This window comes from Porphyromonas canoris (genome assembly GCF_000769115.1).
GTDB lineage: Bacteria > Bacteroidota > Bacteroidia > Bacteroidales > Porphyromonadaceae > Porphyromonas_A > Porphyromonas_A canoris.
Genome location: NZ_JQZV01000003.1, coordinates 230685 through 346027 on the forward strand (window position 1 = coordinate 230685; position 115343 = coordinate 346027).

Below are 115343 nucleotides of genomic sequence, written 5' to 3' on the forward strand. Positions count from 1 at the left end.
TCTTTTGAAGCTGGATCTTCTCTATATCTTTTGTGCTCTTTCCTATGCAGAGGACTACCACACCCGAAGCCAAAGGGTCTAAAGTCCCGGCATGACCTACTTTGAGTTTTTTTATGCCAAGTGTTTTGCACAACATCCAACGGCATTTGTTTACAACATCAAAGGAGGTCCACTTCAAAGGCTTATCTATGGCTAAGATTCTGCCTGCTCTAAAATATTCTATAACGCTTTCCTGCATCCTGTCAAATCATGAAAGTGATTCCCCAATATACCAACACTCCCACAACGGAGGCAAATAGAATCCGATAGACTCCGAATGCCGCAAAGCCTTTTCTGCTGATGTAGCTGACAAAAAACTTGATTGCCAGCATCGCAACTATAAAGCTGACCACATTGCCTATGATAAGTGTATCGGCATTATCTACAAACACCTGCATCCCGAACTCTTTGTGTAGCTTGTAGGCTTGGAGCAGGGTCGCGCCAAACATGGTCGGAACGGCAAGAAAGAAGCTAAACTCTGCCGCACTTTTTTTAGTGAGACCGGAGAAAAGCCCTCCTACTATTGTTGCCATCGAACGTGAGATGCCCGGTAGAAAGATAGCTATGCACTGCCAAAGACCAACCAGGAAGGCTTGCTTGTACGACACTTCATCTCCGCTTTTTCGGAAAGAGATTCTGTCTATGAACAGCATTGCAACACCTCCGATAAAGAGGTTGGCAATGACTACCATTATACTGCCCAACATTTTATCCACCCAGTCATTGAATAGAAATCCCAGCACTGCTGCGGGAATGATGCCTACTAATAATTTAAGGTAGAAGTGCCCGACCGATGCAAGCCATGCCGAGGATGTTTGAGCTTTATTCTTCGGAGATATCTGAAAGAATCGTTCCCGGTATAACACCACTACGGAGAGTATTGCTCCCAGCTGTATCATGACCGTAAAGGCGCGGACATAAGCAGTGCTTTCCATCCCCATCAGTCCCTGAGCCACTACCATGTGCCCGGTGCTGGAAACGGGAAGAAACTCTGTGATTCCTTCTATGATCGCAAGAATGAAAGCCTCTATTCTACTCATGCTTTCCCTTGTATAGAATAGCGGCAAGTATGCCTATGTATCCTACTGTACAGAGCATGGGAGCTATGCGTATACGTGTCGTGCTGAACACTTCCGGATTGAAAGACACGCCATCGGGGGAGTCTCCCCCTGCCATAAGTATGTATCCTAAAACCACCAATAGAAGAGATACGACAAGGATGATGAGGTTTGTCTTTCCGTATAGAAAGGGGCGATATTTTTTCTGATCCATATTCATGAACTCATTATAAAGCAAAAAAGAAAATATGTATGTGGAAATCTGCTCTTATATCTTGTACAGCCTGTTTACGTCCATACGGAGGTATTTATTGACTGCAAAGAAAGATGAGATAAGAGCGATAATAAGACCAAATCCAAAGACCGTACCGATAACTATTGCGCCATTGGTAGCGGAGAGGATGGAGGAGAGTACCGGGAACTGTTTGGTGGCATAAAACCAGAGCCAGCCAAGCCCGGCTACAGCTATTGAGGAGGCTATGAGCGCACTTACGATGTTGTATCTGATGAAAGGCCTTCGGATAAAGCCGGGAGTGGCACCCACCAACTTCATTGTATATATACTGAATCGGCGCGAGTATATCACCAGGCGAAGCGTATTGCTTATCAGGAAGAACGAGATGGCAAGCAGCACTATTGCAAAGCCGAAGACAATGTAGCTTGCTGTCTTTATATTGCTGTTGACCTTCTCGAGCAGATCTTTTTTGTAGCTCAATCTTTCCATAGGGGCATAGCTCCGGATGCCGGCTTCGACCACGGCGAGGCTATCCGCGTTGGCAACATAGTCTCCTTTCACTTTCACCTCCAGAAACGCGTTGAGGGGATTCCAGCCCAAAAACTCTTCGGGCGACTCTCCCAGCTCTTCCGTCAGCTCTTTCAGCGCATCCTCCTTGGATATGTAAGCCACCTCTTTCACATAAGCCTTGCTCTCCAGGTCTTTTATCATCCGGTCAGCCTCACTTTCGGAGGCATCGGACTTCAGCTCTATCGTAAACGAGACGCTCTCCCGGACGTGATCCTTGAGGCCATAGCCCACGAGGACGAACATGGATATGATTCCGAGTAGGAAGAGTACAAGAGATATGCTTATAATACTTATGATCCGTGCGTGTATGAATCCGGATTTGTGTTTCTGTTGTTTGTCCCTCATCTCTAAAGCTATGATAAGATTATTATGCTCTCATTCACCGGCATACAAAGGTATAAAATTCTCTCTGCCTACACAACGGATGGCTTCGGCTCTCACAGATGAATAGAGAAGAAAAAGCATCGGATGAGATGGAATCTCCTTTAATTTCTTACCTTTGTTTCCGCTGAAAATAACTAAACAACTCTTAATACACATTCTATGAAAACAATTATGACAGCCACCTCAGCCCTTCTTTTGGTTGCGTCTCTTTTCTGCGGCACGGCTCATGCGCAGCAGCAGAGAGTCTTGGCAGCATCGGAGGAGTCGCTGGCTGAGCAGATTCATCTGGTAAAGTCGAGGCAGGACAAGTTCAAGCTGTTCCTCAACACACAGGCAGCCCTGAGCAGGACACAGGCGGGTGAGGAAATTCCGAGAGCCGCTTTCGAGGTACGCCAGCTGCGAATAGAAGCCAAAGGACAGATCAATCCGTGGCTCTCTTACCACTGGAGACAGAGACTCAACCGCCACAACGACGGCACCAACACCATAGACAACCTTTCGGCTTCGGTCGACGTCGCCGGGATCGGTCTGGCACTATCGGACAGATGGTCCCTCTTCCTGGGAAGACAAGCCGTGGCATACGGAGGGATAGAGTACGACCTGAACCCGATAGAGGTCTACGAGTATGCCGATATGTTGGAATACCTTCCTGCCTTTCTCACGGGGGCGAAAGTGGCGTACAGCCTCACACCGAACCATCAGTTCCAGCTCCAGGCGGTGAACTCGCGCATCCATTCGTTCGAGAGCAACTATCCGCAGGCCCGTGCCATGGGAGTGGAGGAAGCTATGTTCCCGTTCATCTACTCTCTGAACTGGAACGGAGCCTTCGGCCGACACTTCAAGACCCGTTACAGCGTCTCCTACTCGCCTCAGACAGAAAGACATAACGCCTACGTCGTGGCGCTTGGGCACGAGTTTTCCGTGGGCAACTTCGGAGGGTATTTCGACCTGATGTACTCCTTCGAGGGGCTCAACAGAAAACGCTTCGTCCCCATCAGAGAGAACGAGCACAACCTCTCCTACATCCTCAAGCTGCACTACCGCCTGACCGACCGCTGGAACATCTTCGCAAAAGGTATGTACGAAGGTCAGGGCGAGATCAAGGACAACCGCGAGGCGGGCAACTGGCGCATTTCCATGGGCATCCTCGGCGGCGTGGAGTTTTACCCGAACCGGGACAACAATCTCCGTTTCTTTGCCACCTATGTCGGCAGAACCTCCGAGCGGAAGTTCGAGGCGAAGTCCGATCCTTTCAGACACAGGGTTTCCGTCGGGTTCGTCTATCAGTTGCCGATGTTCTAACGCTCTGATTCCGACTTCTTTCCGGAACAAAAAGTTCCCGGTGCCGCATCCGTTGGCGCCGGGAACTTTTCGTTTTCTCCCTACCCGTTCCTGTGCCGCAACAAGCCGTTCAGGGATGTTTTTCTGCTTTTTGACCTTAAAAAGTCGCCCACTCCGAGATCCGCTTTAATACACTGCCGTTTGGCTGTCTGCGGGAAGCATGACACCTCCTTGCGGAAGGCACTAAATTTTTGTGGCTAATAAAAAAAATTTTTGTGGTCAAGAAAAAAAAGTTTTGTGGCCAAGAAAAAAAGTTTTGTGGTCAAGAAAAAAAAGTTTTGTGGTCAAGAAAAAAAAAGTTTTGTGGCCAAGAAAAAAAGTTTTGTGGCCAAGAAAAAAAGTTTTGTGGCCAAGAAAAAAAAGTTTTGTGGCCAAGAAAAAAAAGTTTTGTGGCCAAGAAAAAAAGTTTTGTGGCCAAGAAAAAAAATTTTTGTGGCCAAGAAAAAAAAGTTTTGTGGCCAAGAAAAAAAAGTTTTGTGGCCAAGAAAAAAAATTTTTGTGGCCAAGAAAAAAAGTTTTGTGGCCAAGAAAAAAAATTTTCGTGGCCAAGAAAAAAAATTTTCATGGGCATAGAAAAAATTTTTCATGGGCATAGAAAAAAATTTTTATGGGCATAGAAAAAATTTTTCATGGGCATAGAAAAAAAATTGTGTAGGCATGAAAGAAAATTTTTGTAGGTACAAAAAGTATTTTCTTTAGCATAAAAAATATATTTACATAGGCATAAAAAAATATTTTCATGCTTATGAAAAGAAGTTTTTGTGCGTTTTAGAGTTTATTTTTATGCTGTAGAAAATAAGTTTTCATCCGAACAGAAAAATTTTTTCGTCAGAACAAAAAATAATTTTTATACGTATAAAAAGAAATTTTTGTCCGAAAGAAAGAGAATTTTTGTCCGAAAGAAAGGGCATTTTTATAGGTAAGGAAAAAAAATTTCTGTACGTACGAAAAAAAATTTCTGTACGTACAAAAAAATATTTGTGTACGTACAGAAATTTCGTTGCCTGCGGATCAGATTTTCCTTTTCGTCCCGGAGGTTATGGGGCTTCTACGGGGGAGAGTCCTTTTGTGTAGGTGGAGATTTTGTTTTCTTCGTCCACGTAGATGAAGAGGACTTCGAGCCGGGGTTGGTCTCGGAGCACTTCGATGGCTCTTTGAAGACCCAAGCCCATGAAGGCTGTCGCCCAAGCATCTGCTTCTATGCAGGTGGGGGCTTTGACGGTGGCGCTCAGGATGTTTTGGTTGGCCGGCATTCCGGTTCCGGCGTCTATGGTGTGGGCTACTTTTTTGCCGTCCACGAAGGTGAAGTTGCGATAGTCGCCGGAGGTGGCGAGTGCGCCTCTGTCGCAAATGGAGAGGATGTACCGGATCTCCTGTATGGTGCTCGTGGAGTCTTCGACGGGGCGGTTGATGCCTACTCGCCAGCAGCTGCCTTGTGCATTTTGTCCGCGGCAGACCAGCTCGCCTCCGAACTCGACCATGTAGTCCGAGACACCGTGGCGTTCGAGCGTGTGCCCGATGAGGTCGGAAAGGTAGCCCTTGGAGAGGGAGACGGCGTGGACGGTGACGCGCGGATCTGCTTTGTGGACAATGGAGTCCTCCCGAATGGAGATCTTGTCGTAGCCGACGTATTGTCGGAGGCTGTCGAGCTGCTCGGGAGTCGGGGCGTGTCGTATTTTTCCTTTGGTGCCGAATCCCCATGCCTCAAAGTAGGGCGAGCCGGTGATGTCGTACACTCCGCCCGTGGCTCGGGATACGGCTTGGGCTGTGAGGATGACGCGCGCAAGAAGGCTGTCTGCGAGATGGGTTTCGTTCCGATTGACCCTGGAAATGAGGCTGAGAGTGTCGAAGTTGTTCAGGCTTTCCCCGAAAGATTTCATGGTGGCCTGTATCTCTTCCATCAGATCTTCCTCGCTCCGGTAGATGATGCGGTAGGTGGTGTGGAATGCCGTGCCGTTCATGGTGATGTAGGGCGCTTTCCGCTTGCCGCAAGAGATGAGCAGCGGCAAGAACGCCATGGCAAGGAGCCGAAGAAGAAGCAGGGTGCGTCTCATGAGAGTGTGGGGTGGTTAGAGGGTTTCTCGTATGTTGTGATGGTTGCGTCCGGGGGAGGTGCGGCACAGAAGTTCGCCCAAAAATCCGGTGAGGAAGAGCTGAACGCCAAGGATAATCCCCGTAAGCGCAAGGTAAAAGTAGGGACGGGAGGTAACCAAGGGCGCAGAGGTGTGGTTCAGAATGGCGATGAGCTTGTCCGCCCCCACCACGCAGAGCGCAATGAAGCTGATGAAGAACATCAGGCTGCCAAGCAACCCGAAGAAGTGCATGGGCTTCTTGCCGAAACGGCCGATGAACCAAAGAACCATCAGATCCAGGTAGCCGTTGACGAAGCGATTGAGCCCGAACTTCGTACTGCCGTACTTCCTGGCCCGATGCACGACAACCTTTTCTCCTATCTTGCCGAACCCCGCCTGCTTTGCCATGTAGGGGAGGAAACGGTGCATGTCGTTGTAGACTTCAAGGCTCTTTACCACTTCGTTTTTGTATGCCTTGAGGCCGCAGTTGAAGTCGTGCAGCTTTATCCCCGATACCGCTCTCACCGTGGCGTTGAAGAGCTTGGTCGGCATCGTCTTGGTGAGCGGATCGTAGCGTTTCTTCTTCCAGCCCGAAACGAGATCGTAGCCCTCTTGGGTGATCATCCTGTAAAGCTCCGGAATCTCATCGGGAGAGTCTTGAAGATCGGCGTCCATCGTGATGACAACCCTGCCCTGCGCAAGCTCGAAGCCATGGTGAAGAGCCGGGGACTTGCCGTAGTTCGTGGTGAACCTGATACCCCTGACACAGTCCGACTTCCGGCGCAGGTTCTTGATGCACTCCCACGATCCGTCCTTGCTGCCGTCGTCTATGAAAATGATTTCGTAGGTGAGCCCTTCCCGCTGCATCACCTCTACGATCCAGGAGTAAAGCTCCGGCAGAGACTCCTCCTCGTTGTAAAGAGGAATGACAATGGAGATGTCTATGTTCTGTTGCATGACCATATTATTTGTTCTTCCTGGCAAGCAAGCCTACCACGACACTGAAGATGAGACCGAAGAAGAGAGACCAGTTGCACATCGCCAGCATCAGACGGAACGGCGTTATGCTCCGGATGCTTTCGAGCAGTGCCTCTATGCGTTCCCTGTCCTGCCCGGACTTTGTCTGCTCCGCAAGCTGACCGAATGAGTCGTATGCCGCCTCCAATGAGCGTATGAACGTGTCGTCTTGGAATAAGATGCGATAGATAACCATCTGCCCCCCCGCATATATAATGGTGGCAAAGAAGACAAGCAGAATGGTATAACGAGCTGCACGCGAGAAGCTGATACTGCCCTGAAGCTCTGTGTCCCTATACTTGCAAACCAACAGGTAAATAAGCACAGGGTAAAAGAGAAACATCAGTACCATGAAAACCACGGAGATAATGTTCCGGTTGAGAAGAACCCACGAGAGATTCAAAATCATGTAAAGCCCTAAGATCAACCCTTGTTTGAGCGCAAACTGAATAGGACGGGGAGAGGGCTGTGTCGGTGAAGTCTGTTGCATATAAATGAGAAAAGCATACACCTAAGATAACTGCGTATATTAGAGTGTATGCCGTTTGTTATTACACTTACGGACAGAGAGGTTCCTCTATCCTTCTGATTCTATTCTACCACCCCTTTTATTGTAAGTATAAGAGGAGCACCGTCTTTACCATTACTATAAACAGAGACTGTCTTTACGAACGGATAGACACGATTGGTAGGGTCATAAACAACCGTAATGACACTGCTCTTGCCCGGAGCTATCGGCTCCTGACTATACTTGGGAGTAGTGCATCCGCAAGAAGACATCACCTTGGTTATGACCAAAGGAGCCGTTCCCTTATTGATAATGACAAAATCGTGCTTGACGTTGCCATCTTTCTCTTTGATCTTACCAAAGTCGTGAGTAGGCGACGGAGCTTCTATGATGGCTCTTTTAGTCTCTTGTGCAGATACGGTCTGAGAGCCTACAAACAGTGTCAAGACAGCTATGATTAAATAGAAAAGATTTTTGTTCATAATCCTAATTGTTTTTTTGTGATACAATAAGTTTTATCACTCTCAACATGGGCAAAGATATGAATAATTCTACTATATACAAAAAAGCACGACCCTGAGGGATCGTGCTTTCTTGTATATATCTATATGGTATCAGTCCTTAAACTTTGCCTTGATAAACTCTCTGTTAAGACGAGCAATATTGCTGATGGATACGTTCTTCGGACACTCCATTTCGCATGCACGAGTATTGGTACAGTTACCAAATCCAAGTTCATCCATCTTTGCTACCATCGCTTTTGCACGTCTGTTGGCTTCTACCTTACCTTGAGGCAAGAGCGCAAACTGGCTTACCTTGGCAGAGACAAACAGCATGGCAGAACCATTCTTACACGCAGCAACGCAAGCACCGCAACCGATGCAAGAAGCAGCGTCCATAGCCAAGTCGGCATTCTTCTTAGGGATAGGAATGCAGTTGGCATCAGGAATACCTCCTGTATTGACCGATACGAAACCTCCAGCTTGCATAATCTTATCAAATGCAGTACGATCCACAGTGAGGTCTCTAATGACCGGAAAACCTGCAGAGCGCCAAGGCTCAATGGTGATAGTGTCTCCTTCTTCAAACTTACGCATGTGCAGCTGGCAAGTAGTAATCTCAGAATCGGGTCCATGCGGGTGACCATTGATATATAGAGAACACATACCGCAGATACCTTCGCGACAGTCATGATCGAAAGCTACCGGAGTTTGTCCTTCGCTGATAAGCTTTTCGTTGAGTATGTCCAACATCTCCAAGAACGAACTTCCTTGGGAGATATTCTTAAGTTCGACAGTTTCGAAATACCCTTTAGTCTTGGCATTCTTCTGTCTCCAAACTTTTACTTTTATATTGATGTTCTTGTCCATTGTTCATAAATAGTTAAAAGGGTTAGAATAATGCCGTGGGTTAGCTCTTATAATTACGTTGTTGACGTACAATAAACTCATAATCCAGAACCTCTTTGTGCATAACAGGATCTGCATTTTCTCCTTTATATTCCCAGCAAGAAACATAAGAGAATTGATCGTCATGGCGGAGGGCTTCTCCTTCTTCTGTCTGGTGTTCTAAACGGAAGTGTCCACCACAAGACTCCTCACGATCCAAAGCATCATGTGCCATAAGCTCACCTATCTCTATAAAGTCGGCAAGTCTTAGAGCCTTTTCAAGCTCAACATTGAAATCTTCGGCTTCTCCAGGTATGCGTACGTTGGACCAGAACTCTTTCTTCAGCTCTTTTAGCTTGGTGATGGCTGTTTTAAGTCCTTCTGCTTCACGTCCCATGCCTACATATTCCCACATGATGTGTCCAAGTTCCTTGTGTAGATTGTCTACAGAACGTTTACCCTTGATGTTCATCAACTTATTGATACGCTCCTTAATCTGGCGTTCTGCTTCTGCAAACTCTGGAAGATCTGTAGAGAAGCGAGGAACTTGTATTTGATCCGAAAGATAGTTCTGTATAGTATAAGGAAGAACGAAGTAACCGTCCGCCAAACCTTGCATAAGAGCAGAAGCTCCAAGACGATTGGCTCCGTGGTCTGAGAAGTTCGCTTCCCCGATTGCAAACAGTCCCGGTACGGTTGTCATCAACTCATAATCCACCCAGAGACCTCCCATGGTATAGTGAATTGCCGGGAAGATCATCATAGGAGTTTCATATGGATTGTCGTCCACAATCTTTTCATACATCTGGAAGAGGTTTCCATACTTTTGCTCTACTACATTCTTGCCCATTCTATTGATTGCATCTGCAAAGTCAAGATAAACGGCGAGTCCGGTAGTTCCTACACCAAAGCCTGCATCACAACGTTCTTTCGCTGCACGAGAGGCAACGTCACGAGGAACAAGGTTACCGAACGCAGGGTATCTGCGCTCCAAATAGTAGTCTCGATCTTCTTCCTTGATTTGTGTCGGTTTGAGCTTACCTTCACGTATTGCTTTCGCATCTTCTATTTTCTTTGGTACCCAGATGCGTCCATCATTACGAAGAGATTCGGACATCAAGGTCAGCTTGCTTTGGAAATCTCCATGAACAGGAATACAAGTAGGGTGAATCTGAGCCATACAAGGATTTCCGAAGAATGCTCCTTTCTTATAACACTGCCAAGCGGCCGATCCGTTACTTGCCATCGCATTGGTAGAAAGGAAGAATGCGTTACCATATCCTCCTGTACCAATTACTACGGCATGAGCCGCAAATTTCTCAATCTTACCTGTTACAAGATTACGAGCAATGATACCACGAGCTCTACCTTCTATAATAACAACATCCAACATTTCGTAGCGAGTAAAGAGCTTAACTTTACCCAAGCCGACCATGCGAGAGAGAGCAGAGTATGCTCCAAGCAACAGCTGCTGACCAGTCTGTCCACGAGCATAGAATGTCCGTGATACTTGCGCCCCACCAAATGACCGGTTATCAAGGAGGCCACCGTATTCACGTGCAAATGGAACACCTTGAGCAACACATTGGTCTATAATAGAGTTGGATACTTCTGCCAAACGATAAACATTTGCTTCTCTTGCACGGTAGTCGCCACCCTTGATGGTGTCATAGAAGAGACGATATACAGAGTCTCCATCATTTTGGTAGTTCTTAGCCGCATTGATACCACCTTGCGCTGCAATGGAGTGTGCTCTACGCGGAGAGTCCTGAATACAGAAGTTATAAACATTGAATCCCATTTCGGCAAGAGATGCAGCTGCTGAAGCTCCTGCAAGACCTGTTCCTACAACGATAACATCCAATCTACGCTTATTCGCCGGGTTTACCAGCTTTTGGTGGCTCTTATAGTTGGTCCACTTTTCAGCCAAAGGCCCTTGTGGAATTTTAGCTTCTAATATATGTGACATAAGTTGTGATATTCTAATCAGGATTAAACATTAAAGAGCCGGAACCATTGTGTGCTCCGCCGCATGTGAACCAAGTGTCCAAATGTGACCGATATTGTCACACAGACCAAGAGAGTTAAGATAGAATGATACAGCTACTGCTGCAAACATCAAACATACAATCGTTGCGTAGATGATACCTATAACTCTTAGTCTCTTAAACCAAATCTTGTTGTTGAGCCCGAGAGTTTGGAAAGCACTCCAAACGCCATGAGAAAGGTGGAACCAAATGGCTAACAACCACACAAGGTAGCATACTACCACGATAGGATAGGAAAATGTTTGGGCTACGAGAGTAAAGCCTTTTTCAGGAGCTTGACCTGTCCACTCCAAGAGTTGCATCTTAGACCAGAAGTGAGTTAGGTGCCATCCCAATACACCCAAAACAATAACACCGAGAACGAGCATGTTCTTGGAAGACCAATCTATTCCGGTCTTACTGGAAGAAGCATACCTGTCTGTTCCTCTTGCTCTACGATTTTGGATTGTAAGCACAAAAGCATAGGCAATGTGAAGAATAAATCCTAATGCCAAAACCGGTACCATGAACTGAACTATAGGATTTGTTCCCATAAAGTCGCAAGCTGCATTGTAACCACTTTCAGAAAAGATTGCGACAACATTTATAGTCGCATGAACTAATAGAAATACAATAAGAAAGAATCCGGTCAAACTCATTAAGACCTTCTTCCCAATAGATGAATTAAATAACCACATAGAAATGATAAGTGTTTAGTGGGTTTAAAACTGTTTATATGTTTATTATTCTGTTTGCCGGCAAAGTTAAACTATTTATTTTGTCTTTCCGATACTTTAGCACGAAATTATGTGCTTTTTTCTTTAATCACTATATGTGTGTATATGAAAAGCCATATTTTTCTACTTTCCCTCTTTTTGCTTTGATGGATATACCCATTAAGGGGGAATTTTTTCTGCTTACAAGATACATGTTTTTTACTTTTGATATTTATCCTGACTGCTATAATATCATGGTTTATTTTGCTTTCTTGTCATGGATAGGTGTTTTTTGACTCAAACACCTATATTTGTATCTTCAAATTAGATAAATAAATCCTTCAGGACGGATGAATACAGTTGTAAAATCAACAGCATCAGGGGGCAACTTTGCTGTGGAAATAGAAAATAGAAGAGTGGTGCAAGTAACCTATAAAAGCCACTTTTCAAGTGTTGCCAGTTTCGAATTCAACGGAGAACGAATAGAAATACGTCCTCATAATATATGGCATAGTAGGTATGATATACTAAAAAATGGAGAGTGTAAAGGAGATATTCGATTCAATTGGAAAGGGAATATCATTATCCATTTGACCGATGGAGATACCGAAGAAACCTATACAGTCAAGAGTAAGAATATATTCGGTAAGAATTTTGAGATGACAGATAGTCAAAGAAATCCACTGTTTCTTATGAAGCCGAAATTTAAATGGAGAACCAGAAATTTTGAGTATGATGTCATGTATCATCATAATGCCGATGCAAAAAATCCATTGTTGGAGCTTCTTGTGTATGCAACTTACGGCGTAAATCTGTATTTACTATCTGTCATCGTGATTGCCTCCTAACTTAGGATGTATCATGTTTATTTGAGGAAAATTTGAGCTTTCAACTGCTCCCTAATTCTTGTCAAATTTGATTCATTTGTATGTCATTTTACCTATAAATTGTGATTGTTGCCGTTTTTGCTGACTTCTATCTTTGCAACCGAAAACTACATGGATAATGGTAGCTTTAGTACAATTAAATCACATACAAAACAATGAAAAAAATTACTTTGACAAAGACATTTATGCTGCTTACAGCAGTATGTTTAGGAGTTTTCTTTACAAGCTGTAAAAAGGATCAGAATAAGCCGGATGTTCCTCAAAAGAATGAGGTTAAAACAGCTTCTTATATTAGAGCTAACTCCTATACGGAATGGGCTTATTTTTCTTTTGAAACCGGCAAGGTCGTAAAGGTTGAAGATCCCACGAAAAGCAAGGACTGGGATGTGGCTTTCCATAGACAGCAGATAAGAGTCAACGACAAGAATTTCTTAGGAAAAGCAAAAGCTCAGATGCTTGATGCAACTGATTTTGATGCAAAGGCTTCTCCGGAACCTGCTAAGATGATCGAAAATAAAGAGATTCTTATTCCTGTTGGGGTCAATATGGGCAATCAAGCGGCTCCTTATCTTTTGGAGAAAGGATTCTGCCTTACGGACAATGATAACTTCTTGAAGAATACGATCGGATCTTTCACTGTGAATATGAAAGAAATGGGAGGAGATCCAACCAAGATGTATGTCGTAAACAAAAAGATCTTTGTTTTTCTTGCAGCAGATGGTAAGACATATTACAAGTTGCAGTTTACAGGAGTTCTTTCCGAAGAAGGAAAGGGAGGACATATTAGCTTTAAGTATGTCAAACTGTGATTATGTAGTATCTAAAATCTAAACACTACTTTTTAACAATAAAAAGAGCCACTCTCAGCATCATTTGGAGCTAAGAATGGCTCTTTATTTTTCCCCTCTTGAGAAAGAGAAAAGAAATAAAAAGCAATGATAAGCAGACTAAAAATAGCACTATTGGTTATACTATCCACTTTTTGCATTGTTGCTGTGCAAGCACAAGTAGAGGTAAAAGGAGTGGTATTGGAACGAGAGGTTGAAAAGCCTTTGAATAATGTACGTGTCATCCTTAAGAAAAAAGGAGGGAAGATAGCAGGAGAAGTTCTGACCAACGATAAGGGAGAATTTGCTTTTAATCTTTCCGATCTTAAAAAATCAGATGTAAAAGGAGTCATCTTTACTTGCAAAGGATATGAGCCGGAAAGACTCTCTCTTGCTTTACTTAAGGATCTGACGAATCTCAAAATCTATATGAAGTCTCACACATATCAGTTGGACGACCATGTGATTGTTACGGCTACTCGTACTCAACGCCATTTGGAACAGCTCCCGGTTCCTACACACATCATAGGACGTTCGCAGATAGAGAAAATTGTTCCCACTACAATGAATGAGCTATTCCTGTACACAATACCCGGAATAGAGCTAAGCGATCACGGCGGGGTTACCAGAATGAAGATTCAGGGATTGGATTCCAAATATACCGCAATCCTTATAGACGGAGAGGAGATGGCTGGAATGAGAAGCGGATCAGTGGATCTTTCCAGGCTCTCTCCGGATATGATAGAGAGAGTAGAGGTTGTTAAGGGTGCCGGTAGTGCTTTGTATGGTTCCAATGCCATTGCAGGGGTTATCAATCTTATTACCAAAGAGAATAGAAAACCATTCTCCTTCAATGCTTCTGTTGGCTCTTCTACTATCAAGCAACACAATGGTCATATTGGAGTCGGTTTTCGTCAGAAAAGACTCTCTAACCTTACATCTTTTTCCACAGGAGTAGAGGGAGGGTATAAGCTTTCCACCCAAAAAGAAGACGAGTCTCTGGATCTCTTCAAGAATACAATCTATCGTGCAGCTAACAGACTACAGTGGAAGCCTCTCGATAATGTCTCGATAAAGTGGAGTCTTTCAGGTAACACAAGAAAACAAGAGCTGAATGAATATTACAACGATAAGTATGATTATCTGAATAATATGGTCAGCTTCAATTGGGGACTTTCAGAAAAGCATTCCATTCAAGGATCTTATAACACAGACTTTTCATTAAGACACCGTTTCTATCCTAAGAAAGAGACAGATAATAAACTCTTCTTGTATAAGAATATCAAGCACATGGCGAAAGCAATGTATGCTTTTTCAGATAAGAAGATAGGAGATTTGAACATCGGTGCAGAAGCAAACAGCGAGCTTATAAACTCTTATCAGATTGCTGAAAACAAGGAAACCAAAAAGCTTGGATATTTCGTTCTTTACGGGCAGCATTTATGGAGCCCATCAAAGCATTTCCAACTTCTATATGGTCTGCGTTCAGACATTCACTCTGCCTATGGTACTCATCTGAGTCCAAAGATTTCTGCTTCTTTATCTTATAATAATGTCAAGATGCGTCTCGGCTATTATGAGGCATTTAAGTCTCCAACGGCAATGGAACTCTATTTCAATTGGAGTCATTTAGGACGTTTTTATATTTTGGGAAACCCGAATCTCAAACCGGAAACAGCAAGACAGATGTTGGTTAACTTGGAGTGGAATCATAAACATACATTGAGTATAAATAGTGGAGTAACACACACAAGGTTTAAGGACAGAATCGTGTTGAGAGCAAAGAGCAATAATGACCAGTACTATGTCAATATCGATGACACAAGCAGTATGACCGTTGCCGATGCTCAGCTGACATGGAGACCGGTTAATGGGCTTACTTTCTCTTTGAACTATCTCTACACTCACGATCCTCAGTATGTTACCATGGATGGTAAAGCTTACAAGACTTCTCTCACTCGTCCACACAATATACTTGGAAGCATTAAGTGGTACAAGGCTTGGGCTCATCACAGTTTGAGTGTAAATTTGATGGGGCAATACTACTCCGGCATAGATACCAACATAGAGGGGCAAGATCCGGCAACTAAAGCTCCGAAAATGGTGCCTATTAAATATGAAGGATTCCCGACAACACGTTTAGTTGTTACAGAAACTTTCCTACAACGTTATAGCATAACCTTAGGAGTAGATAATATTATTGCTTACAAACCTCGAAGCATTAATTTCCAAAATGCTTCTTTTTCGCCGGGTCGTGTCTTCTTTACAAGATTGGCATATAACTTCTAATAAGCACTGCATTATATAACATTTGATCTGAAAGACTTGAGCACTCTGCTCAGGTCTTTTTCTTTATATAATGCTCCCCGCTACCCATTCTATTTTTAGATTTTATTTCAAATTAGCTCTCTGATTGATAGCGGTTTGACTGCAATTGAGTTTTTTATTTCAGTCGTATTTATATATAAATAATCGTTGTTTTGCATACTTTTTCATCTTAGAAAACTAATTGATTTATTCTGTTTCTATATTCTTTTGCTTAATTATTGTTTTGTGTCATCGGTTTTTTTGTTAATTTTGCGTCGATTTGGTTAATCAACCATTCAAAATTATATTTATTAAACAAACTGTATGTCGAAATCTCTTTTTTATATTTTCGACGCTTTTTTATTTATTTAGATATGAAGACGATTTATAAGTACATTGTGCTGGTAGCAGTGCTTATCAGCATGGCTTCATGTGATCGCATTGAGATCTTGTCTCCTCCGGGACCGAGGGGATTGAGTGCGTATGAAGTTTGGGTCGAAGCTGTACAAAACAAGACGATCCAATGGGAAAATGGTACAGACCTTGCGAACTATTTCAAGTATCTCAAGGGCGCAAAGGGAGATTCCGGTAAGGATGCCTTTTCTATTTGGCAAGACTGGATCAGAGATGGTTCGGTTGATAATCCTCACAAACCCGGAGAGAAATGGAATCCGGAAAAGAATACCAAGAGAGATTTTTATCTTTTCCTTACAGGTGCCAAAGGAGATAAGGGGGATACTCCTTTTATCAATTCTAAAGGAAATTGGCAAATAGGAGATAAAGATACCGGTATCCCTGCCAGAGGGAAAGATGGTAAAAAAGGCGAAAAGGGCGACCAAGGTGAAAAGGGCGATAAAGGCGACCAAGGTGACAAAGGTGACAAAGGCGACCAAGGTGAAAAGGGCGATAAAGGCGACCAAGGTGAAAAGGGCGATAAAGGCGACCAAGGTGAAAAGGGCGACAAAGGTGACCAAGGTGAAAAGGGCGACAAAGGTGACCAAGGTGAAAAGGGCGATAAAGGCGACCAAGGTGAAAAGGGCGATAAAGGTGACAAAGGTAACCAAGGTCAGAAAGGAGACAAAGGAGATAAAGGTAATTCCGGAGACAAGGGCGATAAAGGTAATGATGGATCGTCAGGAGCTCCTGGAGACAAAGTCGAAATAATAGATGGTTATTGGTACATTAACGGTATCAACACCGGTGTTTCTGCAGTAGGTGAAAAGGGTGAATCGGGAAAAGGAAAATCTGCTTATGAAATTTGGGTAGAAGAAGTCGAAAAGGGAACTATTTTTGACAAGGACGGAAATGTTTGGGATAAGAATAACAAGTCCATGACTCACTTTATGCTTTACATGAGAGGCGAGAAGGGAGGCCCCGGCGAAGTTAAGGTAACAAAGCTATCCATACTTAGTGTGATTCCGGGAGACCCTATGATAGGAGTAGTGGCTCCACCGGAAGAACCGGAGCCACCGCATGATGACCCCGAATATCCCGGTCATCCATCTCAGCCTACTCTGATTGAAGTTCAATCGGATCCTAATGCGACTATTTATTATCAAGCAATTGGTCTTGAAGGATATTATGGCGGGGGAGGACCAACATCGAATATCGAAGTTTATCAGAAACCTGCAGATGGAGAAGGAAAGGCTACTATAAGCATAGATACATTTGAAAATACATTTATTGTCAATGTTTGGGCTCTCTCTGAAGGTAAGGCTTACTCTCCAAACTTGCTTGTCAGAGTAACCATTTTCATGCCAACATAATTTCTGACATCCGTTGATATTTAACTATAAAACAAAGATTATGTCATCACTAAAATATATATTACTTTCCTCTTTGCTCGTTTTCTCCATTGGAGTATCGGCTCAGGAGTCCGGTATGAAAGAGTCTGCCGGTAAGGTGAATCCGAAAAAGAGTTGGGAGATAGGATTGGGAGCTGATGTTTTCAACATCAGTCGCATGAATTTTCACAGTTATCGCTCTTCTGCTAAAGGGGATGTTTACAATCTTGATCTCAGAAACATGATGATCGGGGGGAATATCTATTTGGCAACAGAGATCAATCCGTGGTTGTATGCGGACATCCAAGCGACACTCGGCTGGGCTAACAGCTTTTCTTCGGAAAAGATGAACCAATATAAGTTTTATGGAATGGGAGGATTGGGCGCGCAGTTTCGCCTAACCCCTCTCTTTAATAAAAAGTATGTTGAACCTTACTTCAGAATAGGAGCAAACTATCTCTTCAAAGATTTTTATTTGACAAGAAGCGGAATGCTCCCCAACTTTCAGGGGGATAATCTGAAGTGGACTCACTCGGATGAGTTTAACAGCAAAGCAGATAATCAGAAGCATGCTTTCTTGGCATCTTTTGGAGTGGGTGTCAACAGCTGGTTCAATGACCGCATCGGCTTTGGACTTCAAGCAGATTATCTTACCTCTTTCACTAAGAGCAAGCTCAACTTCCCTCGCGTTCTCGCCAGAGTAATGTTCAGAATAGGGGAGACCAAAGAGGCTCCTAAAGTGATCTACCGAGAAAAGATTGTACGACAAATCGTAGAAAAACCGGTAGAAAAAGAGATCATCAAGTACGTGGAAAAAGAGAGCGAACCTCTCTATATGTTGTTTGCCAATATCAATTTTGAATTTGATAAGTACGACATAACACCGGAGTCTGCAAAGATTCTTGATGATGCAGCTGTTATTCTTAAGAGAATGTCTCAGCATAAGTTCCTCATCACAGGGCATACAGACAGCAGAGGTAGCGAGCGATACAACGAGGTACTATCTCGTAAAAGAGCTCAAGCCGTTGTTGAAGGCCTGCTGGAACGTGGTGTTTCTGCTGATATGCTTAAGAGTCGAGGCGTAGGCAAGAAGATTGCTGCAATGCCGGTTGCTAAGTCTCATATCATAAGAGAGGGAGACAGAAAGGTAACCATTGAGATTATCAAAAATATGGAGTATTGGAACAATCTTGACTAATTCGGACATAAAACTCCGCAACCAATAGTAGAGCAATCTTATATCTGTTCTGTCCGAAGCGGAGAAACAGTTCTGTTAGAATCATTTTAAGAGAGGGTATCGGTTATGACCGGTACCTTCTCTTTTTTATCTGCTTATTTTGCACTCTTCTGTCTGTCTGTCAAGATTGTATGGGATATAGGATTTTATCTTCCTCAAATGATTTGATCCCTCTCTTTCCGGCTGTTTATTCTCTACTCCCAAGCTCATGGCAAGACCAAAGAGAAGTGATAATATCTTGAGAAACGGATCATTTATTGGAGGACTAAGCCGCTTACTCTTCAAATTATTGTGCGGAAAATCTTCATCCGACACGGTAAGAAGTTTGATGATAGTGTTCAAAAACTTGGTTATCCATATTTACATTTAAGAGTAAACGGATTAAGAACTGTTTTTCAAAGCTTTATGAGCAAGACTCATGGTGCGATTTGTGCAGGTCAAATTTCGATTTGCAGAAATCAATCCTTGAATTGTAATTCTTAAAGGATTAAGAGCAACTTTCTAATAGGTCTAAAGAATCAAATGAATAGGTTCATTCAAGAGTTGTATCGCATATTTTACGAACTGAACGGCAACCATGTCGCAGAAGAATAAGCAGGATACAGTGTAGGAGTAGTGGGGAGGTGTTGTCTTGAAGTGATGCTCCCCATGGATGCTTATGGGTATTTTTCTCTTTCCCGTTGAAAAGAGAGTAAAGAAGAGAGGCTACCACTGTGTGCCGGACACAAGTGATAGCCTCTCTTTTAGGAATATGCTGTTCGTATATCTTGTCAGAATGTATAGGATAGACCTGCCATAAGCCCGGTATATTCCGGAACAAATCTACATATACCTCCTACACACTGAGTGCCGGCTCTTGATCTTCCGTAGCTTGCTGTGAGTCGGAGACCATTATAAGTGAAAGAACAACCTGCCATATAATAGTGTTCTTTTTTCTCTCCGCCATGGTTGTACATATCGCTTACGTAAACCATCCAGTTTGGGGCAAATCCCACCTCAAGAAGACCGAATAGCCAACCCTTCTCTTCCATTTCGGTAGACATATATTGTAGCTCTGTTCTTAGAGACAGCTTCCTATTGGCTCTCCAAAGGAAGTCTATTACACCGATATAGGAGTCGTAGTTTTCAGATATGTAAAACTTGTTCTGATAATAAAGTCCAATGGTCGTTTTTATCGATCTGTTGATCTGTTTTCCCACTTCAAGAGCTACTTCGGAGAAGAGATTACTACCATCCTGACCAAAGAAAGGCATTGTTTTCTTAAAGTTATTCCCCAAAGATTTGTAGTGAGAGGCATTTAAGGCGATCTTCAATGGGTATTTCCCTAATGCAGTACCGGAGATATTCCAGAAAAGGTCTACCTGTCCGCCAATCTCTCCACCAAGTTCGGTAACATGCGGATGAAGTCCGGGAAGTGTGTACTTGTGTTGTTTGGTCAGAGCCGGAACATAGTTTATCGGGATATAAAGCTGTTCCAGTTTGTTGTCTATCCTAAAGTCCATGTGCTCTATCCGCCTGAACACCCCGGATATACCGAAGTTGGGGCGGATATAGTCTGCATTGATCAGTAGCGCATCCCCTGCTTCTGCTGGATAAGATCCCTCTGCCGGAGAGAAGGTTTGACTCATTCCCTTGCCGGTATATTCTATTCCAAGATTGAAGCTGGGAGAGTAGAACCCTGCCCTTGTACTGAACAGATCCACACGAGCAGGCTCTTCGGATTCCTCTATTATTTTTGTATTATGACGAGAAACCCAGGAACCGCCCAGTGTTACATCGTATTCGGACTCTTTCTTGAAGAGTTTGATGGCAGACAGCTCCGCATCTCCTCCCCACATGAAAGCATCTGCATACTCCATGTAGCGTCTCGGCTGTCCGCCCATCGCCTTTAGAGTCAGCCAATTTGAAGGGGTATATTTGATGTTGAGACCTCTAAGAGAGTTGTTGATACCCAATGCTCTCTCTTCGTATGCACGAAAGATGAGTCCGCTACCAAACTGCTCGTAGAAACTTCCTAAGGTTACGTTGAGCTTCTCTGCACTATAATTAAGATAGTAATGAGTGAGACCGTGTCCTTTGAGCTCTTGAGAAAAACCTTTGAGAGGGGGAAGATAGAGTTCGTATTGCAGTCCGGCATTGAAGTTCTTATAGTTGTATCTGAGATTCAGATAGGTGTTATCGCCATAGTTTTTAGCATCGGGATCATTCTCGTCTTTCTTATAAAGCGCGGCATTGGACTCTATTCCTCCATTGAGCCTGCCCCAATATTTCTCCTTTTTCTCATTTTGAGCCAATATTGTGGGAGTTGCAATGGCGACGATTCCAAGTGCACAGAGAATGGCATTGAATCTTCTTTTCATATAAATCTCTTTTACAGATAAGATATTTCCGATATTACTTCACATATTTCAAAGCCTCGTCCACAAGATATTCTTCGTCTCCGGGATTGTATCCGTTGTGTTTGTAAACCTGCTTTCCCTTGTTATAGATGAAGATGAAAGGAACGGAAGTTGCGTTCAAGCTCTTGTAAAGCTCTTGATTGCTGTCCAGATAGAATTCGAAAGGAAGATTCCGAGCTTTTACGAAAGAGGGTACTTTGGATTTGGAGCGAGAGTCATCTATGGAGATAGATACAACCCTTACTTTTCCTTCCCATCTGTCTCGAATCTCTTTCATGGCTTCCATTTCATTGATACAAGGTTTACACCATGTTGCCCAAAATGAAACAATCACAGGTTTACCACCTTTGATGACCTCGGAAAAGCTTTGATGCTCTCCATTTAGCTTTTCGATCTTTACATTCTGAGCAGACAGAGCCGATATACAGCAGAATAGGAATATAAGCCCGATAGCAAGTTTTTTCATTACAATAACGATTTAGAAAGTTTAGAAATGTGATAAAAAAATCATCCATCCTTTCCACTCTCAGAAGGGAAAGAATGGATGATGATAATGTTTAGAATCCACAACCTGAGCCTACATTAGCTCTTTGGGCGTTGATTACTTTGTCATCTTCGGTTGTGATCAATATGGCTACACCGCAATTCTCTTTTTTCCAGTCGCCTTTCATTGTGAATTTGAAAGTTTGGGATAGTGTCTTGTTGGCAGTAAGTTCGATAGGATTTCCGAAGGTCGCACCTCCGTGGCTGGTTCGATAGACATGGCTATGTTCGGATTTGAAAGGATTAGGAAGACCATTGCTTTGACCCAATGCGTTTCTTTGCCATCCTTCAAGCTTGTTCTCAAACAGTATGGCAACACACTTGATCTTTTTCATATCCTTTGTTGCTTTGATCTTAACATCTGCTACGACTTCTTCTCCAACAACATCGGTTTTCATGGATATACCGACATCAGTAGTTGGTTTTCTATGAGTGAGAAGCGTTTGTACATCACCGCCTTGTTTATAGAATTTATCTCTGTAAAGCGCGATAGAAGGATAGCCTGGAACTTTTAGCTTATTAGCAATCTTTTTACACTCCGGTGAGTTCCATTTATCATCTATGTGTAGAGCCAAGCCTACAATTTTAGACTCTTTTGTCGCATCTTCCATCATAAACAGATATCTTGGACAATATGGACACCAAAGACCGGTAAAGTCTTCTACGTATAATCTGCTTGTTGGTTCAAATTCATCAACTGCTGTAATGGATACAGGCTGGGAAGTTCTACCTTTAAGTTTTGCTTTTACCAAAAATGTCTTTTTCTGTCTTGAAGTGATATAGTTGCTTTCTATATCTTTCCCATCTACTTCAAATGTTACAAGTTCTGTAATATCCTTATCATTTTGGTCTGCATCAAAACACATGAAAGAAGCAATATCTTCACCATCGGCGGTAAATCTTTCCTTATCGAGCTTTATGAAGAAATTGGATATAGGAGCTACTACTGTAATCTTGACAATGTTAGAGATATTACCTTGATATCTTGCTTTGAATGTAAAGTCTCCGGCTGATGTGGGAGCGAATACATTGCCTTCCAAGGTCTTTTCTTCATAGAATATCTCAGAATCTTTTGTGATGTCTTTTCCATCCTTATCCGAAACTTTAAATGTGATTTTGGGAGAATCATCAAGATTGACTTTAATAACATCTGCTTCCAGCTTAATGGCTTGAGCGAGATTGGCTTGGAATACCAGCTCATTAGACTCTTCTTCTTCATAATAAGCAATAGCTTTGTATTCTTTTGCACTTGCGCAGATATAGGTGTTGCCGGTTATTCCTACACCGTCCACTCTAATTTTGGTTTTTGGATCGGAAGTTATGTCTGTTCCATCTTTCTTTTTGACAGTAAAAGTGATTTTATCCTTTCCGTCAGCCAGAATAGAAGCCTTATCCGAAGTTAAAACAAGAGTCTTTTCCTTTTCAAGTTCATCGGACTTCTGAGCTGTGATGGTTATTTCATTGGAAACAGTTTTATCCAAAGAAGCAACAACCTTATAAGTGCCTGCCTTGTCTGTTTTGAATGTGTTGCCATTTATGGCGTTGTTATTAACCTTAATGGTTACGTTAGAAGATACATCTTTGTTGTCTTGGTCTATTACCTTAAAAGTAACAACATCGGTGTTATCCGCTACAAAAGTTGCCTTGTCGGCAGAAAGCGTCAAGGTTAATTTCTTGACCTCATTGTTCTGGTTCTTAGAACAGCCAACTGATAAAAGCATTAAAGCTGCTAAGCAAAAAAGTAATCGTTTCATAGTTGTATTTAGTACGTAAAAAAACCATCATTGGAGTTTTCTCTAATGATAGCAAGGGGTTAATATTATTGGTTTACATAGATCTTTCCCATCGCTTTGTATCAGATTCTTGCTAAACGCTCCGATTGCAAATGTAATAATAAACCTGAATAAATAACAACTATACCATAATTATTCTGAATCATCTTCAGATTCATATTTTGATCTTTACCTTCTCTTACATATTTCCCAAAGAAAGTCTTGCTCAAAATAGTTATCTTTACCTTTTCTTATTACGAAACTTATAAAACATACAGAGATGAAGAATAATAGAATAACCCGGTTGTTTGGAATAGATTTTCCTATAATATCGGGAGGAATGGTTTGGTGTAGCGGATATAAACTGGCTACCGCAGTGTCGAATGCAGGCGGATTGGGATTGATGGGAGCAGGTTCCATGTATCCGGAAGTACTTCGTGAACATATTCAAAAAGCTAAGAAAGCAACAGATCTGCCTTTTGGTGTTAATGTGCCTCTTATGTACCCGGATATGGAAGAGGTTATGAAGATTATCATGGATGAGCATGTTCCTGTAGTATTCACTTCTGCCGGAAATCCTAAAACCTGGACCAAAACACTGCAAGCGGAAGGAATCAAAGTGGCACACGTTGTAAGCAGTGTCAAGTTTGCTCTTAAGAGTCAGGATGCAGGGGTTGATGCCGTAGTGGCAGAGGGCTTTGAAGCAGGAGGACACAATGGAAGAGAGGAGACCACAACGATGTGTCTTATCCCTTCGGTTGCGGATGCGATAGAAATACCCCTGATTGCCGCCGGAGGTATAGGTAGCGGAAGAGCCATGGCAGCAGCTCTCTGTTTGGGAGCGGATGGCGTTCAGATCGGAAGTGCATTTGCTTTGACCGAAGAGAGTTCCGCTCATGACAACTTCAAGAAGAAGTCTGTTTCTCTATCCGAAGGTGAAACAATGCTGTTGCTAAAGAAGCTGTCTCCCACACGTATGATTCTGAATGATTTTGCCCAAGAGGTTATAAGTTACGAAGATCGAGGTGCCACAAAAGAAGAGCTGGCAACACTGTTGGGCAGAGGGCGTAGCAAGAAAGGCATTTTTGAGGGAGACCTCTCTGCCGGAGAGTTGGAAATAGGGCAAGTGGCTTATCAGCTGAACGAGATTGTCCCGGTTGCACCCCTTTTTGATAAGATCAAGCAAGAATACTTCACCACTATACAAAAGTTTCAATCATGAGTTTAAGAACTGTTTTACTCTCTTGTTCCCTATTGTTAGGCTCTTCCTCTTTGGCTTGGGCGCAGAAACAGAATCCGTCTCCCATACCTCATTCGATTGTTTGGGGAGATACTCCTATCGCTTTATCCCAATACAATCCGGTGGCTAAAGGAGAAAAGTGGGCAGATAAAAGTGCGTATGGCAAATTGTTAGAGTTTACCCTTCAGCGTCAGATCAAGAGCAAGGCATTCACCATTACTATTGGAGAAGTGGGGGATAGAGCTGTCTCTCGATACGCAAAGAGTGTTCCGAACAAGTCGGGCGCATACTATCTCAAAGTGGACAAGCAAGGAGCATGGGTTGTAGGAGCTGACGAAACCGGTACATTCTATGGCGTCTCGACGCTATTGGACATCCTGAGCAGGGAAGAGGTATATCCGGTGGAGATAAAAGATGCTCCCGATGTTGAAGATCGCGGAGTAGTGGAAGGCTTTTATGGTACTCCCTGGAGCTTTGAAGCTCGAATGAGTATGATAGAAGCAATAGGAGAGTCCAAGATGAACATCTATATATATGGACCTAAGGATGATCCTTATCACTCTTCACCACATTGGCGAGCTCCTTATCCTGCGGATGAGGCAGAAAAGATACGTCGTTTGGTCGAGGTGGCAAATCGGAATAAGGTTCAGTTCGTTTGGGCTATCCACCCGGGGAAAGACATCAAATGGAACGAAGAAGATCGTCAAAATCTTCTCTCCAAGTTTGATGCGATGTACCAAAAAGGTGTTCGAGCCTATGCCGTATTCTTCGATGATATTTCGGGAGAGGGAACAAAGGCAGAGAAACAAGCAGAACTGCTCAACTTCCTACATACCAATTTTGTTGCCAAAAAGGGAGATGTAGCACCACTGATCATCTGTCCTACGGAGTATAACAAGGGATGGGCGAATGTGAAAGGCGGATACCTTAAGACCTTAGGTCAGAATCTCCACCCCTCCATACGCATTATGTGGACCGGCAATACCGTGGTTGCCGATATTGATGTCCCTACCATGGAGTGGATCAATGAGCAGATAGGCAGAAAGGCATACATTTGGTGGAACTACCCTGTAACCGATTATGTCAGAGATCATATCTTATTGGGCCCCGTGTATGGTAATAGTAAAGAGATTGCCGATAAGGTAAGCGGATTTGTCTCCAATCCTATGGAGCACGCAGAGGCATCCAAGATAGCGGTTTATTCCGTAGGGGATTATCTCTGGAATATGAAGAGTTTTGATCCAAAAACTTCATGGTTATCCTCCTTAAGAAAGGTTATGCCACAATCTTACAAAGCATTGGAAGTGGTTGGCAAACACAACAGCGACTTGGGCGAAAACGGGCATCGCTATCGCAGGGAAGAGTCTTCACACATCGCTCCGATCATGCAAAAATGGCTGACCGGTACTGCTACACCGGAAGAAAGAGAAGCGATCAGATCGGAGTATGAACAGATGGAAGAGTGTGGCGATATACTACTACACTCCACAGACAATCCTCAACTTCTGAAAGAGATTGGTGTATGGCTTCCGATGTTTATCCATGTAGGCTCTCTCGGACAAGAGGTGATAGCTCTTCAAGATGCTGCAATAAAAGGAGATAGAACTGCCTTTATGAAGCATTACTACCGTATTCGTACTCTTCAACAAGAGATGTATAAGATAGATACCGGAGCCGATCTTCATCCTCATCAACCCGGAGTAAAAAGTGCGGAGAAAGTAATGCTTCCTGCGGCAACAAAGCTCTTTGCTACTCTTGTAAGCCAATACAACAAGCAGTACGGTACGGATCTGAAATCGGATCAGCAGTATCTGCCTCATAAGATATACACCAACAATCCGGCTTTTGAGCATCAGCCGCTTACGTATAGCAAGCGCAATCTTTTCATCGTAAAGAAATTGGAATACACCACTATGGCTACCGGTGATTATGTGGGAATATTGCTGGATAATCTCTATACCATTACAGAGCTTCGTCTCAATATCGGTATGGAAGATTGGCCCGAAGGTTTGACCCTTCTTGCCGGAGAGTCTGTCGACACAGTCAAGCCCGTAGAACTGCAACAGAATGCACGAAACAAAAAGCTTTTTGAGGCAAAGAGGGGAGATGTGATAAAGGCTAAGATTATATTTATTCGCAATAATGGCACTAAGCCGGTGGATATTCGTCTTGAACAGTTCTTTTTTACTCCCAAAAACTGACACTTAGAATTGTTTTGAAGAAGTCATAAAGGTCTGCCAAGGGATCTTTATGACGATGTACAGATAAAGGGATCACATGTGTGATCCCTTTATTGTTTTCAGACGATCAGGCAGGGAACATCAGGCTTTTGAATGGCTGAATGGCAATGGAAACAAGGTAGAGTGTTTTGATCATAATATCCACCCGTTCGACCCTCTATTTTTAGGGTACAAGACGGGAACTTTTATATAAAAACAGACGCCTGAAAATTCCCTCGGAAAGTTCGTCCCAAAATCCGATTTTTGAACTCAAGAGAGAAGATGAATTTGTAAATATCATGTTTTCAGTCTGATATGAAAAATCTCAAATTCGGAAAAATTTTTTCTTCAGTCCGTTTGATGGGGCTTTTTCGCGTTAATTGGTGTAAATTTTAATACTCATACTTGTGAATAAATCCTAATGCAATTTTGTGGTGAAAAACAGCAAAAAAGAGGAGAAAATAGCTAAGATTCTAATAGTCAATTAAGTAAGCAAAAATTCTAAACACGTTAATCGAATCCGGTAAACGTGTTCAATGAAATCGGTAAACGTGTTTACTGAAAAATTAAACACGTTAAGCCGAAAGAATATGCTCGTTTACTGTTTTTGATGAACGGAGTTCGGAATTTGTGTTAATAAACCGGGGCTGATTTAACAGTTCGGTCGTGCTCTGAAAACGACTCCTCCGATCAAAATAGAGAGCAAGAAAAAAGTGAGCATTTTTCGGTATGGAATATATAAAAATGGCTCTTTCATTTTACCCGGATACCGCATGATTTTGTCTTGCATATCTATGCCAAAATAGCGTTCTTTGTATCATGATAAAGGTCTGATGACCTCCGAATCTTAAGATGAACAGATATACAAAACATATTATTGCTTTTTTCGCTCTGTTTTCTTGCCTGCAACCGCTGGAGGCACAAGAGGTTGAAAACAGAGTAGAGACACTGAAAGAGAGAAGCGTATTTGGCTTCAATAGTCCGCTTTCCATGATGGAGATTCCATCTCTACTCTCTGCTTCTTCCGACTCTTTTGTTCTTGGATCTTCGCGTATCATGAGGGCTTTCTCTTTTCAGCCCAGACAGTATGGCGATGCAAACCATTCTCTCCTGTTCAATGGAGTAGTGATAAATGATACTCAAGACGGTATGCAACCATGGTATCTATGGACCGGGCTGAATGATGCTACAGGAAACGAGCGGACGGCATGGGGATTATCTCCTGCCCATGATACTATGGGTGGCATAGGTGGAAGCAAACACGTTACCGCGAAAGCATTCTCTTTGAAAAAATCGAGACACATCGGATACTCTTTTAGTAATGAGCTGTACAATCATCGTATTATCGGACACTATTCCACCGGAAAGCTTAAAAATGGATGGTCATTGGCTCTTACGGCAAGTGTGAGAGCCGGTAAGGAAGGCTATGTTGCAGGTACTCACTATCTCGGAGAGAGTTTTTTGCTTGCTCTTTCCAAGCAGCTGAATCCGCAGCATACTCTTTCGCTTACTGCTTTTGCCGCTCCTGTGGAGCGAGGTCTTACCTCCGAAACTTCGGGTATGGCTTATGATGCTTTTGGCAGTCACTATTACAATAGAGGTGTGGGTAGGGATGGAGGTAAGCTCCGAAATGCTCATGTGCTTAAAAGATTCGAGCCGGTGGCAACGCTTACTCACGATTGGAAAATCTCTCCAATGTCTACCCTATCTACAACTCTTTGGTATCGAGATGGGGGGAGTTCCGTTTCGGAGTTGAAGTGGAGAGGAGACAATCCTTACCCCGACTACTATCGTCTGTTCCCTCCATTTACTTCTACGGCACCGGGGCAGCACGATATGTTCGTAAATTTTGACAGGATGAGGCACCGCAATCTTAATCCTTCAGACGATACTCCAACCGATGATAACGGAAATCCCGTTGCTGTCGGAAACAGATCGGAGTATATTGTAGCCGGGAAAAACAGGAGACAAAGAGAACTTGTCTTAACCTCTCTTCTGAATACGTCTCTGTCCAATACCGTGAGATTGGATGGTGGTATTTCGGTCTCAGGCAATAGCAGCAGGTATTATAACCGGGTGCTGGATCTGTTGAGTGGTGATTACTGGTACGATGTGGATAGCCATCTGACCGGGAAAGATGCTTTTAGCGATTTGGATAACCCCTACAACGTTGTCCGAAAAGGGGATAAGTTCGGTTACTTCTACGCCACACGTCATGTGAAAAACTCTCTTTGGGGACAGCTTCGCCACTCTTCCCGAAGATGGGAGAGCTTTATAGGAGCAGAGATAGGAGGTGATTACCTTGTTAGAGAAGGCTTTATGAAAAATGGAGCGCACGCTTTGGAGAGTAAGGGCAAGTCGGCTGCCATCAATCACTTTACCTATAAGGTGAAAGGGGGAGCGCAGTACAAGATCAATGGAAGACACTATCTCTCCGCACATCTCTATACTTCTCGTAACGCGCCTCATACGGATATAGCTTTTCTTCTTCCCGAAAATAGCAACAGACTTACTCCAGGGCTGAATGCCGAAAAGAGTTTCTCCGGAGAGCTTTCTTATCTTCTTCGTAACGCGTTTGTAAAGGCACGTCTGACAGGATATATGACTCGTATTTGGGATAAAGGCGATAGAATCTCTTTCTATAACGATATCCGAAACACCATGGATCACTATCTCCTATCGGGTGTGGGAGAGCAGTACATCGGGGTAGAAGCCGGAGTGGAACTCAAGATCTCTCCTACCGTCAGGGCTATCTTGGTTGGAGCCGTTTCGGATAACAGCCATATCGGCAGTGCAGTGCTTTCGCATTATTCTAATAACTCAAACCAAGGGACAGATGGTGAGGTCGTGAAGTGGAATGGAACGAAGATAGCCGGAGCACCGATGGAGATGGCATCGGTAACTCTCTCTTATAACTCACCTTACCAATGGTATGCGGAAGTTACCGCGAACTATGCCGGAAGGGCGTATGTCAAGATCAATCCGACCCTTCATACGGAGAGATTGCAAAAGGCATCAGGATTTCGGTCCGAATATACTCGTCAAGAAGAGTTGGGACGATACTTCACACTCGATGCCAGAGTGGGAGGATCTTGGAAAGTGGCAAAGCGATACACACTCTCTCTTAATGTGAGTGCATCCAACGTGCTTAATAATACAGATATTAAAGTGCAGGGATGGGATCAGATGCAGAACAGGTGGAACAAACCGGAAGGAGGGGATGCCTCCCTTCTGACACCGGTAGAAAAACGCTATATGTACATGTATGGCATGACCTATTTTCTCAATGCCTCTTGGCGCTGGTAGTAACAGATAGTTTGGATTATTATAAAAAGACAGTCGAATGCTATGAAAAAGACATCAATAACTCTCGTATTGGTTTTCTCTCTGCTCTCTCTCCTTACAGGATGTAAAGGGCAGCAGATCAATCAGGAAAAGCCCAAAGAAGATAAGGCGTATATAGAAAACGTAACGGAACAACCGCTTTCCGAGCAGGGGGCACAACTCATCCTGCGGATCGAGAGTAGCAAAAAGTGGAAAATTGAGTGGCAGAAAGGAACAGGAGCATGGGTGGAAACCGACCAGAATCTTGAGGGACAAGGAGACAAGGCGATCACTCTTTTTGTACAGCCTAATCCCTCTTTTGAGGAGCGTACAGGCGAATTGACTGTATTTTTCCCCACTACTACCATTACGGTAACATTCCGTCAGAAGCCATCACCGCTCCCCGATAATCCTATCACTCCACCCGATAAGAGGATGGAGATACCTCTGCTTTCCAATGATAAGAACCATAAGTTTATAGACTACAAAGTCTCTTTGGGAGGCACAACAATAGTGAACTACTCCCAAGAGTACGACCTTAAAGAGAAGCATAACAGATGGGTGGCTTTCAGATTCGATGCCATAACCTCTCAAAAGAAAGTAGGCAGAACAGATGCGTGGAGCTGCGATCCGAATCTGCCCGACAATGTATGTATCGGAGGAACATTCCCTTCCGGAACAGATAGGGGACACCTTGTGGCATCGAGCGATAGGAGCTTCTCAAGAGAAGCCAATATGCAGACGTTCTACTATTCCAACATCAGTCCCCAGAAGAGTTCCTTTAATCAGGGTATCTGGCAAAAGCTTGAGGAAAGGGTTTTGCAGTGGGGACGGGATAGAAATTCTTGCGATACGCTCTATGTTGTAAAGGGTGGAACAATATATAATGGAGATATTTTGGGACACATAAGCCCTAAGAATAACAGCGCTCTCTCCGTTCCTATTCCGAAGTACTACTTCATGGCTCTTTTGAAGGTTAAAGATGGAAAGCACTACTCCATAGGTTTTATAATAGAACATAAGGATATTCCGACTTCCAATAAACTCGGTCTCTATACCATAACGATAAAAGAGTTGGAACAGCGTACCGGATACAACTTCTTCCATGTCTTGCCTGATGAGAAAGAGAAGGATGTAGAGAGCAAGATAGATATTGCTTTCTGGCAAGGTATATAGGCAGATTTCCTTTCTGATGGGAGTCATACTCAAACAGAGCTTAAGAGGTACGGTCGTAACTTATCTGGGAGCCTTTATAGGCTTTCTTACGACCTTCTTCATCACGGTAACCTATCTCACGGCAGAAGAGATAGGTCTTACCCGTGTACTGTTTGAGGCAGCACTGCTGTTGAGCACATTTGCGATACTCGGAGTACACACGTCTTCCATAAGATACTATCCCTATTTTAAGCGAGAAGACGGGCAGGAAAGGGGTTTCTTGTCTCTTATGTTGCTCTTTCCGCTACTGGGGGTGGTACTCTTCGGGCTCCTTTACATTTTACTGGAAGTTCCCATATCTTCATATTTTTCCAAGAACTCTTCTCTATTCGTGCAGTACTATTATATGGTACTGCCGTTGATGCTTTTTCTGCTGTATCAGAATCTGTTGGAGGTTTATTCGTCCATCAAACAGAAGATTGTAGTACCTCGCTTTCATAAAGAGGTAACCCAACGCTTATTATTGATAGGTGTTTACGTTGGATATGCCACATTCAATTTAACTCTTGACGCTTTCATCTGGATTTTTGTAGGGAGCTACGGATTGGTGGCACTATTGCAGTTCGGATATGTTTCAAGACTATCGCCTTATGCCTTAAAGGAGAGGATCGAGTTTCCCAAAGAGCAGAAGAGAGATTTTCTAAACTACACGCTTTTGGTGGTATTGTCTGCACTGGGAGGAAGCATCTTCAGCCGCTTGGACATATTTATGGTATCCGCAAAGATGGGACTAAACTATGCCGGGATATATACGATAGCTTTCTTCATCGTGGCTATAATAGAGATTCCCTCTCGTTCGCTTCTTGCTATCACAGCTCCGATAGCTTCGGAGGCGTTGAAGAATAAAGATACCCTAAAGCTGCAAGATCTCTACAAAAAGGTTGCGTTGTATCAGCTGTTTGTGGGAGGATTTATATTTCTGCTTATTTGGGTAAACATAGACTTCATTTTTACCATTATACCCAACTCGCAAATATATTCCCAAGGCAAGTGGGTTGTCTTTTATCTCGGTTTATCGAAGCTTGTGGAGATAACATTCAACTTCGGCAACTCCGTCATCAGATACTCTCGCTACTACTACTATACCATACTTATCACATTTCTGCTCACGATACTTACCATCCTGACAAACAACTATTTTATCCCTCTTTTAGGGATGACGGGAGCATCCATAGCCACGCTCATCACCTGTTTTATCAGCTACACGATATCTCAGTTTATTATAAAGATAAAGCTCGGCGTATCTCCTTTCAGTGGCAGATTTGCCCTCCTGTTTGTCATAATAGGCATTCTGCTCGTGTCGCATTCGTTATGGAAGATGGAGGCGATCGGAGGGAATATCTGGTTTGATGCCATCGTCAAAAGCTTTATTTTTGTTGCCGTACCCGTTGCAATGGTGCTTCGACTGAAAATGCTGCCGGAGCTGTCTCAGTACATATCGAATCTCTATAAAAACTTTAGGAAAAGAGTATGACACAAGGAACCGAAGAACAAGGAGTTGTTACCCTGATACCATTTGGGAACATTGCGAACAGACTTTTGGCGGTAAGCTCTGCCATCTCTTACTTTTCCAGCATAGAGAAGCCTGTGGAGATTGTTTGGTTTAAGACACCGGAGCTGTGTTCGGAGTTTGAACGTCTGTTTCATCCCGATATCAGCTTTGATGAGAAATATGTATCCGTGAGGAATGCTACGATCAAAGACCACATCTTCAGAGACATCCCCAATGGTCGCAACTTTTTTCTTTCCAAGCTTCACGCGTTATGGGCGTACGATCACTGCATCAACTCCGACCACTATGTGTCAAACGAGGAGCTGAGAAAAGAGATTGTTACGACCCTTTCTTCCGGAAAAAATATAGACATCTGGCTGGCACTGAACAGAGCATTCTACATAACGCCCCGAATGTTCGACAATCTCATGCCTTCGGTTGAGGTAGTCAGTGCGGTGCGTTCGATCTGTTCGGGGTGGACGGAGAACGTCATAGGCGTTCACATCCTGAGAGGAGACGAGCAGTACTCGTGGCGGCAAGATCCCATAGACCTTTATATAAGACGTATGCAGAAGCTGATAGAGACAGACCCGTCCGTGAAGTTTTTCCTGTCGGCGGACAATTATGAGGATCGGGACAGGATCGCGACAATCTTCGGGTCGAGAGTCTTCACGCCCAAGCTGCAGAAAGACCCGGATACGGTAGAGGGAGTGATACAAGCCATGGCGGAGATTTTGGCTCTGTCCAAGACCAAGTATATACTTGGGGGAAAAGACAATCCCTACTGCACTGCCGCTACGCTTATAGGGGAGAAGCCTTTGGAGCAGATCTCCATTTACTTGTAGGCAGACCTCCTTTCATGTCGGCTACTCCATGACCATTTTGTAACCGATGCCGTAGACGGACTTTATCTTTATGTTTGCGTTCGAATCTTGCAGCTTCTTTCGCAAGTTTTTTATCTGTGTGTAGATAAAGTCGAAGTTGTCCACCTGATCTATATTATCCCCCCAGACAGCTTCTGCGAGAAGCTCTTTTCGTACGAGGCGATCCACTCTGTTGGCAAAGTAGAGCAGGATGTCGTACTCTTTTCTGTTGAGTTCAAGCCGGTTATCGGACACGGTTACGGAGAATTTATCCGGGAAAATCTCCACGTTCCCAAGGGAGATGGAGAGATCTCCGCTCTGATTTCTGCGGATGACGCTGCGGAGTCTGGCAGACAATTCTATCAGATGAAAAGGTTTGGAAAGGTAGTCATCGGCTCCGAGCTCCAGCCCCTTGACTTTATCTTCGACGGCATCCCGTGCGGAGATTATGATGATACGTTCCTGTCTTTTTGCCTGTTTCATCTCCTCCAGCAGGGTAAGCCCGCTACCGTCCGGCAGCATAAGGTCGAGGAGCACCCCGTCATAAGAGTAGAGACCTATCTTCTCCCTTGCTTCAGAGAGTGTTTTTGCTATTTCCACGATGTATCTTTCTTTCGTGAGAGTCTCTGCGATAAGTTCTTGAAGTTGGGGTTCGTCTTCCACGATAAGTATTTTCATTGTATCTCTATACGGCTTAGTTGTTGTGTTTTTAGGTAAAGCGGTTAAATATCCGAGCCGAAATTTAGGGAATTTCTTTGAGAACAGCGAATTTGAGAGACGAAATAGCATCCGAACAACTCCGCCTGAAGATGCCAAAAGCAGATGCCCTGCCGTTCCGTTTCGGGGAAGCCGATTTCGGGCGGATGCACCAAAGTTTTTCCCCCTTTCCGCAGAGCGTAGAATCCTTATACATACGGAAAAATATTTTTGCATATACGGAAAAATATTTCTGCATATACGGAAAAATATTTCTGCATATACGGAAAAATATTTCTGCATATACGGAAAAATATTTCTGCATATACAAAAAAATATTTCTGCATATACGAAAAAATATTTCTGCATATACGAAAAAATATTTCTGCATATACGAAAAAATATTTCTGCATATACGAAAAAATATTTCTGCATATACAGAAATTTCTTTCCTTGCGGAAAAAAATTTTTTTCTTTTCCGTCTCCATCTTTGTCGGAGGCGGAGGTGCAAAAAAAGTCTTGGCCGCCACTTATGATTTTTCATAAATGACAGCCAAGACTCGGACCGGATATGTCGGTGGAGGAGTGGTGCGGATTTGCTACTCCGGCACGTAGATCACTTCTCCGTTTTCGAGCTCGTAAGCCACTCCCACGCGGCGTCCTTTGGAGCCGGAAGCATCGGTCTGCTCGTTGGATGGGGTGTATCGCTCTATTTTGTTGCCTTTCTTGGTGATGATCTCCATGTCTTCTTTGCCGGGGTTCTTCACTACGGTAAACTCCTCTTGGGTGAAGACTTCGGTCATGTTCATGTGCATCACCATCGCCACCATGAGTGCCACGGCAAAGACCATCGCAACGTCGAAGAGATTGACTACGACGCTTAGCGGATCGGAATCGTCCTCTTTCTCAAACAGAGGTATGCGTCTTCTGCTTTTCATCGGTTGTCTGTGAGTATTCTGGAGATGTATTCAAGCTGATTGACCTCTTTGGCGTACCAGCGGCTCTTGATCTGCTGGGTGAGGAGACCCACGATGCTGATGACCAACCCCACGACGGTGGTGGCAAAGACTACCTGCATGTTGTATGCCATGCCCGATACGTCGCCGGTGGAAAGCCCTACGAGCGCCGGGCTCATGGCGATGAGCGTCCCGATGAGTCCGAGTATGGGACCCATCTTTGCGAGGATCTTCGAGATGGCGAGGTCTTTCTGTGCTTCGTTTTCAAAGCCGGAGATGAGAAAGTCCGAGTAGGCTTCGTTTGCCGGATGGGTGAGCAGGTCGCGGAGGTACTGCACGAAAAGCGAGTTGTCCTTGCGCGGAAGGCTCTCCTTGATCTCTTCGATGGTCTCTCTTGTGGCAGCCTTTATCTTTTGGTTCAGTGCCTTGTCGTTTGCCCTCTTGATCATGAACTGGTTGTAGAAGCTGCCCAACAGAAGCAGGGAGCGTCCGAAAAGAATGAGAAGCATGATGATGTCCGGGATGAGCAGACTGTTGGCTACGAAAAAAAGTAGTTTTGAGATTGTTTCCATTATGAGTTGTGATGATATGATGCGGATGTTAAGAGTATTGCTCTCGTTTGCGGCGAGCGCGGTCTTTGATGATCCATTTCCATTTGTGTACCCCTATGCCCAGAATGATCACCGCCACAATCACCATCAGTGCGTACACGATAGTGACGGAGGAGCCTGTGATCACTTCCGGTGCGGCATACACCACTTGCGAACTTCCTGTGGTGATGAGCCCCAGCACACAGACGAAAAGCGCGGACAGAAGCTGCACCTCAAGACGGATGCTCTTCTCCGGCAAGAACGCCCTGAGCAGGTAGCTGAACAGGGACAGACCCACGACCACCGCAGCCATCATGCCGCAAGTGATGCCGTCGAAGGAGACACCCGGAAAGGCGTAAAATGTCTGCGCCAAAAGGTAGTAGAGGGCAGGGAAGAGCATCAGGGTCGGGTACCAGTAGAGGAGCTTTACCCAGACTTTCTTGTTGTCATGGTATTTCTGATGAAACGCCGTGAAAACAAAGGCGAGACAGAGTGCGGACTCTATCGTGATGAGGACGGAAATGTCCGCAAGTATCGCGCTGTTCTGCATGAGTGCCTGAAACTCTACCTTGGAGCTCTGGGTCGCATACGGCGATGCGATGAACAGAAATAATCCGTAAACGAGCGTAAACAACACCACTTGCCAAAGCTTCCAAAAGGAGAGCTTGACAAGTGTGTTGATGAATATGAATAGTATGAGGATCTGAATGAGAATGTCCATCTCTTTCTCCTGCTGTTAAGCTGTTTTTGTTCTTCTTTTCCGAAGCACAAAGATAAGGATAATGAATAGAACGACTACAGCCGCAGCGATGATGATGCCGGTCTTCATGCTGCTGTCGTTGTCAGACTCCATCACTTCCGAGCTCTCTTTCTGCAAGCGGATGCCGTCTTTCGCTTCCACTTTGGTGTCGGAAGAAGACTGCAGCATGGTATTCAAGCTCTTCTTGTAAGCTGCGGCGTCTTGTTCCGGGAGCTTTTGTGAAATGAAGTCTTGGAGCTTCTTATTTCCGGCAGAGAAGCCGAAGCCGGAAGAGCCAAACTCTGTTACCATCTCTTTGTGAACCTCCACGAGAGTCTTGATCTGCTCTTCGCTTGCCGCCCACATGCCTTTGCGGTGTGTCTCAAGCATAATGGCTGAGATCTCTTGCAGGGCTGCAGGATTGGAGGTGCGGAAAAACTCTCTTGTTCCCAAGTTTTGAGTATCGGCTATATACATATTATATAGTTCGTCCCAGAGCTCTTTGTCTATCACGTTGGGCTTTGCAACGTTCCAGCCGAATGTGTTTGTGAAGATTTCAACAAGTCCCCCGGCAGCAGAAGAGCCGCTTTTCATGATCTCTTTGACGTAAACCGGATTGAGCACGGTGGTTCTGGCTTCAACTCCGATAGCTTCTTTAAGATCCTGTATTCGGGTACGGTTTCGATTTCTGTAATCGGCAAAGAACGCATCAGGGTCTTTGCCCGTAACATTGCGGATGGCAAGGTTCATACCTCCCATGAACTCATACACGTGGTCGAGGCTCAATGCTCCCCATGTGTTGCTTTGACGAGGTTGTACGATGACGTCCGTGTTGTGCAGAACACTGCGAAGAAGTCCGGCTTGGAATGCTCCCCACTCCTTGCTGTCGCTGTATATTGCTCCCATGTTGTTGATATACACATCGGCAATCTCTTTCTCGGATTCCCACTTGTCGCTGCTTGTAATCATACCCTGTATATTGGTACCATACATGCCATTGACACCACCGAACACTCTTTTTGTAGAAAGTTCACGAGCGGCTTTTGGGGACAGACCATTTTCTACCAGCTGTCTCTCTATTTCCACTGTGGAGCTCTTTACCTGGTTTTCATACTCGCTTTCGTCTTCTGCATTTGCCGCCATTTCCACAGCCCTGCTGAGTAGCATCAGACGAGAAGCAGCCAAATCGCGGAACTGTCCGGATGTTTGAACAACAATGTCTATACGAGGACGTCCGAGATCTTTTGCAGGGATAAGACGAAGATCCGAAACTCTTCCAAATGTATCCCTTATAGGTTCTACTCCAAGCATATAAAGGGCTTGACCAATGGTTGTACCCTCACTTTCTATGAACTCACTGCTCCAGAAAGTATAGCTGACCTTTCTTGGATATTCTCCGTGCTGCTTCTTATACTGTTCCAGTGTTGAGTTTACCAAAGCAACTGCACGGTCCCATGCAACTTCTGATGGAGTGTTCTCTGCATTGATAGAGTAGAGGTTGCGTCCGGTAGGAACGGCATTAGGGTTCGCCACGGCATCCCCTCCGGAAGATGGTGCAATATAACCACCATTGAAAGCGTTGATAATACCACTTAGTTCTGCTTCCGGACTCTCCAATAAAGCACTTCTATATCGTAGAATATTGGTTATTGTGCGCTCTATTTCAAGTATTGCACGAGCACGATCTCTTGCCTCTTTTGTAGGGGCCTCTGCTTTCATACCCATAGCCGCGTGTGGATGCTCTACCGGTTTCTCAGCATTTGCTGCATGAGGATGTCCTCCTTTTGCCATTTTTGAGTGCCGATGTTCTACCGGTTTTTCAGCATTTGCTGCGTGAGGATGCTCTCCCTTTGCCATTTTTGCATGTGGATGCTCTGCCGGTTTTTCAGCATTTGCTGCGTGAGGATGCTCACCTTTTGCCATTTTTGCATGTGGATGCTCTGCCGGTTTCTCAGCATTTGCTGCGTGAGGATGTCCTCCTTTTGCCATTTTTGAGTGAGCATGCTCTCCTGAAGTACTGCTCTTAGGTCTGCCCATACTGCCGGAAGAGTTTCCCCCTCCTCCCATCATCATAGGTCTTGCGGGCTTCAATATCTGTTTTGACTGTTCAATTTCATCAACACTTATCTTAGCTACGGATGCAACAAGTGTATTATCTACCGCCTTGCCTGCTAAGATTTGGCGAACAAGAGTTTTGGCAGGTTCCAAGTAGCGTTGTGTGAACAAAGGTCTATTGTTGAGTTCTTTTTCTGTTACTCTTCCACTCATTCTATCAAGGTTTGCAACACTGTAAGCGATAGGATCGGCACTCATTGCAAGCACTGTCGATGAGATTTTTTCAGCTTCATAAGGAATGCCTGTGGTATAGAGCATACCATTCATTTTCTCATTGGCAATTTCTTCTGCAAAGTTATCTATCCGTTCTATCTCTTCTTCCGTATAAGGCTTTGTTGCTATACTATCAAGGCGAAGATCTCTGTGAATTCCCATTGCCATAGCAATCTTCTTTACTGCAATAGAAGCCTGTTCCTGCTTTTCAGGATCTGCTTTGTAGTAGTCTCTGATCCTGTTTTGCAACTTAGAAAAGAGTCCGCGCGTCTGGCTCTCCATGAAAGCTGGAGTTAAATAAGATATTGTAGTAGCGTAAGATCTTCTCTTTGCCATCATGCTTTCTCCAATATTTCCTATCGTATAATAGTAGTAGTGTGGCACAGAGCCCACAAGTCTATCCGGCCAGTCTTGGTGACTCAAAGCAACTTGTTTTTGAGGAGTAAATTCCAAACTTCCATGAGTTCCGAAGTGCATCATCAAATCCGCTTTAAACTCATGCTGTGTCCATAGATAGGAAGCTATATAGGTATGAGGAGGAGCCATTTTTGCTCCGTGAACTATTGCAAACTCATCATCTCCTAAACCTGCCATGGGTTGAGGTAGAAGAGCTACATTCCCAAACTCTATTCTGGATACGGCAATGTGTGGGACACCATCTTTCATTGTACTCATGTATGAACCGGGAGCTTCTCCATAAGTGGAGATAACATCGGCATATCTCTCCGGAGTAAGACTTTTTGCCACCCAATTTTCGTAGTCTGCCTTGCTTACAAGAGCAGGGTTTCCTTCTTTCATGAAAGTATCAAAAGCTCCCTCCGCATAAGTACTTAGTATTGCTCCCTGCTTCATGATGATCTTTTCAAACTCTTTTACGCTTTTCGGGAGGTTTTCTACGTTATAGCCTTCTGCTTTCATCCTTTTAAGGAGATTATAGATAGCCGGAATAGTTTCAAGCCCTTGAGCTGCAAGAGAGGCTTGTCCCGGACCTTTGAAGAAGTAGATGGCAACCTTTTTATCCGCATTGTTCTTTTGTTTAAGAGAGATAACATTGGATACGATTTCGGTAAAAGTCTTTAGACGTTCGGGCATGGCTTTGAATAGGTAGAGACCGCTTGGATCTTTTTCCTGAGCGATAAGAGAATAGGGGTAGATAGCACCATCCAGTTCCGGCATTACGAGGCTTTGCCCCATAAATCCTCCAAACATTCCCATTGGATCAGCCTCCCATTTCTCTCTCAGCTGCATTATTGAGAGAGGCGCAAAAACCGGAATATTGCGTTTTTTCAACCAGTCTACCGTTACCTCTCCATTACCCATCATTATACGTCCGTGGGGGAAATATATTACGGCATCCGGTTGAATAGAGTCAAGATAAGCTACTCGCTTGTCCATATCGCAAGCAATGGGATAAACCATATATCCTGCATTTTCAAAAGAAGAAATAATGCTGTTAAGGTGCTCTCTATTTCCACTGAACGGATCATGAATACCGGGTAGAATTGCTATTCTTCCTGCTTTTTCATTGAACTTGTTTTGTGATTTGAGATAGCTTTCATAGGTTTCCTTACTTGCAAAGAACTTATCATCTACGGAAGTAAAGAAAACGTTAGACTGATTCTCTACCACAGGTTGAGGCTCTTTTACAAATAGCACTTTTTTGTCTATCTCCTTCCGGATGTAGCGAGCCATATTTTGGTAGTTTAGCTTATTTCCGCTTCCGAGATACCCTGATATGGCTTTAATATGAATGCTATCGAGATTGCAAATATCATTTTGAGGATTTGTGACTGATGACATATATATAGGTGTACCCTTATCAGCCAATTTTTGTATGGTTGCTCTTTCTGCTTCTGAAATCTTAAGACCCATAGCAAAGCCGAGTACGAAGTCAAACTTACTGAGACGATCAACTTCTTCTGCATCAACGGCTTCAAACTTGATCATAGGATCTTGATTGGACAAAGCTATTCCCGCAACCTGAAATTGAGGGAAGTTATACAGAGCTATTTTTGTTGGAGCAGCAAGTTTGAACCAAGCTACTCCTAAAGAGACCACAACTAAGAGGCATATAAGAGCCCAAAGTCCCCATTTTTTAGAGCTACGCTTCATAATAATTTAGAATGTTGAATTAAAGTTTTTGAACGAGCAAAGGTATCTTTTCTCCATATCAATCTCAATACCTATATATAGTGATTTGTTGAATAAATATACCTCCTGATTACTGACCATTATTTACTTCTGATATTGTGTTACAGACTGAATTTTAGTGGCTTGTACGAGAAATATAAAATGATTATCTTCGTCTTTCGGAAAAAGCCCACTTTGTGTGGGTTCCATTAACTCCACAAAAGACAAAATTGTAGTTATCAGTATGAAAAAATTCTTTTTATCGCTTGCTTTGTTGCTGTGTGGTGCGAGTGCCTATGCACAGCTTCACAGCTTACAAGGGTACGAGTACGGAGTGCATTCTTCTCCTACCGGGAAGGAGTGGGAAAGCCCCGAACGCCTTTCTCTGAATAAAGAACAGCCACACGCTTGGATGTTTTCTTTTGCATCCGTGGACGAAGCACGAGCTGTTTTACCACAAAATAGCAGTTATTGGAAGAGTCTCGATGGAACGTGGAAGTTTCATTGGGTCGGGAATCCTAATGAACGCCCTGTGGAGTTTTTCCGTCCGGCTTACGATGTATCCCAATGGGATGATATAACAGTTCCTTCTTGTTGGAATGTCGTTGGAATCCAAAAAGATGGATCATTAAAGTATGGTACACCTATCTATGCCAATCAGCCTGTAATTTTCCAGCATAAGGTTGCTGTTGGAGACTGGAAAGGTGGAGTTATGCGTACGCCTCCTAAAGACTGGACTACCTATAAGGACAGAAATGAGGTGGGTTCATATCGCAGAACATTTGATATCCCCGCTGATTGGACCGGAAGACGAGTTTATCTGAACTTCGATGGCGTTAACTCTTTCTTCTATCTCTGGATTAACGGAACCTATGTCGGTTTTTCCAAAAACTCCAGAAATACCGCCTCTTTTGATATTACCTCTTATCTCGTAAAAGGAGAGAACAGCGTTGCGGTGGAGGTGTATCGCAACTCGGATGGCTCTTTCCTTGAAGCACAGGATATGTGGAGACTTCCGGGTATCTTCAGAAGTGTATATCTTACATCCAAACCGGATGTTCAGCTAAGAGATTTGGTTGTTATTCCTTCTTTGATGAACGGATATAGCGATGGTCGTTTGAGCATCAAAGCAGAAGTTCGCAATCTTTCATCAAAGAGAGTAGAGAAAGGGTATAGCATCTCTTACGAGCTGTTCAAGAATAAGCTTTACAGCCAGAGCAACTCTCCTGTCGAACTCTCTAACCCTGTTTCATCTTCATTGAACAAGCTTGAAAAGCAGAGCAGAACGGTTGTAGAAACTACTTTGGATCTGAAAAAACCTGATCTTTGGAGTGCTGAAGCTCCACACTGTTATACTCTTGTGGCTAAGCTTAAAGATAAAAAGGGACGAATCATAGAGACGGTATCTACCCTTGTCGGTTTCCGTCAAGTGGAGATAAAGGATACAGAAGCAAAAGATGATGAGTTTGGTCTTGCCGGACGCTACTATTATATCAATGGTAAGCCTGTAAAGTTGAAAGGTGTAAACCGTCAAGAGATCAATCCTGAGAGTGGAAATACCATCACAACAGAGCAGATGATAGAGGAGATAATGCTCATGAAGCGTGGCAATATCAATCATGTTCGCTGTTCTCACTATTCCAACTTCCCCCAGTGGTACTACTTATGCGACCTTTATGGTATTTATCTTGAAGATGAAGCCAATATAGAGAGCCACCAATATTATTATGGTAAAGAGTCGCTATCTCACGTTCCGGAGTTTAAGGATGCTCACGTCGGACGGGTAATGGAGTTGGCTGCTGCTCATGTCAATTCTCCTTCTGTGGTGATTTGGTCTTTGGGCAACGAGGCCGGTCCCGGCGAAAACTTTGTACACGCTTACAAAGCTCTCAACAGCTTTGACCCTTCTCGTCCGGTACAGTATGAGCGTAACAATTCCATTGTGGATATGGGTTCCAATCAGTATCCTTCCATTGCTTGGACCAGAGAAGCGGTGAAAGGAACATATAAAAATATCAAGTATCCTTTCCATATTTCGGAGTATGCCCACTCTATGGGTAATGCCGGAGGTAATCTCTCCGACTATTGGGAGGCAATAGAGAGCACAAACTTCTTCTGTGGTGCAGCCATTTGGGACTGGGTAGATCAGGCTCTTTACAAGACCGATCCACAGAGTGGAACCCGATTCTTTGCCTACGGAGGAGATTTCGGAGACAAGCCGAATAGCGGTATGTTCTGTATGAATGGTATTCTTTTCCCGGACCATACACCCAAGCCTGTATTTTGGGAAGTGAAGAAGGTGTATCAGAATGCCGGTATTACATGGAAAGATCGTGACAAAGGAGAGATTGAGATCTTTAACAAGCGCTATTTTACAGACCTTTCGGATCTATATCTTACATATACCATCATAAAAGATGGTGTGCGTGAAAAGTCTGTCAGACTCGATATGCCTGTCATCGCTCCACGTAAAAAGGCTGTCATAACTCTACCTATATCCGGTATTGAACTTGACAAATATGCAGACTACTATGTCCAAGTGCAACTTCATTTGGCTAATGATGAACCATGGGCGAAGAAAGATTTTATCCAGATGGAGGAGCAACTTCTTCTTCAAACTGCAGAAGTGAAAGGCGCTATAACAACTCAGCAGCCTGTTAAACCCCAAGTAAAACAGACGCCGGAGAGTATGACCATAAAGGGAAATGAGTTTACCGTTGTCTTCGATAAGCGTATCGGCTCTATCACTTCTTTGGAATATGCAGGCAAGCAGATGCTGAAAGAGGGTACTGCTATAACATTGGATGCGTTCCGCGCACCTACGGATAACGACATTTGGATCTATCGTTCTTGGGTAGAGAATGGGCTTCACGACCTTAAGCATAAGGCTGTTTACTTTGGAAGTCATATTTCCAAGGATGGTACTGTAAAGGTTTCCACAATGGTCGAATCTCAAGCAGACGGCTCATTCCGGATAACAGGAGGATCAAGCGGACACTATAAAATAGAAAAGGTTAAGGATGAAAATAAGAGTGGAAATCCGTTCAAGTTTACCTCCAATCTTGTTTGGACGATATACCCTGATGGTTCGATAGAACTCCAAGCCAATATATCTTCCAATAAACCGACGGCAGATCTGCCAAGACTGGGCTACTATATTCAGACACCTAAGTGCTTGTCTCAATACACCTATTATGGTCTGGGAGAGCACAACAACTATGCCGACCGCAAAGCCGGAGCCTATATGGGTAAGTACAGCAGCAGCGTGGAAGAGCAGTTTGTTCCGTTCCCAAAACCTCAGAGCATGGGCAATAGGGAAGGGGTTAAGTGGGCTTCTCTGACAGATAAAGAGGGTGTCGGAATGCTCTTTGTCTCTTCCGAAAAAATGTCTGTTTCGGCTCTACCTTGGAGCGCATTAGAGATGACTTTAGCTCCGCACTGGTATGAGCTACCAGAAAGCAGTGCTAATCATATACACCTCGACAAGGCGGTGATGGGGCTTGGAGGCTTCAGCTGTGGACAAGGACCTCCTCTCAATCATGATAGAATCAAAGCAGACTCTCATGAGTATGCTCTTTTGATTCGCCCTCTCAATGGTACAAATGCCGCAGAACTCTCTAAGGTAGCTTTGTCCGATGTGAAACCTATTTCTATTGTTCGCTCTACGGATGGAGAGGTAACGCTTTCTACAGATGTGGCAAACAGTTCGGATATTCTCTATACACTTAGCTCAAGCAAGAGAATGTCTCCAATGGTGTACAATGCTCCATTTGAAATGAGAGAAGGAGGAGTGGTTACCGCATACAGCAAGCAGACTCCATGGTTGAAGAGTATGAATAGTTTTGACAAGATAAACGTTGTCAAGGTTTCTGTTGCAGAGGTTTCAAGTGAAGAGCCGGAAGTGGGTATCGCGACAAATATGCTGGATCAAGACACAGAGACGATATGGCATAGCATGTACTCTGTAACGGTAGCAAGCTATCCTCATTGGATCTCTTTCGATGCCCGCAAAGAGACAGAGCTCAAAGGTTTTACGCTATTGCCAAGACAGGACGATTCGGATAACGGTCGCATCAAAGCTTATTCCGTTCAGATCAGTAACGATGGAAAGAAATGGAGCGATCCTGTTATCACGGGAGAGTTCGACAAGTCTAAGCAGATGAAGACCGTTATGTTCAAGTCTCCTGTTCGCACTCGATACATTCGTTTCAATGCTCTTAGCTCTCACACGGGAGCAGATTTTGCTTCGGCTGCAGAGATTACATTTGTGGAATAGACCGGAAAGATTTTAGTTCCGATACAAGACATATTGTTTGATAGAGAGTCCCGGCTTTGGTTTTATACCGAGTCGGGACTCTTTTTATATAAGCCGACCAAAAGGTGTTATGGCTTCAATGCTCCGAAATCTATGCCCCTTATCGAACTTTTCCCTTGGGACAACTTTTGTTTAATAGTTATGGAAAACGGTTTAATCCGATATATAAGTTTCTTTGAAGCCTTATCGTTTTATAAATCAAGCTTTGATGTCCGGAAACCGGGATTTGATTTGTAGGAAGCAAGCCTTGCTTTATTACAGTCAGGTTTTGATTTCTTGGAATCAGGTCTTGCTTTTCAAGTTTTAACCGATTTAGACACAAAAAGGAATCTGTTTGGAGAAGATTTTATAGGCGTTTACAGGAGAAGTTAAGGCTACAATCTCAAACTGATATTATGTATTCGGACAGGATATTATACAAAAAGGAGTTGTCAGAAATCCTTTTTCTCCATGCCGTTAAAATAAAAAATAACACCTCTATTTGTAAATAGAAGTGTTACCATTAGCTTAACAGCTCAACAGCTGTGGGTATCTTAATTCTGACGTTTGGGAGTGAAAAACAAACTATTATTTAAGTTCAAGTTCACTACCCGGTTTGAAACGTACAGTAGATTTTGCAGGAATTGTGATGCGTTCTTTTGTACGTGGGTTAGTGCCGGTGCGTTTTTCTCTTTTAGTTACAGAGAATGTTCCGAAACCAATGATCGCAACCTTGTTACCAGCTTTCATTTCATCTTTCACCACTGTTTGGAAAGCATCAAGAGCTTTTTTTGAATCAGTCTTGGTTAGACCGGCTTTTTCAGCAATAGCCGCAATGAGTTCAGTTTTATTCATCTCGAAAAATTATTTGGTGTATGACATAATATAATATATCCGAAATCGATTATATCCCAAAAGTACTCTAAATGTTTTAATTAACAAAATATTAGACTGTTTTTTTTCATTCTTCTGCTCCAATTGTTGAGAAAGTAACTCTAAAGAAGGGGAAATAAGATTTCGATGAAACGTATAAATTTTTATAAAAAAGAAAGAAGAACTTGAATTTAGGGCTTTTTCTTCCGTTTCTTATTTTGTATCACAAGCACCTCTTCGGCTGGGTTAGCGACTTTTTTAGTACCTTTGGATTGTTCAAAAACTTGTTAGTATTCTTAGTACCAATCAAACATGAAGAAACGTTTTATCGGACTGATGCTGTTATTGTTGGGTGGTGGAACAAGCGTTGTTGCTCAACATCGCCCCATAGATATGCCGCACTTCGTTTCCAAGATGGGGGACTCTTGGGACGCCTACCATAGACACAATACGCTCTATGCCTCCTATAAAGTGCAGAAACCTTTCTCTTGGATAGACTCCTATATGCCTATGCTGGAGCATGAAAAAGAGTTGATTTTAGCTCTTTCTTCTGCCAAGAGCGGTGCTCTTTCGGCAGAACAGATGTTGCTTTACTTCATAGAGAAACATCCCCAATCGGCATCTGCGCTCTATGCTAAAGCCGCTTTGGGAGAGTACTATTTCTCTCAAGAGAATTACAGAAGTGCTGCCTATTGGTTGGATCTTCTCGATAGAGACTTCCTCCCGGAAGATCTTTCGGAAAGGATGTCCTACTATTTGGCATACTCGTTAATGAAAGATCGAAGAGAAGATTTGGCTTTGAATATATTTGCTCCTCTTGTTTACAGTAAGAAATATTCCAAAGAGTCTTCTTTTTATGCTGGATATATAGCATTTCAAAAAAGAGACTATCCTGCGGCTTTCAAGTACTTCAGACCGATAGAGAATGACTCTTTTTACGGGCTTTACGTTGGAGCTTACGAGGGTGAAATGCTTTTGGAGCAGGGTAAGTATAGCGATGCTCTTCCTTTGGCAGAGCGTACGATGAAGAAAACAGGAGATAGAGAGGCTGTGGCTTCTGCTTACAGAGTGGCCGGATTATCGGCTGCTCAGCTCTCTTTGAGCCGTAAGGCTCTGGAGTATCTCTCTTCTTATGTTGCCATGACAGATGCTCCGGGACGTTTGGAGCTTTTGACCCTTGGGCAGGAGCAGTACAGGCTGGAGCTGTATTCGGAGGCAATGCAGCACTTTAGAAAGGTGGCAGACGGAACGAATGACTATATGTCTCAGCTGGCACTCTACTATAAGGGGTTGTCTGCACTCTCTTCGGGAAAGCTTCAAGATGCTTATAATGCGTTCGTGAACTCTTCTCAAATAGAGGTTTATCTGCCTTTGGTTCAAGCGGCAGAGTATAATGCCGGCATGATTCTGTACAATGAACATCCGGGAGAGATAGGTGTCGGAACTGAGGCGTTGGGAAAGTTCGTCAGCAAGCACCCCCTCTCTGAGTACAGTGATAAGGCTGTTTCTTATCTTGTGGATGCTTATGGTAGAACATCCGATCATGTTGGAGCCATAAAGGAGATAGACAAGATCACTCCGTTACCCAAGGAGTTGGTAAAGCTTAGACAAAAGATCACTTTGAGTAAGGCTAACACACTGCTTGGTACAGGTAATGTGATAGCCGCAAAAAAGGAGTACGACGATATTATAACCTCTAATGGCGATGCCGAGAGCGTTGCAGAGGCTTATTTGTGGAAAGGAGAGTTGCTTCACAGAGAGGGTAACTACAACGATGCCATCAGAAGCATTCAGACCTATATACAGATGGTGCCGAAAGGGCAGGCTGTTAATCCGATAGCGTATTACAATCTGGGCTACTCTTTCTTCAACCTGGAGCGTTGGGGAGAAGCACAAGAGGCTTTTAGAAATTATCTCTCTCTTACCGGCACAACACCCGAAGCAGATCATACAAATGCTTACAACAGGCTTGGAGACATAGCGGTGATGCAAAGAGAATATGATGCTGCTTTCTCTGCATACACAACTGCAATGACAAGAGGTGGTAAGGATGCAGACTATGCTGTACTGAAGCGTGCTCATATCATGGGGCTGCGAAAGAACTATCAAGGGAAAGCTTCGGAGTTGGAGTCTTTGGTTGTCAAATATCCTAACTCTCCCTACATTCAAGAAGCTCTTTATGAGAAGGGGCGGGCATTGACGTTCATTGAAAATAATACGGGCGCAAGAACAGAGTTCTCCAAAGTTTTCAATGGTTATCCCGATAGTGATTTTGCTCCTAAAGCAGGTGTACAACTCGCTCTCTCTTTCTTTAATGACAACGATCTGAATAGAGCCGCGGATATATATGCAGAGGTCATAAGGCGTTACCCTAACAGTGGAGAAGCCAAATCTGCTCTTCAAGACCTCAAGAGTATATCCGTACGTTTGGACAGAGTAGATGAGTATTCGAGACTTGCACAACTGGTGGATCAATCCACAGGAAGTAAAAACTCCGATGAAACAGAGTCTTTAACATTCTTGGCGGCAGAACGTCTTATTTCTCAAGGTAAACAGAAAGAGGCTTTGGAGGCAATGAGACGCTATGTGGAGAGATATCCCAACGGATCTTTTAGAGATCAGGCGGAGTATCACCAAGCTTATATCCTTTATAAAGAGAGAAGATATAGTGAAGCACTTCCTATCCTGATCGCTTTGGAGAGGAGAAATAATACGGCTATTCAAGGAGATGTTTTGAAGATGTTGGCTCAGACCTATGAGCAGTCCGGAAATTATGATGCTTCAATTTCTACTTATGTACAGCTTGCAAGAAGATCTGCACAAAATAAACAAGGGGTAGAGTCTGCTCTTTTTGCTGCCTTGGCTGTGGCAGAAAAGGGAGGGGAGGTTGATATGCTACGCTCATTGGCCAAGGAGATAGAGTCGGGCAGGTTCAAAGCTTATGCTGCTTCTGCTCCGATACTGAATTATGTTGCCAAGAAAATCCTTGAAAATGGAGAGTATCAAGAGGTCTTGAACCTTACTTCTGCAGCTATGAAGCTGGACGCAAGTAAGCAAACTCTCTCTGTCAGCCAAGTATTAGAGGCTGAAGCTCAATATGGTTTGGGACGGATAGCTGTGGCTAAAAAGAGTGCCGAGGCTTATCTGGAAAAAGGGTATAATGACTCCTATTGGATTTCAAGAGCATTTATCTTGCTTTCGGATATAGCCGTTAAGCAGGGGGATAAGAATTTGGCTTTGGAGTATCTGAAAGGTGTAAAGAGCAACTATAAGCCTACCGGGAAAGATGATATTCTTTCTAAGGTAGAGTCCAGACTAAGTTCTCTTAAGTGATAAACAAGTTCAAGAGTAGTGAAATGAAAAGATATAATAAAGGTATTCTATTTGCAATATTCGGTATTGGAGTAGTTATGTATCCTTCTGTACTGGATGCTCAGACCGTAAAACAGGACTCACTGAAACGAGAGGTTGTACTTGAGAAAGAGTATGTTCCTGTTGGTAGTGTTGTTAAAAAAGAGTTCTTCAATCCTTTACCTCTAAAGCCGACAAAAGCAGCTCTTCCGGTCTCTTTTATTAAAGATGCTTTTAGTGCTGCAACCAAGTATCAGCGTCAGGAGTTGGCTCCTTTGAGAAACCTGCATCAACCGGATCAATTTCCTCAAAAAGGGTATCTCAGGCTTGCGGGAGGGTATCCTTTGGAGTATAGTGCCGCTGTCGGTGTTGCACAGAAAACCGGAGAAAATAAAATATCTTCTCTTCATTTGAGACATGAAGGGGTCGGATATGGAGCACATCATCCTGAATTTGATAACAGAACAGATAGAAGAGATCATTCTACCGATCTTCTTGCTCGTATGCGTATGCCGGCATTAGGAACGTTTGCGGATATTTCTGCTCGATTTCTATATCAAAAGAGATCTCTTTATGGGCTGACAGGACTAAAAAAAGAGGATGGAACAGCAATAGATCCGACTAAAACTCTGACACCGCCTTCTCATAATGTTTGGGGTGGTGCATTGACATTGGAGCTACAACCTAAACAGATGCTTTATGAAGATGGGTGGGCGATTTCCGGAAATGCCATTGCCTCTTTTCTTGACAAAGCAGATATTCATCGTTTGGCCGGTGGAGATAAGAGTATTCGAGCAGCGGAGTTGAATGTTTCCGCTCAAGCCATGCTCTCTTATCACTTTCGCGAGCTTTGGAGTGCCGGAGTAAAGGGATTTGTACAGCATTATCATACCGGTGGACCTACCATACAATCTTTTAGACTAAACAGACTGCTCTTTTCTGCTTCTCCATTTATTGGTATTAACAGCGAACAATATGGGGTAAATGTTGGAGTAAGGGTCTATAATCGTGAAAGTGGAATTTCCAATTTGGCAATAGCTCCGGATGTTGATCTAAGATACTCTTTTGGAGATCAACGTAAGCTGGCTCTTCGACTGAAAGCTGATGGTGGAGCGCTTCTGCCTACGCTGTATGAGCAATTGGAGCAGAATCCCTATCTGAATATTACAAGTGGAATGACTAATGCACTGAACTCCACAGCATATAGAGTGCTTTTAGGTGCGACTTATGGATCTCTAAATGGATTTCATATAGATGTTGAGGGAGGATTTGCAGATCATTATGCAATGACAGAATATGGCACTTTCTCTTATGGATATAAAGATGATGGCTATATTGTAGATATGCAAATGGTGGAAGCCAACAGGAGAAATCGGATAAAAAATATATTCCTTAATGGTTCCGTAAGCTATTATTCTCCTTATGGATTTATGCTCAAGGCTTTTGGTAGCTTTAATCGTTATATGCTGCCGGATGAGAAAGAGCATTCTATTTTGGGGCTTCCTGCATTTACTCATGGAGCTATTTTTACTTACAATGTCAAGGACAAGTGGTTGTTCAGAGCGCTTTGCTCTTCCGATATGGGAGTTACTTTCTTTTCTCCGAAGCAACCCTCCTCTGCAACTCGAGAAGAAGTCAGTCTTCCAATGTCGTTTAATATAGATCTTGGAATAACCCATACATTCAACCATAAGTACAGTCTGGGTTTGGAGGTAAATAATCTTCTTAATACTTCTACTGCAAGATGGATTGGAGCTCCTCAGAAAGGTTTGACTGCTTTGATGGCTTTTAATATAAATTTCTGATATATAATAGAGATATTTGGCTCTCGATTAAAAACGAACAGGACTTATTTATGCACACTATACCGGACGTTAAACCAACGAAAGAAAATAAGGCGGAAGTCTATGAGACTCTTTATGAGTATGTAAAAGGACTTTTGGACTCTTCTCTTCCTTTAATAACGAATATGTCCAACTTTGTTGCTCTTCTTCACCATACATTTGAGTATCACTGGACAGGTTTTTACATGATAAATAAAGAGGGAACGGAGCTTGTCCTTTATCCTTTTCAAGGACCGGTGGCCTGCACTAAAATAGGCAAAGGAAAAGGTGTTTGCGGAGCAGCATGGGAACGTGCCACTACCATTGTGGTGCCGAATGTCGACGAGTTTCCGGGTCATATTGCTTGCAGCTCTTTTTCAAAAAGCGAAATAGTAGTTCCTCTGTTTGACAACAAGGGAGAGGTCGTTGGTGTATTGGATATAGATAGTGCAGAGCTGGATACTTTTGATGATGAAGATCGAAAAGGGTTGGAAAGATTACTTTCTCTATTTTCGGACATAGTTTAGAGAGATAAGATTGAATAAATCAGTATTCCGTGTAATGATATGATAGAGGTTCATTGTCCGTTTTGCGAACGCATCCATACTAAAGAGCAATACAAAGAAGAACGAGAGGGAAGTGGTATGAGTATTACTTGTAATGCTTGCTACAAAACGTTTTATGTGTATCGTTCTAAGTTGGATCTTCCAACAGATAGAGTTAAACGTGCAGCATCTATTGTACTTTCTGAAGAGTTGGATACTACAAAGCCACACTTTACGATAGTGGAGAATATTTTTGCTTACGAACAAAAATATGCTTTACCCGAAAAGGAAGAGATTGTGGTGGGAAGAAAGAATAAAGATTCAAATGCAGATCTCCAGATTTACACTTCAGATCCAAGCATGGATCGTCTTCACTTCGTATTAGGAAAAACGGGTAGAGGAGAAAAAGCCTACTACTATGTCCGAGATAACGAAAGTAGGACAGGGACATTTGTCAATAATGCTCTTCTACAAAAAGGGGAGAAGTATAGGCTTAAAGATGGCGATGTCCTCAGTGTGGGAGCTTCTTCCATTATTATATCTTTGGGAGAGAATGAAGATGAAGAGGTGTGGGATCTTTCAGATTTTGATATAGAGTAGAAATAGAATGATAGAGGGAGAAGAAAAAAGACCTCAAGTGGAGGACAGATATTCCAGAGTAGAGATGTTTGCTTTGGGAGAGGGGAATGGTAAAGACCCAAACTCTCCCAATGTTTTGATTCTTCGGGAAGTCAAAGGGACAGCCGGCTTCCCAATACTCATTCCTTCGTTAGTTCATCCTCTGGTTAAGATGCGTCTTCGTATCGGATCTATTTTACCTAAAGAAGAGTCCGTGACGTTATTGGATGCTCTTCTTCTCCACACCAACTATCGTGTAGAAGAGATACGCATAGTAGAGGAACTTTTAGTACGAAACAGCTGTTGGATAAAAATACAAGGAGATAATTCTGAGGGAAATACTCATACATCTTATTTTGAGGCTCCTCTGTTGGATTCGGTTCTTGTCGGGATTAGAAAACGAACTTCTATATACGTACACAAAGATTTACTGGACAAGTTTAGGGATAAGCTTGTTTTCAATTCAGATCACATTATTATAAGATTGAATTTGGAAGACAGCAAGCAAAAGTCTTCTTTGATAGCTCTTGGAGAGAATAGTGGGAAAGGAAATGCTATTAGACGTGTCTTCAATGAGACTTATGCTGTCTTAGGAAAGGAAATCTCTGATGAACAGCTTGAGAGACTGCATATTTTAGAAGTCTTTCAAGAGAAGATAGAAAGTACTATTCCGGATCAGATCCCTTTGATAGACTTGTTGGCTGAAGCTGATATGAAAGATCTAAAAGAGGTCTTGGGTACTATGGTGAAGGAAGAAAAGTATGAATGGGCATCCATCCTTCATGATGTTATTAAACAGAAAGGATGTTCTGATGATATTTCTTAGTAAAGCTAAACTGAGATGAAAAAGGGAACAAGAGCTACGAAGATGATTTTTAATGAGTTGCCTTCTTTTTATTGTCCTGACGTAGAACTCTCTCCGGTGCTCTCTTTGGAAGAGTCCGCTCATGCCGTAAAGGTGCTTCGATTGCAATCCGGAGCCCGGTGCAACGTTTTGGATGGTAAAGGCAAAATGTATGCTTGCACTCTTGCAGAGGCAGATCCGAAGGCAGCAATAGTTTCGGTAGATTCTGTTATTCAGGAAATCGAAAGAGGAGAGATTTCTAAGTGTGTAGTTTGTATGGCTCCCACTAAAAACAGAGATCGTACGGAGTGGTTCATCGAGAAAGCTGTCGAACTGGGTGTTTCGGATATTATTCTTTTGCATTGTGATCGCTCCGAAAGAGAAAAAGTAAGCGTAGAGCGTCTTGAGAAGATAATGGTATCGGCAATGAAGCAGAGCAGACATCTTTTTCTGCCTTCATTGAGTGTTGGTCTTTCCGTTGAGGAAGTGTGTCGGAAATGGAAGGGGATAGAGCAAAAATTTATAGCCTACTGCGCCGAAACTTTTCCTAAGAAAGATCTTGCTTCAACCATGACAGCCGGTAGTGATAGTATAATAATGATAGGTCCGGAAGGCGATTTCACCGATACTGAGGTTCAGAAAGCAGTGGATAGTGGTTACATCCCTGTTTCTTTGGGTACATATCGCTTACGAACAGAGACAGCGGCTCTCTATGCTCTTGCGTCTTTCAGATGTATCAATGATAGAAAACAATAATTCCCCCTTATGGATATCTTTATTTTTCTTACTATTCTCTTCGCCATTGCGGTTGTTGTTTTGCTTTACTTTTTATCTGCCTTAAAGACGGAAAACAGATTTTTGAAGCAGACTTGTGAGCAGGAGAAGCAGCGACAATCAGATTTGAAACAGGAAGTAGAAAAAGGTTTTGCTTCCGTAGCTCGTGAGATATTGGATGAGAAGGCGCAATCTTTGGAAAAAGGGAACAGAATTACCGTACAGGAGATTCTTTCTCCTCTGAGTAAAGACATTCAGCAGTTCAGACAGCAAGTGGAGAATGTCTATATCAACGAAGCAAAAGAGAGACATCTGCTTAAAGGTGTTATAGAGAATCTCATGGAGCAGAATAAAAGCATCTCAAAGGAGGCCAATAATCTGACTCAAGCACTTCGAGGTAAAAACAAAGTACAGGGAGACTGGGGAGAAATGATCTTGGAGCGCGTCTTGGAAGACTCCGGTCTTATCCGCGGAAGAGAATATGATCTGCAACACACCATAGTAGAAGGCTCCGGCGTAGTAAGAAATGAAGAGACAGCAAGAGCCATGCGCCCTGATGCCATCGTTCATTATCCTCAGGAGCGCGATGTCATAATAGACTCTAAAGTATCGTTGTCTGCCTATTATGACTTCTTCTCTGCGGAGTCGGAAGATGAAAGAAAAGAAGCAATGAAGCGTCATCTGACATCTGTAAAGAGTCATATCAGGGAGTTGAGTGTTAAAGATTACTCGCGTTATCACTCGACATCGTTGGAGTTTGTCGTTTTGTTCTTCCCGAACGAAGGTGCATTCAATCTTGCATTGCAGTTGGACCCGAACCTTTGGATGGATGCTTACAATAAAAAAGTGGTTCTTATGGGGCCTCTCAACCTCATCGCGATGCTTCGCTCTTTACTGGATTTATGGAAGAAAGAGTATCAGATCCATAACATACAAGACATTGTTTCGGAGGCAAACAAGCTTTATGATAAGTTTGTTTCGTATGCAGAGAAGTTCAGTCGGGTAGGCTCGCAGATAGAATCCTTGCAGAAGACTTATGACGAAGCATATAATCAGCTCACCGCCGGGCGGGGAAATATTGTGAGCCGATTAGAGAAAATGCGTGCGCTTGGGCTTTCTCCGAGTAAATCTCTTCCATCCAATATGCAAAATCTTGACAATGGAAGTGCCGGCGAAGATTCTTAATCTGATCGAACAATACAAGTCCGAGAATGCTTATGAACTGAGCATGCGTCTGAAGGATTTTACTCCTGAAGAGCGGATGCAGATCTCAACAGGAGTCCTTTCCAAGCAGAAGATCCGACACAAGCTCCCTCTCTGGTACGAGAACCGGGACGTTTATATCTCCGATCCGACCATTGCCGAGCAAGCCTCATCCCATATCACCGCGACAGAGAAGTGCAGATGGATATCTTCCTACGACATTATCATTGATCTGACCGGAGGCTTAGGAGCCGACACCATCGCCTTTTCTGCCAAAGCGAAACAGCTTATTTACGTGGAGCCTTCTTCCGATAGGGCAGATGCTTTCAGGCGCAATGCCGAAGTTTTGAGACAGAAGGTGGAGGTGTACAATGCAACGGCGGAAGATTTCATTCGCAACACTTTTCCGAGCATAGACATAGAGCAGAAGAAGATACTCCTTTACGCGGATCCCGACAGACGCCCCGATGGCGGCGGTAGGAGAGAGCAGGATCCGCGCAACTGTGTGCCGGACATCATCGAAACAGAATCTCATCTTCGCTCCCACCATCCTTCTGCGGACTTGTTGGTAAAACTCTCGCCGATAGCAGACATATCACTGCTGAACCGGCTGTTCTCTTCCGCGCCCTCCGTCATTCATGCTTTGGCTTTGGATGGGGAGCTTAAAGAGGTCTGTCTGCTTTTCGACAGAGCCGCCTCCGAAGATTCGTTCCTCACCGCCACTCACATTTCCCACGGCATTTCGGAGAGCACCACTAAGCCCAACAAGAGATATCCCGACCTTCCGATCTTGCAAGACTTGGACTCGTTCCGATACCTCTACATCCCGAATCCTGCCCTTAGTAAGATCGGGCTGGGCGGTACTCCATGGGCGGATCGGCTGTTCAAGATCGCACCCTCCACCCATCTCTACTTCTCCAAAGAGCCGATGCCGTTTCCCGGAAGAGTGTACGAGATTCTCTGCGAGCACTCTTGGAACAAACGAACGATAGCCTCTTTTTCCGGAAAATCTTATGGATTGATCGCCAAAAATTTCGATCTGAAAGCCGAAGAGCTGCGCAAGAAGCTCAAGATCCGGGAGGGCGATCACAGTTATCTCTTTGCATTCAGAGACTCCGACTCCAAGCGCCGCCTCTTGGAAGCTCAAAAGATTGTCATCAAAGAAGGCTCCAACAAAGAGAGCCGATAAATCACCTCTCTCCTCTTTCATAATTACCATTTCATGGATTGATAATTACCATTTCATGGATTGATAATTACCATTTCATGGATTGATAATTACCATTTCATGGATTGATAATTACCGTTTCGTGGATTAGTAATTACCGTTTCGTGGATTAGTAATTACCATTTCACGGATTAGTAATTACCATTTCACGGATTAGTAATTACCATTTTTAGAAAGGAAACTAACCTCATTCTGGAAAGCACTAAAGGTTTCGGAGAAAAGCACTAAAAGTTTTGTGGAAAAGCACTAAAGGTTTCGGAGGAAAGCACTAAAGGTTTCGGAGAAAAGCACTAAAGGTTTTGTGGAAAAGCACTAAAGGTTTCGGAGAAAAGCACTAAAGGTTTCGGAGAAAAGCACTAAAGGTTTCGGAGGAAAGCACTAAAGGTTTCGGGGAAAAGCACTAAAGGTTTCGGGGAAAAGCACTAAAGGTTTTTGGGAAAAGCACTAAAGGTTTTGGAGGAAAGCACTAAAGGTTTTGTGGAAAAGCACTAAAGGTTTCGGGGAAAAGCACTAAAGGTTTTGGAGGAAAGCACTAAAGGTTTCGGGGAAAAGTACCTAATCTTTTCAGAAAAAGTACCTAATCTTTTCGGAAAAAGTACCTAATCTTTTCGGAAAAAGTACCTAATCTTTTCGGAAAAAGTACCTAATCTTTTCGGAAAAAGTACCTAATTTTTTTGGAGAAAGTACCTAATCTTTTCGGGAAAGCGTTAAAGGTTTTGGAATATTGATAATTATCTTTTTGAGGAATGCTGATTTCTGCTTGCCCTTATGCAGCCCCGGATCGGAAAGAAAGTGGCAAAAAGAGGACCGACTTCCTGATATAGAAGTCAGTCCTTAAACCGTTCCCTTAAAAAACTTTATCGGATGCCGAGGATTGTTATCTCTTAAAGATCAAATCATTATGATATGAGTCCGTCAGGAAGAGTCATCGTGATTTCCCTCGTATTCACATCTATGTTTGTGATCCATTCCTCAACGATCGGGATGTAAAATATGTTCTCTTTTTCAGCCGTATCGGTGGCAGATCTTACTTCAAAGAGCGGATTTTCGGCAATCATCATTATGCCTGCTATCTCTCCGATGTGATCGCCCGAAGCGGAGTCGATGACTGAGAAGCCGACCAGCTCGTCCTCCATGAGCTTTTCGTCCTCTCCCGTCCGGTTCAAGTGGTGCTCCCACTCTTCCCGGTCTATGTAAAAAGAGAGCCCGACGAGCTTTTCTGCCTCCTCCATCGAGGATACGAAACCGACGGAGAGGATGTATTTCCCCTTATTGCCCCTGCTTTGAACGAACGGATAGGGGATCATGCAACCATCTTTTTGAACGAAGATAAACGAGGGCTCTATATCTACGAAGCTGTCCGAAAGAAGCTGCAAAGAAAGCTCGCCTTGTGTCCCGTGGGGCTGAACGCAAGTACCGATCTGCTTGTAATTTTTGGGGAGAAGACTTTGCATGGGTTCTATATCCGTTGTATGTTTGCTCCGATCGAGTTGAGTCTTTCTTCAATGTTCTGATAGCCTCTGTCTATCTGGTTGATGTTGTCTATCCTGCTCACTCCGTTAGCAGACATCGCCGCGATGAGCATCGCAATACCTGCACGAATGTCCGGAGATACCATGTTCGTTGCACGTAGCTTGTTGCTTTCTGCCAACCCTATGACTGTGGCTCTGTGCGGATCGCACAGGATAATCTGCGCTCCCATGTCTATGAGCTTGTCCACGAAGAAGAGACGGCTCTCAAACATCTTTTGATGGATGAGCACACTGCCTCTTGCCTGTGTGGCAACAACCAGAAAAACACTCAAAAGGTCCGGAGTGAGTCCCGGCCATGGAGCATCTGCAATAGTCATAATGGAGCCGTCCATGAAGCTTTCTATCTCATAAATCTCTTGAGACGGGATGTAGAGATCGTCGCCTTTCTCTTCTATCTTTATTCCCAGTCGCCTGAATTGGTTCGGAATAATCCCCAGCTCCCGTATCGCTGTATCCTTTATCGTAATCTCAGAATGAGTCATGGCTGCCATACCGATAAAGCTGCCAACCTCGATCATATCCGGAAGCATTCGGTGAGAGGTGCCATTGAGAGAGTCTACACCATGTATCGTCAGAAGATTGCTTCCTATTCCCTCTATCTTTGCTCCCATTCTTACAAGCATCTTGCATAGCTGCTGCAGATAGGGTTCGCATGCCGCATTGTAGATTGTAGTAGTTCCTTCTGCCATGACAGAAGCCATGACAATATTGGCTGTACCTGTTACGGACGCTTCATCCAAAAGCATGTATGTTCCGCGAAGACGTTCCGCATGAATGCTGAAAAGATCTTTCTCTTGATTAAACTCAAAATCCGCACCGAGCTTGATAAATCCCTCAAAATGTGTGTCCAATCTTCGTCTTCCGATCTTATCTCCTCCGGGTTTGGCTATAACGGCTCTTCCGAAGCGGGCAAGTAACGGACCCAATATAAGAACAGACCCGCGAAGGGTTGAAGTCTTTTCCAGAAACTCTTTCGAGTAAGCAAATTCCAAGTTTATATCTTCCGCTACGAAGCTATATGTATCAGTACCGAGCTTCCGAACATTTACGCCAAGATCTATGAGAAGAGCTATCAGATTCTTGACATCCACGATGTCCGGAATATTTTCTATGATGACTTCTTCTTTCGTAAGAAGTGTGGCAGCTATTATCTGCAATGCTTCATTTTTTGCACCCTGAGGGATGATTTCTCCGCGGAGCCAGTGTCCGCCTTCAATGATAAACGAGGACATACAATTCTAAGATTTTAAGGTTAAAGGTCCATTACCATAATTCTCGGATATTTTGAACGCAACTCAAAAACGCTACTTACGTTGTTGTTTGCTTTTTTTCTTCTGTTTGTGTTTGTCTGAAACAGGCATGGGACTTACATCAGGAAGCAGGCAGTCAAACTCATCCAAGTATATCTTACCATTGGACATCTCGTGCAGATCTTTGAAGATCTTTTCATTTTGCACCTCTCCCTTATTCCAAGTGACGTATGCCTTTTTCATCTGTATTGCTGTGATACACTCTCTCTGCTTGCGAAGATCAGGATCTTCTGTTGCCATGGATATCTGTATCATCTTTTCTATTCCATGTCCATAGTGGCGGTATCTCGGAAGATTGTAATGATAAGGGATCTTATCCGGATTAAATTTTGCTTCTTCTTCGCTTCGCACTTCCACAGGAAAGTCAATGTCTAATTTGAAATCAGACATTGCGTACAAGTGATCCCACAATACTTTGACATTCTCTATGTCGTCCGTTTTCACTCCGCTCTTTCTCGCCATGAGGGAAACAATGTACTCGGCACATTTTAGTCTTTCTATCCTGTTGGATAAGCCCATACAGATATCCAGCATATCTTGAATGGCTCTTCCATATTCCGGGATAGTCAACTTTTTAAGAGCTGTATTATAAGGGATATTAGGTCTGTTCATTTCTATTTATCTCTTCTTAAGTCTGTTTTGAATAGCAGCGGAAGCTTCTTCATAGCCCGGCTTATTCAACAGAGCAAACATATTATTTTTATACGCTTCCACTCCGGGCTGATCAAAAGGATTAACCCCAAGAAGATATCCGCTTATTCCAACCGCTCTTTCAAAGAAATAAAAGAGTTGTCCTAAAGAGAACTCATTCAAAGCCGGAAGCTCAATTCTTATGACAGGAACACCGCCATCCTTATGAGCCAAAATTGTACCCTCTTCCGCTTTCTTATTTACTTCATCTACACGTTTCCCGGCAATGTAGTTAAGTCCGTCGAGGTTCTCTTTATCTGTTGGGATTTTAACCTCATACTTCGGCGTTGCTGTACTTAGTACGGTCTCAAAGATTATTCTTTCACCTTCCTGTATCCACTGTCCCATGGAGTGAAGATCGGTGGTCAAGTCCACAGCTGCATTGAAGATCCCTTTGAGTTCTTTGCCCTCGCTTTCCCCAAAAAGCTGTTTCCACCACTCGCCAATAAAGTGCATTTTAGGGTGATAGTTTGCAAGGATTTCTATTTTCTTTCCGCTCTGATAGAGAGCATTTCTGACAGCAGCATACTGAATGGATATGTTTTCCTCCCCAATTACTTGAGCAGATGTCTGAAGCATCATCTCTTTAGCTCCGCGTACCAACTCCTTAATATCAAATCCTGCAACAGCTATTGGTAGCAATCCACAAGGAGTTAAGACAGAAAATCTACCACCAACATTGTCCGGAATAATAAAGCTTGTATATCCCTCTTCATCTGCAAGTTTACGAAGAGCGCCCTTGCTGCTATCTGTTATGGCAATAGTGTGCTTGGTGGCAAAATCCTTTCCTTCTTGTGCCTCAAGGAGTTCTTTCAGAAGACGAAAAGCAATGGCAGGTTCGGTTGTTGTACCACTCTTGGAAATATTGATTATTCCAAACTTATGTCCTTTAAGAAGCTCTATAAGTTCATATAAATAATCTTCCGAGATATGATTCCCGGCATAGAGAAGAGTCGCTCCTTTCTTAGTCTTAAAAGGGGCAAAACTATCTTGAAGGGCTTCTACAACTGCTTTTGCTCCGAGATATGAGCCTCCGATACCAATAGTTACAACGAACTCACAGTCTTTGCGAAGCAGATCTGCAACAGATTGTATATGGTTTAGGTCTTGTTCCGAAATATCCTTGGGTAGAGAAAGCCATCCCAGAAAGTCATTCCCTTTTCCGGTTCCATTTTCGAGAGACTCGTTGGCAGCCTGCGCCAAAGGAATCAGCTCTTTATATCTGTTCTCTATATCTGCACTATACAATGCTCCTGCTATCTCAATCTTCATCTTTTGTTATATATACGGTATAATAGTTGTTTGTCAATCTTAAATAAATTGCTTGGTAAGGTCTGCAATAGCTTCCTTGGGAGAGACTTTTTCGTAAAGGATCTTATATACAGCCTCCATTATAGGTAGGTTTGCTTTGAAACGTTTAGACACTTCATGCACACACTTCGCTCCATAGTAACCCTCCGCCACCATCTCCATCTCCAATTGGGCTTGTTTGACGGAGTAACCTTTCCCGATCATGGATCCGAATGTTCTGTTTCGACTAAAACGAGAATAGGCTGTAACCAAGAGGTCTCCAAGATATACAGAGTCTGCTATCTCTCTCTCTTCTTTTTGTACCATATCAACGAAGTCCTTCATCTCTCTAACAGCATTGGAAATCAATACGGCTTGAAAATTGTCCCCATACTTCATGCCGCTACATATTCCTGAAGCTATCGCATAGACATTCTTCAAAACGCTTGCATACTCAACGCCGACAACATCCGTATTTATTGAGCAACGAATATTTTTGCTCGCCACACAGTTCTTTAGTTGCTCAGCTTTCTGTTTGTCGCTACAAGCTATGGTTAGATACGAAAGCCTATCCATTGCCACCTCTTCGGCATGACAAGGTCCGCCTATTGCTCCAATGTAATCTACTGGAATCTTAAGATTGTCATGTAGATAGTCCGAAATAAGCACGTTATCTTCCGGAACAATGCCCTTGATGGCATTGAGAAAAAACTTCCCTTTTGTGTTGGCTTTTTTGATTTTACTCAAAAGATTTCGAACGTAGGGGGATGGTGTTATCAGGATAATTGTGTCAGAATTTTCTATCAACTCCTCAACATCCGTATAGAAGTTTATTCTATCAGTTTCAAAATTGACACTCGAGAGATAACCGGGGTTATGCCCCCCTTGAATAAACTGCTTTACAGTATCCTTAAATCTGAAATACCAATTTATCTCATCTGCATTTTGGAGCAATATTTTAGCCAAAGCCGTTGCCCAGCTTCCACTACCCAACAAGCCTATACGACCGGGAGACCAGGAAGAATCTTCAAGATTAGTAGCCTTAGCTACTCTATCATCTGCATCAGATAGGGCTTGTGCCATACAATATCTCTATATTTTGATACCCTTTCGGATATAGTCAATACTATTGTCGTTTAGATGTCCTTTCTCGGACGCATTTGTGGGAAGAACAGTACCTCTTGTATGCTCTCCTGTCCGGTGAGAAACATTACCAGACGATCCATTCCTATTCCCATTCCACTTGTCGGAGGCATTCCATATTCCAAGGCACGAACAAAATCTTTGTCTATAAACATCGCCTCGTCATCACCTTTTTGAGAAAGTTTGAGCTGATCTTCGAATCTTTCCAACTGGTCTATCGGATCGTTCAACTCACTGTAAGCATTCGCTATTTCTTTCCCATTGACCATCAGTTCAAATCGTTCCGTAACGCCGGGAATACTTCTGTGCTTCTTAGTAAGAGGAGACATCTCTATCGGGTAGTCTGTGATGAAAGTTGGTTGGATGTAGTGCTTTTCACACTTTTCACCAAAGATTTCATCAATCATTTTCCCTTTACCCATAGTGTTATCCACCTCTATGTGCATATCCTTACAAGCCTGACGGATTTCGTCTTCATTTTTGTTGTAAATGTCGAATCCCGTATGTTCTAATATGGCATCTCTCATGGAGATCCTTTTATAAGGAGCTTTGAAATCTATTTCAGTAGATCCGATAGTTGTTTTAGTTGTACCCAACACCTCCGTTGCTACATATTCAAGGAGCTGTTCGGTCATGTTCATCATCCAGTTGTAGTCCTTGTAAGCCACATAGATCTCCATAGCCGTAAACTCAGGGTTGTGTGTACGGTCCATACCCTCATTTCGGAAATTACGAGAGAATTCATATACTCCGTCAAAGCCACCAACGATAAGTCTTTTCAGATACAGCTCGTTTGCTATACGAAGATAGAGTGGAATATCGAGAGTATTATGGTGGGTGATGAATGGTCTTGCCGCGGCTCCTCCCGGTATTGGTTGGAGTACAGGAGTATCTACTTCCAGCCAACCACGAGCATTGAAGAAGTCTCGCATAGCATTGAATATCTTTGTCCGCTTGATAAAGATCTCTTTCACGCCGGCATTAACCACAAGATCCACATAACGCTGACGGTAACGCTGTTCCGGATCACTGAAGCTATCGAATACTTGATCGTCTTTTGTCTTCACCACAGGAAGTGGACGTAGGCTCTTGGAAAGCAGTTTCAACTCTTGCACATGAATGGATATTTCTCCCATTTTTGTGCGAAAAACATAGCCATAAACCCCAATGAAGTCTCCAATATCCAATAGCTTTTTGAATAGCGTATTGTACAACTCTTTGTCTTCTCCCGGACAGATGTCGTCTCTTGTGATATAAAGTTGGATTCGACCTGTAGAATCTTGAAGTTCACAGAAAGCTGCCTTCCCCATAATTCTACGTCCCATAACGCGTCCGGCAACGTATACCATACGTTTCGGTGCATCTTCCGGTTCGTCTTTGAAAGAACTTTTTATCTCTTCAGCATAGGCATTTACGGGGAATTCTTCTGCCGGATAGGGGTCTATACCCAAGTCTATGATTTGTTGAAGACTTTCTCTCCGGATTCTTTCCTGTTCTTTTAGGTCTTTTATCTCCATATGTCTGTTACGTTTTTATATTTCTACTCTTGTATTTTGGGGATCATCATCCAAAAGGAAAGAGTCAACCAATTGGTATGATACGAAAATAAAGAAGAGAACGAAGCAGATAACCATTTCAAGGTATCTGTCCGTCTCCATGTTTTCCATACTCTGAGTACAAAGATAGACAATAATACTCAAACCTTACCGGTGTTATTTACCTTAAAAACGAAATGGGGGTGTTAAGATGGTAAGAATCATAAAAACTCTCATGGAGTTTGCATGAGTTATTCATGGTACACAATCTCATAGAGAAGCATATACTGAGCTTCAAGTCGTCCGGTAGTTTCATTGACATGATACGTTATGGTCTTCTGTGGGTTGCCATATTTATCATGTTCTGTAACAGATTTCGTTGTCATCTTGTTGTCTTTGTAGTTTATGGTAATAGTATTGCCATTGTCTTCGTGGGTGATAACGGTTTTCTCACCTGCACTTGTTTCGGTTGTCTCTTCTATCAGTTTGCCTTTCTTGTAGGTATAAGTGTAAGTTGTTATATGCTTCTTGCCTTTCTCTTCTTTGACCTCTTCTACAAGATTTCCTTTGTTGTCAAATTTTCTGCTGACTCGGATCTTTTCCGGAGATCTGTCCAACTTACTTAGAAATAGTTCTTCAATCTCCTCTGTTACTCTGCCTTTGCTGTCGTATTTATAGCTTTTTTTGCTGTCTGGTTCCGTTTTGCTCTTTTTTACAAAAGTGATTTCTTCCAGCACTCTATTCTGTTCATCATAGGTATAAGCATACTTTTGATAGTTTGGATTACTATCGGGAGTCTCATGACAATGCTTCTCTATAAGATTGTTTTTATCGTCATAGAGATAAGTTTCTTTCTTATAGACAGACTCCTCAAAGGTAGGTTCTTCATCACTTTCCGCATCGAAATCGTCATTTATTTTCTGTTCAACGCATAGCTCTTCCATCAATAGTCCTGTCTTTGGATCATACTTGTAGGTTCCTGTATATTTGATCTCCCCAGAAAGAAGATGAGTATAGCCTGTCTTTTTGCCACTCTCATCATATTGATATCTGTATTCATTTCTTGGAAGATCATTGCTGCTCCTGAGTCCTTTAGCCATGAGCTGTCCTTTTTGATCAAATTCACTGAATTCATAATCAGACTGAGAGACCCATACAGAATCACTGTTGATGTAAAATAAAGTGCTTTTCACGAATTTTACATTCCCGTAATATCCTGTTTTTTCATAATTCGGATCTACTGTTTTCTCTTCGCCATTGTCTGAACAACCTCCCCAAATGGCAGGAGATAAAAGGAAAAGCAGGGTCAGAAAAAAATCTTTGTGATGCTTCATAAATGTTGATAGTTTAAGTGGTAGATTGTGGTTCTATGTTTGTGTCGGATTCGTGTGATTCCTCACATGTGACAAATTTACATTTTTATTGATTATAGAAAAGGATAAGGTATAAAAAAGAATATCCTTTTTGTACCTTTGTCCTCATGGAAGACTTAAAAGAACTATTCCGCCGAAACAGATCTTACAGACGTTTCGACGAATCGGAGAAGATTGATGAAGCAGAGATTTCAAAATGGATTGAGTCTGCTCGATTCTGTGCATCGGGGAGAAATCTTCAGCCGATCAAGTATGTCATCGTAACGGATGCAGAGCTTTGTAATGCACTTACCGCAACAGTGAAATGGGCAGGCTATCTCCCGGAATGGGACGGACCCGAAGCGGGAGAGAGGCCTACGGCTTATATTGCTCAGCTATTGGATACCACTCTGACCTCTACGGTACGGTTGGACGATGGTTTGCAGCTATCTGCCATAACGCTCTCTGTCGTTGAAGCCGGTTATGGATGCTGTATATTTCAAAGCTACAATGCTGCCACCATCACCGAGATGCTTGGCTTGCCCGAAGAGTTGAAGCTGATATCCGTAGTGGCGGTAGGCAAACCCATAGAAGAGGTTATAATAAAAGATATAGAACCGGGCGAGTGCATCAAATATTACAGAGACGAAAAGAGAAGGCACATAGTGCCTAAAAGAAAGCTTTCGGAGCTGATATACAAGGCACCGGATAAGAAATATTGAAAGATGAAGAGCGAAAAGATTGGAGTAGCAATAGTAGGCTATGGCAATATCGGGCGTTATGCGTTGGAAGCTATAAAGGCTTCTCCGGATTGTGAACTGCGAGGGGTGGTAAGACGCAACCCGAATGATGTCCCGGAAGAGCTACGCTCTTATAGTGTCGTTGCTTCTTTGGAGCAGCTTTCAAACGTAGATGTCGCTCTGCTTGCTTCGCCTACACGCTTGGTAGAACAGGCTGCCAGAAAAGCATTGGAGCTGGGTATATCTACCGTAGACAGCTTTGACATCCATGGGGAGATCGTTTCTCTCAGACGCTCTTTAGACGAAGTGGCAAAAAAAACAGGGCGTGTAGCCATCACTGCAGCAGGCTGGGATCCGGGGAGCGATAGCGTTGTGCGTATTCTCATGCAGGCAATGGTGCCTCAAGGAATCACTTATACCAACTTTGGTCCCGGTATGAGTATGGGGCACTCTGTTGCTGCAAAATCTATACCCGGAGTAAAAGACGCTCTTTCCATGACTATTCCTCTCGGCACATCTGTACATCGGAGAATAGTCTATGTCGAGTTGGAAGAAGGGTATGATCCTGATCAGGTCTCTGCTTCTATAAAGTCTGACCCTTACTTTGTCCATGATGAAACTCATGTTATAGCCGTAAAGTGTGTGGCTGATCTTAAAGATGTCGGGCATGGAGTGGTAATGAGCCGTAAGGGTGTCAGCGGTTGCACGCACAACCAAATGCTGGATTTCTCCATGCGGATCAATAATCCGGCTCTCACTTCACAGATACTGGTGGCATGTGCAAGAGCAGCTACAAGACTTTCTCCCGGCTGTTACACTCTTCCGGAGATTGCTCCGATTGATTTGCTGCCGGGGGATAGAGAGGAGTGGATATCCAAACTGGTTTAAGAGGATACTCTTTTCCGCTCTTTCAGAACAAAATCAAACGTTAAAACTATAAGCGAAATTCCTGATTTTGCTATCTGTTATAATTTAAGAATGAACGTGTTCAAAATTTTCATTGTTCACGTTCATTTTTTATGTTTAATACGATAAAAAATAGCATTCAAGGCTTGCTTTGTCTCTTTCATGCCTTGCTTTGCTCCATTCATGGTTTGATTTGTAAAAGTCAAGACTCGGTTTATCAAAAAGTTAGGCTTCAGGGGAGTTTTTTAATGCATTGAACTCTTTTTGTAAACAGGTTCAGAGAGAATTTATATTCGCTTTTTGAATATTTATTATAAGTATAAGCCGATAATATGGATAATTATGCTTATATTTGCAAGCGGAATGGAAGGAGGGGGCGTATGCCTTCTCCTTCGTTTTTGTTGAAAATAATATTTCGGAGAAAATAGCTCTGATCTAAATGTAATGCTGAAACATGATAGATAAGCAAGACGTTGTCGCACTGGCAGAACGCTTTATAGAGGAGAGCGGGAAAGAGTACTTCCTTGTGGAGGTGTCTGTTCATCCCGGTAATGCAATCTCCATAGAATTTGACCACATGGATGGTGTCTCCATAGATGAATGCGTTGCACTAAGCAAGTACGTAGAGAAAGGGCTGGATCGTGAAGTGGAAGACTTCGAGCTCGAAGTGGGTTCTCCGGTGCTTACAGACCCGCTTCGTCATCCATTGCAGTACCGTAAGTTTTTCGGAGAGACGGTGGAAGTGTTGTTGAAGAACGGACAGAAGAAAAAGGGTACTCTTGTCTCTTTTGACGGACAGACCGTTACGGTAGAGGTAACAGAGATGCTGAAAAAGGAGGGAGACAAGCGAAAGAAAGCTTATAAAGAGGAGATGAAGTTCTCTCTCGATGAGATAAAATGGACGAAATATATTGTTCCGTTCAAGTAACAAGAAGAGAAATAAAAAACATATACACACAATAGCAGGCAAGAAGTATGGCTAAGAAAAAAGAGACGATGAGCATGATAGACTCTTTCTCGGAGTTTAAGAGTCTGAAAAATATCGACCGTGAAACTTTGGTGAAGGTTTTGGAAGAGTCGTTTCGTAACGTTATAGCTAAGATGTTTGGCTCTGATAGTAACTTTGACGTTATTATCAACCCGGAGAAGGGAGACTTGGAAATTTGGAGAAACAGGGAGGTTGTCGAAGACGGTCAAGCTACCAATGCCATGACCCAAGTAGAATTATCCGAAGCGTTGGAGCTGGATCCGGATACAGAGTTGGGCGAAGAGCTTACAGATCAAGTTTACTTTGAAGACTTTGGACGCCGTGCCATATTGAATCTTCGCCAGACATTAACTTCAAAGATATTGGAGCTTCAGAAAGATGCTCTCTATGGTGATTATATCAAGAGAGTGGGTCAGATCATCACTGCTGAGGTGTATCAAGTGTGGAAGAAAGAGGTGCTGCTGTTGGACTACGATGGTAACGAGCTTATTCTTCCCAAGCAATATCTTATTCCCAGAGATCGTATCAAAAAGGGAGATAGTGTAAGAGCTATTATAGAGAGGGTTGAAAACAACAATAATAACCCTAAGATTATACTTTCCAGAACATCCAACGATTTCCTAAAAGCTCTTTTTGAACTGGAAGTGCCCGAAATCGCCGATGAGCTTATCACCATTCGTCGTGTAGCCAGAATACCGGGAGAGAGAGCGAAGATCGCCGTGGAGTCTTTTGATGACAGAATAGACCCCGTGGGTGCTTGCGTTGGTGTCAAAGGAAGCCGTATTCATGGCATTGTGAGAGAGCTTCAGAATGAAAGTATAGACGTGATACAATATACTTCCAATCTTGGACTGTTTATACAACGTGCCTTAAGTCCGGCAAAGATAGCCTCCTATCATGTTAATGAGGAGAATGGTCATATAGAGGTTTATTTGAAACAAGATCAAATCTCTTTGGCAATAGGTAGAGGTGGAGCAAACATAAAGCTTGCTTCTCAACTTTTAGGACACGAAATAGATATCTTCAGGGATGATGCCGACAGCATTGATGAGGAAGATATTTACCTTGAAGAGTTTGATGACGAAATAGAACCATGGGTGATAGATCTTCTTAAGAGTGTCGGATGCGATACTGCAAAGTCTGTCCTTAACAAGAGTAGGGAAGAACTTATCCGTGTAACAGATCTTGAAGAAGATACAATAGACTTCGTGTTGGAAGTGCTTCGATCGGAATTTGAGCAAGATACTGTACAGCCATCAACAGAAGAAGATAAGCGCGAAGCTGAGGATCAAACTTCTAATGAGAGTAAAGACCTATAAGCTTATTTAGCTTACAAGATGTTTCGGATTTCTTTTCTGTAAAACATCTGTGAGGATATGATGGGGATGTATTTAATGAAATAAAAGAGAGTATCAGAGATATGCCAAGTATAAAGATCATAAATATTAGTCGAGACATAAAGGTCGGAGTTAACACGGTAGTTGAATTCCTGCAAAAGAAAGGTGTTGTGGAAGATTTCGGTCCCAATACACGTGTCTCTCCGGAGGATGGAGTGGCTTGTGTAAAAGAGCTGGGAAAATCTCTTTCACAAGAAGAAAAAGACGATCTGATAAGAAAGTACACATCCCCAAAAGCAAATAGAGGTGAAGGTGCAACTACTTCCGCAGAGCTGAAGAAGGAGCATAAGGTTGTTCCCTCTAAGGAGTCATTCCCAAAGAAAGAAGAGGTAATAAAAGCTTCTGTCCCGGAAGATCTTAAGCCTAAGATCGTTTCTAAGGGTTCGATAGACTTGTCTGACGGACATCCTTCAAAAGGAAATTCACAAAAGGAAGCGGAAAGCAAACTTGTTGTGGATAAGGTTGAACCCCAAAAGAATAAGGAAGAGCAAGCCCCCGTGGTAGAGAAAAAACAGGAAGTACAAGCTACTCAGGTTACGGTTAAGGAGAATCCGCAACCTGAGAAGATAGCTCCGGAGAAGAAGACTGAAGATAAGAAGGTAGTTTCTGAAAAGCCGCAAAAGGTGGAAGAGAAAAGACCGGTGGATACCCCAAATAAGAAAGAGGTCTCTGAAAAACCTTCTGTCGAGAAGAAAGAAAAGCCTAACCAAGAGGTGGCACCAACGTCTTCATCGGCTGTAAGTACAGAAAAGAAAGAGGAGACATCTGTCTCTTCCACTACGGAGTCTCAAATGCCGGGAGTGAAGATCTTAGGAAAGATAGACCTTTCTACAATAGAAGGATACTCAAGTGCCGGACAGAGAAAAAAGAAGAAAGGTAAGGACGGGGCGGAAGCCGATGCCAATGTAGAGAAGAAAAAACGCAAAAGAATCGGCAAACAGAAAGTAGATATAACTTCTCCTGAGAATCAGTCGAAAGAGACAAAGGGCAATCAGAAGAAAAATGCTTCTGCCAATAATGGTGGTCAAAATCAGAAAGGACGAACAGACCAGGCATCTTCCAATAATAACGGTAAACTTGGTCGGAAAGCCAAGCGTGCAGCCGTAGTAGCCAAAGCAGAAGTTTCTCAAGAAGAGATACAAAAGCAGATCAAAGAGACACTGCAACAAATGCAGAATCAAAAGAGAAAAGGTGCTACTGCTGCTAAGTATAGAAAAGATAAAAGAGAAGCTCATCGCCGTGAAGCGGATGAGATGGAAAGAGAAAATGCAGAAAGCAAAGTCTTACGCTTGACGGAGTATGTTACTCCCAACGATCTTTCTTCGATGATAGAGGTTCCGGTGAATGAGATTATCATGCTCTGCTTTAATATCGGAATTATTGTTTCCATCAATCAACGATTAGAGAAAGAAACAATAGACCTCGTGCTCGAAGAGTATGGATATACTCCGGAGTATGTCGAAGCAGAGGTAATAGATGCTATCTCCTCGGATGAAGAGGAGAGAGAAGAGGACTTGGTTCCGAGAGCTCCTATTGTAACCGTTATGGGGCACGTGGATCATGGTAAAACATCCTTGCTCGATAATATCAGGAAGACTAACGTTATAGCCGGAGAAGCCGGTGGTATCACTCAACACGTAGGTGCATACAGTGTAAAGCTAAGCGATGGAAGAAGAATTACCTTCTTAGATACTCCGGGACACGAGGCTTTTACTGCAATGCGTGCACGGGGAGCCAAGGTTACGGATATTGTGATAATTGTGGTTGCTGCCGATGACGGTGTCATGCCTCAGACCATAGAAGCCATAAATCACGCATCTATGGCGGGTGTTCCTATTATTTTTGCAATAAATAAAATAGATAAGCCTTCTGCAAATCCGGATAAAATAAAAGAGGAACTTGCAAATCTAAACTACCTTGTAGAGGATTGGGGAGGAAAGTATCAATCTCAAAATATTTCGGCGAAAGGAAATATCGGGATAGATGAACTCCTGGAAAAAGTCCTTTTGGAGGCAGAACTTTTAGATCTCAAGGCAAATCCGAACAAGAGAGCTGCCGGCTCTGTTATCGAATCTACATTGGAACATGGTCGCGGTTATACTACAAAGGTTCTTGTGCAAGAGGGAACTTTGAGAGTGGGAGACTATATCCTTTCCGGTATGCACTACGGTAGGGTAAAAGCTTTGTTCAATGAACGTGGACAAAATGTCGATAACGTAGGTCCTTCTACTCCTGTAAAAGTTTTAGGACTTAATGGAGCTGCTCAGGCGGGAGACGCTCTAAACGTTATGCCATCAGAGCATGAGGCACGAGAGATTGCGGCTAAACGTACGCAGCTTCAGAGAGAACAGAGAGAAAGAATGCATAAAGTTCCGACTCTGCAAGATTTGGGAACAAGAATCAAAGAAGGAAACGTTCAAGAGCTTAACGTTATTGTTAAGGGAGATGTTGACGGTTCTGTTGAGGCTCTTTCCGGATCTATTGAAAAGCTTTCTACGGATACCATCCGCATCAGAGTAATCCATAAGGCTGTCGGACAAATTTCGGATTCTGATGTGATGTTAGCCGCAACTTCGGAAGGTCTTATCATTGGTTTCCAAGTACGTCCTTCGGCTTCAGCCAAACGCTTAGCGGAGAGTGAAGGAGTAGAGATACGTACTTACTCTGTTATCTATAATGCACTGGATGACGTGAAAGCAGCTATGGAAGGTATGCTTGAACCTGAATATGAAGAGAATGTAACAGCCAATTTGGAAGTAAGAGAAACATTCCGCATAAGCAAGGTGGGTACTATTGCAGGCTGTATAGTCAAGGATGGTAAGATAAACAGACATAATAAGGTGCGTCTGATACGAGATGGAATCGTACTATATTCCGGAGAGCTTGCATCTCTTAAGAGATTTAAGGATGATGTGAAAGAGGTCGGATATGGATATGAATGCGGTCTGAATCTTGAAGGCTATAATGATCTTCTTGTAGGCGATATCATAGAAGCCTATGAGGTTGTAGAGGTAAAGAAAAAACTCTAATAGCTTTCCTTGAACAAGATTAAGTATAGCGCTTTGTGGATATGCAAGGTATAGACATAGCTTTACTAATAATTCTAATTATTGCTTTTATAAAAGGCTTGCGGGATGGTTTCATCCTGCAAGCTTTCTCAGTTTTAGGGTTATTGGCTGCTATGATTTTAGGTATAAGTTTAGCACCGGTGTTGATAAACTTTATTCCTATAAAGCCGGAGGGAGGAGCTTTTATAGCTATGTGGATTGTTGCTTGGATAGTAACATCCTCTATTGTTCTGTTTCTTTTCTCAATGCTTAGTAAGATTTTATCTTCTACCGTAAACTCAACTCCTTTGGGATTTATAAACAAATTCTTGGGTGGCCTGTTTTCTATTGTCGCTACAGGTTTGATACTCTCATTTCTTATTGGATTGTATGAAATGGGGAGGTCAAAATTCGGTTTCCCCGATCTCTATAATCCCGAACAAAAGACATTATTATATGATCTTATACGTGAGTTTTCAGTCTTTAGACTTACCTCATAACATCATCAACACATACCATAAATAAAAACACCAAAAACTTTATTACACTTTTAGACTTCATGGAAGAAATACAAGACTCAGATAAAATTATTTCCGATGTAACCTCTTCGGAATATAAGTATGGTTTTGTTACAGATATAGAGACAGAGACTATTCCTAAAGGACTCAATGAGGATATTATCCGTCTGATATCAAAGAAAAAGAACGAACCGGATTGGTTGCTCGAATATCGCCTAAAAGCTTACGAGGCATGGACGAAGATGGAGATGCCTACATGGGCTCATTTGAATGTTCCAACGATAGACTACCAAGATATTATTTATTACGCAGCACCTAAGACAAAGAATCCTAACCTTACGGAAGATGGTGAAATTTTACCGGAATTAGTGGAAGCTTTCGATAAGTTAGGTATTCCATTGCATGAAAGAGAAGCTCTTACAGGAATGGCAGTAGACGCCGTTATGGATAGCGTTTCCGTAAAAACTACCTTTAAGGAAACTTTAGCAGAGAAGGGGATTATATTCTGCTCGTTTTCAGAAGCTGTTCAGGAGTATCCGGATCTTGTAAAAAAATATATGGGCAAGGTTGTAGGATTTAGAGATAACTTCTTTGCGGCTCTTAACTCCGCTGTTTTCAGTGATGGCTCATTTGTTTATATCCCGAAAGGAGTCAGATGTCCGATGGAGCTAAGTACTTATTTCCGTATAAATTCTGTCAATACAGGACAGTTTGAAAGAACACTTATCGTTGCGGATGAAGACTCTTATGTCTCTTATTTGGAGGGATGTACAGCTCCTATAAGAGATACCAACCAGCTTCATGCCGCAATTGTAGAAATCATAGCCGAAGATAGAGCAGAGGTTAAATACTCTACTGTTCAAAACTGGTATCCGGGAGATAAAAACGGAAAAGGTGGAATATACAACTTTGTAACGAAAAGAGGAATTTGCAGAGGGTTCAGATCCAAAATTTCATGGACACAGGTCGAGACCGGCTCTGCTATAACATGGAAGTACCCAAGCTGTATCCTTAAAGGAGACGAATCTGTGGGAGAGTTTTACTCTGTTGCGGTTACCAATAATTACCAGATGGCAGATACCGGAACTAAAATGATTCACTTGGGCAAGAATACCAAAAGCCGTATTGTTTCCAAAGGAATTTCTGCCGGATATAGCCAAAACAGTTACAGAGGACTTGTAAAAGTGGCTCCGGATGCGGATAACTCAAGAAATTATTCCCAATGCGACAGTTTGCTGCTTGGTGATAAATGTGGCGCTCATACGTATCCATACGCAGATATTCAGAGTGATACAGCCATCATAGAGCATGAAGCAACTACCTCTAAGATTAGTGAAGATCAGATTTTTTACTGCAATCAAAGAGGGATCAACACTGAAGAGGCTGTAGCTTTGATCGTTAATGGCTATGCCAAGGAGGTGATGAACAAACTACCGATGGAGTTTGCTGTTGAAGCTCAAAAGTTGTTGTCCATCTCTTTGGAAGGGTCTGTCGGATGATACTATCGGTATCGTAACAATTATTTCTGTAATATATACAATCAAAATATACATCAAAAACAATGTTAAGTATTAGAAATCTTCATGCCTCAGTGGAGGGAAAACATATACTCAAAGGTATTAACCTAAACATAAATCCCGGGGAAGTCCATGCAATAATGGGACCTAATGGATCTGGAAAAAGTACTCTCTCTTCAGTCCTTGTAGGGAATCCTCTTTTTGAAGTTACCGAAGGGGAAGTTTTCTTTGAAGGACAAAACTTATTGGAGTTAGAGCCGGAAGAACGCGCTCATTTGGGAATATTTTTGAGTTTCCAGTATCCGGTAGAAATTCCCGGTGTGAGCATGGTTAATTTTATGAGGGCATCTCTCAATGAACTTCGTAAAAGTCAGAAAAAACAACCCCTGTCGGCGACAGAATTTCTCAAGTTAATGAGAGAAAAGAGAGCATTGGTAGAGTTGGATTCCAATCTTGCCAATCGTCCTGTAAACGTAGGTTTCTCCGGAGGAGAAAAGAAGCGCAACGAGATCTTTCAGATGGCAATGTTAGAACCGAAGCTGGCTATCTTGGACGAAACAGACTCCGGATTGGATATTGATGCTCTTCGGATTGTTTCAAATGGTGTGAATGCTCTAAAGACAAAAGAGAATGCCACACTTGTGATAACCCACTATCAGAGACTTTTGGATTATATCAAACCTGATTTTGTACATGTATTATTGAAAGGACGTATTGTAATGTCCGGTGGCCCGGAGCTTGCTCTCAAATTGGAGGAGCAGGGTTACGATTGGCTAAGAACCGGTGAAGAGACCGAATGATACTGTCCCAGTTTAATTTATGCAAGATACCATGACAAGAATCAGTAATACAACTACTCCGATGGAAGATAGATATGTCGCGCAATACATAGACTTCTATCGGAAATATAAGGATTTATGCAACTCCAACTCTCCGGGAGTGATGAATTTGAGGAGAGAAGAGGCATTGAATATTCTCGAACAGTATGGTCTTCCCAAGAGTTTGAGTGAAGACTACAAAAGATTCGATGTTCAAGCTATTTTAGAAAAAGATTGGGGTATAAAGCTTTCCACACTGAAAAATAAAGAAAATCCATACTGCTCTTGCCGTTGCAGCATGGGAGAGATAGCCCCTCTACGCTTCTACATGCACGATGATGAAGTGTACTCCATTCCTCAAGAAGATAGAGCAACACCGGATGGAAGCTATACCGAAGCCCTAAAGAAAGGTGTTTTTATAGGAAGCATAGTCGAATTTGCTGAGAAACATCCGGACATATTGCAGAAATACTACGGAAAGATAGCGGATATGGAGCGCAATACATTGGCGGCTCTCAATACTCTGTTTGCAAAAGACGTATTTGTTGTTCACATTCCTGAGAGTGTGGAGCTGGAGCAGACCATTCAGCTTATCATGCTTAGCGGTGGATATAAAAATGCACTGATTTCTTCCAGAGTGTTGGTGATCGTAGAAGATAAAGCAAAAGCCTCTCTTCTTATTTGTGATCATTCTGTTGCGGACTCTTCTTCTGTCAATAATACCTTGTTGGAGGTTTATGTTGGAAACTCTGCCTCTTTCACTCTATACGATATGGAGGAGACACATGAGGATCACATCCGTATATCCAATGCACACTACCATCTTGCTGCAAATGCCACGGCAAAGGTTTGTCCTCTGACATTGACCAATGGCAAGACACGTAATAATATCTATGGTTACATAGAGGGAGAACACTCCAGCTTTACCGCTGCAGGTCTTGTCGTATTGGATGGTAGCAAGAGAGCGGACAACTATGTTTGGGTCAATCACTCAGTCCCTCACTGCCATAGTGATCAGCTGTTCAAGTACACTATGGATGATACCGCCGTAGGTAGTTTTACGGGAAGAATTTACGTGGCAAAGGATGCACAAAAAACGCAAGCTTACCAAAACAATAGGGGATTGAATCTTTCAGGTAAAGCAACCATGTACTCGAAACCACAGTTAGAGATCTATGCGGATGATGTTAAGTGTTCTCATGGTATGACTGTCGGACAGATAGATGATGGTGCTATTTTCTATATGCGTCAGCGTGGTATCCCTTATTGGGAGGCAAAGATGCTTTTGACCATAGCCTTTATGGCAGATGTGTTGGAGTATATAGATTTAGAGCCTTTACGCGAAAAGCTCCAAGATGTACTCGAACAGCGTTATAGAGGAGGAAATTCTTTTTGCCACAATCGTAAGAGTCTTCTACAATAAATAGGTGAGATAGATCAATGATACTGCAAATACTTTTATTGATAGCCGGAATCGTTCTTGTTGTGGTCGGAGCAAATGGACTTACAGAAGGGGCTTCTGCTGTTTCTAAACGGTTTAATATCTCCGATCTGGTGATAGGGCTTACCGTTGTTGCATTCGGTACATCGGCTCCGGAGCTGAGTGTAAGTATTATCTCTGCTCTGAAAGGAAGTAACGATATTGCTCTTGGAAATGTAATGGGAAGTAATATCTTCAATATTCTGGTTATACTGGGGCTAACAGCTATTATTACTCCCGTAGCTATTGGTAAGACAACACGTAATAAGGAGATGCCTTTTGCTCTCTTTGCTGCTGTGTTGTTAGCCTTAATAGTTTGGGCACCTTGGGCTCCCGGTGCTGTCGAGGATGTTACTCGAATAGAAGGGTTGTTGCTGCTTATCATGGGTTTGGCGTTTGTTATATATACTGTATGGCTCTCTCAGCAGTACAGAAAGAGCAAGCTGAAAGAAGGAACAAAAGAAGATATTCCTTCTACCGAGTCTATTGTAATCATGCCTGTTTGGAAAAGTATAGTATATATCGTAGGAGGACTGGCTGCTCTGATATATGGTGGGCATTTGTTTGTAGAGGCTTCTACATTCATAGCCAAGAGCTTGGGTGTGAGTGAAGCAGTCATCGGACTTACTTTGGTTGCAGCCGGAACATCCTTGCCCGAATTGGCTACTTCTATTGTAGCTTCAATGAAAGGTAAACCTGAGATTGCAGTAGGGAATGTAGTCGGAAGCAATATCTTTAATATCTTCATTGTTTTAGGTACTTCGGCTGTTATCAAACCGATGTCGGGGCTCTCTTTCACCAACATAGATGTTTGGATGCAAATCCTTTCTATGGCAGCTGTCTGGATTTTTGCAAAGTTCTTGTTTCCGGGAGAGATCAAGCGTTGGCAAGGAGCAGTCCTGTTCCTTATATATGTGGCTTATACGCTCTATCTTATTTACGCCGGAGCCTAAGATATTAATCGGCTAAAGAGATCGAGAAGGGATACCAAAAGATATGTGATAAGAAATCTTCCAGAACAGCTTTACAAGTTTTTTCTAACAGGTTAATAAGTTGGCGTAAAGCCCTGATATATTACGGAGCAAGGCTTGATTGGTATCAATCAAGCCTTGTTTTTTTGTCATCAAGGCTTGGTTCTTAAGATTTCAAGCCTGCTTTTAATTTTTTATCATGGTTGCCTCGTTTTTTGATCATGTTAAATCTTTTTTCTCAATACCTTAAATCGACTTTTCTTCTCCCGAAACATTGTTCTAAAAAGTTTACAGATCAAGTCCTCTGCCTTGTTTCCGGTTTTTAATGAATGGAGATAAGATCAGACTCAGTGCCACTCCGCCCAATAATCCTCCTATATGCGCCGCATTATCTATACCGGGAGTCATTCCTACCAACAGGTTTGCACCAACGAAGATTGCCGATTCTATCAACAGAGATTTTGCGGAAGTCGATGAAAAAGTTTTGGTCAGTATTAGGGTGATAAAAGCTCCGTACAGACCGAATATAGCACCGGAAGCTCCAATACCCACGACCGGAGGAGTGTGCCACAGTACACTTGTTATGCTCCCAATAAGCCCCGAAAGCAGATAGATAAACAGATATTGAGAACGCGTTATTCTATTTTCAATGTCTATACCAATGATGGCAAGACAGACTGTATTGGCTATCAGGTGTGTTATACCACTGTGCAGGAAAATGCTTGTAAGCAGTCGCCACCACTCTCCATCACGCACCATGGGACCATAGCAAGCACCCCAATGTATCAGATCATCTGCCTGAAAAGAGAAAAATCCCGCTCCGAAAAACATCATCAACAGAAATACCGCAATGTTGATGTAGATAAGAATAGGCGTAATAAAGAAGCCTTTGTGAGGTATTGCGGAGAGGAGGTTTTCTTTCCATATTATCTGTTCCATCTTATCCGGTTTCCCGGCTTTGATTCTCTTTAACTCCTTGTCATCTACTTTGGGTATGATGGACATCAGGAGCCATAACAGCGTTACGATGAGAACAGCCGTCAGCAGACGTTTCAGGTTATCCCCGTTTCTATGTTCGTATGGTTCACTCATGCCCACCAATATCACAGCGTCAGATATGCCAAGATCATTCCGGTTGAGAAGACTTTGGAAGTTCTTGAAATCTTCGGATGTTTTACCAATTCGTTCAAAGCAGGGGAATGAGAAAAAATCCTTTTGTTCTACTTGAATCCAGTTCTGTCTGATGAATTGATTGAATGCCTCTTCCTTTCTTTCATGGCTCATTCTGTTGGAAACACGATCTCTATAAGAGATACCCAGCCATGCGGAAGGAGTATGAGAAGAAACATCTGTCGAGGTTTTGTATATGGGCATGAGAACATACAGATACATATTGAAATGTTCCGAGTTTCTCCCGCTTATGTCATACGTGGCGTGATAGTATTTGGCTTTTGTATTGATATGATATGAGTCGATGTTGTAGTATTTGGTAGATTCATGCGCATGAATTTCTTCGACGGAGGGTAGTGTGGTCAGCTTACCGGTAGCTGTAACCATATATTTCTGTGCGATTATGGTAGGAATTGTCAGACTGATCCATGCAATGAGAGAATAGATGAAAGGCACTCGTAAGCGCAATGCTTTGACTTTGGTATGGATGAAGAGTCTTGTTACTATTCCGGCAAGTATAATAGGCAGAAGTGTTTCTGTGATGTTCTCATTCAGCTGAAAGATTCCGAGCTTGATAAACAGAGTCCAATGCACGAACGAGTAGCCGATCATCAGTCCGATGAGGGCTGTTAAGAAGGGTTTGAAAACGATGTTCAGTTTTTCTCTTATCGCCATGGCTTTATGTATAGCATCTTATCGAGATAGCGAGAGTCGGTGAAGTATCTGTTTTTGCTCTCAAGTATCTTGCCGGCTCTTTATGTGTTGTGAGTACATTAAGGTCTTAAAGCCTCTTATCTGTTTCCCCTTTACGGCATTATGAACTATATAGAGCAGTCGTAATACAAATAATATTTTTCTCTATTTATACTTAACCTTAGCCCAAAAGTAACCGTTTTGCTCTCCATGAAAAGGTCTCTAAAATCTTTGTTGTTGAAGATCTTTTGGTGTAGTTGTAACAGCAGGTTTGAGTTTGTAAAATGGACTCCATTCTCTGCTTTTATTATAATGTCAACTTCTTTACCGTCCGGATCTTCGACACATATAGCTATTTCAGGTTTTACTAATGAAATCCTTGATAGATACTGATCCGCCTGTTGGGGAGTCATAACATCGGAATTTTCTTTGTAAAACGTCTCTCTTACATCTCTCTCCGTGAATAGATTTTTGTCGCCCAATGTCCACTTTATGTCGTTAAGAAGATTGATGAACAGCCTTTTCTCTTCTGTATCGAATATGACATAGTTTTCAAACTCATCGCATCCCATAACGTTGTTCAGGGAGTTGATAAGCCTTCTTTTTGCTTCCGGTGTATCTTCTATGATACCAAAATGATACATATCACAGCCGGTCTCTAAAGAAAAAAGCAAGTAGCCCTTTTTTCTGATAGGACCGGCATAGAGAATAACCCTGTCATACGGATTGACATCTTCATGATCCTGGAAGAATATTTCATCCAAAGTAAACCCATCATTGGATTTTTCTTCTGCTATATAGGATAATCCGTGTTTTGACAGCAGTGCATCTAACAGATATTCGATACCAATATCATTATCATTGTCGAAAAACATCAAATGATCGTTCTTGAAGAGCTGCCAATCTAAGACTTTTGTTCCTATGATGTTCATCATCATATTGTCAATATCGTAGACGCCGATAGCATTGTAAAACTCTTTTGCAACTTCTCGAACCTTCCTTTCATGACGAATATCTTCTTCATAACGACCTATCAAATCCGCACTAAACGGCACTAATTCAAAACCTAAGCTTGTCTCAATTTTGGAGAGATGTTTTTCTTGGGTAAGTAAAATCATGGTTTCTTCCAAAAGGTTATCTTTGATCAGGAGCCACAGGTAATACCCTTTCTGCTTAAGAATGTCTGAAGCATGGTTTAGCAAGTCAAAATGGTCTGAGCACACCTTTTGAGTGTTAAAAACCATATTCGTTCTTTTCTCCAACCATTCGATAATACCGGCAAACGAAAGCTTTCTTAGTGTTATTCCGAGAGATTGTCTCACCAAAAGCGTGTAGAAAAAATCTTGAAAAGAGAGTGCATCATGCGCCAAAGGATATTCTTCTCTTTTTTCTGTGTTCAAAGCAAAATATTGCTTCGCATAGGATATGAACCCCTCTTTATCTTCTGTCGGACAAAAATGAGCTGCAATATTCTCCATAAATGACAGGTAACCGAGCTTATTCATCTTCAGAAGCATCTGATATTTAAGATGAGTGAATAAAAGATGATATGCTGCTCTCAGCTCCGCCATACCTTTTATTCCCAGCTTTATACCTTTGGTCTTACGGAGGTTATTGGCTACGTCATGTCTGTTGGTGACGGAAACTTTATTCTGTCTTAAGTCAAGCCCTTCTTTCGTCAAAGAGAGAAAATAATTGTCAGGCTTCTTACTGTGATAAAAAGCCAGCTGCAATGGTGTAAGATAAAGGGAAGAGGGGCTCTCTTCTTCATTTTTATACCGCCATCCTGCATAGTTTTCTCCAAAGAGAACCTGTGCTGTATCAAGCGTAGATAGTGAAACTCCGGAAAGTATTCCTTTTAGTTCTAACATCTCAAGCATCTTGGGAATAGAAAAACAGACTATTTCTTCTTCCGTATATATGCCCATTTTATGAAGACGCTTGGTCATTAAGATAATGTTATCGAAAAACTCTTTTGGGAAATCTTTAGGGTTAGCCGATTTTCCCATTATCTTATATTCTGAATAAAAGGCAATTGGAAGGAATTCTCTTTTAGTGGTCCTACTAAATATGTCGAATATTTTCATTGGCATTCAAGGTGATATGTTCTTCTTGAAGAGTATAATCTCCACAAGAATACAAAATTAAAAGTGTCGATCCAAGAAAAATGATTTGTTTTTCTTCCCGAAAGCACTAAAGGTTTCTGGGAAAAGCACTAAAGGTTTCTGGGAAAAGCACTAAAGGTTTCGGGGAAAAGCACTAAAGGTTTCGGGGAAAAGCACTAAAGGTTTCTTTGAAAAGCACTAAAGGTTTCGGGGAAAAGCACTAAAGGTTTCGGGGAAAAGCACTAAAGGTTTCTTTGAAAAGCACTAAAGGTTTCTGGAAAAAGCACTAAAGGTTTTGGAGAAAAGCACTAAAGGTTTCTGGAAAAAGCACTAAAGGTTTTGGAGAAAAGCACTAAAGGTTTCGGGGAAAGTACCTAATCTTTTTAGAATAAAAAAAGAGGCTGCACCAAACTTGCATTTGATACAGCCTCTTTGTGGCTCTATTTATTTAGAATAGCTTCTATTCTCTAAATAGCTTCGAGTGTTGAGAGATAAACTCTGAGATTAAGCTTCTGCAGGAGCTTCTTCTTCAGCAGCAGCCACTTCTTCTGTTGTGCCTTCTGCTTCAGCTGCGGCTTCTTCAGCAGCAGCTTTTGCTGCTTCTTGTTTAGCCTTTTCTTCTGCAGCCTTCTTCTCTCTTAGAGCTTCGGCTTTAGCCTTGTTTACTTCTTTTTCTGCTTCAAGACGTTGCTTTGCTTCAGCGTTCTTTGCTTCCACAAGCTTTTGTCGCTCTGCTTGGAAGCCTTTTACCTTTGCTTCTTTCCAAGCGTCAAAACGTCTTTGTGCTTCTTCGAGAGTAAACTTCTCTTTCTTAACACCACCAAGGAGGTGCTTCATGAGCAGAACACCTTCTCTTGAGAGGATGTTTCTTGTAGTGTCTGTAGGTTGTGCGCCTACGTTCAGCCAATACAATGCTCTTTCAAAGTTCAAATCCACTGTAGCAGGATTGGTATTTGGGTTGTAAGTACCCAAACGCTCAATGAATTTACCGTCACGCGGTGCTCTGCTATCTGCCACCACGATTCTGTAGAAGGGATAACCCTTGCGACCGTGTCTTTGCAATCTAATCTTAGTTGCCATTAATTTTGAAAATTAAGAATGTGAATAATTGATTTGTACGGCTTCCTCCCGTGAGCTACGCGTAACTCGGAGGAAATCAGGCACAAAGGTACGTTTTTAATTTTTATTCTGCAAGAGAAAGATCTATCACTCCCGTATTGAAGTATTTAAGGGTGATGGTACGCATCAAGCGGTTGTAGATAGCTCGGATATGCGTGGCTTTTGCTTCGGCATATTTATTCTTGACGATCTCCCATTCGTAGCTGCTAATCCTCCCCGCATCAAACTCCAATCCTGCAAGGCGAAGACTCTCTTCGGCATATTCTTCGTTGGATTTGGCTTGCTTGTGCTGTTCGATGGATTTGTTCAGGTCTATTTTTGCCAGAGATATGTTTTGCTCTTCTTCTGCCTGCTTTATTTTCAGGTCGTTCTCCATCTGCCGTTTTTGCAGAGTTGCACGCTTGATACCGCTTCTGATCTGTCCTTTTGAGAATATCGGGATGTTTAGAGACAGTCCTATGTATGTACGTCCGTTGCTTTTCATCTGATCTGCAAACGGGATGTTCACTCCTTTGAGATTCTTATCGAGAGAGAAGTAGTATCCGTTGCTGTATCCGGCATTCATGGAGAGTGAGGGCCAAAGAGCGGCTTTTGCGCGTTTGATGTCATATTCGGCTTTGTCTACTTCTCCTTGTGCTAGAGCGATGGTGGGGGAGACCCAGTTGAAGTTTTTTGTCTCTGCATCGCTCAGGAGAAGACGTCCGAGGATTTCTTCGGCAGAAGTGGTCGCGATGTCGATGTTGGGATCTTTGCCTGCTCCCATGTCGAAGAGAAGGTTGGCTTTAGCTCTTTCTGCATCGGCTTTGGTTTCTGCTACGCTCAACTTGTCCGATCCTGCTTGGGTTTGGAGTTCCATCAGCTTGGATTCCGGGAGCTTTCCTGCCTTCACGCGAGCTTCTGTTTCGTTCAGGTTTTTCATTGTCAGTGCAAGGCGTTCTTCCGCAACCTGTACGATCTCTTTGGCAAGAAGCAGGTTGATGTAGCCTTCCACTATTTTTAGGGCAACTCTGTCTTCTGCTTCTCGTATGATGAATGGTGTCTGCTCGTGTGCGAGCTTGCTTTTCTTGTAGTGATACCATTTGGCTCCACCTTCAAACAGCGACAGACCGGCTCCTATGGAGAATGACGTGTTACCGGAGCTGACATCTCTGAACACTCCCGATTTATCTTGAGAGCGTCCGAAGGAGAGGGCTTCTCCCACAGACCCGCCAAGATTGGGGGTGAATGCCATCTTGGAGTCTTTCAGTTCGATCTCGATGGCATCTATCCTGTTTTGAAGGTTTATCAACATAGGGCTGTGCTGCTTGGCATATTCGATACATTCCGACAGCTTTTTCTCCTGAGCTTCTGCCCGATTCAGGGGTAAAAACAGAGCCAAAATAAGGGAGAAAAATGGCAGGTATAAAGGTCTCTTAAAAAAGCAATAAAGGTTTCTTGAAAAAGCACTAAAGGTTTCTTGAAAAAGCACTAAAGGTTTTTGAAGAAAGCAATAAAGCTTTTTGGAGAAAGCTCTAAAGCTTTTTGAGGAAAGCAATAAAGAGCTCTTGAAAAGGGGGCGAGGTTTTTTGGAAAAAGGAGCGTTGGTCTCTCTGAAAAGGTATGTCGGTTTCATGACTTGTGCTTAAAATCTTTATTTCTTATTGCCTCTTATGATCTCATTTTCGGTCAGACCGGAAAGGACTTCCACTTTGAGTCCGTCCGATATTCCGAGCTGAACTTCTTTCTTTTCAAAGTCTTCTTCTTTGCTACCCCCTTTGGAGACGTAGACAAAGCTTTTGTCGCCTTCGTAGTAAACGCATTTTTCCGGGATGGTCATCACGTTTTCTTTCCTTTCCAAAATGATTTCGGCATTGCTGCTGAAACCGGCACGTATGCCTGTCAGGTCTGTTTTGTCCAGAGCAGCTTTTACTTCAAACATTACAGAGCCGGATGTCTGCACACCTTTGGGAGATACATACTCTACTGTCGCAGGGAATGTCTTCTTCGGCATTGCTCCTATTCTGATGGTAACATCGGCGCCCACCTTGATCTTTGCCACATCGCTTTCGTTCACATTACCTATGAAGAGAAGATCTTTGAGGTCTGCAATGCTTACGATGGTGGTACCTTCGTTGAAGTTGTTGGACTGTATGACGCTCTGACCGATCTTTACGGGTTGTTCCAAGATAAGACCCGAAACGGTGGCGCGTACAAGGGTGTTGTTGGAGCTTTTGGTGGATGCACTGGATCCTTTGCTTACCAGTTCGAGAGTCTCTTTGGCAGAGTTGTAGTCGATGGTTGCACGATCAAAAGCAGCTTTGCTCTCTTGGAATCGTTCTGTGGCAAGTACTTTTTGCTCGTAAAGAGATTTGTCTCTCTCGTAAACTTCTCTTACCTGATTCAGCTGTATAAGCGCTGTTTCGACTCTTGCCTGTGCATTTTGTACGGTGGCAATATCGGGGACCATCGCAATGCGGGCCACAAGCTCTCCGGCTTGTACCATCTCTCCGGGTTGCTTCAAAAGCTCGGCAACTATACCGGTCATTTGAGGTTTGATGAGGACAAGATCTCGTGGCTCGATACTTCCTGTAAGGATCGTGTTCAGCTCCACAGTGTCATTGGTGGTTGGGTTTAGGGTTTCGTAGGCAACAGTCTTGTTCCCGGTTTTGGAAATAATGGTTCCTACAACAGAGATGACTACTAAGGCAATCACAACGCCCAGTATCACTTTTAATACTCTTTTTTTCTTGCTCATGATGGTTTATGTTTTTGTGTTTAATGTATTCGGATTATAATAGTATGTGATTTGTTTTATTCATCTCTTATTGCATCTATGGCTTTCACCTCAAGGGCTTTGTAAACCGGAAGAAGACCGGCAAGAATACCGGAGACCAAGACAATAAGTATTGAAATGATCAGGATATGAAGCTGAGGATAAGGCGAGACGATAAACTCTCTGATACCGTTTATATTTTCTACCACACTTCCGATGCCGAGAGCTACAAGCAGACCAAGGAATAAGCCGGTAAAGCCTGCAAGAGAGATGATAAAAACAGATTCCAAGATAAACTGCTCGAATATATCTCTCGGCTTGGCTCCCAAAGCTCGGCGCACTCCTATCTCTCTCTGTCTTTCTCTTACCGTTACCAAAAGAATGTTGGAAACACTGATGATACCGGTAATGAGAGTTCCCATCCCTATAAGCCAGACTAAGATCTTTATGCCTCCCGTAATCATGCCGAAGAGACCAAAGATGATTCTCATCCCGGCAGAGATAAGCACATCTTTATCTTCCGGATGGATGTGGTACTTTCTTGAGAAATAAGAGAAAAGCTCCTCTTTTACTTCCTCTTCCGAAATATCCTGTTTGGGCGTTCCCAATAAAAGAACATTTGCTTCGGGGTTATCATTTGCCACGAATGGAAGGGGAATATAAGCAGAGTATGCCGAATTAGGGCCGAAAACCTGCATGTTCGCTTCCCCTGTTACTCCAATCACCCGGAAAGACATTCCTGAAACAAAAATGTGTTTGCCTAAAGCATCTTCCGGAGAGTCGAAGAGAGATTTTAAGACATTCATTCCAATGACGCAGACATTCTTCTTATCCACGATGTCTCTATCCGATAGAAGCCTGCCCGCAATCAATGCCGGGCGGTTTTGTTCCAAGTATCCTGTTGAGACACCCATCATATAGCCTCTGCCTTTCTTTTGAGTAGAGTTTATCGTACTCATCCAGCCTCCGTTCTGATTTTCCCAGATCATGGAGCAGACCACGTTGCTTAGTGTCTTGCTCTGTTTTTTGATTTGCAAATAATCATCATAGGTTGTCTCCAGCCTTCTATTGTTTTTATATCCTTGATAGGGGCGAGTGGTGGTGGAGAGCATATAAGCTGTGAGGTTGCTCGAAACGGACTCTATCTGTCTGTTCATCCCATTCTCCATCCCGATACCTATGCTTAGCAGTACTGTAAAGATGAACATCCCGAAGAAGACACCCATGGAAGTCATTACACTTCTACGCTTATTGGTGCGTATGGTGTACCATATTTCGGTCTGTCTTTCTTTGTCTAAAAAGTGTATCATAATTGTATATCTTTATATCTCACACCATTATTTCAAATCCCTCATCGCCACAATAGCAGGTATCCTGATAGCTTTCCTTGCAGGAGCATATCCGGCAACAATGCCGGCAATGATAAGAACGATGAGAGCCCCAAATGCTATTTGCAGATCCACTTGAGGATCGGAAAATATGTACATTGCCATATCATTATTGTCGTTGGGAATCATTTGTTTACCCCAACCATTTTGCTCAAAAAGATCTCCGATAAAATCTAATAACCCAACTCCTGCAAGGAGCCCGATCATTCCCGAAAAGACAGAGAGTATAATAGACTCTCCCAAGACAAGTGCCAATATATTGTAAGGTTTTGCTCCGAGTGCTTTTCGAATTCCAATCTCTTTGAAACGCTCCTGTACGGTTACCTGCATAATATTGGATACCCCTACAACTCCTATTGTCAGCGTACCTATACCTATAACCCAAAGCAACATTTGAATACCTGAAAAGACTTTCTGTATTGTTTTGGCGTTTTGAGACGGATTGTCTATAAACATGGCTCCGTAATCGTCAGGGGATGCTTTTACAATCCTACAAATCTGAGATCGAAACTCATCCTCGTAGTCTGCCAACTTTTCTGATGATATGTGGGGATGTGGATAAGCCATAAGGGTTGAGAAAGAGAGGACATTGTTCGGATACGTATTGGCATAAGTAGCAAAAGGGATCTTATGAGTTCCTCTGCTGTATGCATCTATGTCTTGTCTTACTCCGATAACCTTAAACATTATACCATTTATAAGAACAGAGCTGTTTAGACACTCTTCTTTATTGGAAAAGATTTTAAGAACATCTTTTTCGGATAAAAGAATCACCTTATGCCCCTCTTTCATTTCTTGAGGTGTGAACGTTCGCCCCATTACTATTGTTTCGGAGTTCTTTTCACGCTCTGCAACTGAAAGGGTTGTTATCTTCGCATCGCAAACACCATAGGTTGTACTTATTCTTGTAAAGTTATCTTGCACCGGTTCTATGGCATAGAAAATATTTTTATTCATCTCTCTCAGGAGATCCAGTTGTGCCGGTTTGAGAGAAAGAGACCTGCCTGCCTGATAACCGGCATAAGGCTCTTCCGTACTCCATAGATAGACTTTGACATTTGCTTCAAGCTGTCCTAACTCTCCCGCTGTTTTGCGAATTCCATTTTCAACTCCTTTTCCGGAACCCAAGAGAAGAATCAATATGATGATTCCCCAAGCAATAGAGAATGCGGTAAGAGCACTTCTTAGCTTATTGTTCCGTAGAGAGTGGAATAACTCTTGAAAGAAAGAGATCATATCTTGTATTGTTTAAGATTAGATGATAAGCCCGTCACGTATATATATGGTACGTTGGGTTTCTTCTGCCACGCTTCGTTCGTGCGTTACAATGATCATGGTCATATTTTCCGAAGCATTGATCTCTTTCAGTAAGTTGATCACCTCTGTGGTCGTAGTGCTATCCAATGCACCTGTCGGCTCATCCGCTAAGATGACAGATGGTTTGGAGATCAAAGCTCTTGCAATAGCTACACGTTGCTTCTGTCCTCCGGACATTTCATTCGGTTTGTGATGACTCCAGTCCAGCAAGCCTACTTTATCCAAGTATTCGTGTGCTCTTTTTATTCTTTCTTTTCGCCCGATTCCTTGATAAAACAGAGGCAGTGCAACATTTTCCGCAGCAGTCTTAAACGGAATGAGATTAAAACTCTGAAATACAAATCCTACATCTTTCCCTCGTATGGCTGCAGCTTCTTTTTCGGATAAGTTTTGGATAAGTTTTCCATTGAGTCTGTAATATCCCTCATCGTAAGTGTCCAGGATACCGAGTATATTCAGCAATGTACTTTTGCCTGAACCGCTCGCGCCCATTATGGCAACCATCTCTCCTTTTTCCACTTCAAGGCTGACACCTTTAAGTACATGTAGTGGTTGAACTCCCGGATAGGTTTTGTGTAGATCTTTTATCTGTATCATGATGTTTGGTATTTGATGCAAAGGTATAATATCATAATGAATTATGCAATACATAGTACGGATATATTTTTATTACATTAGTAATACTTTGTACTCTTATTAGTTTAGATATTAAAACCTAAAAGAATGTAATAGCTTTGATTGATAATACTTTATAGAATAAATAGCTATATTTGTCTTGCTCAATAGAGCAGAGAAAAAATTTTTTAATAGTGGAACAAAAAGTGCTTAATTCTATCCCCGAACATATCCTACAACGAAAAGAGCGTATGCGGGCCTGCCTTACTTACCTTAAAGAAGAAGGGAAAGTTCCCAGCCTTAGGGAGTTGGCAGACAGGCTTTCTCTGCCTCCAGGTAGTGTGCGCTCAGCTTTTCACGACTCTTCTCGCTTTCTTAGTGAAAAGTTTATAGACTCTTTTTTGAGCGTTTTTCCAGGTACATTCTCTAAGGCATGGGTTATGGAAGGAGTGGGAGAGATGCTTTTGGCACAAACGCCACAGCCTTACACCGCAAAATCTTCTAAGGAAGGAGCCACACGTAGTGAGCGTTTTACCTACATTATGAAGCAGGAAGGGGAGAATTATCAAACATTAGCTCAAAAACTTTCAGGTATTTCTCAAACAACGCTTTATCGTATCTCAAAAAGGCAGAGTATCCCACACGAAAAGACCTGCGACAAGCTTCTGGAGGCTTATCCATACTATAGCAGACTATGGCTGCTGCATGGCAGCGGACCTATCTATAACGCTCAGTGGAATGATGCTATCCCTAACATCGACGACTCTAAACGAGAATACCTGAGGAGCAATGCCACTTTCTATGACAATGTACATCAGATGTATGTCCCTTTTGTCCCTATTCACGCCTATGCCGGAAAACTCAATTCGTATGAAGACGAAGTTTTTTTGGAAAGTTTGGAGCATAAACCTGTATTGGCGGATCAGAAGTATTTTGGGCATTATCTCTTATTTGAGGTCAAGGGCGACTCTATGACGGATGGATCTATGAACTCCATCCTCGATAAAGATATTTTACTTTGCCGAAGCATCAAACCGGAATATTGGCTATCGAAGCTGCACACGCATCATTGGCCCTACTTTCTTTTTGTAACTGTTTCAGAGGGATTGGTACTTAAATCTATTAAAGAACAAAACATAGATAAAGGATACTTTGTACTCTCATCTCTCAATCCGATGTTTGAAGACATCAAGATAGAGATGAATGACATCAGAGAGATCTATAACGTGGTACAGCTTGTGTCCCGAAAGTTCAAGCGTTAGGCTCTACTCTCCAAAAGAAGAAAAGTCATCTCTTACGGGATGACTTTTTTGTAGAAGTAGGTTTTGAAAAAAGCTGCTGACCGGAATAAAAAAGGAAGAAAGATATACCTGCTTTTTTCTTAAATATCTCGGCTGCCACGTAATTCTCTCAAAAAATGTATCTTTGTATTTAGTAGGAAAAATCCTGCTGTACCACAATTAAGAGACGTAATATATCATCATGAAGCTTAGACGCAATAAAAAAATAAAACTGCATAGAGAAGGAGTTGGACTTCTTGCAGGCACGTTTGTTCTATTTTTCTTTGTTGTGGCATATCTGTATGCCTTTGTAGAGAATAAGCTGGCATTCTATATTGTTACTCCCATAGCTCTTATTTTATTTCTCTTGGAGGTCAACTTTTTTCGTTCTCCATTGAGAAAATATGGTCAGGATACAGCCAAAAAGATTGTAGCGCCTGCTGATGGTAAAATTGTTGCTGTGGAAGAAGTTTATGAACCTGAAGTATTGAAGTGCAACTGTATTCAGATATCGGTTTTTATGTCTGTATTTAACGTTCATGCCAACTGGTATCCGGTCGATGGTTTTGTCAGATTGGTCCGTCATCATCAAGGTAGATTTATGGCTGCTTATCTCCCTAAGAGCAGTGTTGAGAATGAGCGTTCTACGGTAGTGATAGAGACTGAATGCGGACGGATGATTCTTGCTCGGCAGATTGCAGGGGCGGTAGCCAAGAGAATCATAACCTACGCCAAAGAGGGAGAGGAGTGCTATATAGACGAACACATGGGCTTTATTAAGTTTGGCTCTCGTGTGGATGTTTATGTCCCGTTGGACAGTACCGTAAAAGTGGAAATAGGACAAGTCGTAACGGGTAATCAGACTCTTTTGGCAGAGTTGTCTTAATATTCAATTGAAGAACCCATGAAGAAACACATTCCGAATCTGCTTACACTCTGTAATGCTCTATGTGGAGCGATGGCGGTGGCTATGGCTGCTGCAGAACTTTTCCATTGTGCTGTCGGACTCATTGCCATTGCAGCCGTATTGGATTTTCTGGATGGCTTCGCTGCCAGGATGCTAAAGGCCTTTTCTCCTATTGGAAAAGATCTCGACTCTCTTGCCGATCTTCTCTCTTTCGGAATAGCTCCTGCCTTTATGCTATTCATGGTATTACAACCGTATGTAGGGTGGACAGCATTGTCGGTTATGGTACTTGTTGTCGCTTCTGTTTACAGACTGGCAAAGTTCAATAACGATCCTCGCCAGACTTCTACTTTTATTGGACTTCCTACCCCTGCCAATGCGATGTTTTGGATTGGTATGGTTATGTTTTTGAAGAATAACAGCCAGTGGCTTACATTAGGTTATATGCCATATTTGGTCATTGGTATAGCAGTATTGTTCAGCTACCTTTTGGTTTCTGAGATACCGATGCTGTCTCTAAAGAAAAGAAATGTCTGGATTTATGCCTTACTTGTCATATCTGTCGCTCTGATTTCTGTATTTGGTATGCTTGGATTCTCTCTGGCAATATTCTTGTACATTCTTCTTTCGTTGGCACTATGTAAACACATATACGAATAAGACAAAGATTATGGAGATAATATTAGGCATATTCATAGCACTATGCTTGTACTACCTTGTAAGATATATCATAGAAAAGAAATATGGATCTATACAGGGATTTTTTATCAGCCGTCTGGCAAAACGATTTGCAGAGCAAGCTTTCAAATATTCTCAAGCCGGAGAGTCGCAGAAAAGAGAACGAAAGCAGCAGAATACAGAGACAAAGAAGCCGAAAGACTCCGTTTCTGTGATTCGGAATGCCGGTATGGACAAAAAAAATGCCGAGTATGCCGAATATGAAGAATTATAAAAGATATTGCCATGAGTCGGAAACAAAATAAAATTCACAAAGGTCATATAGAAGGGCTACACTGCGCAGGCTGTGTAGCCTTTGCTACAAAAACAGCACAGGAAATAGAGGGAGTAGAGGAGGTAAACATCTCTCTGCTTCATAAAACCATAGAGATTTCCGTTGCCAAACATGAGCAGGCAGATACCGTAAAGAGTGTACTCCACGAGGCAGGTTATGATGTAACATGGGATGGTCAGCCTCAAGAAGAGCTTCTTGAAGATAAAAGTATTCTGATCAGAATGATTACCGCCATTGTTATGGCAGTATTACTTATGGGGATTCATCTGATGCATGGTTTTCACTGGCACCCTCTTCCAAAAGTGGTAGAAGATATAGCAGCTCTTCTCTTTGCATCTGTTTCGTTTGCTTACTGCGCATTGCCATATCATCAACGAGCCTTAAAGATGCTCAAGTTAAAGACGACCAACATGGATACACTCATAAGTCTGAGCATCTCCGTGGCATACTTCTTCAGTATATATATCATACTCTCTTCTCACTTACGGGGAGAGGCCTCTCATGATACGATGCACTATTTTGATGCCGTGGGTATGATTGTGGCTTTTGTACTCGTTGGAAAAAGATTGGAAGAGAGAGCAAAGCAGCAGACTACCGTGGCTTATAGAGAGCTTATGGGTAGAGTGCCGCAACAGGCTTCTGTAAAAAGGGATGGAGAGTTTGTTTCTGTTCCAATTTCCGAAGTGGTGGTAGGAGATATTCTACGTCTTAGACAAGGAGAATATGTGGCTGTCGATGGTGTCGTTATGGAAGGAACTGCGACGGTGGACGAAAGCACCATAACGGGCGAACCCATTCCAAAGCTGAAGGATGCCGGCGATACTCTGTTTGCTGCAACGGTTTCCACATCCGGATTACTGGAGTATCGGGCAGAAGCAGTAGGGAAAGAGACTCTCTTCGGTAAGATATTGGAAGCGGTTAAAAGGGTTCAAGGCATGCAGGCACCTATTCAACGCATTGCAGATAAGGTCGCTTCTTATTTTGTTCCTGTAATTCTTATTTTGGCTCTACTCACCTTTGTGCTATGGAGTGTATCCTCTATCCCCGGCTCTGTATCCTTAGGACTCTTTTTCGCAGTTTCGGTTCTTGCCATTGCTTGCCCTTGTGCAATGGGATTGGCAACACCTACGGCGATTACAGTTGCAGTGGAAAGAGCTGCCAAAGAACACTTGCTAATCTCAAACGTGGTCGCATTGGAAAATATGTCCGGAGTTACTGATGTTGTGTTGGATAAGACAGGCACGCTTACCTTGGGACGCCCTCAGGTCGTGGCTTCTCTGTGGTGGGGGGAAAAAGAAGCAATAAAGAGAGTGGTGATAGAAGCCGAACGGAGAAGCACTCATCCATTGGCAGAAGCCATTATAGAACGGCTCTCCGTAGGACTCACAGAGAGAAAAGAGATCTCTCTTGTCGGCTTTGAAGAAAAGATCGGCAAGGGACTTGAGTTTGAAGATATACAAGGAATAAGATACAAGATCGGCAGTGCGGACTATGCCGATGCTCCTACGAAGAATCCATCGGAGAAGTCCGTCCTTTCCGGTTTTCTGCTTTCGCATCCCAATGCCACCTTTATCTATCTTTCCCGAAACGGCTATCTTACGGCTGTATGGGCTATCGAAGACTGTTTGAAATCTACCGCAACGTCATTCATACAGGATTTGAAGTCCGGTAACATCACGCCTCACCTTCTTTCCGGAGACAGAGAAGAGGCTGTGGAGGCACTTGCGCTCAAACTGGGGATAGATAAATATAAAGGAGGTTTAACGCCGGAAGACAAGGCGGAATATCTTCGAGCCTTAAAAGGAAAAGGTAAAAAGGTGGCGATGATTGGCGATGGTGTCAACGACTCTCCCTCTATGGCTGCTGCGGACATCAGCATAGCCATGGCTGCCGGAAGTGATATTGCCAAAGAGGTTTCCGATCTCACGGTCATAGGTACTACTCTTACACCGATATCTACATTCATCAATCTCTCCAAGAGAACGAAGAGAATCATATATGAAAACTTCGCTTGGGCATTTCTCTATAACCTTGTTGCCATTCCGATGGCTGCGGGAGTGTTCTATCCGAAACTCTATATCTCTCCTCTCTGGTCAGCCGGAGCCATGGCGATGAGTTCGATTATTGTCGTTGCCAATAGTCTCCGCTTGAGAAGAGTAAAACTTTAGGATAGAAAGATCAGCTTGATCATAAATAAAAAGGGAGGTAAATTCTTTTTCTGAATTTTACCTCCCTTGATTTTTTCCAACTCTTATCTTTCTTGTCGTAGCCATATCTATTTTATTTGTTGTACACGTTTACTTCTTTGCATGAACCTTTATAGAATCTGAAATCAAGGTGCGAATCCCTCAAATCATGCTTTGGTTTCCGGCAATCAAGCTGCGATGGTTGCAGACCGAACCTTGATTTGCAGAATTGTTAAGCTTTATCTCCCTTTTTTAGCGTGATAACAACATTTTATGAATGGGTTAAGATGAGAAAGAAAAGCGGTTGCCGAAAAAGAGAGAACGGACAACAGAAGAGCCACGAGAGTAATACGCTTACCGACGCTTGGCAAAAAAACTTTTCATCAGAGCAGCACACTCCTCCTCAAGAATGCCTGTTGTAAGCTCCGTTTTGGGGTGAAGAATTTTATCTGAAACGGCACGAAATCCGAATTTAGCCTCAGGAGCGCCAAAAACCACTCTGCCAAGTCTGCCCCATTTGATGGCTCCGGCACACATGACGCAAGGCTCTATGGTAATGTATAGAGTACAATCCGTAAGAAACTTTGCTCCTAAATGCATTTGGGCAGCAGTGATGGCAAGAATCTCTGCATGTGCCGTTACGTCGCATAGCTGCTCCGTTCTGTTGTGTTCGGATGCAATGATCTTTCCGTTGGAGACTATCACTGCTCCAATAGGAACTTCATTCTCTTCGTATGCGACAGTGGCTTCTCGCAGAGCCGCACGCATAAAAAACTCATCGGAAAGTAAGTTGTCTTGCATATTTTATACGTTTTATATTTACATTTGCCTTTCGGAATAAGACTTCGGATAATGGCAAGGCACAATCAATATGGTAGTATCGGAGAGAAGTATGCAATAGATACTTTGACGGATATAGGGTTCAATATCCTCGATACCAATGTTAAGATCGGGCGGTATGAGATAGACATTATCGCAATGGAAGGGGATGTGCTTGTCTTTATAGAGGTGAAGTCCAGAAACAGTCTGCCTTCGGCTCTTGGGATTGAAGAAATTATACCTTCCGGTAAGCAGCGCCATATCTTATCTGCAGTGGATCTCTATTTGCATTCTTCTACCATAGAGTATAGAGATGTCAGGATAGACTATTTCTTTGTCTGCGATAATGATATAAAGGCATTAGAGTATCTACACGTTCGTAATGCTCTAATGCCTTTTGTCTGATCTTATCTCAGCTTCAGAATATCTCCTTCTGTCGGCAGGTATTCATCGTTCAGCTTGTTTAGCTTGTACAAGCTGCTTAGCTTGATGCCATATCTTTGCGAAATGGTATGGATGCTTTCTCCAACGGAGACAATATGTTCAAAATGTGGAGGCTGTGCTCTGGAAAGCTTCGGTTGAAGATATACAATGTCTCCGGCAGCAAGCGGATAACCTGCCGGAAAATCGTTGTAAGAGGAGAGCTTTTGTTCGGAGATCTCATACTCTTGAGCAATAAAAGCCAGGTTGTCTCCTCTTTCTGCAATGATGTAGAGAAGATTGCCGTTGAGATAGGGCTGACGTTCTCCTTTTGCATTTCTCGTTTTTTCTTCAACCACAGGTCTGCTTGTCTTCTGTTCCGGAAGATATGGATTGACTCTCTCTATCTCCTTTTGAGGTCTGTTGTATTCGTAATATCTGCTCACATTTCCTTGGTCTACAAGATACAGCCGATAGTCTTCTATAATCTTGATGAGCTTATTGGCATACGCTTTATCCGTGGCATATCCCGCTCTTTGCAGACCTTTAGCCCAGCCTTTATAGTCGCTGACATCGAGCTGGAATAGGGGAGCATACCTTTTTCTTTTTAGAAACTCCGCATGGTCTGCAAAGGACTCTTCCGGAGAGTTGTAGGCTCTGAAACACTCGTTGGGTCTGTCATCCGTATGAAATGTTTTGGCTCCTCTCCAGGAATTGTGGCATTTGATACCAAAATGATTATTGGCTTGTCTTGCCAATGTGGATTGTCCGGCTCCGCTTTCCAACAGTCCTTGTGCCAAAGTTATACTCGCCGGAATGCGGTATTGACGTTGGTGCTTGTAGGCCAAAGGCGCATAGCGTTGTATGTAGGCGTCATATCTGGAGTTGATACCTCTTGTCCCTTGCGGTGTTGGTGGGGGAGCAACCTGTCTGGAAGTAGAGCAGGAAGCGAGTAGGAGTACTATGAAGCAAAGAATATAAGAGTGTTTCATACGGAATTTATTTGGTGTTAAACTTCTATGGCTTCACCTTTCAGAGTTGCAGATGTTGCCTCTGTTATGCGTACTTGGGCAAGTTGACCTATCCGGTAGGAGCCTTTATTAAATACGACCACTTTGTTTTGTTGGGTACGTCCGAAGAGTTGATCTCTCGACTTTTTTGAGAATCCCTCTATGAGTACTTCAAAAACTTTTCCGATGTCTTGCTTATTGCTTTTTTCGGAAAGTTCGTTTTGCAGATTGATCATCCTCTGAAGACGATCCAATTTTACCTCTTCCGGAACATCATCCGGAAGTCTTTTTGCTGCATAAGTGCCGGGTCTTTCGGAGTACTTGAACATAAAAGCAGAGTCGTATCCTACCTCTATCATGAGGTCGAGAGTCTCTTGAAAGTCTTCTTCTGTCTCCGAATGGAAGCCGCAAAACATATCTGTAGAAATTCCACAGTCCGGCATTATGGATCTTATTTTGCTTACTCTGTCCAGATACCATTCTCTGGTATAGTTTCTATTCATCACCTTTAAGATCTTGTTGCTCCCGCTCTGAGCCGGCAAGTGTATATGCTTGCATATGTTATGGTATTTGCTCATGACAAGCAGTGTCTCGTCACTCATGTCTTTGGGATGGGGAGAGGTAAATCGGATTCTCATATTGGGAGCTCGGAGTGCTATCAATTCCAACAACTTTGCAAAGTTGATCTCCTCTCCTTCCGGAGTGGTATAGAGATAGGAGTTGACATTCTGTCCTAAAAGAGTAACTTCTCTATATCCTTTTTCTTTCATGTGATCTATCTCATTCAGTATGCTTTGGATAGATCTGCTTCGCTCTCTGCCGCGAGTATAAGGTACGATGCAGTAAGTACAGAAGTTGTTGCACCCTCTCATGATAGAGAGAAATCCGCTGATGTGAAGCCCGCTCATTTTCAGAGGGATTACATCCTTGTATGTCTCTTGAGTGGAAAGCTCTACGTTTATTGCTTTCTCTCCTTTCTCCGCAGCACCGACAAGGTTCGGGAGATCCATATAAGAGTCAGGACCTACTACGAGATCCGCGTTATGATTATTGATGAGATCTTCCTTGACACGCTCTGCCATACATCCAAGCACACCAAGTACAACTTTCCTCCCGGACTTCTTTCTCATGTGGTGTAGCTGCTCCAATTTGTTCAAGACTTTGGTTTCGGCATTTTCTCTGACCGAACAAGTGTTGATGAATATGGCATCTGCTTCGTCCATGTTCTCTGTTAAACCATATCCGTCTGTCTCCATAATAGATGCCACAACCTCACTGTCTGCGATGTTCATCTGGCATCCATAGGTTTCTATGTATAGTAATTTTACGTTGTTTGAATTTTTATAGTCTTTGTTTTTTGTATTAACCATGGGCTGAAATTAAATTTTTTATCTTATCTCTATTTGCGAAATAAAAATATTCAAAGTATTTGTTGGATCAAAATATTATTATTACCTTTGCAAGCAAACGCATAAGATTTTTCATAGTTAAGGTTTTGGTTAATTACATGAAGGGCTTAGACCGTGAGGTTTGAGCCCTTTTTTCTTTATCTTTGTAGGGAAATAAATAGAATTATTTGCGAGGGGATAAAACAATTCATACATTTGGGGGCAAATGTACGAATAAACTCCTATAAGATAATAAGGTATGGGTGCTTTTATAATGCTGGCTACAATCTTCGGGCTGATCGGATTCTTTGTGAAGCAAATTTCTAAACAGAAAGAGAAAGCACAGGAAGAAGAGATTGGAACGGACAATGTCTTTGACTGGAATTTCTTCGGTCAAAAGAGCGTAAAGGGCTTGTCTGATGAGTTTTTCAAGCTTAAAGAAAAGAGTGTAAAGCCAAGTCTCGATTTTGGAAGCGATACGAAAGAGATCTTTCAGCAACCCCCTTTGGATGTGGTTCCGCCTCACTCGATCCGGCAAAAGTATGACTTCAAGGCGGAGGCAGAAGGGAAAACTTTTCAGGCAGAGTACAGATTCGAGCCAGAGGAAGAGAAGAGATCGGAGAGTCTTCATACCCAATCGGAGATAGAGGATTATATTCCTGACAACATCGAGGAGTGGAGAAGAGCCATAATCTTTTCCGAGTTGTTGAAGCGCAGATTTTAGCTCAACAAAACCACAGAAAGACTAAGAGAGGAGAGACGGATCCTCATAGAGTAGAAGAATAATACATAGACATAACCATATATCAATTATTAAATTAGCTTATGGCATTGAAATTCATGACCGCAGAAGAGGCTGCGGTATTGGTAAAAGACAACGACAACATTGGTTTTAGCGGATTTACTGCAGCCGGTTGTCCCAAGGTTGTTACTAAAGCAATAGCGGACCATGCAAGAAAAGAGCATGAAGAAGGACGTCCTTTCCGCATAGGAATGTTTACCGGAGCGTCATCGGGAGACCGAATGGATGGAGAGTTGGCACGAGCAAATGCGATAAAGTTCAGAACCCCTTACCAAAGCAATAAGGATCTTCGCAATCTACTCAACAGTAACGGCACATCTTACGTCGATATGCACCTTTCAATGCTCCCTCAATATCTTCGTTATGGTTATCTGGGAAAGGTCAATGTTGCCATTGTGGAAGCCTGCGACGTAACGGAAGAAGGGGAGATCGTGCCGACTTCTGCGGTGGGAATCCTTCCTACCATCTGTCGTTTGGCAGACAAGATCATCGTGGAGCTTAATGACAAGCACCCGAAAGAGATTCGCGGCTTGCACGACCTTTATGAGCCGGCAGACCCTCCCGTTCGCAAAGAGGTACCTATATATAATGTAAGAGACAGGATCGGAACGACCACCATAAAGGTAGATCCGGAAAAGATCGTTGCAGTGGTCAAGACATCCGAGCCGAATGACGAGGGTGGCTTTGCTCCTCTTGACGATGTAACAAGAGCCATCGGAAAGAATGTTGCAGACTTCCTTGTGAAAGAGATGCGCGAGGGTCGTATGCCTAAGAGTTTCCTGCCTCTTCAGAGCGGTGTGGGCAACGTAGCCAATGCCGTGCTTGGAGCTTTGGGAGACAATCCTGATGTTCCAAACTTTGAGGTCTACACCGAAGTGATTCAAGACTCCGTGATCAGCCTTATGAAGAAAGGGCGCGTAACGTATGCGAGCGGATGCTCTCTTACCGTTTCCCGCGATGTGATACAGGAGATCTATGCCAATCTCGACTTCTTCAAGGACAAGATCGTTCTTCGTCCGCAGGAGATTTCCAACAATCCCGAAATCGTTCGTCGTTTAGGACTCATCACCATCAATACTGCTCTCGAAGCGGATATTTTCGGTAACGTAAACTCCACTCACGTTCTGGGCACAAAGATGATGAACGGTATCGGAGGGTCGGGAGACTTTACCCGTTCCGCATATCTTTCCATCTTTACCACGCCATCTACGGCAAAGGACGGAGACATCAGCGCGTTCGTTCCGATGGTTTCTCACCTGGATCACTCCGAGCACTCGGTGAACATCATTATTTCCGAGTATGGCGTTGCCGATCTTAGAGGGAAAGCACCGAGAGAAAGAGCGGAAGCGATCATCGAAAACTGTGTACATCCGGACTATCGTCCCGTTTTGCGCGAGTATCTGCAGCTGGGCGTAAAGGGACACACACCTCAGTGCCTGAGTGCCGCATTTGCCTTCCACGAACAGTTTGCAAAGACCGGCAGCATGAAGAATGTCAAGTGGGCAGACTACACAAGATAACCGCGCTTGTATTTATACATTATATGATATACCATCAGAAAGATATACCCATCTCTTTTTCGGAAGAAGGTGGGTATATTTTTTCTTAAACGAAGCTATTACTATTTATGAAAGCAGAGACAAGAAAAGAGATAGATGCTCTCATACAGAGTGAGATAGTGCCGGCAACGGGCTGTACGGAACCCATTGCCGTAGCCTTCACCACCGCTGCTGCAGCCGAGCTGTTGGACGATGCCCCGACGCAGATAGACGTTTATCTCAGCACGAATGTCCTCAAGAATGCGATGGGAGTGGGCATTCCCGGCACGGGCATGATAGGTCTTCCCATTGCCATTGCGCTCGGAGCCATAATAAGAGACTCTTCCATGGGGCTCAACATCCTTGGCGGCATCTCTCCGGAGCTGGTCGAAAAAGGCAAGCAGCTCCTTGATAACATATCCATTAAAATCGGTCTGAAACAAGAGCCCGTGGACAAGCTCTACATCGAGACCGTCATCACCACGCCGAGCGGAACAGCTTCCGCCGTGGTGGAGCATCTCCATACCAACATCATAAAACTCATCAGAAACGGCGAGACGCTCCTCTCCCGATCTTCCGAAGAGACCTCCGGCGGGAGAGAAGAAGAGACAGACGGACACATCATGCTCGACTACGACCTCGTCTACCGCTACGCCATGGAAGCGCCCCTCGAAGAGATCCGCTACATCATAGGAGCCGCCGAGATGAACAAGAAAGCATCCGAGGAGTCCTCACAGGGCGACTTCGGGCACGGCATCGGCAAGATGCTGACCTCCCCACAGGCGCACCACCTCATGGGCGACACCGTCTACACCCGGGTACTCTCCATGACCGCGAATGCCTGCGACGGCCGCATGGGTGGCATGCCCATCCCCGTCATGAGCAACAGCGGCAGCGGCAACCAAGGTATAGCCTCCTCGCTCCCCGTCTACAGCTACGCCAAAGAGATCGGAGCCTCTGAAGAACAGATGGCGAGAGCCATCATGCTCAGCAGCCTCATGGTCATCTACATCAAGCAGTCTCTCGGCAGGCTCTCCGCCCTTTGCGGATGCGTCGTGGCAGCCACCGGATCCGCCTGCGGCATCACCTACCTCATGGGAGGCACCAAAGAGCAGATCGGGTATGCCATCAAAAACATGATAGCCAACATCACCGGTATGATGTGCGACGGAGCCAAGCCCGGATGCGCCCTCAAGGTAGCCACCGGAGTATCGTCCGCCATGCTGGCTGCGATGATGGCAATAGAGCAGCGAGTGGTAACCTCCACCGAGGGCATCATCGACAATGACGTGGACAAAACCATCCGTAACCTCACCCTCATCGGTGCCGATGCGATGCAGCAGGTGGACAAGGTCGTGCTCGACATCATGACCACCAAGTAGGGGGGGAGGAGTCCCAATTCGCGTGAGCAATCTCCTGCAGATCCTATCGCTCCGCCATCTCCGCTCACCGGAACATCCTTCTCGCTACAGCAGTATGTGATGATGACGAGGATGTCGAAGCGGTCGGCAAGAAAGGAGCTGGGAGAGTGGGAGAGCGATAAGCGAATCTTTCGGAGAGGAAAAGGACCGAGCCTGATATTCCTCAGGGCGGGCGAAGATTTTGCTCGTGAGTAGATTATGTTTAATTTTGCCAACTCGAAGGGCTTTTCGCAGCCTCTCGTTGCGTTTTCTTTTGGACGAAAAACAGATATTAAGTAAGGATCAATTCTATGGCAAGAAACCTGGTGATAGTGGAGTCGCCCGCAAAGTCGAAGACTATAAGTAAAATACTGGGAGAAGATTATAAGGTGATGTCCAGCTACGGACACGTCAGAGACCTGAAGAAGAAAGGACTGGGGATAGATATTGAGCATCGGTTCGCTCCGCAATACGAGGTGTCGGAGGATAAGGTCAAAGTGGTGAAGGAGCTGCAAAAAGCCGTGCAGGAGGCAGAAACGGTCTGGCTCGCTTCCGATGAAGACCGCGAGGGAGAAGCCATCGCCTGGCATCTGTATCAGATATTGGGGCTGAAGGACAAACAGACGAAGCGAATCGCTTTCCACGAAATCACGCGAAAGGCTATTCTTGAAGCCTTGGAGTCGCCAAGAGATATAGATTATGACCGTGTGGATGCCCAGCAGGCAAGACGGGTGTTGGACCGAATCGTCGGCTTTGAACTCTCTCCGATCCTGTGGCATAAGGTGCGTCCGGCTCTCAGCGCAGGACGTGTGCAGAGTGCCGCCGTGAGAATCCTTGTCGAAAGAGAGCGCGAGATTCAGGCATTCAAGCCGGAGAGCGGATTCCGAATAGTGGCAGAGCTGAAAAACGCATCGGGGCAAAGCGTGAAAGCAGTAATGGAGCACAGACCGTCGCAGCCCGAACAGGCGGAAGCGGTGCTGAGTGATCTGATCGGATCGAGCTACGTGGTGAGCGATATTCAGGTGAAACCGGGCAAACGGACACCGCCTCCCCCCTTTACGACCTCCACATTGCAGCAGGAAGCTTCTCGTCTGCTCGGATTTTCCGTTACTCAGACAATGGTCGTGGCACAAAGTCTGTACGAGAATGGTCATATCACTTATATGCGTACGGACTCGGTGAATCTCTCTTCTTTTGCCATTGCAACAACGGCAGAGACCATCGAAAAGCTCTATGGCAAGAGCTATGTCAAGAAGAGAAACTTTACGACCAAAACAAAAGGAGCACAAGAGGCACACGAAGCCATCAGACCTACAAACATAGAACACGATACCATCTCCGGAACAAGTGCGGAAAAGAAGCTCTACGACCTTATACGAAAACGGACAATGGCCACGCAGATGAAGGACGCAGAGCTTGAACGTACCGTAGTGGCGGTGAAGACAGCGTCTCCATACCTTTTCTATATACGTGGAGAACAGGTGAGATTCGATGGATTCCTGAAGGTATATCTCGCAGGAACAGATGACGATAACGGCACATCCGCCGATAGGGAAGAGACAGATGCTCTGCTCCCGGCGATGAGTGTCGGCGATGCACTCTCGGCAACCTCCGTGGAAGCAACCCAGAAGTTTACACAACGTCCGGCAAGATATTCCGAAGCGGCTCTGGTGAAGAAGCTGGAGGAGTTGGGTATAGGAAGACCAAGTACCTATGCCCCAACCATTCAGACCATCCAAAAGAGAGAGTACGTGGATAAGCGTACCATACCGGGTGTAGAGAGAGGGTACTGTGTGCTCACTCTGAAAGGCAATAAAATATCCGCCAAGACCAAGCAGGAGTCCTACGGAGCAGATAAGGGCAAGCTTGTCCCTACGGATATAGGAATAGTGGTGAACGACTTCCTTGTGGACGCTTTCCCTAAGATTCTCTCTTACGACTTTACGGCAAATGTCGAACAGGAGTTTGACGCCATCGCCGAAGGAGAGAAGCCGTGGATAGGCGTCATAGAACAGTTTTACTCGATATTCCATCCCAATGTGGTGGAAGTCATGGAAGCGAAGACAGAACGCAGAGTCGGAGAGCGTTACATAGGAGATGATCCTAAAACAGGCAGACCGATCTATGCTAAGATCGGAAGATTTGGCCCTCTGTTGCAGCTGGGTGATGCTCAGCCTGAAGGGGAAAAGCCGACATTCACTTCGATACCTTCTTCTCTGTCTATCGAGACAATATCTTTGGAAGAAGCACTGGAGCTGTTCAGACTTCCTCGCACTCTTGGTGAGTGGAACGAGAAAGAAGTACAAGCAAACAACGGCAGATTCGGCCCTTATGTCCGGTGGGATAAGCTGTTTGTTTCCATCCCGAAAGACATGGATCTGTACACCATAACAATGGAAGAGGCTGTGGCTCTCATCGAGCAGAAGATAGAGTCCGAGAAGAATAAAAGAATAGCCTCTTTTGATACTCCTCAAGGAGAGTTGCTCATCTTAAACGGCAGATACGGTCCTTACATAGAGTACTCCAAGAAAAACTATAAGATACCTAAGGGATATAAGCCCGAAGAGCTTTCTCTTGAAGCTTGTCTGGAACTGGTGGAAGAAGGCTCAAAGAAAAAATCTTCTAAGAAGAGTAGTAAGAAAAACGGATGATACCATATATATTATGTATAGAATCTGCCGCCAAGGAGTGTTCGATGGCTTTGTTGTGCGGAAAAGATGTTGTGGCAAGCAGAGACGCAACAGAGGGCGGGCACAATGCCAATCTCTCTACTTTTGCAGATGAACTCATCGCTTTGATCCCTGAAGGTGAGCAGTTAAGTGCCATTGCTGTTGGAGATGGTCCGGGGTCATATACCGGATTGCGTATATCTGCTTCTTTGGCTAAAGGTCTTGCATTCAGCCTGAATGTGCCTCTCATTGCGATCTCTTCTCTTAAGATCTTGGAGGAGAACATTCGTTCTAAATGTTCGGAACTACCCTCCGGCTACGCTATTACTCCCATGCTGGATGCCAGACGCATGGAAATCTATTCGGCTCTCTACCGGGAAGATGAGGATGGTACTCCTCAAAGCTTTGTGATGGACAAAGAGGAGGATATCAACCGATTTCAAAGATTGGTGAAAGATGCTTCAATCATTTTCTATGGAGGAGATGGAGCAGAAAAGATCAGACCACTGTTTAACAACTTATTTGCAGACAAAGCAGTCTATGTAGACTCCGTTAAGCTTCATGCCTCGGATATGGCTTCTGCAGCTCTTAAGTGTTGGGATAGTGGTTCTTTTGTGGATCTTGCCTACTGGACACCGAATTATCTCAAAGAATATAATGCTGTCGTAACCAGTAACAAGGTAATCGGAACGATGCCTAACAGCCTGACTCCCGACGCATAAATTTATTATCTTTACAACCATAGTACTCAATTTATTTGTAATCTAAATATGAACAAACCTACAATACTTGTAACGGGAGCAACATCAGGAATCGGAAGAGCTACCTGCATACTGTTGGCTCAAAGAATACCGGAGTGCACCATCATTGCGGCCGGAAGAAGAGATGAGCGTCTGCAAGAGTTGAAGCAGACAATAGAGTCCGAAACATCTTCTCAATGTATTACGTTGAGTTTAGATGTCCGAAATCAGAAAGATGTAGAGGAAAAACTCTCTTCAAACAAGGAGTTTAAGTTGGAAGATATAGACATCCTGATCAACAATGCAGGTCTTGCAGCCGGGCTTTCCACAGTAGATGAAGGTTCTATAGATCATTGGGAGAGAATGATAGATACAAATGTAAAGGGGCTTCTTTACGTATCAAAGCCGATCGTTTCTGCCATGAAGAAAAAGAGAACGGGACACATAATCAATCTCTCTTCTGTTGCCGGAAAAGATGCTTATACCGGTGCCGCGGTGTATTGTGCAACCAAGTTTGGAGTAGAGGCTATTACCAGAGCGATGCGCCAAGAATTGGTCCCTTATCATATTAAAGTGTCTTCCATAGCTCCGGGAGCCGTTAATACAGAGTTTTCTCAAGTACGATTCGATGGAGATAAAGATAAGGCGGATAAAGTTTATGTCGGTTTTGATCCTCTTTATGCTGAAGATATTGCGGAGTGTATTCTGTTTATCCTCACAGCACCGGATCACGTCAATATCGCGGATATGACAATCCTCCCTAAATCTCAAGCCGATTCTAGAATGATCCACAAAGAATTATAAAACTATACCTAAAACACAAAAGAATATGGTAAAACAAGATGTTATAAAGCCTTACGTGCTTGGTGTTGATATAGGTGGCACCAACACCGTTTATGGAATAGTAGATGCAAGAGGTAATATTGTGCTAAATGGCTCCATAAAAACTGCCACACATTTGGATATCAATGATTATATCCGAGACTTAACAACAGGAATGCAACTCTTGATAGACCAAGTTGGAGGTAAAGATATGATTAAAGGTATAGGTATAGGAGCTCCTAATGGAAACTTCTTTACCGGCTCTATAGATTTTGCACCCAATCTTCCGTGGAAAGGGCGCATTATGCTTGCTGATATAATCTCTGAAAAAATGGGAATACCGGTAGCCCTAACCAATGATGCCAATGCAGCAGCCATTGGAGAGATGACTTATGGTGTTGCTCGTGGAATGAAAAACTTTATTGTGATTACATTGGGGACCGGTGTGGGCAGCGGTATTGTCGTGAATGGAACACTTGTATACGGGCACGATGGTTTTGCAGGAGAATTGGGGCATACCATTATCAGACGTAATGGTCGTATTTGTGGCTGTGGACGCAAAGGTTGTTTGGAAACATATACATCGGCAACGGGAGTTGCAAGAACTGCTCGTGAATATCTTGAAATTCGTAAAGATGACTCTCTGTTAAGAGAGCTCAATATCGAAGATATTACCTCTAAAGATGTATATGACGCAGCAATGAAAGGAGATAAACTTTCTATCGAAATCTTTGAAGCTACCGGAGCAATTCTTGGAGAGGCATTTGCAGACTTTGTGGCATTTTCTTCACCTGAAGCGATTATTCTCTTTGGTGGTCTTACTAAGGCGGGAGATCTACTTATGGATCCTATAAAGCGGCACATGGAGCTTAATATGCTTCAGATATATAAAGGAAAGACAAAGCTTTTAACGTCAGAGCTTAAAGAGAGTGATGCGGCTGTACTTGGTGCAAGTGCTCTTGGTTGGGAGGCCGACAAGGCTCTTCGTAAAGCAAATAGTGTCGCAGGCGAATAAGAAAGAGAAATTTTCCTGGGACAATAACAAAAAACGTTCTCTTGTGATATGTTGCAAGAGAACGTTTTCTTTTTGTGTTTTCTATTTAGTCTTCCCTTAAAAAGCCCTAATAAGCGAGAAGTCATCCATCCATGGCTTCTCGCTTATCATTTTGAGCAGGTGCAAAAGAGCTCTCATGGCTCTTTTGAAGTTGTAAGCAGCTGCTGCCAATAGTAGGTTCACAGCATCCCCTACCAATCCCTTGTAAAAGTTACGGCCTAAACGATGATCTGATTTCAAGTGTCCGATGGTGGGTTCTATCCCTGCTCGCTTGCAGAATAGTTTGTGTTTCTTCCGCTTCTGATACCTGCTATCTGAAGGCTTGGGGGCATCTGGGATTAAAATCTGAGTGCCATTAACCTCTTTCTTACCCCGATAACCCCTGTCTCCTGCCAGTATTTTGATCTTTCTCTGTGTCAGGCGTTCCACTTGTGCCAACGAGGATTCTATCGTGTGTCCATCATACTCATTACGAAAAGATTGTGCGCCAAGAATGATTCCCGTAGCCGAGCGAATGATGGACACCTTGTTGCCAAATTCGTACTTCTTATGCTCTTTACCCTTGCTGATGCATTGCACATCAGGTTCGTGAATAGAGTAAATCTTTTTCTGACTATGACGTCGTTGTGCAAGAATCGCCTCAAATCTCTCAATTAATCCAGTGTAGCGAGAATCCGCTCCAAGATTGCGCTTGAGTTCTCGAACCAATCTCCCCGCTATGGTCCGCAATTTCCTATCCGCTCTAACTACCTTTTGGCGATTCTTGGGATGATGGCGAAAACGTTGGTCGCGATAAATGCGCTTGAGAACAAAAGTATAGCTTTGGCGAAGTGGTAGCTCTAATTTATGGACGATATCCAGAACCTTGCGGACAATCTTTTTATGCAACTTGGCATCTGTAGGGTAGGTGATATTCTTTTCTTGAACGGTAGAATCAATAAAGGCAGTGTCATGATGATGCGCATCATCATCTTCGTTATTGACACGAATGCTTTCCTGAAAAATAAGTTCTATACCCTTTTCTCCAATGCGATTGCTAAAATGCACCAATTCAGAAGAGGCACAGGGGGCACAGGGTGTAAACTCTTGCATACCACAAAAGTACTGATAATAAGCATTTTAACTCCATTGTTCCACAACGGATTCATCTGAGAGATTGCGAAGATGCTTGAGAATCAACAAGCCACACATCAGACGAATGGGTTTAGCAGGGCGACCATTATTCTGACAATACAGAGGCGCGAAGGCTGTGTCGAATTTTACCCAATCTATTTTCTCGGCTAGTTTGTAGAGAGGGTGCAATTGGTTCAGCATGTCGGATAGACTGCTGAAAAACGAGGGGCTATGATGAGGCTTTGTAATCATAAAATCTGCAAGTTTCTCTCTGTAAAGATAAGAAAGCTTGCAGATTTATCAAAGGGTTTTTCAATATAATATATTGAATATCAACGATTAGATGGTTTTTTAAGGGACGACTATTTATTCTTGTGTATCTACACAGGCTCGAAGGGAGCAGTAGGGCTTGATATACTTCTGTACCAAGATTTGATGAGCTTCATGTTTTGCATAGATGGAGAGAGCACTAAGATCCGCAACTGTGGCAATTAGGATGAAATCGTATTGTTCATTGGGATTGATATTGATTTCTATCCTAAGATCCTGTAGTTCCACTATTTGTTCAGGTAGATTATGAAAGTCTTTCTGAATATCTTTCAGTAGTCCTCGTTTCTTTTCCTCTGATATTTCGGTTTGAAATCCAAAGAGTACATAGTGTTTTAGAGCCATATCTATACTGTTTATCTATGAATATTTACATAAACTCTGCTTCATCAATTATAGAATCTTTATACCCCAAGAAATAGAGGATGCCATCCAATCCTACGGTAGAGATGGACTGTTTGGCAGTCGCTTTTACTTTTGGTTTAGCATGAAATGCAATACCGAGACCGGCTGTTGCAATCATCGGAAGATCGTTAGCACCATCTCCCACTGCCACAGTTTGTCGGATATCTACCTTTTCTACTTGAGCTATAAGCTTCATCAGTTCGGCTTTTCTCTTTCCGTCAATAATGTCTCCAAGATGTCTGCCTGTGAGCTTACCATCTTTTATTTCAAGTTCGTTCGCATAGACATAATCTATCTGATATTTATTGGCAAGATACTGTCCGAAGTAGGTAAATCCTCCGGAGAGTATTGCAATCTTAAATCCCACCTTCTTTAGTATTTTCATCACTCTGTCCACTCCTTCCGTGATAGGCAGATTTTCTGCAATATCCGCCATGACCGAGACATCAAGACCTTTCAAGAGAGCTACTCTGCGGATAAAACTTTCGTTGAAATCTATCTCGCCACGCATGGCAGACTCTGTGATTGCTCGGACTTCTTCGCCAACACCGGCACGATCCGCAAGTTCATCTATTACTTCAGTTTCTATCAGAGTGGAGTCCATATCGAAGCAGATCAGACGACGCATTCTTCGGAACATACTCTCTTGTTGGAAAGATACATCTATACCAAGGCTTGCGGAGATATCCATAAACTCTTTTTGAAGAGCTCCAAGATCTTTAGGTGTTCCTCTCACAGAGATTTCAATACTGGCTTTGGGTACTCGCTCTTTCTCTTCAAGAGGGATACGACCTGTTAGACGCTTTATATTATCTATGTTCATGCCTTGTAGCGCGATAGCATCCGTAATCTTAGCTACCATGTCCGCTGTAATTCTTTTTGCCAGGATGGTGATGATATATCGGTTTTTGCCTTGCATGCCAACCCAGTGATTGTAGTCTTCAATTTTCACAGGGGTAAAGTTGACATGAATATTCATCTCATTAGCTTTGAACAGAAGGTCTTTCAGTATATCTCCGGAACGATGCTCTTCGGTAAGAAACATTATCCCTAAACTAAGATGACTGTGAATATCTGCCTGACCAATATCAAGAATTGTGGCTTCATGACTTGCCAAAATAGAAGTAAATCCTGCTGTAACTCCCGGTCTGTCCTTCCCACTGAAAATAGCTAATATGATTTGGGTGTTTGTACTCATAGATTTTGATTGTTTTATTTCAGTTACTTACCAAATTTAGGCATTTTATTCGCATTAAGACCCAAGAAGATATGAATACTTTGCTAAGATTCTATTACAAAAGTAGATAGTTTCAATAAAAGCTATTCCGGTTGCATTCTTCTAACGAAGTGCTGAGAAATATCATTTATCAATCCGAAGATCATTCATAAAGAAAAGACATCTGCCATCCGAGAGATGACAGATGTCTTTAGATAATGAATCTTGTATGTTTTTTACTTCACAAAAGATACTTCATCCACAAGATATTTACTCTTGCCCCACATGTCTATTACCCACATAACATAGCGGATATCAACAGATATGGTGCGTTGCATATTGGCTTCAAACTCGATATCACCACTCATTGCTTCCCAGTTGCCGTCAAAAGCAAGACCGATAAGATCTCCATTTTTATTGAAGACAGGGCTACCTGAGTTACCTCCGGTTATATCATTATCGGACAAGAAGCATAGTCGGAGATTGCCTTTCTTATCTGCATAGCGTCCGAAGCCTTTCTTTGAAAGAAGATCCAAGATTTCAGGTTGCACTCTAAACTCGGATACGGAAGGGTCTTGTTTTTCAAAGATCCCTGCTGATGTCGTGTAGTAGTCGTACCATCCTGCATCATAAGGTTTGTATCCGGATACACTACCATAGCTCATTCTCATGGTAAAGTTGGCATCAGATGGCAGAGCCTTCTTAGGATCTTTTTCTCTCAATCCTGCAAAGAATAGTCTTTCCCCTTTAAGAAGAGATCCTCTATAAGGAGCCATCATATCAGAAAGTTTATGCATCTCATCTATAAAGCTTGTACGAAGAGCTACCACCGGATCTTTTTGATAAGCTTCATCATTAAACTCTGGATTGGCAAGTGCTTGTTGGAAACGTTCTTTGCTCACAAAGACAGAGTTACCATAGATGAAAGTTGTATACTTATCCAAATCTCCTCCAAAGTCTGCATCTATGGTTTTGTAGATACTTGGCAGATATTCAGGAGCGACATTCTCTTTCACGACTCTAAGCATGACAGGCAGCGTTGCTTTCGCCACTTTTGGAGAGAAATCTTTATACATAGCATCAAGATTGGCCTTGCGAGCAGCTTCCGGTTTGATAGCGAATCTAACCACTTCAAAACCACTGTATGCTTCGCTTATATATTGTAGATTTCTGGTGTATTCTCCCATCTTCTCAATAGGAATGCGAAGGCTATCCAAAACGAATCCATATTTTGCTTTGCGTTCAGGAGTAGATGCTGCAAAGCGAGCAAAGTCTTTTTCTATCTTTTGTTTTTCAGTTATGACATTAAGACGACGAAGTCCTTTATTCATACCGATAGAGTTTTTCCAATAGTTTGAACTGAGTGCGTACTTATCTGAGTATTGAATACGGATAGCTTGTTCTTTTTCCATGAAGCTTTTCCAAACATCCTGTTTCAAACCACGAACTTCTATTCTCGGAGTATTTTCATTCTTAATAAGATTTTCTACTCCCCAAGAGCTGAGATATCTGTTGGTTCTTCCCGGAAAGCCAATAGTCATGGCATAATCTTTTTCGCTAACACCGGACAAAGAGATCTTTGCAAATGCTTTTGGCTTGAAAGGTTTGTTGTTGGCACTGTATGCTGCAGGGCGATTATTGGCATCAGCATACACTCTGAAGACCGAGAAGTCTCCCGTATGGCGAGGCCACATCCAGTTGTCTGTATCACCTCCAAACTTACCGATTGAAGAAGGTGGAGCAAATACCATACGAACATCCTTGAAAACGTCGTATGATATGAGATAGTACTTATTGTTGTTGTAGAAAGGATATACTTTTGCCGTAGTGTTTGGCTCCTTTTCTACCTCCTTTTCAATCTTTGCAATTTCCGCCTGAATAGCTTTGATACGAGCCATCTCATCTGTGATGCCTTCAACAGCTTTCAAGATCTTGTCAGTAATATCTTCTGTTCCTCTAAGATACTGGACTGTAAGACCCGGAACAGGAAGTTCTTGATTTAGGGCATGAGAAACAAATCCATCCCGAAGATAATCATGTTCTACCGAGCTGAGCTGCTGAATGGAAGAGTACCCACAGTGATGGTTTGTAAATATTAGCCCCTGATTAGATACAGTAATACCGGTACATCCACGACCGAATATTACAACCGAATTGTGTAGCGCAGGAGCGCTTTCGTTGTAAAGCTTGTTGAATGCCATGGTAAAACCAAGCTGACGCATTCTGTCTTGATTCTCTTTGTTCAGCTCTTTCAGAATCCACATACCCTTGTCTGCTTTTGCAGCAGGAGCTAAAAGGAATAGAGCCGCTAAGAGAAGAAATGTTCTTTTCATGCTGAGTTAGTATTAAGTAGTTAGAAAATAGTTTTTACGTTTGTTATTCTTTAGATGAGATCTCTATTTCTGCTCCGGGCAATCTTTCATTGAGCCAGCTTTTTAGTCTTTGTCTATTCTCATCAGAAATTTTGTTGCCATTTGTATAGAGACCTATTCTTACTATTTGAGATCTTTTTAAGGAGTCCAAGCTGATATGATACATTTTACCGAATGTTGCCCTGGTAACTTCCGGATAAAGTGTTCGGAGATCTCGTGATATTTGATCAATATCTTTAGCCAACTGCTCTGCAGAAGCAAGTTGATATTCTAAAGAGTCTATTCTAAGTTGTTGATATTTTATTACAGAAGAGTTATCTTGCTTTACGTCATCTATGATACTACTCTTGAGGCCTGCCATATCAGCTTTACCAAATCCTTGACGCACGACGAGAGTTGTATTACGAAGTCCATACTCGCTCAGTTTATCACGAAGTTCTGCAATGGTTTGTTCCGAAAGCTCATTCCCCAGGAGAGATACAGAAAGAACATTCCCATCTTTCTTTTTAGAAGTTTCATAGCTTAGAAGATAAGTGCCATCAAACTGAAATTCATTTTTTATAAACTTCACTTGAGACTCTTCATAATAGTTTCGCTGAATCAGTTGGTATCCTAAAACCACACTCGGAACAATGGTACATATTACGATGCTTAGAACCATTCTGTTTACTCGTGTTTCTCTTGCCTTATCTACAAATGTTTTGCGAGGATAGTTCATAATCCTTACCCCCAAAAAAGTGGCAAGACCGATGAAAACGGTATTTATGATATAGAGATAAAATGCTCCGAAAAAGAAGTTCAGCTGGCCTGTACCAATACCATATCCGGCAGTACAGAGTGGTGGCATGAGAGCTGTCGCAATGGCAACACCGGGGATAACATTCCCTTTTGACTTTGTTGCACCTGCTATTAGACCTGCCATACCTCCCACAAAAGCTATCAAAACATCATAGATATTGGGTTGTGTCCTAGCAAGAAGTTCGCTTTGAACAGAAGAAATGGGAGAAATAAAAAAGAAAATCGTAGAGGTAAGAATCCCAAAAATAGTCGCCATGAGGAAGTTTCTAACACTTCTTCTAAGAAGATCAAAATCGGAAATACCTAATCCTAATCCTAAACCGACTATCGGCCCCATCAAAGGAGAAATAAGCATGGCTCCTATAATCACAGCGGTAGAGTTGGTGTTAAGCCCCAATGAAGCTATGAAAATAGCACAGATTAGAATCCACATTTTTGTGCCCTTAAAGTCTACATCATTTTTGAGAGACTCTATGGTTTCGTATTCATTCTCTCTTTCTCCTTTTATATCAAAATATGAGCGTATATATTGGATAAATGATTGCTTTTCAGTGTTCATGTCAATAGCTGTTATAAGACTTTTTGAACTTGTTTATATTCGAGAGTTAAACCTATTGCAGCATAGGCTAATAAGAGAATAGTCCTTACAGACAGAACGAAGATATTATTGGTTTCACCCGGGAAAGAGAAACCTATGAGATAGATGGCGGTACAGACTAAGCCGATAATGAGTAGCTTTTTTATGTCATACTCTATCCTGTAAACTTTTCGTCCTATCAGATAGGAAAGAATCATCATCAATGTATTACAAGCCAATGATGCCCAAGCACAAGCCATATATCCATACATTGGAGTAAACAAGACTATAATACCAACAGTTACGATAAGTCCGATAAAAGAGAATATAGCCCCAAAGTATGTTTTATCGCTAAGCTTATACCAAATGGAGAGATTGTAGTAGACTCCGAAGAAGAGTTCACCTAAAAGAACAAGAGGAACAATTCTAAGCCCTTCGTAGTATTGAGGTGTAACGATATGCTTGAATACATCAATATAGAAAGTAACCCCCAGAAAAATACAAGAAGTGAATAGTACGAAAAAGTTCATAGCTACTCTGTAAGCTCCATACTCGTCTTTCTTCTTCATCTTTGAGAAGACAAAAGGGTCGTAAGCGAAGCGAAAAGCTTGAATAAACATCACCATGACAACACATATTTTAAGACATCCTCCGTATATCCCCAGCTGTGTCATGGCAATGTCTCTATCCTCTATCATATAGGGAAGTAAGATAGGACCGGCCATTTTATTAAAGTTCCCTGCCAATCCTAACAGCATCAAAGGGAAGCAGTAATGTATCATCCCCTTCCAAAGTATCTTATCAAAACCTTTTATCGCAGGTCTAAGTATAGGAAGCATCAGCAGTGTTTGCAATGATGTGGAGAGGAGATTGGATACAAAGATGTATCCCACCCCATATTCCGGACGATAAAACCAATCTACAAGACCCGGATTATGCTCCAAAAGATATGGACAAGCCAAAAAGAAAAACAGGTTGAAAAAGATATTGAATGCTATAAAGGCCAGCTTGTAGAAAGCAAAAAGCTTAGGTCTGTGCTGCTGTCTCAGGTAAGCAAAAGGGATAGACAAAATAGCATCCATTGCTGCAATCACACAGAAAATCGCAATAAAGTCTGTGTGTGATGCGTATCCCAAGACTCCTGCAATGTCTTGAACAAAGATCAGAGAAAGAATAGTGAAGAATATGGTTGTCCCAAAAACACTCTTAAAAGCAGTTGCATAGACTACCTGTTGTTTCGGATAGGTCTGCATGAAACGGAAAAGCCCCGTTTCCATGCCGTAAGTAAGAACAACCAAGATAACGCTTATCCATGCGTACAAGTTGGTTACCATACCATATTCTGCCGTAGTGGAAAGGACGCGTATATAGAATGGAGCTAATAGCCAATTAAGAAAACGCCCGATGATATTGGTCATACCATATATTACGGTATCCTTAACCAAAGACTTCATGCCGAGGCTGCTCATAGAATCGTTCTTTCTATAAATCGTTAAATAGGGGCATCTCTTTAGGTGAGACTATACGACCAAAGTGTCCGTATGCCATTTTGGTAACTTCTCGTCCACGAGGTGTCCGTTTTAGGAATCCTTCTTTTATGAGAAAAGGCTCGTACACCTCTTCAACCGTTCCTGGATCT

General features: G+C 43.0%; 91 protein-coding genes and 1 pseudogene (2 of these 92 cut by a window edge). 46 read left to right on the plus strand and 46 right to left on the minus strand.

From position 1 onward, the window contains the following. The 4 genes in view from truB to HQ43_RS01720 are tightly spaced (at most 54 nt apart) and all read right to left on the minus strand, a layout consistent with a single transcriptional unit that may run on beyond the window. Window positions 1–238: the 5' end (the start) of a tRNA pseudouridine(55) synthase TruB gene (gene truB / locus HQ43_RS01705; RefSeq protein WP_036788855.1), read on the minus strand. Its footprint begins 482 nt before the window's first position; the window shows 238 of its 720 coding nt (coding positions 1–238); the start codon lies at window positions 236–238; the stop codon falls past the left edge of the window. A 4-nt stretch (window positions 239–242) separates the two neighbouring features. After that, entirely contained in the window at window positions 243–1079 is an 837-nt protein-coding gene (gene uppP, locus HQ43_RS01710; RefSeq protein WP_036788857.1) for an undecaprenyl-diphosphatase UppP, read from the minus strand. Then, window positions 1072–1311 (minus strand): DUF3098 domain-containing protein, encoded by a 240-nt coding sequence (locus HQ43_RS01715; protein WP_036789084.1) that lies wholly within the window; start codon window positions 1309–1311, stop codon window positions 1072–1074. The genes uppP and HQ43_RS01715 overlap by 8 nt, the downstream gene beginning before the upstream one ends. Window positions 1312–1365: 54 nt before the next feature. After that, complete coding sequence (locus HQ43_RS01720) at window positions 1366–2247, minus strand: cell division protein FtsX (RefSeq protein WP_036788859.1); 882 nt, start codon at window positions 2245–2247, stop codon at window positions 1366–1368. A 198-nt stretch (window positions 2248–2445) separates the two neighbouring features. Between HQ43_RS01720 and HQ43_RS01725 the strand changes: the two genes are divergently transcribed. Next, a complete protein-coding gene (locus HQ43_RS01725) occupies window positions 2446–3588 on the plus strand; it encodes a porin (protein ID WP_036788862.1) in 1143 nt (380 codons plus the stop codon). Between the two features lie 230 nt (window positions 3589–3818). After that, window positions 3819–4244, plus strand: coding sequence for a hypothetical protein (locus HQ43_RS01730; protein WP_161785867.1), 426 nt, complete (start codon window positions 3819–3821; stop codon window positions 4242–4244). A gap of 420 nt (window positions 4245–4664) precedes the next feature. Here HQ43_RS01730 and HQ43_RS01735 read toward each other — a convergent pair whose 3' ends face one another. The 7 genes from HQ43_RS01735 to HQ43_RS01765 form a co-directional block, all read right to left on the minus strand. Next, complete coding sequence (locus tag HQ43_RS01735) at window positions 4665–5681, minus strand: FAD:protein FMN transferase (RefSeq protein WP_036788867.1); 1017 nt, start codon at window positions 5679–5681, stop codon at window positions 4665–4667. Window positions 5682–5696: 15 nt separating this feature from the next. Beyond that, window positions 5697–6644, minus strand: a complete 948-nt coding sequence (locus HQ43_RS01740) for a glycosyltransferase family 2 protein (protein WP_036789086.1) — start codon at window positions 6642–6644, stop codon at window positions 5697–5699. 19 nt (window positions 6645–6663) lie between these two features. Then, window positions 6664–7206 carry a DUF4199 domain-containing protein gene (locus HQ43_RS01745; RefSeq protein WP_036788869.1) on the minus strand — a complete coding sequence of 181 codons (543 nt, stop codon included), beginning with the start codon at window positions 7204–7206 and terminating at the stop codon, window positions 6664–6666. 101 nt (window positions 7207–7307) lie between these two features. Further along, window positions 7308–7706 (minus strand): DUF1573 domain-containing protein, encoded by a 399-nt coding sequence (locus HQ43_RS01750; RefSeq protein ID WP_036788871.1) that lies wholly within the window; start codon window positions 7704–7706, stop codon window positions 7308–7310. 132 nt (window positions 7707–7838) lie between these two features. Further along, on the minus strand, window positions 7839–8594 hold the full coding sequence (locus HQ43_RS01755; RefSeq protein WP_036788873.1) for a succinate dehydrogenase/fumarate reductase iron-sulfur subunit: 756 nt from the start codon (window positions 8592–8594) through the stop codon (window positions 7839–7841). A 40-nt stretch (window positions 8595–8634) separates the two neighbouring features. Continuing rightward, on the minus strand, window positions 8635–10581 hold the full coding sequence (locus HQ43_RS01760; protein ID WP_036788875.1) for a fumarate reductase/succinate dehydrogenase flavoprotein subunit: 1947 nt from the start codon (window positions 10579–10581) through the stop codon (window positions 8635–8637). Between the two features lie 30 nt (window positions 10582–10611). Next, window positions 10612–11337, minus strand: coding sequence for a succinate dehydrogenase (locus HQ43_RS01765; RefSeq protein WP_036788877.1), 726 nt, complete (start codon window positions 11335–11337; stop codon window positions 10612–10614). A 368-nt stretch (window positions 11338–11705) separates the two neighbouring features. Between HQ43_RS01765 and HQ43_RS01775 the strand changes: the two genes are divergently transcribed. The 5 genes from HQ43_RS01775 (at window position 11706) to HQ43_RS01795 (ending at window position 18358) form a co-directional block, all read left to right on the plus strand. Beyond that, on the plus strand, window positions 11706–12203 hold the full coding sequence (locus tag HQ43_RS01775) for a hypothetical protein (protein WP_036788881.1): 498 nt from the start codon (window positions 11706–11708) through the stop codon (window positions 12201–12203). Between the two features lie 194 nt (window positions 12204–12397). Then, window positions 12398–13051, plus strand: a complete 654-nt coding sequence (locus tag HQ43_RS09390) for an HmuY family protein (protein ID WP_052089871.1) — start codon at window positions 12398–12400, stop codon at window positions 13049–13051. 126 nt (window positions 13052–13177) lie between these two features. Further along, a complete protein-coding gene (locus tag HQ43_RS01785) occupies window positions 13178–15358 on the plus strand; it encodes a TonB-dependent receptor (protein WP_081964512.1) in 2181 nt (726 codons plus the stop codon). 392 nt (window positions 15359–15750) lie between these two features. After that, window positions 15751–17142 (plus strand): collagen-like protein, encoded by a 1392-nt coding sequence (locus HQ43_RS09985; RefSeq protein ID WP_052103005.1) that lies wholly within the window; start codon window positions 15751–15753, stop codon window positions 17140–17142. A gap of 40 nt (window positions 17143–17182) precedes the next feature. Beyond that, window positions 17183–18358 (plus strand): OmpA family protein, encoded by a 1176-nt coding sequence (locus HQ43_RS01795; RefSeq protein ID WP_036788885.1) that lies wholly within the window; start codon window positions 17183–17185, stop codon window positions 18356–18358. A gap of 126 nt (window positions 18359–18484) precedes the next feature. On the opposite strand, the gene HQ43_RS01800 is transcribed toward HQ43_RS01795, so the two are convergent. The 4 genes from HQ43_RS01800 to HQ43_RS01815 all read right to left on the minus strand — a co-directional run bounded on the left by HQ43_RS01800 (window position 18485) and on the right by HQ43_RS01815 (window position 23060). Beyond that, window positions 18485–18739: a hypothetical protein gene (locus tag HQ43_RS01800; protein WP_036788887.1), complete on the minus strand. Its 255-nt coding sequence runs from the start codon at window positions 18737–18739 to the stop codon at window positions 18485–18487. 428 nt (window positions 18740–19167) lie between these two features. Further along, entirely contained in the window at window positions 19168–20757 is a 1590-nt protein-coding gene (locus HQ43_RS01805) for a DUF6029 family protein (protein WP_036788889.1), read from the minus strand. A 34-nt stretch (window positions 20758–20791) separates the two neighbouring features. Next, window positions 20792–21262, minus strand: a complete 471-nt coding sequence (locus tag HQ43_RS01810) for a TlpA family protein disulfide reductase (RefSeq protein WP_052103006.1) — start codon at window positions 21260–21262, stop codon at window positions 20792–20794. Window positions 21263–21353: 91 nt separating this feature from the next. Then, entirely contained in the window at window positions 21354–23060 is a 1707-nt protein-coding gene (locus HQ43_RS01815; protein ID WP_036788891.1) for an Omp28-related outer membrane protein, read from the minus strand. Between the two features lie 331 nt (window positions 23061–23391). Between HQ43_RS01815 and HQ43_RS01820 the strand changes: the two genes are divergently transcribed. The 6 genes from HQ43_RS01820 (at window position 23392) to HQ43_RS01845 (ending at window position 33446) form a co-directional block, all read left to right on the plus strand. Next, a complete protein-coding gene (locus HQ43_RS01820) occupies window positions 23392–24333 on the plus strand; it encodes an NAD(P)H-dependent flavin oxidoreductase (protein WP_036788893.1) in 942 nt (313 codons plus the stop codon). After that, window positions 24330–26552, plus strand: coding sequence for a beta-N-acetylglucosaminidase (locus tag HQ43_RS01825; protein ID WP_081964514.1), 2223 nt, complete (start codon window positions 24330–24332; stop codon window positions 26550–26552). The genes HQ43_RS01820 and HQ43_RS01825 overlap by 4 nt, the downstream gene beginning before the upstream one ends. Before the next feature lie 870 nt (window positions 26553–27422). After that, window positions 27423–29876, plus strand: coding sequence for a TonB-dependent receptor (locus tag HQ43_RS01830; protein ID WP_036788897.1), 2454 nt, complete (start codon window positions 27423–27425; stop codon window positions 29874–29876). 42 nt (window positions 29877–29918) lie between these two features. Further along, on the plus strand, window positions 29919–31070 hold the full coding sequence (locus HQ43_RS09400) for a DNA/RNA non-specific endonuclease (protein WP_052103008.1): 1152 nt from the start codon (window positions 29919–29921) through the stop codon (window positions 31068–31070). Window positions 31071–31086: 16 nt separating this feature from the next. Next, window positions 31087–32583 carry a lipopolysaccharide biosynthesis protein gene (locus HQ43_RS01840; protein WP_036788899.1) on the plus strand — a complete coding sequence of 499 codons (1497 nt, stop codon included), beginning with the start codon at window positions 31087–31089 and terminating at the stop codon, window positions 32581–32583. After that, window positions 32580–33446, plus strand: a complete 867-nt coding sequence (locus tag HQ43_RS01845; RefSeq protein WP_036788901.1) for an O-fucosyltransferase family protein — start codon at window positions 32580–32582, stop codon at window positions 33444–33446. Before HQ43_RS01840 ends, HQ43_RS01845 begins: the two co-directional genes overlap by 4 nt. 21 nt (window positions 33447–33467) lie before the next feature. Here HQ43_RS01845 and HQ43_RS01850 read toward each other — a convergent pair whose 3' ends face one another. From HQ43_RS01850 to HQ43_RS01875, 5 genes are all read right to left on the minus strand, one after another. Beyond that, window positions 33468–34142, minus strand: a complete 675-nt coding sequence (locus HQ43_RS01850; protein ID WP_036788902.1) for a response regulator transcription factor — start codon at window positions 34140–34142, stop codon at window positions 33468–33470. Window positions 34143–34759: 617 nt separating this feature from the next. Beyond that, window positions 34760–35098: a DUF2149 domain-containing protein gene (locus tag HQ43_RS01860; protein ID WP_036788906.1), complete on the minus strand. Its 339-nt coding sequence runs from the start codon at window positions 35096–35098 to the stop codon at window positions 34760–34762. Continuing rightward, window positions 35095–35688 carry a MotA/TolQ/ExbB proton channel family protein gene (locus HQ43_RS01865; RefSeq protein ID WP_036788908.1) on the minus strand — a complete coding sequence of 198 codons (594 nt, stop codon included), beginning with the start codon at window positions 35686–35688 and terminating at the stop codon, window positions 35095–35097. The genes HQ43_RS01860 and HQ43_RS01865 overlap by 4 nt, the downstream gene beginning before the upstream one ends. A 28-nt stretch (window positions 35689–35716) precedes the next feature. Next, window positions 35717–36427 (minus strand): hypothetical protein, encoded by a 711-nt coding sequence (locus HQ43_RS01870; RefSeq protein ID WP_036788910.1) that lies wholly within the window; start codon window positions 36425–36427, stop codon window positions 35717–35719. Between the two features lie 15 nt (window positions 36428–36442). Continuing rightward, complete coding sequence (locus tag HQ43_RS01875) at window positions 36443–40885, minus strand: cobaltochelatase subunit CobN (protein ID WP_052103009.1); 4443 nt, start codon at window positions 40883–40885, stop codon at window positions 36443–36445. 262 nt (window positions 40886–41147) lie between these two features. Between HQ43_RS01875 and HQ43_RS01880 the strand changes: the two genes are divergently transcribed. After that, window positions 41148–45179: a glycoside hydrolase family 2 TIM barrel-domain containing protein gene (locus HQ43_RS01880; protein ID WP_036789096.1), complete on the plus strand. Its 4032-nt coding sequence runs from the start codon at window positions 41148–41150 to the stop codon at window positions 45177–45179. Between the two features lie 606 nt (window positions 45180–45785). Here HQ43_RS01880 and HQ43_RS01885 read toward each other — a convergent pair. Further along, entirely contained in the window at window positions 45786–46052 is a 267-nt protein-coding gene (locus HQ43_RS01885) for an HU family DNA-binding protein (protein WP_036788912.1), read from the minus strand. A gap of 330 nt (window positions 46053–46382) precedes the next feature. Between HQ43_RS01885 and HQ43_RS01890 the strand changes: the two genes are divergently transcribed. From HQ43_RS01890 to HQ43_RS01925, 8 genes are read left to right on the plus strand one after another with little or no spacing between them, the layout of a single operon-like run. Beyond that, window positions 46383–49403 (plus strand): tetratricopeptide repeat protein, encoded by a 3021-nt coding sequence (locus HQ43_RS01890; RefSeq protein WP_036788914.1) that lies wholly within the window; start codon window positions 46383–46385, stop codon window positions 49401–49403. Window positions 49404–49426: 23 nt separating this feature from the next. Continuing rightward, window positions 49427–51226 (plus strand): hypothetical protein, encoded by a 1800-nt coding sequence (locus HQ43_RS01895; RefSeq protein WP_152567455.1) that lies wholly within the window; start codon window positions 49427–49429, stop codon window positions 51224–51226. A gap of 50 nt (window positions 51227–51276) precedes the next feature. Further along, a complete protein-coding gene (locus tag HQ43_RS01900) occupies window positions 51277–51771 on the plus strand; it encodes a GAF domain-containing protein (RefSeq protein WP_052103010.1) in 495 nt (164 codons plus the stop codon). A gap of 39 nt (window positions 51772–51810) precedes the next feature. Then, window positions 51811–52389: an FHA domain-containing protein gene (locus HQ43_RS01905; protein ID WP_052103011.1), complete on the plus strand. Its 579-nt coding sequence runs from the start codon at window positions 51811–51813 to the stop codon at window positions 52387–52389. A gap of 7 nt (window positions 52390–52396) precedes the next feature. Further along, window positions 52397–53233 carry a hypothetical protein gene (locus HQ43_RS01910; RefSeq protein ID WP_036788918.1) on the plus strand — a complete coding sequence of 279 codons (837 nt, stop codon included), beginning with the start codon at window positions 52397–52399 and terminating at the stop codon, window positions 53231–53233. 15 nt (window positions 53234–53248) lie between these two features. Beyond that, window positions 53249–54007 carry an RsmE family RNA methyltransferase gene (locus tag HQ43_RS01915; protein ID WP_052103012.1) on the plus strand — a complete coding sequence of 253 codons (759 nt, stop codon included), beginning with the start codon at window positions 53249–53251 and terminating at the stop codon, window positions 54005–54007. Window positions 54008–54016: 9 nt separating this feature from the next. After that, a complete protein-coding gene (locus HQ43_RS01920) occupies window positions 54017–55210 on the plus strand; it encodes a DNA recombination protein RmuC (RefSeq protein WP_052103013.1) in 1194 nt (397 codons plus the stop codon). Continuing rightward, a complete protein-coding gene (locus HQ43_RS01925; protein ID WP_036788920.1) occupies window positions 55185–56417 on the plus strand; it encodes a THUMP-like domain-containing protein in 1233 nt (410 codons plus the stop codon). The genes HQ43_RS01920 and HQ43_RS01925 overlap by 26 nt, the downstream gene beginning before the upstream one ends. Before the next feature lie 938 nt (window positions 56418–57355). Here HQ43_RS01925 and rimM read toward each other — a convergent pair. The 7 genes from rimM to HQ43_RS01960 all read right to left on the minus strand — a co-directional run bounded on the left by rimM (window position 57356) and on the right by HQ43_RS01960 (window position 65290). After that, complete coding sequence (rimM, locus tag HQ43_RS01930) at window positions 57356–57910, minus strand: ribosome maturation factor RimM (RefSeq protein ID WP_036788923.1); 555 nt, start codon at window positions 57908–57910, stop codon at window positions 57356–57358. Window positions 57911–57915: 5 nt separating this feature from the next. Next, window positions 57916–59220: a UDP-N-acetylglucosamine 1-carboxyvinyltransferase gene (gene murA / locus HQ43_RS01935; RefSeq protein ID WP_036788925.1), complete on the minus strand. Its 1305-nt coding sequence runs from the start codon at window positions 59218–59220 to the stop codon at window positions 57916–57918. 72 nt (window positions 59221–59292) lie between these two features. Further along, the gene (locus tag HQ43_RS01940) at window positions 59293–59910 is read right to left on the minus strand and encodes a DUF4290 domain-containing protein (RefSeq protein ID WP_052103014.1); all 618 of its coding nucleotides are present in this window, start codon (window positions 59908–59910) and stop codon (window positions 59293–59295) included. 6 nt (window positions 59911–59916) lie between these two features. Continuing rightward, complete coding sequence (locus tag HQ43_RS01945) at window positions 59917–61260, minus strand: glucose-6-phosphate isomerase (protein ID WP_036788927.1); 1344 nt, start codon at window positions 61258–61260, stop codon at window positions 59917–59919. Window positions 61261–61299: 39 nt separating this feature from the next. Continuing rightward, window positions 61300–62361 carry an NAD(P)H-dependent glycerol-3-phosphate dehydrogenase gene (locus HQ43_RS01950; protein ID WP_081964515.1) on the minus strand — a complete coding sequence of 354 codons (1062 nt, stop codon included), beginning with the start codon at window positions 62359–62361 and terminating at the stop codon, window positions 61300–61302. 53 nt (window positions 62362–62414) lie between these two features. After that, window positions 62415–63938, minus strand: coding sequence for a lysine--tRNA ligase (lysS, locus tag HQ43_RS01955; RefSeq protein WP_036788929.1), 1524 nt, complete (start codon window positions 63936–63938; stop codon window positions 62415–62417). A gap of 269 nt (window positions 63939–64207) precedes the next feature. Beyond that, entirely contained in the window at window positions 64208–65290 is a 1083-nt protein-coding gene (locus HQ43_RS01960) for a hypothetical protein (protein ID WP_036788931.1), read from the minus strand. Between the two features lie 146 nt (window positions 65291–65436). On the opposite strand from HQ43_RS01960, the gene HQ43_RS01965 reads away from it, so the two are divergent. The 10 genes from HQ43_RS01965 (at window position 65437) to HQ43_RS02010 (ending at window position 77672) form a co-directional block, all read left to right on the plus strand. Next, window positions 65437–66030, plus strand: coding sequence for a nitroreductase family protein (locus HQ43_RS01965; RefSeq protein ID WP_036788933.1), 594 nt, complete (start codon window positions 65437–65439; stop codon window positions 66028–66030). A 3-nt stretch (window positions 66031–66033) separates the two neighbouring features. Next, window positions 66034–66936 (plus strand): diaminopimelate dehydrogenase, encoded by a 903-nt coding sequence (locus tag HQ43_RS01970; RefSeq protein ID WP_036788935.1) that lies wholly within the window; start codon window positions 66034–66036, stop codon window positions 66934–66936. Window positions 66937–67408: 472 nt separating this feature from the next. After that, the gene (gene rimP / locus HQ43_RS01975; RefSeq protein ID WP_036788937.1) at window positions 67409–67882 is read left to right on the plus strand and encodes a ribosome assembly cofactor RimP; all 474 of its coding nucleotides are present in this window, start codon (window positions 67409–67411) and stop codon (window positions 67880–67882) included. A gap of 47 nt (window positions 67883–67929) precedes the next feature. Continuing rightward, window positions 67930–69261, plus strand: a complete 1332-nt coding sequence (nusA, locus tag HQ43_RS01980; protein ID WP_036788939.1) for a transcription termination factor NusA — start codon at window positions 67930–67932, stop codon at window positions 69259–69261. A gap of 101 nt (window positions 69262–69362) precedes the next feature. Beyond that, window positions 69363–72368 carry a translation initiation factor IF-2 gene (infB, locus tag HQ43_RS01985; RefSeq protein WP_036788941.1) on the plus strand — a complete coding sequence of 1002 codons (3006 nt, stop codon included), beginning with the start codon at window positions 69363–69365 and terminating at the stop codon, window positions 72366–72368. A 41-nt stretch (window positions 72369–72409) separates the two neighbouring features. Continuing rightward, window positions 72410–72886 (plus strand): CvpA family protein, encoded by a 477-nt coding sequence (locus HQ43_RS01990; RefSeq protein ID WP_036788943.1) that lies wholly within the window; start codon window positions 72410–72412, stop codon window positions 72884–72886. A gap of 59 nt (window positions 72887–72945) precedes the next feature. Continuing rightward, entirely contained in the window at window positions 72946–74403 is a 1458-nt protein-coding gene (sufB, locus tag HQ43_RS01995) for a Fe-S cluster assembly protein SufB (RefSeq protein ID WP_036788945.1), read from the plus strand. 62 nt (window positions 74404–74465) lie between these two features. Further along, the gene (sufC, locus tag HQ43_RS02000; protein WP_036788947.1) at window positions 74466–75221 is read left to right on the plus strand and encodes a Fe-S cluster assembly ATPase SufC; all 756 of its coding nucleotides are present in this window, start codon (window positions 74466–74468) and stop codon (window positions 75219–75221) included. A 31-nt stretch (window positions 75222–75252) separates the two neighbouring features. After that, window positions 75253–76662, plus strand: a complete 1410-nt coding sequence (gene sufD / locus HQ43_RS02005) for a Fe-S cluster assembly protein SufD (protein ID WP_052103015.1) — start codon at window positions 75253–75255, stop codon at window positions 76660–76662. A gap of 23 nt (window positions 76663–76685) precedes the next feature. Then, complete coding sequence (locus HQ43_RS02010; protein ID WP_036789117.1) at window positions 76686–77672, plus strand: calcium/sodium antiporter; 987 nt, start codon at window positions 76686–76688, stop codon at window positions 77670–77672. Between the two features lie 306 nt (window positions 77673–77978). On the opposite strand, the gene HQ43_RS02015 is transcribed toward HQ43_RS02010, so the two are convergent. From HQ43_RS02015 to HQ43_RS02050, 8 genes are all read right to left on the minus strand, one after another. Next, a complete protein-coding gene (locus HQ43_RS02015) occupies window positions 77979–79535 on the minus strand; it encodes a rhomboid family intramembrane serine protease (protein WP_036788949.1) in 1557 nt (518 codons plus the stop codon). Window positions 79536–79681: 146 nt separating this feature from the next. Next, a complete protein-coding gene (locus HQ43_RS02020; RefSeq protein ID WP_036788951.1) occupies window positions 79682–81562 on the minus strand; it encodes a hypothetical protein in 1881 nt (626 codons plus the stop codon). Window positions 81563–82162: 600 nt separating this feature from the next. Then, complete coding sequence (locus HQ43_RS02025) at window positions 82163–82738, minus strand: 30S ribosomal protein S16 (RefSeq protein ID WP_036788953.1); 576 nt, start codon at window positions 82736–82738, stop codon at window positions 82163–82165. A 103-nt stretch (window positions 82739–82841) separates the two neighbouring features. Continuing rightward, a complete protein-coding gene (locus HQ43_RS02030) occupies window positions 82842–84389 on the minus strand; it encodes a TolC family protein (protein ID WP_052103016.1) in 1548 nt (515 codons plus the stop codon). Between the two features lie 18 nt (window positions 84390–84407). Beyond that, window positions 84408–85511, minus strand: coding sequence for an efflux RND transporter periplasmic adaptor subunit (locus tag HQ43_RS02035; protein ID WP_036788955.1), 1104 nt, complete (start codon window positions 85509–85511; stop codon window positions 84408–84410). A 56-nt stretch (window positions 85512–85567) separates the two neighbouring features. Further along, window positions 85568–86839: an ABC transporter permease gene (locus HQ43_RS02040; RefSeq protein WP_052103017.1), complete on the minus strand. Its 1272-nt coding sequence runs from the start codon at window positions 86837–86839 to the stop codon at window positions 85568–85570. 27 nt (window positions 86840–86866) lie between these two features. After that, window positions 86867–88153 carry an ABC transporter permease gene (locus tag HQ43_RS02045; protein ID WP_036788957.1) on the minus strand — a complete coding sequence of 429 codons (1287 nt, stop codon included), beginning with the start codon at window positions 88151–88153 and terminating at the stop codon, window positions 86867–86869. Window positions 88154–88171: 18 nt separating this feature from the next. Next, entirely contained in the window at window positions 88172–88831 is a 660-nt protein-coding gene (locus tag HQ43_RS02050) for an ABC transporter ATP-binding protein (RefSeq protein ID WP_036788960.1), read from the minus strand. Window positions 88832–89100: 269 nt separating this feature from the next. Between HQ43_RS02050 and HQ43_RS02055 the strand changes: the two genes are divergently transcribed. The 5 genes from HQ43_RS02055 to HQ43_RS02075 all read left to right on the plus strand — a co-directional run bounded on the left by HQ43_RS02055 (window position 89101) and on the right by HQ43_RS02075 (window position 94216). Continuing rightward, window positions 89101–90111 (plus strand): S24 family peptidase, encoded by a 1011-nt coding sequence (locus HQ43_RS02055; RefSeq protein WP_152567456.1) that lies wholly within the window; start codon window positions 89101–89103, stop codon window positions 90109–90111. Between the two features lie 217 nt (window positions 90112–90328). Further along, complete coding sequence (locus tag HQ43_RS02060; RefSeq protein ID WP_036788964.1) at window positions 90329–91015, plus strand: phosphatidylserine decarboxylase family protein; 687 nt, start codon at window positions 90329–90331, stop codon at window positions 91013–91015. Window positions 91016–91033: 18 nt separating this feature from the next. Further along, the gene (gene pssA, locus HQ43_RS02065; protein WP_036788966.1) at window positions 91034–91696 is read left to right on the plus strand and encodes a CDP-diacylglycerol--serine O-phosphatidyltransferase; all 663 of its coding nucleotides are present in this window, start codon (window positions 91034–91036) and stop codon (window positions 91694–91696) included. A gap of 10 nt (window positions 91697–91706) precedes the next feature. Next, entirely contained in the window at window positions 91707–91988 is a 282-nt protein-coding gene (locus HQ43_RS02070; protein ID WP_036788968.1) for a hypothetical protein, read from the plus strand. Window positions 91989–91999: 11 nt separating this feature from the next. After that, entirely contained in the window at window positions 92000–94216 is a 2217-nt protein-coding gene (locus tag HQ43_RS02075; RefSeq protein WP_052103018.1) for a heavy metal translocating P-type ATPase, read from the plus strand. A 372-nt stretch (window positions 94217–94588) separates the two neighbouring features. Here HQ43_RS02075 and HQ43_RS02080 read toward each other — a convergent pair whose 3' ends face one another. Continuing rightward, window positions 94589–95035: a nucleoside deaminase gene (locus tag HQ43_RS02080; RefSeq protein ID WP_036788970.1), complete on the minus strand. Its 447-nt coding sequence runs from the start codon at window positions 95033–95035 to the stop codon at window positions 94589–94591. Window positions 95036–95086: 51 nt separating this feature from the next. On the opposite strand from HQ43_RS02080, the gene HQ43_RS02085 reads away from it, so the two are divergent. After that, entirely contained in the window at window positions 95087–95458 is a 372-nt protein-coding gene (locus HQ43_RS02085) for a YraN family protein (RefSeq protein WP_052079385.1), read from the plus strand. Between the two features lie 2 nt (window positions 95459–95460). Here the strand turns inward: HQ43_RS02085 and HQ43_RS02090 are convergent, their stop codons facing one another. Both HQ43_RS02090 and miaB read right to left on the minus strand, forming a co-directional pair. Next, the gene (locus HQ43_RS02090; RefSeq protein ID WP_036788972.1) at window positions 95461–96465 is read right to left on the minus strand and encodes a glucosaminidase domain-containing protein; all 1005 of its coding nucleotides are present in this window, start codon (window positions 96463–96465) and stop codon (window positions 95461–95463) included. Window positions 96466–96482: 17 nt separating this feature from the next. Next, on the minus strand, window positions 96483–97853 hold the full coding sequence (miaB, locus tag HQ43_RS02095) for a tRNA (N6-isopentenyl adenosine(37)-C2)-methylthiotransferase MiaB (protein WP_036788974.1): 1371 nt from the start codon (window positions 97851–97853) through the stop codon (window positions 96483–96485). Between the two features lie 277 nt (window positions 97854–98130). On the opposite strand from miaB, the gene HQ43_RS02100 reads away from it, so the two are divergent. From HQ43_RS02100 to HQ43_RS02130, 8 genes are all read left to right on the plus strand, one after another. Then, a complete protein-coding gene (locus tag HQ43_RS02100; RefSeq protein WP_036788976.1) occupies window positions 98131–98595 on the plus strand; it encodes a hypothetical protein in 465 nt (154 codons plus the stop codon). Window positions 98596–98696: 101 nt separating this feature from the next. Next, window positions 98697–100193 (plus strand): acetyl-CoA hydrolase/transferase family protein, encoded by a 1497-nt coding sequence (locus HQ43_RS02105; protein ID WP_036788978.1) that lies wholly within the window; start codon window positions 98697–98699, stop codon window positions 100191–100193. 107 nt (window positions 100194–100300) lie between these two features. Beyond that, on the plus strand, window positions 100301–101593 hold the full coding sequence (locus tag HQ43_RS02110; protein ID WP_036788980.1) for an L-cysteine desulfidase family protein: 1293 nt from the start codon (window positions 100301–100303) through the stop codon (window positions 101591–101593). A 99-nt stretch (window positions 101594–101692) separates the two neighbouring features. Continuing rightward, window positions 101693–101827: a hypothetical protein gene (locus HQ43_RS10125; RefSeq protein ID WP_262501531.1), complete on the plus strand. Its 135-nt coding sequence runs from the start codon at window positions 101693–101695 to the stop codon at window positions 101825–101827. Between the two features lie 95 nt (window positions 101828–101922). Continuing rightward, window positions 101923–104262 (plus strand): type I DNA topoisomerase, encoded by a 2340-nt coding sequence (topA, locus tag HQ43_RS02115; protein WP_036788982.1) that lies wholly within the window; start codon window positions 101923–101925, stop codon window positions 104260–104262. Continuing rightward, window positions 104259–105002, plus strand: a complete 744-nt coding sequence (tsaB, locus tag HQ43_RS02120) for a tRNA (adenosine(37)-N6)-threonylcarbamoyltransferase complex dimerization subunit type 1 TsaB (RefSeq protein ID WP_036788984.1) — start codon at window positions 104259–104261, stop codon at window positions 105000–105002. Before topA ends, tsaB begins: the two co-directional genes overlap by 4 nt. 48 nt (window positions 105003–105050) lie before the next feature. Beyond that, window positions 105051–105824 carry an SDR family NAD(P)-dependent oxidoreductase gene (locus HQ43_RS02125; RefSeq protein WP_036788986.1) on the plus strand — a complete coding sequence of 258 codons (774 nt, stop codon included), beginning with the start codon at window positions 105051–105053 and terminating at the stop codon, window positions 105822–105824. A 25-nt stretch (window positions 105825–105849) separates the two neighbouring features. Further along, the gene (locus HQ43_RS02130; RefSeq protein WP_036788988.1) at window positions 105850–106857 is read left to right on the plus strand and encodes an ROK family protein; all 1008 of its coding nucleotides are present in this window, start codon (window positions 105850–105852) and stop codon (window positions 106855–106857) included. Between the two features lie 96 nt (window positions 106858–106953). Here the strand turns inward: HQ43_RS02130 and HQ43_RS02135 are convergent. From HQ43_RS02135 to ruvB, 7 genes and pseudogenes are all read right to left on the minus strand, one after another. After that, window positions 106954–108261, minus strand: a pseudogene (locus tag HQ43_RS02135) (IS5 family transposase). A gap of 114 nt (window positions 108262–108375) precedes the next feature. Then, window positions 108376–108681, minus strand: coding sequence for a Dabb family protein (locus HQ43_RS02140; protein ID WP_036788990.1), 306 nt, complete (start codon window positions 108679–108681; stop codon window positions 108376–108378). A 25-nt stretch (window positions 108682–108706) separates the two neighbouring features. Further along, on the minus strand, window positions 108707–109939 hold the full coding sequence (serB, locus tag HQ43_RS02145) for a phosphoserine phosphatase SerB (protein WP_036788992.1): 1233 nt from the start codon (window positions 109937–109939) through the stop codon (window positions 108707–108709). 254 nt (window positions 109940–110193) lie between these two features. Beyond that, window positions 110194–112290 carry a S46 family peptidase gene (locus HQ43_RS02150; protein WP_036788995.1) on the minus strand — a complete coding sequence of 699 codons (2097 nt, stop codon included), beginning with the start codon at window positions 112288–112290 and terminating at the stop codon, window positions 110194–110196. 43 nt (window positions 112291–112333) lie between these two features. After that, entirely contained in the window at window positions 112334–113686 is a 1353-nt protein-coding gene (locus HQ43_RS02155; RefSeq protein WP_036788997.1) for a TIGR00341 family protein, read from the minus strand. Between the two features lie 11 nt (window positions 113687–113697). Beyond that, window positions 113698–115173, minus strand: a complete 1476-nt coding sequence (locus HQ43_RS02160) for a polysaccharide biosynthesis C-terminal domain-containing protein (protein WP_036788999.1) — start codon at window positions 115171–115173, stop codon at window positions 113698–113700. Window positions 115174–115186: 13 nt separating this feature from the next. Further along, window positions 115187–115343, minus strand: the end of a protein-coding gene (gene ruvB, locus HQ43_RS09760; RefSeq protein WP_394332366.1) for a Holliday junction branch migration DNA helicase RuvB. 878 nt of this gene lie beyond the right edge of the window; only the last 157 of its 1035 coding nucleotides appear in the window; its start codon lies beyond the right edge, outside the window — the gene reads right to left on this strand; the stop codon is at window positions 115187–115189.

Bases quoted from the DNA above. Each gene is read 5' to 3' on its own strand.
- uppP (WP_036788857.1), bottom strand. From the start codon at position 1,079: ATGAGTAGAATAGAGGCTTTCATTCTTGCGATCATAGAAGGAATCACA.
- HQ43_RS01715 (WP_036789084.1), bottom strand. From the start codon at position 1,311: ATGGATCAGAAAAAATATCGCCCCTTTCTATACGGAAAGACAAACCTC.
- HQ43_RS01720 (WP_036788859.1), bottom strand. From the start codon at position 2,247: ATGAGGGACAAACAACAGAAACACAAATCCGGATTCATACACGCACGG.
- HQ43_RS01725 (WP_036788862.1), top strand. From the start codon at position 2,446: ATGAAAACAATTATGACAGCCACCTCAGCCCTTCTTTTGGTTGCGTCT.
- HQ43_RS01735 (WP_036788867.1), bottom strand. From the start codon at position 5,681: ATGAGACGCACCCTGCTTCTTCTTCGGCTCCTTGCCATGGCGTTCTTG.
- HQ43_RS01745 (WP_036788869.1), bottom strand. From the start codon at position 7,206: ATGCAACAGACTTCACCGACACAGCCCTCTCCCCGTCCTATTCAGTTT.
- HQ43_RS01750 (WP_036788871.1), bottom strand. From the start codon at position 7,706: ATGAACAAAAATCTTTTCTATTTAATCATAGCTGTCTTGACACTGTTT.
- HQ43_RS01755 (WP_036788873.1), bottom strand. From the start codon at position 8,594: ATGGACAAGAACATCAATATAAAAGTAAAAGTTTGGAGACAGAAGAAT.
- HQ43_RS01760 (WP_036788875.1), bottom strand. From the start codon at position 10,581: ATGTCACATATATTAGAAGCTAAAATTCCACAAGGGCCTTTGGCTGAA.
- HQ43_RS01765 (WP_036788877.1), bottom strand. From the start codon at position 11,337: ATGTGGTTATTTAATTCATCTATTGGGAAGAAGGTCTTAATGAGTTTG.
- HQ43_RS01775 (WP_036788881.1), top strand. From the start codon at position 11,706: ATGAATACAGTTGTAAAATCAACAGCATCAGGGGGCAACTTTGCTGTG.
- HQ43_RS09390 (WP_052089871.1), top strand. From the start codon at position 12,398: ATGAAAAAAATTACTTTGACAAAGACATTTATGCTGCTTACAGCAGTA.
- HQ43_RS01785 (WP_081964512.1), top strand. From the start codon at position 13,178: ATGATAAGCAGACTAAAAATAGCACTATTGGTTATACTATCCACTTTT.
- HQ43_RS09985 (WP_052103005.1), top strand. From the start codon at position 15,751: ATGAAGACGATTTATAAGTACATTGTGCTGGTAGCAGTGCTTATCAGC.
- HQ43_RS01795 (WP_036788885.1), top strand. From the start codon at position 17,183: ATGTCATCACTAAAATATATATTACTTTCCTCTTTGCTCGTTTTCTCC.
- HQ43_RS01805 (WP_036788889.1), bottom strand. From the start codon at position 20,757: ATGAAAAGAAGATTCAATGCCATTCTCTGTGCACTTGGAATCGTCGCC.
- HQ43_RS01810 (WP_052103006.1), bottom strand. From the start codon at position 21,262: ATGAAAAAACTTGCTATCGGGCTTATATTCCTATTCTGCTGTATATCG.
- HQ43_RS01815 (WP_036788891.1), bottom strand. From the start codon at position 23,060: ATGCTTTTATCAGTTGGCTGTTCTAAGAACCAGAACAATGAGGTCAAG.
- HQ43_RS01820 (WP_036788893.1), top strand. From the start codon at position 23,392: ATGAAGAATAATAGAATAACCCGGTTGTTTGGAATAGATTTTCCTATA.
- HQ43_RS01825 (WP_081964514.1), top strand. From the start codon at position 24,330: ATGAGTTTAAGAACTGTTTTACTCTCTTGTTCCCTATTGTTAGGCTCT.
- HQ43_RS01830 (WP_036788897.1), top strand. From the start codon at position 27,423: ATGAACAGATATACAAAACATATTATTGCTTTTTTCGCTCTGTTTTCT.
- HQ43_RS09400 (WP_052103008.1), top strand. From the start codon at position 29,919: ATGAAAAAGACATCAATAACTCTCGTATTGGTTTTCTCTCTGCTCTCT.
- HQ43_RS01840 (WP_036788899.1), top strand. From the start codon at position 31,087: ATGGGAGTCATACTCAAACAGAGCTTAAGAGGTACGGTCGTAACTTAT.
- HQ43_RS01845 (WP_036788901.1), top strand. From the start codon at position 32,580: ATGACACAAGGAACCGAAGAACAAGGAGTTGTTACCCTGATACCATTT.
- HQ43_RS01850 (WP_036788902.1), bottom strand. From the start codon at position 34,142: ATGAAAATACTTATCGTGGAAGACGAACCCCAACTTCAAGAACTTATC.
- HQ43_RS01860 (WP_036788906.1), bottom strand. From the start codon at position 35,098: ATGAAAAGCAGAAGACGCATACCTCTGTTTGAGAAAGAGGACGATTCC.
- HQ43_RS01865 (WP_036788908.1), bottom strand. From the start codon at position 35,688: ATGGAAACAATCTCAAAACTACTTTTTTTCGTAGCCAACAGTCTGCTC.
- HQ43_RS01870 (WP_036788910.1), bottom strand. From the start codon at position 36,427: ATGGACATTCTCATTCAGATCCTCATACTATTCATATTCATCAACACA.
- HQ43_RS01875 (WP_052103009.1), bottom strand. From the start codon at position 40,885: ATGAAGCGTAGCTCTAAAAAATGGGGACTTTGGGCTCTTATATGCCTC.
- HQ43_RS01880 (WP_036789096.1), top strand. From the start codon at position 41,148: ATGAAAAAATTCTTTTTATCGCTTGCTTTGTTGCTGTGTGGTGCGAGT.
- HQ43_RS01885 (WP_036788912.1), bottom strand. From the start codon at position 46,052: ATGAATAAAACTGAACTCATTGCGGCTATTGCTGAAAAAGCCGGTCTA.
- HQ43_RS01890 (WP_036788914.1), top strand. From the start codon at position 46,383: ATGAAGAAACGTTTTATCGGACTGATGCTGTTATTGTTGGGTGGTGGA.
- HQ43_RS01895 (WP_152567455.1), top strand. From the start codon at position 49,427: ATGAAAAGATATAATAAAGGTATTCTATTTGCAATATTCGGTATTGGA.
- HQ43_RS01900 (WP_052103010.1), top strand. From the start codon at position 51,277: ATGCACACTATACCGGACGTTAAACCAACGAAAGAAAATAAGGCGGAA.
- HQ43_RS01905 (WP_052103011.1), top strand. From the start codon at position 51,811: ATGATAGAGGTTCATTGTCCGTTTTGCGAACGCATCCATACTAAAGAG.
- HQ43_RS01910 (WP_036788918.1), top strand. From the start codon at position 52,397: ATGATAGAGGGAGAAGAAAAAAGACCTCAAGTGGAGGACAGATATTCC.
- HQ43_RS01915 (WP_052103012.1), top strand. From the start codon at position 53,249: ATGAAAAAGGGAACAAGAGCTACGAAGATGATTTTTAATGAGTTGCCT.
- HQ43_RS01920 (WP_052103013.1), top strand. From the start codon at position 54,017: ATGGATATCTTTATTTTTCTTACTATTCTCTTCGCCATTGCGGTTGTT.
- HQ43_RS01925 (WP_036788920.1), top strand. From the start codon at position 55,185: ATGGAAGTGCCGGCGAAGATTCTTAATCTGATCGAACAATACAAGTCC.
- rimM (WP_036788923.1), bottom strand. From the start codon at position 57,910: ATGCAAAGTCTTCTCCCCAAAAATTACAAGCAGATCGGTACTTGCGTT.
- murA (WP_036788925.1), bottom strand. From the start codon at position 59,220: ATGTCCTCGTTTATCATTGAAGGCGGACACTGGCTCCGCGGAGAAATC.
- HQ43_RS01940 (WP_052103014.1), bottom strand. From the start codon at position 59,910: ATGAACAGACCTAATATCCCTTATAATACAGCTCTTAAAAAGTTGACT.
- HQ43_RS01945 (WP_036788927.1), bottom strand. From the start codon at position 61,260: ATGAAGATTGAGATAGCAGGAGCATTGTATAGTGCAGATATAGAGAAC.
- HQ43_RS01950 (WP_081964515.1), bottom strand. From the start codon at position 62,361: ATGGCACAAGCCCTATCTGATGCAGATGATAGAGTAGCTAAGGCTACT.
- lysS (WP_036788929.1), bottom strand. From the start codon at position 63,938: ATGGAGATAAAAGACCTAAAAGAACAGGAAAGAATCCGGAGAGAAAGT.
- HQ43_RS01960 (WP_036788931.1), bottom strand. From the start codon at position 65,290: ATGAAGCATCACAAAGATTTTTTTCTGACCCTGCTTTTCCTTTTATCT.
- HQ43_RS01965 (WP_036788933.1), top strand. From the start codon at position 65,437: ATGGAAGACTTAAAAGAACTATTCCGCCGAAACAGATCTTACAGACGT.
- HQ43_RS01970 (WP_036788935.1), top strand. From the start codon at position 66,034: ATGAAGAGCGAAAAGATTGGAGTAGCAATAGTAGGCTATGGCAATATC.
- rimP (WP_036788937.1), top strand. From the start codon at position 67,409: ATGATAGATAAGCAAGACGTTGTCGCACTGGCAGAACGCTTTATAGAG.
- nusA (WP_036788939.1), top strand. From the start codon at position 67,930: ATGGCTAAGAAAAAAGAGACGATGAGCATGATAGACTCTTTCTCGGAG.
- infB (WP_036788941.1), top strand. From the start codon at position 69,363: ATGCCAAGTATAAAGATCATAAATATTAGTCGAGACATAAAGGTCGGA.
- HQ43_RS01990 (WP_036788943.1), top strand. From the start codon at position 72,410: ATGCAAGGTATAGACATAGCTTTACTAATAATTCTAATTATTGCTTTT.
- sufB (WP_036788945.1), top strand. From the start codon at position 72,946: ATGGAAGAAATACAAGACTCAGATAAAATTATTTCCGATGTAACCTCT.
- sufC (WP_036788947.1), top strand. From the start codon at position 74,466: ATGTTAAGTATTAGAAATCTTCATGCCTCAGTGGAGGGAAAACATATA.
- sufD (WP_052103015.1), top strand. From the start codon at position 75,253: ATGACAAGAATCAGTAATACAACTACTCCGATGGAAGATAGATATGTC.
- HQ43_RS02015 (WP_036788949.1), bottom strand. From the start codon at position 79,535: ATGGCGATAAGAGAAAAACTGAACATCGTTTTCAAACCCTTCTTAACA.
- HQ43_RS02020 (WP_036788951.1), bottom strand. From the start codon at position 81,562: ATGGGAAAATCGGCTAACCCTAAAGATTTCCCAAAAGAGTTTTTCGAT.
- HQ43_RS02025 (WP_036788953.1), bottom strand. From the start codon at position 82,738: ATGGCAACTAAGATTAGATTGCAAAGACACGGTCGCAAGGGTTATCCC.
- HQ43_RS02030 (WP_052103016.1), bottom strand. From the start codon at position 84,389: ATGAAACCGACATACCTTTTCAGAGAGACCAACGCTCCTTTTTCCAAA.
- HQ43_RS02035 (WP_036788955.1), bottom strand. From the start codon at position 85,511: ATGAGCAAGAAAAAAAGAGTATTAAAAGTGATACTGGGCGTTGTGATT.
- HQ43_RS02040 (WP_052103017.1), bottom strand. From the start codon at position 86,839: ATGATACACTTTTTAGACAAAGAAAGACAGACCGAAATATGGTACACC.
- HQ43_RS02045 (WP_036788957.1), bottom strand. From the start codon at position 88,153: ATGATCTCTTTCTTTCAAGAGTTATTCCACTCTCTACGGAACAATAAG.
- HQ43_RS02050 (WP_036788960.1), bottom strand. From the start codon at position 88,831: ATGATACAGATAAAAGATCTACACAAAACCTATCCGGGAGTTCAACCA.
- HQ43_RS02055 (WP_152567456.1), top strand. From the start codon at position 89,101: ATGCGGGCCTGCCTTACTTACCTTAAAGAAGAAGGGAAAGTTCCCAGC.
- pssA (WP_036788966.1), top strand. From the start codon at position 91,034: ATGAAGAAACACATTCCGAATCTGCTTACACTCTGTAATGCTCTATGT.
- HQ43_RS02070 (WP_036788968.1), top strand. From the start codon at position 91,707: ATGGAGATAATATTAGGCATATTCATAGCACTATGCTTGTACTACCTT.
- HQ43_RS02075 (WP_052103018.1), top strand. From the start codon at position 92,000: ATGAGTCGGAAACAAAATAAAATTCACAAAGGTCATATAGAAGGGCTA.
- HQ43_RS02080 (WP_036788970.1), bottom strand. From the start codon at position 95,035: ATGCAAGACAACTTACTTTCCGATGAGTTTTTTATGCGTGCGGCTCTG.
- HQ43_RS02085 (WP_052079385.1), top strand. From the start codon at position 95,087: ATGGCAAGGCACAATCAATATGGTAGTATCGGAGAGAAGTATGCAATA.
- HQ43_RS02090 (WP_036788972.1), bottom strand. From the start codon at position 96,465: ATGAAACACTCTTATATTCTTTGCTTCATAGTACTCCTACTCGCTTCC.
- miaB (WP_036788974.1), bottom strand. From the start codon at position 97,853: ATGGTTAATACAAAAAACAAAGACTATAAAAATTCAAACAACGTAAAA.
- HQ43_RS02100 (WP_036788976.1), top strand. From the start codon at position 98,131: ATGGGTGCTTTTATAATGCTGGCTACAATCTTCGGGCTGATCGGATTC.
- HQ43_RS02105 (WP_036788978.1), top strand. From the start codon at position 98,697: ATGGCATTGAAATTCATGACCGCAGAAGAGGCTGCGGTATTGGTAAAA.
- HQ43_RS02110 (WP_036788980.1), top strand. From the start codon at position 100,301: ATGAAAGCAGAGACAAGAAAAGAGATAGATGCTCTCATACAGAGTGAG.
- HQ43_RS10125 (WP_262501531.1), top strand. From the start codon at position 101,693: ATGATGACGAGGATGTCGAAGCGGTCGGCAAGAAAGGAGCTGGGAGAG.
- topA (WP_036788982.1), top strand. From the start codon at position 101,923: ATGGCAAGAAACCTGGTGATAGTGGAGTCGCCCGCAAAGTCGAAGACT.
- tsaB (WP_036788984.1), top strand. From the start codon at position 104,259: ATGATACCATATATATTATGTATAGAATCTGCCGCCAAGGAGTGTTCG.
- HQ43_RS02125 (WP_036788986.1), top strand. From the start codon at position 105,051: ATGAACAAACCTACAATACTTGTAACGGGAGCAACATCAGGAATCGGA.
- HQ43_RS02130 (WP_036788988.1), top strand. From the start codon at position 105,850: ATGGTAAAACAAGATGTTATAAAGCCTTACGTGCTTGGTGTTGATATA.
- HQ43_RS02140 (WP_036788990.1), bottom strand. From the start codon at position 108,681: ATGGCTCTAAAACACTATGTACTCTTTGGATTTCAAACCGAAATATCA.
- serB (WP_036788992.1), bottom strand. From the start codon at position 109,939: ATGAGTACAAACACCCAAATCATATTAGCTATTTTCAGTGGGAAGGAC.
- HQ43_RS02150 (WP_036788995.1), bottom strand. From the start codon at position 112,290: ATGAAAAGAACATTTCTTCTCTTAGCGGCTCTATTCCTTTTAGCTCCT.
- HQ43_RS02155 (WP_036788997.1), bottom strand. From the start codon at position 113,686: ATGAACACTGAAAAGCAATCATTTATCCAATATATACGCTCATATTTT.
- HQ43_RS02160 (WP_036788999.1), bottom strand. From the start codon at position 115,173: ATGAGCAGCCTCGGCATGAAGTCTTTGGTTAAGGATACCGTAATATAT.